Below are 115,343 nucleotides of genomic sequence, written 5' to 3'. Positions count from 1 at the left end.
TGCTGCCCCGATAGTGACGGACCGGGGTCCCCGTGAAACTCTCCGGGTTGCTCCTGCCGACCCGTCGCCGGGAGCGCACCGGCGCCGGGCCCCGCGGCTGCGGGGCCCGGCGCGACCGCTACTTGCCGCAGAACTCGCCCTCGATCACCGCATCGCTGTCCCCGGCCCAGTCCCCGTTGAAGTTGAAGGCGAGGGCGTGGCGCCCTGTCGCCGTCGTCACCGCCTCCGACGAAGACCCGTGGATGCCGCCGCCGTGGCCCCAGACGTGGACGCCGCAGCTCAGCTTGCGGTCGATCAGGCCCAGGCCGTAGCCGGCGTTCGGGAAGCCCTCTGCCCGCACCGTGGTCTTCATGGCCTTCAGTTGCCGGGCGGGGAGCAGGTCGCCTCGGAGCAGGGCCGTGTAGAAGCGGTTCAGGTCGGTCGAGTTGGAGATCATGTCGCCGGAGCCGTAGGCCAGGGAGGGGTTCAGTTCCGTGACGTCGTACGTCGGTCCTGTCGTCGTCTCGGCCAGCTTGCCGTAGGCGCGGCTGCTGGGCTGCGGGAGGGTGGGCCGGGTGCCGGGGACCGAGGTGGCGTTCAGCTTCAGGGGCGCGGTGATGCGGTCGCGGACCTCCGCTCCGTACGGGCGGCCCGTGACCTTCTCGATCACCAGCGCGGCCAGCGCGTAGTTCGTGTTGGAGTAGTTCCAGGACGTGCCCGGCGCGAAGTCGGGCTTGTGGGACATGGCGATCGCGACCAGATCCCGGGGCGTGCGGTGGTCGTAGCGGTGCTTGAAGAAGCCGTCCTTCAGGAAGTACGTCCGTACGAAGGTCTCGTCGTCCGTGTAGTTGAAGATGCCGCTGGTGTGGTTGAGGAGTTGGCGGACGGTGATCCTTCCGCCGTCGTGGCCGTTGCCGTGGACCAGTCCCGGCAGCCACTTGTCCACCTTGTCGTCCAGCGACAGGCGCCCCTGAGCCTCCAGTTGGAGGAGCACCGTGGCGACGAACGTCTTCGTGATGCTGCCGACGCGGTATCGGTCGTACGGCGAACGCGGCTTCTCCGTCCCGAGGTCGCCCACACCCGCGGTCGCCGACCACACGCCCCGGCCGTCCTCGGCCGTTGCCGTCACGCCGGGCACTCCGTCCTTCACCGCGGCCTCGATCGCCTCGCGGGTCGCGTCGTGCCTGCCGCCGCTTGCGGTCGGCGCCGCCGCGATCGCGGGGCCGGCCAGGGCTGCCGTCAGGGCCACGGCCGTCGCCGCCATCAGGGTCGTACGTACGATCATGTCCATCTCCCCGTTGTCGTTCCGCTCGTCGTCCCGTCGTCGAGCGGGGTCGGGGGGACAGACCCGGCGGGTGTCGCCAAGGTTGAGGCGCAGTACGCCAGTTGAGTGGGTTTCGGCCCTTTTCCCTGTGGCCCGGGACAGTCGGTCCGGCAGGTTAACGTCCATGGGTGCGAAGGAAATTGAGGGTGGCGGCCTACGCCATATGCGTCCGCGACGGACAGCTCCTGCTCTCCCGGTCCCCCGCGCCGGACGGCGGCCCGCCGGAGTGGGTACTGCCCGGCGGCGGGATGGAGCACGGCGAGGATCCCCATGACACCGTCGTGCGGGAACTGGCCGAGGAGACCGGTTACCGCGTCGAGGTCACCGCGCTGCTCGGCATGCACTCGTTCCGCCGCGCCTTCCCCCGTCGCTTCGGCCGGACCCTCGACCACCACGGCGTCCGCCTCGTCTACGAGGCCCGGATCACCGGTGGTGACCTCCGCTACGAGATCGGCGGCTCCACGGACATGGCGGCCTGGCACGACCTGGATGCCGTGCCGGACCTGAACCGGGTGAGGATGGTCGACGTCGGGCTGCGGCTGTGGCGGGAACGGCCGCCGTCGGGACGGGTGGAGAACCCGGCCGAAGCCCCGTCGGGAACTGCTCCCCTACCCGGAGAGATGAACACGGAGTAACCGTCTCCGGGCCGGCCGGGGAGCGGTCGCAGACGCGCAGGGTAGTCCAAGATCCACGTACGGTGATCGGCGTTGCGCGTTGCCGCCTCGTTCACGCGCAGGTCATTCCCGGTGCCAACGATCCAGGGAGAGCGGGAAGTTCGCGGCAGCGACTGTCGGCGATCGCCCGCGACCACTGCCGACGCAGTTCGCACTCGGGGAGATCGCGCCATGTCGCGCACACGCTCTGTCGCCAGCTCCGCGCTGGGGATCAACCGCCGTACCGTCCTCGCCGCCACCGCGGCCGTATCCGTCTCCGCGGGCGTCGGTTACGCCCTGCGGCCCACCGACAGCCGGGCCGCCACCTCCGCCACCGACACCGGCGCGGCCGGGGCGCCCGTGGCCCAGTCCCGCAAGGCCCCGGCCGCGCCTCTGGCGCCGTACACCCGCGGCACCACGCTCGCCTCCGTCGCCGCCCCGCGTACGAGCTCCGGCTACCGGCGCCTGGGCGACGGCCCCGGCTGGACGCGGCGGGTGCGGAGCGAGCTCGCCACACCGAAGACCGGCCGGGCCGGGCGCCGGACCACGCTCGCCGCGTTCGTGCAGCTCACCGATCTGCACCTGATCGACGCCCAGCACCCCATGCGCCTCGAGTACTTGCGCTCCACGGACATCCACGCCTGGCGGCCGCACGAGGCGCTCACCGTGCACGGCGCGGTCTCGCTCGTCGAGCGGGTCAACGCGCTGCGGGGCGCCCCCGTCACCGGCGCCCCGCTGCACTTCGCGATGACGACCGGAGACAACACGGACAACAACGCGAGGACCGAGCTCGAGTGGTTCCTGACCGTCATGAGCGGCGGCCGGATCACCCCCGACTCCGGGGACCCGCGCCACTACGAGGGCGTCCAGAACAGCGGCCTCAAGCAGTACTGGCAGCCCGACGCGACCGTGCGCGACGCCGACAAGCAGCTCGGGTTCCCGCACCTGGAGGGCTTCCTGGCCGCCGCCGTACGGGAGTTGAACAGCCCCGGTCTCAACCTGCCCTGGTACTCCACCGTCGGCAACCACGACTCCCTGCCGCTCGGCTGCTACGGCCACGGCGACTCCTGGCTCGCCGAGCACGCCATCGGCGGCAAGAAGCTGATGAGCCTGTCCGCGTCCGAGGCGAAGAAGCTCCAGGACGCCATCAAGAACGGCAAGGACCCCAAGGGGACGGCGTTCCGCGACCTGCTCAAGGCGCACACCCGTGACATGCGCTCGGTCACGCCGGACGAGAAGCGCGCCCCGTACACCGCCGCCGACTACCTCAAGGCCCACCTCGACCCCGCCTACCGCGGTGTGGGCCCGGTCGGCCACGGCTACTCCTCCGCCAACCTCGACGCGGGCACCCAGTACTACAGCTTCCGCATCGCCGACGACGTCATCGGCATCAGCCTCGACACCACCGACCCCGGCGGCCACTACAACGGCTCCATCGGGACGGCCCAGCTGAGGTGGCTGGACAGGACACTGCGCGACAACAAGGACTCGTACGCGGTCGTCTTCAGCCACCACACCAGCGAGTCCATGACCAACACCCGGCCCGACCCGGCCCGACCCGGCGAGCGGCGGCACAACGGGCAGGAGGTCGTCGCCCTCCTCGGCAGCCACGCGAACGTCCTGGCCTGGGTGAACGGCCACATCCACCGCAACGACATCACCCCGCACTCCGCCCCCGACGGCCGCTCCTTCTGGGAGATCTCCACCGCCTCCCACGTCGACTACCCGCAGCTCGCCCGCGTCATCGAGCTGGTGGACAACAAGGACGGCACCATCTCGCTCTTCACCACCTGCATCGAGTCCTCGGCTCCCCACCGCACCGACTTCACCGACCTCTCCCAGACCGGCCTGGCCGCCCTCTACCGCGAGCTGTCCTACAACGCGCCGGGCGCGCGCACGGACCTGGCCGGGGAGTCGAAGGACCGGAACACGGAGCTGGTGCTGAAGAAGGGTTGAACCGGGGGCCCCTGAGGTGTTTGCCCCTTTCGCGGCTCATCTCCCCAAAGGGCACCGGGGGTTTTCCCCATGCGCCCATATCGATTCGGTCAACTCTCCCTAATCATCCTTCCCATGCGTAAAGCTGTGCGATCGTCCGGGATCGCATTCCGGGCCGCTGCGACCAGGACCGATCGGTCCCGGCCGCCACCTGCTCGTTCCTTTACCTACAAGGGATGCCGATGACCCTCACCCCCCAGCGCGAACCGATACCCGGCGCGAGACGCGTGGCCCGGATAGCCGTGGCCGCCGGTCTGGTGGCCGCGCTCTCCGCGGCGGGGCCGATACCCATGGCCCTCGCCGACGCCGAGGCCCCCGTCGCGGCCGACCCGGGTGTGAAGTCCGCCCACGACAAGCTCGGCTCCGACGACGCCGACGTCCTCGCCGAGGCCAAGGCCGACGGCGACAAGACCGTCACGATGATGGTCGCGACCGCGCCCGGGCAGACCGAGAAGGTCGCCGAGCAGCTCGACTCGGTCCAGGGCGGCCTGGTCGGCCGCACCTACGACAAGCTCGGCTACGTCCGCGCGACGGTCCCGACCGGCAAGGCGGACTCGGCCATCGCCGCCGCCGTGAAGCTGTCCTCCGTGCACGGCATCGACCTGCGGCAGGACATCCCGCTGGACGACCCGACGCCGAGCGCGGACACCGCCAAGGGCGCCGCGGGCAAGACCTCGGCCGCCTACGCGGCGCCGAACAAGAACACCCCCGCCGAGAACCCGTACAACCCGTCCTTCGAGACGGGCGCCGTCGACTTCGTGGAGGACCACCCGAAGGCGGACGGCCGCGGCGTCACCATCGGCGTCCTCGACTCGGGCGTGGACCTCTCCCACCCGGCGCTGCAGAAGACCACCACCGGCGAGCGGAAGATCGTCGACTGGGTGACGGCGACCGACCCGGTCGGGGACCAGGACGCCACCTGGCGCGCGATGCTGACCCCGGTGTCCGGGCCCACCTTCACGTACAGCGGCAAGACCTGGACGGCGCCCGCCGGGTCGTACCAGATCAACGTCTTCCGCGAGTCCGCCACCGCGGGCGGCGACGCCGCGGGCGACGCGAACCGCGACGGCGACACCACCGACGTCTGGGGCGTGCTGTACGACGCCGCGGCCGGTACGGTCCGCGTGGACCTGAACAACAACAACGACTTCGGTGACGACACCCCGATGAAGCCGTACAAGGACGGCTTCCAGATCGGCTGGTTCGGCACCGACAACCCGGCAACCGACGTCGCCGAGCGCCAGCCCTTCGTCGTCGAGATCCGCAAGGACGTCGTCTACAACGCGGCCGGCGCGAAGGCCGACTTCGTCAACATCGGTGTCATCGAGTCCGAGCACGGCACGCACGTCGCCGGCATCACCGCCGCCAACGGCCTGTTCGGCGGCAAGATGAACGGTGCCGCACCGGGCGCGAAGATCGTCTCCTCCCGTGCCTGCACCTGGACCGGTGGCTGCACCAACGTCGCCCTCACCGAGGGCATGATCGACCTGGTCGTCAACCGCGGTGTCGACATCGTCAACATGTCGATCGGCGGCCTGCCTGCGCTGAACGACGGCAACAACGCGCGCGCCGAGCTGTACACGCGCCTCATCGACACCTACGGCGTCCAGCTGGTGATCTCGGCCGGCAACTCCGGCCCCGGCGCCAACACGATCGGCGACCCGGGCCTGGCCGACAAGGTCATCTCGGTCGGCGCGTCCATCTCCAAGCAGACCTGGGCCGCCAACTACGGCTCGGTCGTGGAGAAGAAGTACGCGATGATGCCGTTCTCCTCGCGCGGTCCGCGTGAGGACGGTGGCTTCACGCCGACGCTCGTCGCGCCCGGCGCCGCCATCAACACCATCCAGACCTGGCTGCCGGGCGCCCCGGTCGCCGAGGCGGGTTACACCCTGCCCGCCGGCTACGGCATGCTCCAGGGCACCTCGATGGCGTCCCCGCAGGCCGCGGGCGCGTCCGCGCTGCTGCTGAGCGCCGCCAAGGCGAAGAAGATCGACCTCGCCCCGGCCGGCCTGCGCACCGCGCTCACCTCGACCGCCGACCACATCAGCGGTGTGCAGGCGTACGAGGAGGGGGCCGGCCTCATCAACATCGAGGACGCCTGGGACTCGATCCTCGACGGCGCCACCGCGCACGACTACACCGTGAAGGCGCCGGTCGACACCGCGGTCGACCAGTTCCTCAAGACCCCGGGCTTCGGCACGGGTCTGTACGACCGTGAGGGCGGCCTCAAGGCCGGCCAGAAGAAGACGTACGACGTCACCATCACCCGTACGTCCGGCGCCGACAAGGCGATCCGCCACGAGCTGCACTTCGAGAACAACGCGGCGAGCACCTTCCGGATCGTCGGCTCCGACGAGGTGAAGCTGCCGCTGAACCAGCCGGTGACCGTCAAGGTCCAGGCCGCGCCCAAGTCCGCGGGTCTCAAGAGCGCGATCCTCGAGGTCGACGACCCGAAGACCGAGGGCATCGACAAGCAGGTCATGACGACGGTCGTGGTCTCCGCGCCGGTCAAGTACACCTACTCGGCGTCGAACACGGTCCAGCGCAACAGCACCCAGTCGTACTTCGTGACGGTGCCCGAGGGCGCCAAGTCCCTCGAGGTCGCGATCGGAGGGCTGAAGGACAAGAGCCAGACCCGGTTCATCGCCATCCACCCGTACGGCGTCCCGATCGACAACACCGGCACCCCGTACTGCTACAACAACTACCTCGACGGCAACGGCTGCAAGCCCGACGTGCGTTCGTACGCCGACCCGGTGCCGGGCGTCTGGGAGATCGAGGTCGAGTCGCGCCGTACGTCGCCGCTGCTCGACAACCCGTACAAGCTGGACGTCGCCGTCCTCGGCGCGGCCTTCGACCCGGAGACCGTGACCGTGCCCGAGGCCAAGGTCGGCACCCCGGCCACCGCCTCCTGGAAGGTGACGAACAACTTCGCCGCCGTCGACGGCAAGCTGGCCGGCGGTCCGCTCGGCTCGGCCAAGTCGGCCCGTCCGACCATCGCCGAGGGCGAGACGCAGACCACCACGGTCGTGGTGCCCGAGGGCGCCAAGTCCCTGGACGTCGTCATCGGCAACGTCTCCGACGCCGCCGCCGACCTCGACCTCGTCGTGTACGACGCGGCGGGCGAAGAGGCGGGCAGCTCGGCCGACGGTGACTCGGAGGAGTCCGTGTCCGTGGCCGCCCCGGCCGCCGGCACGTACACCATCGAGGTCATCGGTTACGCGATCCCGGCCGGTTCCACCGCGTACGACTACCAGGACGTGTTCTTCTCCGCCGCGCTCGGCACCGTCACCGTCGACGACTCGACGCCGGTGAAGCTGGGCACGGGAGACTCCACGACGGTCTCCGGCAGCGTCACCGCCGCCGCGGCCGCCCCGGAGGGCCGTGAGTTCTTCGGCCAGGTCCAGCTGCTCAACGCGCGCGGCACGGTCGCGGGCATCGGCAGCGTGAAGATCGAGAAGGTCACGCCGTAGTCATCACGGCTGTCAGGGCGGGCGTTCGTCGTGGTACCGACGGGCGCCCGCCCTTCGTCATCAGCAGGTGAGCCCGCGCGACTCGGCCGCCGAGACGGTGAACCGGGCCCTGTCCTGGGCGATCTGCTTCTCGCCGACGAGCCAGGACTGGGGTTGGCGCTCGCCGTTCGGGATGCCGAAGAGCACCTGGTCGCCCTCGCGGAGGCCGGGGACGATGTTCCTGTCGATCAGGTAGGTGAGCTCCTTCTTGTCGTCCGCGCCCGGCTTCTCCGGCTTGTAGTAGCGCGTCACCTGCACGGTGACGCGGACGAACTCGGTGCGGGGGAGCTGTTCCACGGCCGTCGCCCTGCCCTCGGCGACCAGGCGGGAGCAGGCGAAGTAGCGCGGGCTGCCGAAGAGGGTGCCCCCGTCGGAGTCCTCCTTGGAGGCCGCGCTGTCGCTGCTCGCCCCGGCGTCCGTGCCGTCCCCGGCCTGCGCGAACAGCCAGGCCATGCCCGAGAACAGAGCCGCGGCGGCCGCCACCGCGAGGCCGCCGAAGGCGAGGTTGAGCGTACGGCGCCGGATGCGGGACGGTCGCGGGGGAACGGGCTCGGGGGCTCGGGTGGCCCGCGGGGGTTCCGCGAGCGCCTGTCCGATGAGGCCCAGCTGTTCGCGCAGCAGCGCGAGGTCGGCCTGCGCCGACCGGTGTTCGGCCATGAAGGCGGCGTCCGCGCGGGCGGCGTCCGACAGGGGCTCTTCGGTGATCGCGGCCATCAGCGCGTCCATGCCGGTGCGCCCGTCGTGTTCGGCGGTCACGTCACACCACCTCGTCCTCGTGCAGGCGGGCGCGCAGGGCCCGTACCGCCGTGTGCAGCCGGCTCTTCACCGTGCCCTCGGGGATGCCGAGTTCCTCGGCGATCCCGCGCACCGGGAGATCGGCGTAGAAGCGCAGGACGAGGATCTGCCGGTGGGCGTCGGGGAGTTCGTCCAGGCCCCGGGCGACGGCGAGGGAGAGCAGGCTGGTGTCCTCGTCGGAGGGCTGTTCCAACGGGCGCAGGGAGGCCAGGCGTTCGCCGACGCGCTCCTGTCGGCGCTTGGCCCGGTGCCAGTCCATCGCCAGGTTGGAGGCGACGACCGCCGCCCATGCGGACACGTCGCGCGGCGCCTCGTCGCCCCGCGCCGCGCGCTCCAGCAACCGCAGGCGGACCTGCTGCACCCCGTCCGGCAGGTCCGCCTGCGGCACCCCGCCGAGCGCGAGCACCGCACGCACCCGCCGTTCCTGAGCCGGGTCCAGGAGGTCGTCCGTCCCCTGGCCCTGGCGGGTCTTTCTGCGCAGCACAAGCACCCCTCCCCTCGCCGCGTTTGCTCTATGACGCCGGTGGCGGCCGGAACGTTCGGCTCCGTCTCCTAGATCTTTTCTTCACGCTGTCTTCACTGTCACGATGTGCCCCATGACGCACCTCACCAAAGGCGCCAACACGCCTGTTCCCGCAGCTCCGCTGCGGGTCGCGGTCTGCCGGCAGGCGGTCGCCGGGGCCCCGGACGTGGATGCCTCGGCCCTGTTGCTCGACGCCGCGGGCAAGGTGCGCGGCGACGCCGACCTCGTCTTCTACAACCAGCCCGCGCACCCCTCGGGGGCGGTACGGCACACGGGCACGGCCGAGGGCGCCGGGCAGCTCGCCGAGTGGCTGGAGGTGGACCTGGCGCGCGTCGAGCCCACGGTCCAGCGGGTGCTGATAGCCGGATCCTGCGACGGGGGCGTCTTCGGGCAGGTGCCCGGACTGTACGTCCAGGTGCTGACCGCCGAGGGCGCGGTGCAGGTGCACTACGCGGTGACCGACGCGTCGAGCGAGACGGCGTTCGTGCTCGGGGAGTTCTACCGGCGGGGCGGCGAGTGGAAGTTCCGGGCGGTCGGGCAGGGGTACGCCTCGGGGCTGGCGGGACTGGCCACGGACTTCGGGATCGCGGTGGAGACGGAGGAACCGGCTGCCGCGCCGGCGGTGACGACCGCGGAACCGGTGCCCGCGCCGGCGATGACGACCGAGGAACCTGTTCCCTCGCCGGCGATGACGACCGAGGAACCCGTTCCCTCGCCGGCGGTCGCGACGGTCGCGGGTCCGCCGCCGCCTCGCCCCGTCGCCTCCCCCGCTCCCCCGCAGGACGCGGTCCCTCACTCCTTCGGCCCCGACTTCCCCCCGTACACCCAGCAGGGCCACGGCAACGGCGTCGTCTCCGTGACCGTGCCCCTCCCGCCCGGCCCGGTGATCGTCGAGGTCTGGCACGAGGGGGACGGCTACTTCGGCATGCACACCCTGAACCGGCGCAACAAGGACGACGACCTCGTCTACAACACCACCCTGCGCGACTTCCGCGGCCGCGCCCTCGTCCAGCCCCCGCAGGACCGGCCGCTGCGGCTGCGGGTGGAGGCGGACAACGCCTGGACGGTCCACATCCGGCCCCTGTCGGTGCTGCGGCAGCTCGGCACCGCCCCGCTCCGGGGATACGGCCCCGAGGTCGTCGCCTACACGGGGACCGCGGCCGACCTCGACCTGGACTTCGCCGGCGACGAGGACGGCACCGGCTACATGGGCATGTGGAGCCTGGAGGCCTCGAAGCTGCACCGGCTCGACGACCGCGACCTGCTGGTCAACGACAGCGACCGGCTCCGCCAGACCGTCCCCGTCACCGACGGCCCCCTCCTGCTCATCCTGGAGGCCGACGGCGCCTGGGAGCTCACGGCCCGCCCGCTGCCGGTCTTCGACCAGACGAGTGCGCAGGCGTCCGGCGTCTACCAGGGCCGCGGCGAGAAGACGATCACGCTGGTCAACCCCGCGCCCGGACAGCCGGCCCTCCTCGAGTACGCGATCCGGAGCGAGGGCGGCGGCTTCCGCGGCCACGGGATGGTGCGGGTCGACGAGTACGGGGACGAGGGGGAGTTCCTCGATGGCTCCCGCAACGGCGAACGCGGCCGCGACGTGGTGTTCTCCGAGGGGCAGCGGAGCGGCGGTTCCGGGTGACGGACGCGGGCGACTGGAGCCTGCGGGTACTGCCCGTCGAGCAGGCGCCCCTGCTGACCGGCCCGGCCGAGGGCACGGGCAGCGTGGTGTTCCGCTACGACGGGCCGCCCATGCTGCTCACGCTGCGCCGGACGTCGTCCGACGACGGCTCGCTGACGGCGCACGCCCTGAACCACCCGGTCGGCAAGAAGACCCTCATCGCCAACACCGGAGGCCGTCGCCGGCCCGCCACCGGCCCGGTGTGGGTCGCGGAGGACGGCTCCTGCTTCGTCATCGTGTCCGCCACCGACCGCACCTCCTGGCGGATCGAGCCGCAGTCGCTCGACGCCGTGCCCGTGCTCGGCAAGCGGATCAAGGGGCACGGATACGGAGTCGTACGTCACACCGGTCCGGAATCCGAGATGCTGCTCACACACGAGTCGGTGGGCCTGGCCGACATGCTGATCATCTTCGAACTGGACGAACGCCTGTTTCCCCTCCGCAGAGTCAGCACAGCTTCCGGTCTGGAGTGGCTGCCGAGCGGATATCTGCAGATCAGGTCGATCGGCAAGTGGGAGATCGAAAACCGCGGCTGACCACCCATGACTGTCCGTCCCTTGGGCAAAGGATTGGACATGCGGGTCGGGGTGAGACGCATGATGGAAACACCTCGGCCATGCAGCAGGCACAAGCACACCACGTGAAGGAGTCGTCGTGAGGGTCGGAATCGTCGGAGCCACCGGTCAGGTCGGCACGGTCATGCGCAGGATCCTCACGGAGCGGAACTTCCCGGTCACCGAGCTGCGCCTGTTCGCCTCGGCCCGCTCGGCGGGGACGGTCCTGGACGGCGTGACGGTGGAGGACGCCACGACCGCGGACTACACGGGGCTGGACATCGTGCTGTTCTCCGCGGGCGGCTCGACCTCCAAGGCACTGGCCGAAAAGGTCGCCTCGCAGGGCGCGGTAGTGATCGACAACTCGTCGGCGTGGCGCCGCGACCCGGACGTACCGCTCGTGGTCTCCGAGGTGAACCCGCACGCGATCGCCAACCGCCCCAAGGGCATCATCGCCAACCCGAACTGCACGACGATGGCCGCGATGCCGGTCCTGAAGCCGCTGCATGCCGAGGCGGGCCTCGAAGCGCTGGTCGTCGCCACCTACCAGGCGGTCTCCGGTTCCGGCCTGGCCGGCGTGGACGAGCTGTTCGAGCAGGTCAAGAAGGTCGGCGACGACGCGCCGAAGCTGACGCACGACGGCTCGGCGGCGGAGTTCCCCGCGCCGAACAAGTACGTCGCCCCGATCGCCTACAACGTCCTGCCGCTGGCCGGCTCGATCGTCGACGACGGCCTGAACGAGACCGACGAGGAGCAGAAGCTCCGCAACGAGTCCCGCAAGATCCTGGAGATCCCCGGGCTCAAGGTCTCCGGCACCTGTGTCCGCGTCCCCGTCTTCAGCGGCCACTCCCTCCAGGTCAACGCCCGCTTCGCCCGCCCCATCACCGTGGAGCGCGCGAAGGAGCTGCTCGGCGGCGCCCCCGGCGTCGCGGTCACCGAGGTCCCGACGCCCCTCCAGGCCGCCGGCCAGGACCCGTCCTTCGTCGGCCGCATCCGCGCGGACGAGACGGTCGACAACGGCCTCGCGTTCTTCGTCTCCAACGACAACCTCCGCAAGGGCGCCGCGCTGAACGCGGTGCAGATCGCGGAACTGGTGGCGGCGGAGCTGAAGGGCTGACACCCAGGGGCTGATCCTCAGGACTGATCCTCAGGGACTGACGCTCAAGGGCTGATCCTCAGATGCTGACGCCCAGGGGCTGATCCTCAAGGCCTGCGCACCTCATAGAGGAAGCACCCGTACTCGACGGCCCGGACGTGGACCAGTGCCACGGCCGGGTCGTCGAACGTTTCTTCGAAGGCCGCGTCGAACCCATCGGCGTCCTCGACGAGCCGCCCGCCCAGGATGTGTCCCTCGGCCGAGTACCTGCGGACCGTGCGATGCGCGTTCACGAAGGGCAGGCCCTCGCCGTCCGGTCCCGCGCACTCCTCCGCGTGGACGAAGACGGGGCCCTGCTCGTCGTACGCCCCCGGATCGGCCCCCGTCCGAGCCGCCCAGCGGCGCAGCGGGGCGTACGAGACCAGGGCGATCCGCTCCCCCGGCTCGCTGCGGCGCAGACAGCAGCGCAGCGGGGCGCCGCCCTCGTCGTCGATCACGGGAACCATTGCGCGTCCCGAGTCGTCAGCAGAGCGCAACTCCTTCAGGACCGACGGGTGGACGGGTCGTGCGATGTACGTCGTCATGTCCCCAGACTCACGCGCATCCGCCCTGCCCACCGGCGGGAAACGGACATCGCGTTCCGTGCAGGCCCGTGGAAGGATGGCGCAACCCACACATAACGAGGAGATGACCGCGTGCCTGGCACAAACCTGACTCGCGAAGAGGCGCAGCAGCGGGCGAAGCTGCTCACCGTTGACTCGTACGAGATCGATCTCGACCTCTCCGGCGCGCAGGAGGGCGGTACCTACAGGTCCGTGACCACGGTGCGCTTCGATGTTGCCCAGGGCGGCACGGAGTCCTTCATCGACCTGGTCGCCCCGACCGTCCACGAGGTCACCCTCAACGGCGACCAACTCGACGCCGACGCGCTCTTCGAGGACTCCCGGATCGCGCTGCCGGGGCTGCTGGAGGGCCGCAACATCCTCCGGGTCGTCGCCGACTGCGCGTACACCAACACCGGGGAGGGGCTGCACCGGTTCGTCGATCCCGTCGACAACCAGGCCTACCTCTACACCCAGTTCGAGGTGCCGGACGCGCGAAGGGTGTTCGCGAGCTTCGAGCAGCCCGACCTCAAGGCCACCTTCCAGTTCACGGTGAAGGCGCCGGAGGGCTGGACGGTCATCTCCAACTCGCCCACCCCGGAGCCGAAGGACAGCGTCTGGATCTTCGAGCCGACGCCGCGCATCTCGTCGTACATCACCGCGCTGATCGTCGGCCCGTACCACTCGGTGCACAGCGTGTACGAGAAGGACGGCCAGACCGTCCCGCTCGGCATCTACTGCCGTCCCTCGCTCGCCGAGCACCTCGACTCGGACGCCATCTTCGAGGTGACCCGGCAGGGCTTCGACTGGTTCCAGGAGAAGTTCGACTACCAGTACCCCTTCAAGAAGTACGACCAGCTGTTCGTGCCGGAGTTCAACGCGGGCGCGATGGAGAACGCGGGCGCGGTCACCATCCGCGACCAGTACGTCTTCCGGTCGAAGGTGACCGACGCGGCGTACGAGACGCGCGCCGAGACGATCCTGCACGAGCTGGCCCACATGTGGTTCGGCGACCTGGTCACCATGGAGTGGTGGAACGACCTGTGGCTGAACGAGTCGTTCGCCACCTACACGTCCATCGCCTGCCAGGCGCACTCGCCGGAGAGCCGGTGGCCGCACTCCTGGACCACCTTCGCCAACTCCATGAAGACGTGGGCGTACCGCCAGGACCAGCTGCCGTCCACGCACCCGATCATGGCCGAGATCAACGATCTCGACGACGTGCTCGTCAACTTCGACGGCATCACGTACGCCAAGGGCGCCTCCGTACTGAAGCAGCTCGTCGCGTACGTCGGCATGGACGAGTTCTTCGCGGGCGTGCAGGCGTACTTCAAGCGGCACGCGTTCGGCAACACGCGTCTGTCCGACCTGCTGGGCGCGCTGGAGGAGACCTCCGGCCGTGACCTGGGGAACTGGTCGCAGAAGTGGCTCCAGACCGCCGGCATCAACATCCTGCGCCCCGAGATCGAGACGGACGCGAACGGCGTCGTCACGTCCTTCGCGATCCGCCAGGAGGCCCCCGCGCTGCCCGCCGGTGCGAAGGGCGAGCCGACGCTGCGCCCGCACCGCATCGCGGTCGGCCTGTACGACCTCGACGACGACAGCGGCAAGCTGGTGCGCGACGAGCGGATCGAGCTGGACGTGGACGGCGAACTGACCGCCGTGCCGCAGCTGGTGGGCAAGCGCCGCCCGGCGGTGGTGCTGCTGAACGACGACGACCTCTCGTACGCGAAGGTCCGCCTCGACGAGCAGTCCCTCGCCTTCGTCACCGAGCACCTCGGCGACTTCGAGTCGTCCCTCCCCCGCGCGCTGTGCTGGGCGTCGGCGTGGGACATGACCCGGGACGCCGAGCTCCCGACCCGCGACTACCTGTCCCTGGTCCTGTCGGGCATCGGCAAGGAGTCCGACATCGGCGTGGTGCAGTCGCTGCACCGCCAGGTGAAGCTGGCGATCGAGCTGTACGCCGACCCGGCCGCCCGCGAGGCGCTGCTGACCCGTTGGACGGACGCCACGCTGGCGCACCTGCGTGCGGCCGCGCCGGGCAGCGACCACCAGCTGGCGTGGGCGCGCGCGTTCGCCGCCACCGCCCGTACGCCGGAGCAGCTGGACCTCCTCGACGCCCTGCTGGAGGGCACGCAGACGATCGAGGGCCTGGCCGTCGACACGGAACTGCGCTGGGCGCTGGTACAGCGGCTGGCCGCGGTGGGCCGCTTCGACGAGGCGGAGATCGCGGGCGAGTACGAGCGCGACAAGACGGCCGCCGGCGAGCGCCACGCGGCCACCGCCCGGGCCTCCCGTCCGACGCCGGAGGCCAAGGCGGAGGCGTGGGCATCGGTCATCGAGTCCGACAAGCTCCCGAACGCCGTCCAGGAGTCCGTCATCGGCGGCTTCGTCCAGACGGGCCAGCGCGAGCTGCTGGCCCCGTACACGGACAAGTACTTCGAGGTCCTGAAGGACATCTGGGAGTCGCGCTCCCACGAGATGGCCCAGCAGATCGCGGTCGGCCTCTACCCGACGATCCAGGTCTTGGAGGAGACCCTCCGCAAGACGGACGCCTGGCTGGCCTCCGCAGAGCCCAACGCGGCCCTGCGCCGGCTCGTCTCCGAGTCCCGCGCGGGCGTGGAACGCGCGCTGAAGGCCCAGGCGGCGGACGCGGCGGCCGGGTAGCAGCGGTTCGTACGACGACAGGGGCGCCCGGTGCTGAACCGGGCGCCCCCGCTCGTGTGCGGCCACGGCCTGCGGGCAGTCGTGCCACCACGCGGCTCGGTCTACCGTCGCAGCGCCGGACCCGTCAGGTCCGGCGAATCCTTTCGAGCATTCCCGGCAGTGAGGCTGAACGACTGCCCGGGCGCACCGCCCGGGCGCGGCCCGACCTGTCCCGCGACCGTCGCCCCGAACGCCAGCGCCATGCCCGCCAGCTGCACCGGCGTGAGCCCCTGCCCGAGCGCCGCCCAGCCGACCACGGCGGCGGTCAGCGGCGACAGCGGGCCGAGGAACGTGACCTGAGTGGCGGTGAGCCTGCCGATGCCGCGGAACCAGAGCCAGTACGCCACCGCCGTGTTCGCCAGTGCCAGGTAGAGGTAGCCGCCGACCGCCCGGCCGTCCAGCGCGGGCGGCGCTCCCTCGACGAGGAGGGCGAGGGGGGCGATGAGCAGGCCGCCCGCGGTCAGCTGCCAGGCGGTGAGCGCGAGCGGGCCCACGCCGTCCGGGCGGCCCCACCGCTTGGTCAGTACGGTGCCTGCGGACATCGAGGCGGTGGAGGCGAGGGCCGCGAGCACACCCACGGGGTCGAGCGCACCGGCCGCCTCGAGCACGACCAGGCTCACCCCGGACGCGGCGACGAACCCGGTGATCACACTGCGGGCCGTCGGCCGCTGCCCCAGCAGCAGCGCCGACAGGCCCACGACGAACAGCGGTCCGACCGACCCGACGACCGCCGCCATACCGCCCGGCATCCGGTACGCCGACAGGAACAGCAGCGGGAAGAAGGCGCCGATGTTCAGCGCCCCGAGCACCGCCGCCTTCCCCCACCAGGCGCCGCGCGGCAGCACCCGGGCGAGGGCCAGCAGGACCAGGCCGGCGGGCAGGGCGCGCATGAGACCGGTGAACAGGGGGCGGTCGGCCGGCAGGAACTCGGTGGTGACGGCGTAGGTGGTGCCCCAGGAGATCGGGGCGAGGGCGGTGAGCAGGACGGTCGCGGGCCGCTTCACGGTCGGCACCCTTCTGGCAAGGTGGCTTGATGGAAAGTAGCTTAGCGCTAAGCAACTTACAGTCAAGCTACTTTCTTGCGGGCAACCCGAACCGGGCGGATACTCACCGCATGAGTGCACAGCGCAGGGACCCGGTCGACGCGATCATCGGGCAGTGGGCCTCCGTGCGGCCAGACCTCGACACCGCCGCCATGGAGGTCTTCGGCCGGATCTTCCGACTCTCGCGCGCGATGGGCGACCGCATCGACAAGGCGTACGCGACCTTCGGAGTCGCCCGCGGCGAGTTCGACGTCCTGGCGACCCTGCGCCGCTCCGGCGAGCCCTACACCCTCTCCCCCAGGCAGCTCTCCGCCACGCTGATGCTCACCACCGGCGGCATGACCGGCCGCCTCGACAAACTGGAACGAGCCGGCCTGCTGCGCCGCTCCCCCGACCCGCACGACCGCCGGGGCCTGCAAGTGACGCTGACGGAGAAGGGGCTGAAGCTCGTCGACGAGGCGGTGGGCGCCGGCCTCGCCGTCCAGACAGAAGCCCTGAAGGCCGCGCTGAACGACGAACAGGTCGGCCAACTGGCCGACCTGCTGAGGGAGTTGCTCACCGGGACCGAGACCTCATAGAGCGGGTTCAGCGGACCGAGACCTCATAGAGCGGGTTCAGCGGACCCAGACTTGATAGAGCGGGTTCAGCCCACCCGCGCCGCGAGGGCGGACTCGATCGTCACCGGGTCGGCGGAGTCGGCCGCCCAGGCCACGTACCCGTCGGGCCGCACCAGGACGGTCGTACGGCGGTCGCTCGCCCAGCGGGCCACGGCGAGGCGGTCCTTGCGGGCGCCGCTCCCGTCGTACGCGTCGGGCGTGATCAGCACGAACCGTCCGCCGCGCAGGGCCTCGTAGAGGCGGCCGCCGCCGGCGAGGGCGACGTCGGGGACACGGGTGCCGGTGAGGCGGTGGGAGCCTCGGGGCGCCTCGTACTTGTAGCCGATGCCGGTGATCTTGCCGGCCACCTTGCGGCGGGCCGGGGCGACGCCGTTGAGGAAGCTGGTGAGGGCCGCCCGGAACGCCAGTTCCCAGGGGCGCTTGGCCATGGCGAGGCGCACGATGCCGCCGCTGCTGCGGAGCACCGACCTGCCGACCGGGTGGCGTTCGGCCTGGTAGGTGTCGAGGAGTTCCGGGGCCGCGTGGCCGCCGACGACCTGGGCGAGCTTCCAGCTCAGGTTGGCCGCGTCCTGGAGGCCGGTGTTCATGCCCTGCCCGCCGGCCGGGGTGTGGACGTGCGCGGCGTCCCCGGCGAGGAAGACGCGGTCGACGCGGTAGGCGGGCGCCTGGCGTTCGTCGCTGTGGAAGCGGGACATCCAGCGGGCGTCGTACATCCCGAAGTCACGGCCGAGGGCGAGCCGGGTGACCTCCTTGACCTCGTCGAGGTCGAGGGGCTCGCTGTCGGGGACGTTGCGGGCGCGGTTCCAGCCGATCACGCGGTAGTAGCCGTCGCCGAAGGGCGCGAGGAAGGCGAAGGCGTCACCGGCCGCGTTGACGGTGAGCAGGGTGTCGGGCTCCTCGGCCAGCTTCACGTCCGCGAGGACGACGGAACGGATCACGGAGTGGCCGGGGAACGGCAGCCCGATCGCGTTCCGCACGGCGCTGCGCATGCCGTCGGCGCCGACGACGTACGCGGCACGCAGTTCCTCCGTCGCCCCGGCGGTGGTGCGGACCTGGACGGTCACGCCGTCCGCGTCTTGGGCCAGCCCGGTCACCTCGGTCTCGTACCGGAACCCGGCCCCCGCCTCGACGGCCCGCCGCTCCAGGACCTTCTCCACCTCGTACTGCGGGAGGACGAGGAGGTGGTTGAAGCGGGAGGGGAGGGTGTCGAGCTCGACGGTGAGCCGGGCGAAGAGGCGGAGGCGGTCGAGGGGGCGGCCCACGGCCTCGAGTTCGTCGGCGAGGCCGCGGGCGTCGAGCTGCTCGAGGGTGCGGGCATGCAGGACGAAGGCGCGGGAGAGGTTGCCGACCTTGTGCGGGCGCCTCTCGACGAGGGTGACGGGGATGCCGGCGGTGGCGAGGTCACCGGCCAGGAGGAGGCCGGTGGGGCCGGAGCCGACGATGATCACGGAGCTGGTCGTGCTGTTGGTGCCGGTGCCGTTCATGAGGGCCTCCTGATGCCAACGCCTGTCGCTCGACGATTGTTTGCCAACGTCTGTTTGCCAACGCTCGTTGACGAGACTAGCGCCGCCGAATCAAAGGGTCAACACTTGTTGGCCTACATTCGTTGGCCTACGATTGTTGGCATGAGTGAAAGCACCCCCGCCGGCCGGCCGAGGCGTTCCGACACCACCCGCACCGCGATCCTCGCCGCGGCCCGCGAACGGTTCGCGGCCGACGGGTACGAGCGGGCCACCATCCGGGCCATCGCCAAGGACGCGAACATCGATCCGTCGATGGTGATGCGCTACTACGGCAACAAGGAGGGCCTGTTCGCGGCCACGGTCGCCGTCGACCTGAAACTGCCGGACCTGGGCACGCTGACCCGGCAGGACGTCGGCCGGGCCCTCGTCACGCACTTCCTCGACATGTGGGAGGACAACGAGGTGCTCACCGCCCTGCTCCGGGTCGGCGCGACCAATCAGGCAGGGGCCGAGCGCATGCAGGGCATCTTCAGGGACCAAGTGCTGCCGGTCACCCGCCAGGTGTGCCCGGACCCCGAGCAGGTTCCGGCACGGGCGGCGCTCGTGGCGACCCAGTTGCTGGGACTGGCCCTCACCCGGTACGTCCTGCGGCTCCCGCCGGTCGTGGCGCTGCACCCCCAGGAGATCGTGGCGTGGCTGGCGCCCACGGTGCAGCGGTACCTGACGGCGCCCAGCCCGTGAGGCGGGGCGGCCCGGCCGAAGCCGCCGGGGCGGGCGGCCGGAAACGCGCCAAGGGCGCCGGCCCCGCCCGTGTACGGCTGCTGCGCGTACGTACGGCGGAGGCGGCGCCCTGAGGGAGCACGCAGGAAGCCCGGTCCGGGCTCGGGGCGGGGAACGCCCCGGTCAGGCCTTCGAGCCGGCCGTGGCCTTGGTCTTGATGTTGCCGGTCGTCACCCGGTGCGACTCGTGCGACTTGTCCAGGACCATCACCAGGCCGGCGATGACCGCGAACAGGGCGATGGGGGCCACGACGTAGAGCCCCAGCGTCTCGATGACGCTCAGGCCCGTGCCGGGGTCGTCACCGTCGTCGCGGGTCAGCGCGAGCGCGGGGGACGACATGAGCAGCATCATCAGCGTCGTACCGGCAGCCAGGGCGCCGGCGCGCAGGGCGTTCTTCTTCACAGGGCCAAAGTAGCGAACGGTCCGAAGGGACGCGCGTCCGGGGTGCCGTATGAGGTGAGCTGCGCTCACGAGGCGCCGTCCGCGGGCTGGCGGAGGACGTCCACCAGCGCATGCAGCCTCGGTGAGCCCGCCAGTTCCTCCAGCGTCACCGGCCGCCCTTCCGTGTCCGCGATCGGCAACCGCCAGTTCGGGTACTGGTCCCACGTGCCCGGCAGGTTCTGTGGGCGGCGGTCGCCGATGGTGTCCGGGAGCCAGATGCCGACCATGCGGGCGGGGGTGTGGAGGAGGTAGCGGTGGACGGCCTGGATCTCGGCCTCCTCCGAGGACGTGTCGATGCCGCCGCCGGTGCCCTGCAGGAGGCCCAGCCTGGCCAGCAGGGCAAGCCACTCGGCCGCGTCGGCCGACGCCTCCGCCCGTTCCTCGTCCAGGGGGCGGGTCAACAGGCCGAGGCGGTCGCGGAGTTCGACGTGTTCGCCGGTGAGGCGGGCCGCGGTGGGCGGCAGGTCGTGGGTGGTGGCGGTGGCCAGGCAGTCGGCACGCCAGTGGTCGGGGGGCAGGGGGCGGCCGTCGCCGTCCCAGTCGCGTTCGAACCACAGCACCGATGTGCCGAGCACCCCCCGCTCGCGCAGCGTCTCGCGGACACCGGGCTCGACCGTGCCCAGGTCCTCGCCGATCACCACCGCCCCGGCCCGCGAGGCCTCCAGGACCAGGACGGCGAGCATGGCCTCGGCGTCGTAGCGGACGTACGTGCCCTCCGTGGGCGGTTCGCCGAGCGGGACCCACCACAGCCGGAACAGGCCCATGACGTGGTCGATGCGCAGGGCGCCCGCGTAGCGGAACAGCGCCCTCAACAAGGTCCGGAAGGGCGCGTAGCCCGACTCGGCCAGGCGGTCCGGCCTCCAGGGCGGCAGGCCCCAGTCCTGGCCGCGCGCGTTGAAGGCGTCCGGTGGTGCGCCCACCGACATGCCCGCCGCGAAGTACGCCTGCTGCGCCCACGCGTCGGCGCCCGAGGGATGGACCCCGACCGCGAGGTCGTGGACCACCCCCACCGGCATCCCCGCCTCGCGGGCCGCGCGCTGGGCGGCGGTGAGCTGGGTGTCGGTGAGCCAGGCGAGGCGGGTGTGGAAGTCCACGCGGTCCATCAAATCCCCGCGGGCGCGGGCCGTTTCGGCCGAGCGCGGGTCGCGCAGGGGGGCCGGCCACCGGTGCCAGTCGGAGCCGTGCACCTCGGCGAGGGCGCACCAGGTGGCGTGGTCCTCCAGGGCCTCGCCCTGCTCGGCGAGGTAGTCGCAGTAGGCGGCGCGCCGGCCCGGCCCGAGCGGCACGTCCCGTACCAGCTCCAGCGCCTCCCGCTTGAGTTCCCACACCGCGTCCCGGTCGATCAACGCGCCCTTCTCCAGCACCGACGCGCGCAGCCGCTCCGCCCGCTCCAGCAGGCCCCGCACGCGCTCGCGGTCCGCCACGTACGCGTACTCGGGGATGTCCTCGATCCGCAGGTGCACAGGGTCCGGGAAACGGCGTGAGGAGGGCCGGTAGGGGGACGGGTCGGTGGGGGCGCCGGGCACGGCCGCGTGCAGCGGGTTGACCTGGACGAATCCGGCGCCGAGCGCGCGGCCGGCCCAGGCGGTCAGTTCGGCGAGGTCACCGAGGTCGCCCATGCCCCAGGAGTGCCGGGAGAGAAGGGAGTAGAGCTGGACGAGCAGGCCGTACGAGCGTCCGGGCGGCGCGGGCAGTCGCGGCGGGGCCACGATCAAGTGGGCGCGGGCGGTACGGCCGTCGGGGGCGGTGGCGGTCAACCGGTGGAAGCCGGGAGGGAGTTGACCGGCGGAGGCACGGGTCTCGCCCTGTTCGGTCTCGATGCGCAGGCGGGTGCCGGCCGGGAGGGCGTCCAGGGCGGCGGGCGTACCGCCGCTCCAGCACGCCACCGTCGGCGGCAGCAGCCGCTCGCGCAGTTCCCGTTCACGTGCGGCGAGTGCGCCCCGGACGGCCGCGGGGGTGCCCGCGTCGACACCGAGGGCGGCCAGGGCCCGGGTGACGGCGGCGGCCGAGGCCGCGACCGTACGGTCCGGGGAGGGGCTGTAGGAGGTCGCCACGCCGTGCAGCGCGGCGAGCCGGGACAGGTCCTCGGTGGGCGGCTCGACCGACCGGGGTGCTGTCATCTAGTGCTCCGCGTAGGCGTCGGACTCGCTGGTCAACGGGGCGGCGTCGGCGAGCGGCGGCTCGCTGGTGAGGGGCTCGGCGTCCGGCAGGGGCGGCTCGCTGGTGAGGGGCGCCTCGGCGCAGGCTCCCTCCGCGCTGAACACGCAGAAGTGGAACTCGGATGGGGCGGACGGCTCCGCCTCGGGTTTGGAGAGGGGCGGGAGCAGAAGGTGTGCTGCTGCGGCCACGGGGGCCTCCTTGTCGGGTCCGACGATCGGTTACCGCAGCCCTACCCAGTGGTCGCGGCGACAGACGTACGGAATGGAACAACGTGCCTCTACTCACATTCTGTTCCGGCGCGATACCTCCAGATTGGGATAAACCGCCCACGACGTCCACTCTCGCCGGGGGACGGGCGACGACGGGCAACAGGGTGCCGGAGGGCCTCGTGAACCGGGCGCTCCGAGCCGGTCGATAGACAGGTTGTGAGACTGTTCCGCCCCATGGGGGGCCACCGGGAGAAGGACGAGGGAGACTCCGACGCGGCGCTGCTGCGCGCGGTCGCGGCCGGGGACTCGGCGGCGATGGCCGAGCTGTACGACCGGCACGCGGGCTGGCTGCACGCCCGGCTGACCCGGCGCTGCGCCGACGCGGAGGTCGTGCGCGAGGCGCTCCAGGACACGTTCGTCACGGTGTGGCGGTCGGCGGCCGGGCACCGTGGCGAGGAGGCCGGCGGCTGGCTGTGGACCATCGCCGCGCGGCGCCTGGTCGACGCGCGACGGGCGCACGAGCGGGCCGCGCGGCTGGAGACGGCGCCCTTGGACACGCCGGCCGACGAGACACACGTCGGGTACGCGTCCACGCCGTCCGCGGAGGACCGGGTGCTGGCCGCACTGGAGTACGGCGACGTCGGCACCGCCCTCGACCGGATCTCCCCCGAGCTGCGCGAGGTGCTGCGCGCCACGGTCGTCGACGGGCTGACCACCCGCGAGACGGCCCGGCTGCTCGGCATACCCGAGGGCACCGTCAAGTCCCGCGCGATGCGCGCCCGCGCCGAACTCCGGGCGGCCCTCGCCCAGTTGAACCCGTCACCGATGGGAGGCCCGGCATGACCGGCTGGCACGCGTCCGACGACCTCGTCACCCGCTACGGCGACGGCTCCCTCCCGGAACCGGACGCCTGGTCCCTGGAGAAGCACCTGGAGGGCTGCGGCCGGTGCGCGGCGCGGGTGTCGCGGGCGGTGCGGGAGACATCGGCGGGGATGGTGCTGGCGGAGGTGCGGGGCGCCGTGCTGGGGGCGGCGCCGGTATCTCCGAGGCCGGCGGCGGCCGCTCCCCGGGCCCGCATCCGCTCGTCCCGCCGGCTCGCTCCCCCGTCCCTCGGCCTCCGTCCCACCCGCGTCCTCTGGGCCGCCGGCCCCGCCGTGCGCGGTGCCTGGCTGCCGGCCGTGCTGCTGGTGGCGTTCGGGGCCGTCGTCCTCGCGTACGGCGCCGGCTTCACCGGCGCCCGGACCATGCTGCTGGCGATCGCGCCCGTCGTGCCGGTGGCCGGGGTCGCCCTGTCCTACGGGTCGCACGCCGACCCGCTGCACGAGATCGCCGCGTCCACGCCGTCCGCGGGGCTGCGGCTGGTGCTGACGCGGACGATCGCCGTGCTGGCGGTGAGTCTGCCGTTGCTGACGCTGGCCGGGCTGCTGGTGCCGTCGTCGGGTGCTCCGGGCGCGGCCGCCTGGCTGCTGCCGGGGCTCGCGCTGACGCTGGCCTCGCTGGCGCTGGCCGGCTGGGTCGGCTGCCGGGCGGCGACGGCCGTGACCGGCGGCGGCTGGCTGTGCGCCGTACTCGCCCCGGCGCTCGCCGCGCCCGGCGACCGGCTGACGGCCCGCCTGTCCGAGCAGCTCGCGTACTGCCTCGACGGCGCCCCGGCGCAGGGCGGCTGGGCGGCGGCGGCCGTCCTGTGCGCCGTGCTGCTGGCCGCCCGCCGTCCCGCCTACGACCGCTTGGAGAGGCCGTGAGCACGGCCGCGCCCGCCTCCCGTCCCACGTCTGGAGAACCGTTGAGCACGATACGAGTGACCGGCCTGCACGTCCGGCACCGCAGGACCGTCGCCCTCGACGCGATGGACCTCGACTTCGGCCCCGGTGTGCACGGGCTGCTCGGGCCGAACGGCGCGGGCAAGACCTCGCTGATCCGGGTCCTCGCCACGGTCGCCGCACCGACCGGCGGCCGGGTGGAGCTGCTCGGGGACGACGTCCGCGACCACCGGCGGCGTGCTGCGGTGCGACGGCGGCTGGGCTATCTGCCGCAGGAGTTCGGCTACTACCCGGGGTTCACCGTGCGGGAGTTCGTCGCGTACGTGGCCTGGCTGAAGGAGATGCCCGCCGCCGGCACCCCGGCCGCCGTCGAACGGGCCGTCGCCCGCGTCGGTCTCGCCGACCGCATCGACGCGAAGGTCAAGACGCTGTCCGGTGGCATGATCCGCCGCGTCGGCATCGCGCAGGCCGTCGTCAACGACCCCGACGTCCTGCTGCTCGACGAGCCGACCGCCGGCCTCGACCCGGAGCAGCGCGTGGAGTTCCGCGAGCTGCTGCGCGAGCTGGGCGCCTCGTCCACCGTCATCGTCTCCACGCACCTGGTGGAGGACGTTGCGGCGGCCTGCACGGAGGTCACCCTCGTCGAGTCGGGCCGGGTCGCCTACCGCGGCACCCCCGCCTCACTGGCCGCGCTCGGCGAGACGGCGGACGGCATCGGCGACAACCCGATCGAGCGCGGCTACACGGCGGCCCTGCGCACCCACCGCGCGTCCACCGCACCGGCCCACACGCTGGAAGGAACGGCGCGATGACCCTCGTGGCGGAAAGGAAACCGCGGAGTGCGCCGCACCCGCTGCGGACCGAGGCCGTCCGTGGCTTCGCCCCCTGGGCCGGCGCCGCCGTCCTGCTGACGCTCGCGGTCGCCATGGCCACGACGTCGACGCAGTGGCAGGGCGGCTGGGCCGAGACCCGCGAGCGGTTGCACGCGGCGGCCGGGCTGCTGGGTGTCCCGCTGGCGCTGGCGGCGGGCTGCCGGCACGGCGGACGCGAGCGCCGGCGCCGTACCGGGGAGCTGATGGCGACGGCCGCGCGCGGCCCGCTCCCCCGGCTGCTGGCCTCGGCGCTGCCCCTGACGCTGTGGGTGGTCGCCGGATACGCGGCCGCGGTCGTCCTCGCCTGGCTCGCCACCTGGTACTGCGCCACGGGCGACGGCCCGTACCCGGTCGCGGTGCTCACGGACGCGGTCGTCCTGGCGTGCGCCGCCGTGGCGGGCCAGGTCGCGGGCCGGCTGGTGGCCTGGCGGCTCGCGGCACCGCTGCTGGCGGTGGGCGCCTACGCCGTGCTCGGCTTCCTCTCGTACGGCGGTCACGACGGCCTCGCCGCCTTGTCGCCCGTCGTCGACGGCACGACCGTGTCGGTCCCGGTGTGGTGGCAGCCGGTGGCGATGACCGTGTGGGCGGCCGGCCTCTCGGCCGCCGCGGTCCTGGCGTACGCGGCCCGCCGTCGTGCCGTCGCGCTGCTGCCGCTGGCCGCCGCGACCGCCGCGGGCGTGCTGCTGGTGCAGACCGGGCACGACGGCCTGTGGCACACCGGCGCGCTCGCCCGTCGCCAGGTGTGCGACACGTCCACGACCCCGCAGATCTGCGTGAACGCCCGCTACGAGGAGCTTCTCCCGCAGGTCGGGGACGCCCTGTCCGAGCTCACCGGCCGCCTGGAGGGCGTACGGAACCTGCCGGTGCGCTACGAGGACCTGCCGGGGCGGCCGGGCCGGGACGAGGTGGAGCTGCCGATGATCGCGCCGATCGGCTGGACGGTCGTACGCGGTGAGCTCACCGATCCGCGGGAGTACGCCTGGGCGGCCGGGATGACGCTGTACGGCCGGGGTGAGTGCGACGAGGTGGACCCGCGTCTGGACCCGGTCGACGACGCCGTGCAGCACTATCTGGCACCCAGCCCGTTGGAGAAGGATTTCGACGAGCAACTGGCCCACGGGAGCGCGGCCGACCAGGCCAGGCTCAAGGCCCGGCTCGCGGCCCGCGCCCGTCTGGAGGCGATGGGCGCGCAGGAGCGCCGCGCCTGGCTGTCGGAGTACTTCGCGACGACGGACGAGTGCCGGCCGAGCGAGGTGCCGACGCTGTGACGGAGCTCTTCGTGCGCTACGACCGCTCACGCGCCGACGGTCTGCTTCTGTACGCCCGCTCGCGCACCGTCCCGCGCGCCCTCGTCGTGCTCGTCGCAACCGCCGGGCTCGCCGTGTGGGCGGCACACGGTCTGGACGCCTACGTCGATCCGGAGCGAAGGGTTCCGGTCGTGGCGCTGGCCCCGCTGTTCGCCGCCGCGGTCATCGGGTCGAGCCTGCACACCGCGTCCGACGAGCTGGACCGTACGGCCGCACGGCCGTGGTGGCTGCAGCGTCTGGTCCATCTGTCGGCCCTCACCGCGCTCGCCGCGGCCCTCCTGTCGGTGTCGGTGCTCGGGCACGCGTCCGTGTTCGGCCCGCCCGCGATGATCCGCAACATGCTCGGTTCCGCGGGCCTCACCACGGCCGCGGCCGCCCTGCTCGGCGCCCGGCTGAGCTGGCTGCCTGCCTTCGGCTACGTCAGCGCGGTGTATCTGGGGTCGGCCGGTGCGCGGGGGCTCGTCGGCACGGCGGTGTGGGCCTGGCCGGTGCAGCCCGGCGGCGAGAGGGGCGCCTGGGCGGCGGCACTGGCGGCCTTCGCGGTGGGCGGGGCGCTGTATGTCGTACGCGGGGCGCGGGCGGAAGGGGCGCCCGCCTGAAGGAGGCCTCGGAGGGGGCCTGGGTGAGGCTTTGGAGAGGGCGTGCCGAGGGCCCCACGTCCCGGACGTGGGGCCTTCGAATGACCGCGGGTATGCAAAAGCCCGGATCGCGTCAGGCGGAAATGCCCTCGATCCGGGCCAGGGCGTCGTCCGCGCCGTATGGCTGCAAGTACGGCATCCAGCGCGGATCCCTGTGGCCGGTCCCGATGATGCGCCAGGCCAGGCCGGTGGGCGGGGCGGGTTTGTGGCGCAACCGCCAGCCGATCTCGACGAGATGGCGGTCGGCCTTCACGTGGTTGCAGCGGCGGCAGGACGCCACCACGTTGTCCCAGACGTGCTTGCCCCCGCGGCTGCGCGGGATGACGTGGTCGACGCTGGTTGCGACGCCACCGCAGTACATGCACCGGCCCCCGTCACGGGCGAACAGCGCTCGACGGGTCAGAGGAACGGGCCCCCGATAGGGAACCCGGACGAATCGCTTGAGCCGGACCACGCTGGGTGCGGGGACTGTGACGGTTGCGCTGTGCATGAAGGCGCCGGACTCCTCGAGGCACACGGCCTTGTTCTCGAGGACGAGGATGAGCGCGCGGCGGAGCGGTACGACGCCGAGCGGCTCGTACGACGCGTTCAGGACCAGGACATGCGGCACGGATGGCCTCCTTGGACGCCGGCGGCGCGTGGCTCGCGCCGGGACGATTCGTAGTCAGTCTCCCCTCATGCCTGGTGGAAGCGCCACCATGTCCCGGTAACGGGCTGGGAGTGTTTTCGACCACATCCGAAGCATCCCCAGGATCATGAGCTGTTCATCCCACCTGTACATCCCCAGGTGAGAGCGGTCTCTCCCTCGAACATTGCAACGATCCACACACGATGCCCCGATAGTGTGGTGGGCCTGCCCCACCGGTGACCTTTTCGTGACCTTGATCCACGACGGATGACTTTGACCGCTGCCGGAGGGGCGGACCGCTGCACTGGAGGTACCTGCCGTGTCCTTGTCCGCCGTCCTACTGGCCGCCGGTTCGTCGCCGTCGCCGTCTCCCTCCGAGACGCCGACCACTCCGGCGGTGCCGTCGCTCCAGGACGCTCAGGAGAGCGCGACGAACGCCGCCGGCTGGATCGAGCAGAACTGGTCCACCTGGCTGGCGATCGGGCTGAGGGTCCTGCTGATCCTGGTGATAGCGGCGGTGCTGAGAGTCGTGGTGCGGCGGGCCATCACCAAGCTGATAGACCGGATGAACCGCTCGGTGAACTCGGTCGACGGCAGCGCGCTCGGCGGCCTGCTGGTGAACGTGGAGCGGCGCCGCCAGCGCTCCCAGGCGATCGGCTCGGTCCTCCGTTCGGTCGCGAGCTTCCTGATCCTCGGCACCGCGGCCCTGATGATCCTCGGCACCTTCGAGATCAACCTGGCCCCGCTGCTGGCGTCCGCCGGTGTCGCGGGCGTGGCGATCGGTTTCGGCGCGCGGAACCTGGTGACGGACTTCCTCTCCGGCGTCTTCATGATCCTCGAGGACCAGTACGGCGTCGGTGACACCATCGACGCGGGCGTCGCCTCGGGCGAGGTCATCGAGGTGGGCCTGCGGGTCACGAAACTCCGCGGCGACAACGGCGAGATCTGGTACGTCCGCAACGGCGAGGTCAAGCGCATCGGCAACCTCTCCCAGGGCTGGGCCACGGCCGGCGTCGACGTCACCGTCCGCTCGGGCGAGGACCTCGACAAGGTGAGGCGGACCCTGAGCGAGGTCGCCGAGAAGATGAGCAAGGAAGAGCCCTGGAACGAGCTCCTCTGGGGCCCGATCGAGGTCCTCGGCCTGGACAGCGTCCTGCTCGACTCGATGGTCGTCCGTGTCTCGGCGAAGACCATGCCCGGCAAGTCCCTCACCGTCGAACGCGAACTCCGCTGGCGCATCAAGCACGCCTTCGACGCGGCGGACATCCCGATCGTCGGCGGCGCGGCCGTCCTGGTGGCCGAGGACCCGGACGCCGACCCGACGGCGGGGGTGGCGGCCCCGTCGGCGTACTCCAACACGTCGTCCCCGCAGGCGCAGGCGGCCACGCCGCTGACGCCGCCGAGTGTGGCGAAGTAGCCGCCCCACCCCGGCCGGGCCGTCCTCACTCGTCGAGGGCGATCCGGCGGGCCGCGTCCTCCACGACCTCGTTCCAGACGGTCAGCCCCTCGTCCCCGAACCTCCCGACGAGAGCCTGGCGCACCTCTTCCGGCGGACGGCCGGCGTGGGTTCGGCGGACCTCGGTGAACACCCGCAGGTACCGGTCCAGATGCTCCTGGACGTGGGGAATCGCAGCGTCGTAGTCACGTGGATCCGCCATCGGGATTCCCACTCCCTGCCTGGTTTGTCGCGGAGCTTCCCCGGACGTGTCGATACTCCGCACTCCGCAGGACGGCCCCGGAGAGTTCGTCGGCATCTTTTCAGGCTTCTTTTCCACACCGGCTCGGTGGCGGCGCCTGAGGTGACGGCGACCGGCCGGGCGGAGACGGCGTCTCCGTGGCCGTGGTCGCATTCCGGCCATGCCCGGCAGCCGCCTCACTCCTCGGCACCCCGCAGGTAACGACTGTGTTGCCTCGGCGGCGGTCTCTTGACGACTGCTTCACGCCAGTCCTATGGTCCAGACCACCAGACAGGAAACCTTCCTAACAATCATGCCGAGATGGACTTCCCGGCCTGATCACTGGGAACCTGGACAGTCGAAAGGCAGGTGTCGACCCATGGCAGGAACCGCCGGTACGCCGGGCACCCCGAGCGTCCTGCGCGCCATGAACGACCGTGCCGCCCTGGACCTCCTCCTGGAGCACGGGCCGCTGTCCCGCACGCGGATCGGCAAGCTCACCGGCCTCTCGAAGCCGACCGCATCCCAGCTGCTGGCCCGCCTGGAGGCATCGGGGCTGGTCCTCGCGACCGGCACCAGCGAGGGCCGCCCGGGGCCGAACGCCCAGTTGTACGAGGTCAACCCGGCCGCCGCGTACGCCGCCGGGCTCGACGTCACCCCCGAGCGCGTCCGCGCCGCCGTCGCCGACATCACCGGCCGCACGGTGGGGTCGTACGAACTCCCGACCCCGGGAAGACGCCCCGCCCAGCCCGTCGTCCGCCAGGTCACCGACGCCCTGGACGGCGCGGTGAAGGCGGCGGGGCTCGCCCGTGACGACGTCCACCGGCTCGTCATCGGCACCCCCGGCGCCTTCGACCCCAACACCGGCCGACTGCGCTACGCCTCGCACCTCCCCGGCTGGCACTCCCCCACACTCCTCGACGACCTCGCCGCCACCCTGCCGATGCCGGTCGGGTACGAGAACGACGTCAACCTCGTCGCCGTGGCCGAGCAGCGACTCGGCGCGGCCCGCGGGCACGGCGACTTCGTACTGCTGTGGAACGAGGGCGGCCTCGGAGCCGCCCTGGTCCTCGGCGGCCGGCTGCACCGCGGCTGGACCGGCGGTGCCGGCGAGGTCGGCTTCCTGCCGGTGCCGGGCGCCCCTCTGGTCCGACAGGTGAGCAAGGCCGGCAGCGGCGGCTACCAGGAGCTGGCCGGCTCGCAGGCGATCCCCCAGCTGGCCCGCGAACTGGGCGTCGAGGACATCCCGTCGGGCCCGTACGCCGAGGTCGCCGCCGCCCTCGTCGCGCGTGCCGCAAAGGCCGACGACGGCCCCCACCGGCGCCTGCTGGAGGCGTACGCGACACACCTCGCCACCGGTCTCGCCTCCCTCGTCTCCGTCCTCGACCCCGAACTCGTCGTCCTCAGCGGCGCCTCGCTCACCTGCGGCGGGGAACCGCTGCGCGCTCTCGTCCAGGCAGAACTGGAGGAGCTGGCCGCACCCCGGCCCCGGCTCGTCGTCGGCGACGTCCGTGAACACCCCGTGCTGCGCGGCGCGCTGGAGAGCGCGCTCGCGGCCACCCGCGACGAGGTCTTCGACACCTCGCGCTGAGCCCGTCCCTCTCGCACATCCACCGCCCCGCCCTGCCCTAGGGAGACCCTGCCATGCCCGGAATATCCAGGAAAGTCGCGCTCGCTGCCGCCGCCTCGGTAGCCCTTCTCGCCACCGCCTGCACCGGCCAGTCCGGTTCCGACGCGAGCGACGACGCCTCCAAGGACACGACCCTCAACTTCTGGCACGCCTGGAGCGCGCCCGCCGAGGCGAAGGCCGTGAAGTCACTGGTCGCCGGTTTCGAGAAGTCGCACCCCAACATCCACGTGAACGTCGTCGGCAACATGACCGACGACAAGATGAACCAGGCGCTCCGAACGGGCGGCGACAAGGCGCCTGACGTGATCTCGTCGTTCACCACCAACAATGTGGGCAAGTTCTGTTCGTCGGGCGCGCTGGTCGACCTCAACCCCTTCTTCGAGAAGTCGGGCGTCGACCCGGAGAAGACCTTCCCGAAGGCGATGAACGAGTACACCCAGTTCGACGGGAACCGGTGCAGTGTCCCGCTGCTGGGTGACGCCTACGGCCTCTACTACAACAAGACCGCCTTCGAGAAGGCCGGCATCAAGACCCCGCCGAAGACCTGGTCCGAATTCGAGGCCGACGCCAAGAAGTTGACGATCTCCGACGGCGACAGTTACAAGCAGCTCGGCTTCATGCCGAACTACCACGGCTGGGAGACGACGAGCGAGCACTACCTCGGGCAGTTCTCGCCGACGTACTTCGACTCCAGCGGCAAGTCGAACCTCGCCAAGGACCCCGCGTTCCAGGCCGGCTTCACCCTCCAGAAGAAGCTCGTCGGCGAACTCGGCGGCTACCAGCGGCTGGAGAAGTACCGCTCCACACTCGGCGACGAGTGGGGCCCCAAGCACCCCTTCCAGACCGGCCAGGTCGCCATGCAGCTCGACGGCGAGTGGCGCCTGGGCATGGCCCTGGACGCCAAGCCGGACTTCGAGATCGGCGTGGCCCCGCTGCCCGTCCCCGACGACCAGGCCGACCAGTACGGCAAGGGCTACATCACCGGAACCATCGCCGGAATCGCCGCCACCAGCAAGAAGCAGAACGCGGCCTGGGAACTGGTGAAGTACATGACGACCGACACGGCCGCCGTCGTCGCCTTCTCCAACGCCATCCACAACGTGCCGTCCACGCTGGCCGCCCTGAAGTCGCCGGACCTGAAGTACGACCCGCGCTTCAAGACGTTCCTGGACATCGCCGCGAACCCGAATTCCACGACGTCACCGGCCTCCGTCAACGGCGGTGTGTACCTCACGACGATCCAGAACTTCGGGTACGAGTACGAGAGCGGAAAGGTCAAGGACCTCAAGGCGGGCCTTGCGAGCACCGCGAAGCAGATCGACACGGACATCGCACAGGCGAAGTGATGAGCACGATCACTCCGGCGTCGAAGCGCCGTCCGTCCGGGCTCGCGGCGAAGCAGCGCAAACAAGCACTTCGTACGGCCGCCTTCATGTCGCCCTGGCTGATCGGCTTCGTGGTCTTCTTCGCGTACCCGCTGATCTCGACGGTCTATTTCTCGTTCATGCACTACGACGGTTTCAAACCGCCGACGTGGAGCGGAACGAAGAACTGGACATACGTCTTCGAGCATTATCCCCTCTTCTGGCCCGCCCTGCGCAACACCCTGTGGCTGGTCCTCGTCATGGTCACCCTCCGGGTCGCCTTCGGACTCGGCGTCGGTCTGCTCATCACGAAGATCAAGACGGGCACGGGTGTCTTCCGCACCCTGTTCTACCTGCCGTACCTGGCCCCGCCGGTGGCGGCCACCATGGCCTTCGCCTTCCTGCTCAACCCCGGTACGGGCCCGGTCAACTCCATCCTCGAAGGCATCGGCATCCCGGCCCCCGGCTGGTTCAACGACCCCTCCTGGTCCAAGCTGGCCCTCACCCTGCTCGCGCTGTGGGGCATCGGCGACCTGATGGTCATCTTCATGGCCGCGTTGCTGGACGTACCGCAGGAGCAGTACGAGGCAGCCGAGTTGGACGGGGCCTCGCCGTGGCAGCGGTTCCGGTTCGTCACCCTGCCGAACATCTCGCCGATCGTGATGTTCGCCGTGGTCACCGGCGTGATCCAGACGATGCAGTACTACGCGCAGCCGCTGATCGCCGGAAAGGTCGCCTCGGGCGTGATCCAGGGTGCCGGCACCCAGTTCGAGCCCGGCTACCCGGACAAGTCGACCCTCACCCTCCCCCAGCTCGTCTACAACCTCGGCTTCCAGCGCTTCGACTACGGCTCCGCCTGTGTGGTGGCCCTGGTGCTCTTCGCCCTGTCGATGGTGTTCACCGCGTTGCTGATGCGGCGCCGGGGCGGTCTCATCCAGGCAGGTGACTGACCATGACCCAAGTACTGGACAAACCCGTGGAGTTGAAGGCCCCGGCCTCGCCCGCCGAGCGCACGGCCCGCCGCAGGGCCGTCCTCGAATGGGTCGCGGTCCACTCGCTCGGCGTCGCCGCGGCCCTCTTCTTCACCCTCCCCTTCGTGTTCGTCTTCCTGACCTCGCTGATGAGCGACTCCCAGGCCCTCAGCCGCGATCTGATCCCGCACACCTGGGAGTGGGGCAACTACGCCAAGGTCTTCGACACGCCCGGCTTCCTGACCTGGTGGAAGAACACGCTGCTGTACGCCGGCGCGGGCACAATCCTCACCGTCGTCTCGTCGATCCCGGTGGCGTACGCGCTGGCCAAGTTCCGCTTCCGGGGCCGCAATCTGTCCCTGATGCTGGTGATCTCGATGATGATGCTGCCGCCGCAGGTGGTCGTCATCCCGATGTACCTGTTCTGGGCGAAGCAGCTGGACCTGTCGGGCACGCTGTGGCCGCTGATCATCCCGATGGCGTTCGGTGACGCGTTCTCCATCTTCCTGCTGCGGCAGTTCCTGACGACGATCCCGAACGAGTACCTGGACGCGGCGAAGGTGGACGGCTGCGGCGACCTGCGCACGCTGCTGAAGGTCGTCCTGCCGATGGCCAAGCCGGGCATCGCCGCGGTCGCCCTCTTCCAGTTCTTCTACGCGTGGAACGACTACTTCGGCCCCCAGATCTACGCGTCCGAGAACCCCGGCGCCTGGACGCTGAGTTACGGCCTGGAGTCCTTCAAGGGAGCGCACCACACCGACTGGAACCTCACCATGGCCGCGACCGTGCTGGTCATGGCCCCCGTGATCCTCGTGTTCTTCTTCGCCCAGAAGGCGTTCGTCGAAGGCGTCACGCTCACCGGAGTGAAGGGTTGAACCGTTCATGCAGCTTCTCCCCGGGGGACGCAGCCCTCAATTGCCGCTGCGCGGCGGGCCGGACCCCCGGCCGATGATCACCGTCCCCGGCGCCCGGAAGCGAGGCATCCCTCAATGAAACTCACCGTGGTCGGCGGAGGATCGACCTACACACCCGAACTCATCGACGGCTTCGCCCGTCTTCGGGACACCCTGCCCATCGAGGAACTGGTCCTGGTCGACCCGGCGGCGGACCGCCTGGAACTGGTGGGCGGCCTGGCCCGGCGGATCTTCGCCAGGCAGGACCACCCCGGCCGGATCGTCACCACCTCCCTCCTGGAGGAGGGCATCGAGGGCGCCGACGCGGTCCTCCTCCAGCTCCGCGTCGGCGGCCAGGCGGCCCGCGAGCAGGACGAGACCTGGCCCCTGGACTGCGGCTGCGTCGGCCAGGAGACGACCGGCGCGGGCGGCCTCGCCAAGGCGCTGCGTACGGTCCCGGTGGTCCTCGACATCGCGGAACGGGTCCGCCGTACCAACCCCGACGCCTGGATCATCGACTTCACCAACCCGGTCGGGATCGTGACCCGCGCCCTGCTCCAGGCCGGCCACAAGGCGGTCGGCCTGTGCAACGTGGCGATCGGGTTCCAGCGGAAGTTCGCGCGGATGCTCGGCGTCACGCCCGGCGAGGTCCACCTGGACCACGTGGGCCTGAACCACCTCACCTGGGAAACGGGTGTACGCCTGGGCGGCCCGGAGGGCGAGGACGTCCTGCCCGAGCTCCTGTCCCGGTACGGCGACACGATCGCCGCCGACCTGCACCTGCCCCGCCCGCTCCTGGACCGCCTCGGCGTGGTCCCGTCGTACTACCTGCGCTACTACTACGCGCACGACGAGGTCGTACGGGAACTGCGCACCAAGCCGTCCCGGGCGGCCGAAGTGGCAGCGATGGAACGGCGGTTGCTGGAGATGTACGCCGACCCGGCGCTGGACGAGAAGCCGGAGCTCCTCGCCAAGCGGGGCGGCGCCTACTACTCGGAGGCGGCGGTGGATCTCGCGGCCGGGCTGCTCGGCGATACAAGAAGCAGGCCCGAAGGGCCCTCCGTCGAGGGTGGTGGTGGGAGAGGGGCGGCCGGCAGTCCCTACCAGGTGGTGAACACCTACAACCGGGGCACGCTGCCGTTCCTCCCGGACGACGCGGTGATCGAGGTGCAGGCGGCGGTGGGGGCGAAGGGCGCCACGCCGCTGTCCGTGCCGGCCGTGGACCCGCTGTACGCGGGCCTGATGGCACAGGTGACGGCGTACGAGGAGCTGGCCCTGGAGGCCGCGCTGCGCGGTGGCCGCGACCGGGTGTTCCGGGCGCTGCTCGCCCACCCGCTCGTCGGCCAGTACGAGTACGCCGAGACCCTGACCGACCAGCTGATCGCACACAACCGGGAGCATCTCGCGTGGGCCTGACCGCAAGCGTCCTCGCCGTCGACGCGGGCAACAGCAAGACCGACGTCGCGGTCGTGGCGGCCGACGGAACCGTCCTCGCCACGGCCCGCGGCGGCGGGTTCCGGCCGCCCGTGGTGGGCGTGGAGGCGGCGGTGGACAAGGTGGCGGAGGCGGTGGGGCGAGCCTTCGCCGCCTCCGGGGTCGAGTCGGTCGAGCACGTCTTGGCGTGCCTGGCCAACGCCGACTTCCCCGTCGAGGAGGAACAGTTGGCCGCCGCGCTGCACGCGCGCGCGTGGGGGGCGAGTACGGAGGTCCGCAACGACACGTTCGCGGTACTGCGCGCCGGCGCCACCGAGCCGCGCGGGGTCGCGGTCGTCTGCGGCGCCGGCATCAACTGCGTCGGCATGCGCCCCGACGGCCGCACCGCCCGCTTCCCCGCGCTCGGCCGCATCTCCGGCGACTGGGGCGGCGGCTGGGGTCTCGCCGAGGAGGCCCTGTGGCACGCCTCCCGCGCGGAGGACGGCCGCGGGCCCGCCACGGCCCTCGCGCACACCCTCCCGGCCCACTTCGGGCTGCCCTCCATGTACGCCCTCGTCGAAGCCCTGCATCTGGAGCACGTCGGCCCGGCCCGCCGCCACGAGCTGACGCCGGTCCTCTTCGCGACGGCCGTCTCGGGCGACGCGGTGGCCCGCGACCTCGTCGACCGCCTGGCCGACGAGGTGGTGACCATGGCCACGGTGGCGTTGACGCGGCTGGACCTGCTGGAGGAGGAGACGCCGGTGCTGCTGGGCGGCGGGGTCCTGGCCGCGCGTCATCCCCAACTGGACGACGGCGTACGTGAGCTGCTGGCGGCCCGCGCTCCCAAGGCCGTGCCGCAGGTGGTGACGGCGAGTCCGGTGCTGGGGGCTGCGCTGCTGGGGCTGGACCGGGCGGGGGCCTCTGTGGAGGTGCAGGCGCGGGTGCGGGCGCACTTCGAGGGGTGAACGTGCTGGGGGCTCCGCCCCCCAGACCCCCGGGCCTATGCCCACCCTGCCACCCGTCTCGGTCGGTCGAGAGGCGAGCGTCCCCTGGGGCTGCCGCCCCCAGCCCCCCGTTTCGGCCCTGAACGGGCCTCGCCCTCGAACGCCGGACGGGCCGGGGTGGTGGCTGACCATTCATCCGAGCGAGACGGGTGGTGGGTGGGCACAGGCCGGGGGTCCGGGGGCGGAGCCCCCAGCAGGTGCCCGCACCGGCGCACGCCCCGCTGGTCTCCGGGGGAACCGAACCGATTCCGCCGGCGTATTCATGGGCAGGGGGTCGTGCGGGGGCGCGGCTGGACCGCCGGAGCACACACAGTGATACTTGCGGCGACGGATGACCATGGGGGAGGTCAACAGTGACACACCCGCCGAAAAGCAGCGCGGCACCACCACCGGGGTCCGGTGTGCCCACGATGCCGGCAGTTCCGCCGCAGCCGCAGCCGGACGGGCCCGTGCCGTCGACGCAGCACGGCAACCCTGCCCGGAACGGAAGTCCGGGCCGGGCCGTTCCCCCCACCCCGCCCGAACAGCCCCGCCGTACCGCCTTCGCCGAGGGCGCCGACCGGCTGCGTGCCGCCGCCACCACCGAACCGGGCCGGCTGCGCATCATCGGCGCCGTCCTCGCGCTGCTCGTCGTCGCGTTCGGCGCGGTCACCGCCTGGCAGATGGCCGACCGGTCGACCGCCGCCGACGACGTGCTGAACAACAGCCAGCCGCTCAGCTCCGCCGCGGCCGACATCTACCGCTCGCTCGCCGACGCCAACACCGCCGCCTCCAGTGGCTTCCTGGCCGGCGGCCAGGAGACGGCCGCCACCCGCGACCGGTACGAGAAGGACATCGACGCCGCCGCCGAGGGACTGGTCCAGGCCGCGGCCAACTCCGACCCCGACTCGCCGTCCGCGGCGACCGTGGCCAGGCTGAACAAGCTGCTGCCCGAGTACAAGGGCCTGGTCGAGCGGGCCCGGACGTACAACCGGCAGGGCTTCCCGGTCGGCGGCGCCTATCTGCGGTACGCCAACGAGAAGATGCAGGAGCAGATGCTCCCGGCGGCCGAGGACCTCTACAAGAAGGAGAACCAGCGCCTGCGCGCCGACTACGCCGACGCCACGCCCTACCCGTGGGCGGCGATCGGCCTCGGTGTCCTCGCGCTGGCCGCGCTCGCCTGGGCCCAGCACCGCAACTACCGGCGCACGAACCGGGTTCTGAACCACGGCCTGGTCGCGGCCACCGCGACCGCCACCGTGGTCCTGCTCTGGCTGGTGGTCGGCCACAGCGTCGCGCGCGCGGCCCTCGACGACTCCTACGACCACGGGGTCCGCTCGCTGAACGTCCTGCACGACGCCCGCATCGCCTCCCTGAAGGCGCGGGGCAACGAGAACCTGACGCTGGTGGCCCGCGGCGCCGAGACCGTCGAGGTGGGCGACAAGACGTACGACGCCTACGACTACGACTTCGGCGAGGAGATGGACACCCTCGGCAAGGGCCTGGCCATGGCCGAGAAGCTCGCCGACGACAAGACGGGCGAGCAGCCGGTCACCGCGGCCGTCGGCAACATGACCGAGTGGAAGAAGCGCCACACGGCGGCCCGCACCGAGGACGAGAACGGCAACTACCAGGCCGCGCTGGACAGGGTGATCGGTGCCAAGGGCGCGACCGGCGAGTGCTTCGACAGTGTCGACAAGAATCTCGCCATAGCGCTCGACCACGAGAACGCCGAGTTCGAACAGGCGGCCGGTGACGGCCTGGACGCGATGACCGGGCTGACGGTGGGCGCGGCCGTCCTCGCGGTCCTGGGCGCGGCCGGCGCCGTACTGGGAATCGGCCGCAGGCTGTCGGAGTACCGGTGAGAGGGGGCCTGACGATGCGGCGGTGGATGCGAGGGCGACGTCTGCGGACCGGCCTGAAGGGCTGGGGCGGTGTGGGTGCGATGGCGGTCGTCTGCGCCCTGGCGTTGACGTTCGCGCTGCTGCTGCCGCTGACCCAGTCGGGGGCCGACGGCAGCACGGGCACGAGCGGCGCCGGCCTCGCGTACGGCAGCCAGGTCCGCGCCGAAGGGGGCTGCACCACGGCCGAGATGGAGAAGGCCCCGGAGAAGCAGACCCTGTCCCCGTCGAGCGCGGACGGCACGACCATCGCAAAGATCAAGAGCCGTGAGGGCGAGAAGCGCAAGCTGATCGTCGGTGTCGACCAGAACAGCTACCGCTGGGGCTACCGCGACCCCAACAGCGGCGAGGACGCGGCGCTCGAGGGCTTCGACATCGACCTGGTCCACCGCATCGCCCAGGACATACTCGGCGACCCGAACGCGGTCCAGTTCAAGGCGATCCCCACCGACCAGCGCATCCCGGCGATCCAGGACGGCCGGGTCGACATGGTCGTCCGTACGATGACGATCAACTGCAAGCGCCTGGCCGATGTCGCCTTCTCCGCGCCGTACTTCAAGACCGGCCAGCAGGTGCTGGCGCCCAAGTCCTCGACGATCACGGGGTACGACGGCTCGCTCGCCAAGCAGCGGATCTGCACGGCGAAGGGCTCCACCGCCAACACCAAGCTGGTCAACGACAAGACGGCGGGCGACCTCGTCTCCTCCGCCGACCTGAAGACCACCGTCCCCAACCAGCTCGACTGCCTGGTGCGGCTCCAACTCGGCGAGGTGGACGCCGTGGTGACCGACGGCGCGCTCGCCGCGAGCCAGGCCGCGCAGGACCCGACGGTCGAGCTGAAGGGCGACCCCTTCACCGCCGAGTACTACGGCGTGGCGATGAAGAAGGACGCCGACGATCTGGTACGCCGGGTCAACCAGGTTCTCGTGGACTACCGCGAGGACACCGCGAACGGCTGGCAGGCGTCGTACGACAGGTGGCTTTCGGCGACACTGGGCAAGGATGCGAAGACGTCGGAGCCGCCGACGCCGGCGGAGTACCTGCGCAAGAGCTGACGGATCAACAACGACCGGCTGCCACGGACCATTGAGACGACCGACTGACGGCACACAACGCAGCGAGAGGTGATCGATGGGCGTCACGGACCCCGCCGGGCCGGTGATGGACCGGGACGAGGTGGACCGTGCGCTGGCGCGGCTCGGCGCGGAGCACGAGGCCATCGAGACCTCGCTCCTCGCCCTGCAGGACCACGCGGGCCGCAGACTCCTCGAAGGCGCCCAGCTCACCGGCGTCACCAAGGAGCGCTGGCAGGCGGCGGAGGCGTCGATCACCCTGCTGTGGGCGTACTTCGACGCCTACACCGACGCGTTGCGCTCCGCCCGGGACATCCGCGCCCGCCGCCGCTGGTCCAGCCGCGAGGACCTGGTGGAGCTGACCGAGCTGCTGCGCGGCGACTCCGTCACGGTCGCGGGGTCCGCCACTGCGACGGCCAACGCACCGACCCTGCACGGCGGTTCGAGCAAGCTCAGCGAGCGGTTCTCGTTGGTCACGCTCGTGGACCGGATGAACGAGCTGTACGCGACCTCCCTGGACATGGTCGTCGCCGCCGACGCCGTGTGGTCGGCGCTGCCCGCCCGGATCGATCTACTGGCCGCGGAGCTCCAGCGCACCCGCCGGCTCGCCCACTCCGTCGGCGTACGCCCCGGAGAGCACCCGGCGGGCGACGACCTCGAGCGCATCACGCGCACCCTGACGAACCTGCGCGAGCAGGTGGTGTCCGACCCCCTGGCGTTCTGGGTTCCGACGCCGGGGAGTTCGGCACCCGGCGGCGGCAGGCCCGACACCACGGTGTACGACCGTGAGGCGCGCGCCCTGGAGGACGTGCGCCGGGAGATCGACGCGGTGCTGACGGTCCGGCAGGACGCGGAGACCCGGCTCGTCAGACTGCGGGACGTACTGTCCCGCGCGGACCGCACGCTCGCCGAGGCTCGCATCGCGCGCGGCGAGGTCCTCGCGAAGATCGCCGCCACGGAGGTGCCGGTGGTCAGCGGCCCGCCGACCGTGCTGCAGGAGCAGCTGGCGACGGCCGCCGATTACCGCAGACACGCCCAGTGGCACCGCCTCTCCCCGCTCCTGGAGTCCCTGGAGCAGAAGGCGGAGGACGAACTGCTGCGCGCCCGCGAGTCGTTGACCGCGGTCACCGCGCCCCTGGCGGTCCGCGCGGAGCTGCGCGGCCGCCTCGACGCGTACAAGGCGAAGGTCGCCCGGCACGGCCTCGCGGAGGACTCGTTCCTGGTGGAGCGGTACGACGCGGCGCGCCGCATGCTGTGGAGCGCGCCCTGCGACCTGCGCGTCGCCGAACAGGCCGTGCTGCGCTACCAGCACGCGGCCGCCGAACTGCTCGCCGCCCCGCGGGTGCCGGAGCAGAACGGGCCAGAGGACCGTAGGGGGCCCGGAGCGTGAGCGACAAAAGGGGGACAGCGTCGTGAGTCAGGCACAACAGCCCTGCCAGCGGCCCGACTGCGAGGGCATGTACGAGGACGTGGGCGGCGGCGAGCTGTACTGCGACACCTGCGGTCTCGCCCCGGTCGTCTCCACGACCGGCATGGTCGGCTCGCCGCCCACCGGGATCACGGCCGGCGGCAGAGGCTCCAGGGGGTCTTCCGGCAGCGGCAGTTCCCGCTCCGGCAGCCGCGCCAGTTCGCGTACGTCCTCGCAGTCGTCGAAGTCGCGGCGCTCGGTGTCGGGACGGCTGTCGCGCTCGGTGTCGGGACGGTCCACGGGCCGCTCGGTGTCGGTGCGCAGCTCCGGTTCCAGCGCCGGGTCCTCCTCCCGGGGCCGGCTGGGCGCGGGCCTGGTCGAGGTGCCGGGCGTGCCGCGGCCCGACCCGCGTGCGATGGTCCTGGACAACCCCGAGGTGCCGGAGCGCAAGCGGTTCTGCTCGCGCTCCGACTGCGGGGCGCCGGTGGGGCGCTCGCGCGGCGACCGGCCGGGGCGCACGGAGGGGTTCTGCACGAAGTGCGGCCACCCGTACTCCTTCGTCCCGAAGCTGAAGGCCGGTGACGTCGTGCACGGCCAGTACGAGGTCGCGGGCTGTCTGGCGCACGGCGGCCTCGGCTGGGTCTACCTCGCCGTGGACCGGGCCGTGTCCGACCGCTGGGTGGTGCTGAAGGGCCTGCTGGACACGGGCGACCAGGACGCGATGGCGGCGGCGATCTCCGAGCGGCGCTTCCTCGCGGAGATCGAGCACTCCAACATCGTGCGGATCTACAACTTCGTGGAGCACCTCGACCAGCGCACCGGCTCACTCGACGGCTACATCGTCATGGAGTACGTCGGCGGAAAGTCCCTCAAGGAGATCGCCAACGACCGCCGGACGCCCACGGGCAAGCGGGACCCGCTGCCGGTGGAGCAGGCGTGCGCGTACGGCATCGAGGCGCTCGACGCCCTCGGGCATCTGCACAGCCGCAACCTGCTGTACTGCGACTTCAAGGTCGACAACGCGATCCAGACCGAGGACCAGCTCAAGCTGATCGACATGGGCGCGGTGCGCAGGATGGACGACGACGAGTCGGCCATCTACGGCACGGTGGGCTACCAGGCGCCGGAGGTCGCGGAGGTCGGCCCGTCCGTGGCGTCCGACCTCTACACGGTCGCCCGCACCCTCGCCGTCCTCACCTTCGACTTCCAGGGCTACACGAACGTCTTCGTGGACTCCCTGCCCGACCCCGACCACATCGAGGTCTTCCGCCAGTACGAGTCCTTCTACCGGCTCTTGGTCCGTGCCACCGACCCGGACCCGGCCCGCCGCTTCGCCTCCGCGCAGGAGATGGCGGAACAGCTGACGGGCGTGCTCCGGGAGGTCGTCTCGCTTCAGTCGGGGCGGGCCCGCCCCGCGCTGTCCACGCTGTTCGGGCCCGAAGTGCGGGTCACCGACCCGGAGTTGTTCCCGAAGCTGGACGGGGAGGTGTCCCGGCTGGGGGCGCGGGCGGTGACCACCCGGCGGCGTTCCTCCGCCGGTTCCCTCCTCCCCGCCGCCGCCCCTCCCCTTTCCGCCGGGACCGGAGCCGCTGTCGCTCCCGGTCTGGTCAAGCCGGCCAACGCCCCCGCCGGCGCGCTCGCCCTGCCCGTGCCGCACGTGGATCCGTCCGATCCGAACGCCGGGTTCCTCGCCGGTCTGATGGCCACCGCCGCCGCCGAGCTGCTGGGAGCGATCGCCGCCGCTCCGGCCCGGTCGACCGAGACCCGGCTGCGGCAGATCCGGGCCTGGCTGGAGAACGGCGACGCGCACACCGCGCACCAGGCGCTGCTGGATCTGGAGGAGGAGCGGCCCGACGACTGGCGGGTGGTCTGGTACCGGGGTGTCGCCGCGCTCGTCACCGGCGACCACGAGGCCGCAGCCCTCGGCTTCGACGCGATCTACGACGCCTTCCCCGGCGAGATCGCCCCCAAGCTGGCTCTCGGCCTGTGCGCGGAGGTGCTCGGGCAGCTCGACAACGCCGCCGAGTACTACCGTCTCGTGTGGTCGACCGACCCCAGCTATGTGAGCGCCGCCTTCGGCCTGGCCCGCGTCCAGCTCGCCTCCGGCGACCGCCAGGGTGCCGTACGGACGCTGGAGTCGGTTCCGGAGTCGTCCATCCACTACACGGCCGCGCGCGTGGCGGCCGTCCGGGCGCGACTGCGGCAACGCGTCGCGGTCGCTTCCGACGTACCCTTCCTGGACGATCTGACGGCGGCCGCCGGGCAGGTCGAGGCCCTGGAGGCGTACGGTCTGGACCCGGCGCGGCGCGAGCAGTTGTCCGCGGAAGTACTCGGCTGCGCGCTGGACTGGATACTCTCCGGTAGCCAGGGTTCCGCGCCTCCGTCGGCCGCCGGGGGACGGGTGCTGCTCGGCAGCGGCCTGGACGAACGAGGCCTGCGCTTCGGCCTGGAGCGTTCGTACCGCACGCTGGCCCGGCTGGCGTCGGGCGGCGAGGAGAGGATCGACCTGGTGGAACGTGCCAACCGTTACCGCCCCCGGACTTGGGTGTAGTTGATGTCGCAGATGCCCCAGCAGACCGCCCTGACGAGGTGTCCGAGCTGCGAGGAGCCCCTCGAGTCGGGTGACCGTTTCTGCGGTGCGTGCGGATACGACCTGTCCGCCGTACCGGCACGGCCGGGCGACCACCCGACCATCGCCATGAACGGCGGCGCGCCGCCGCCGCGGGACGGCGCGCCCGGCGTGCCGCCGCAGCCCCCGCTCGCGGGCTCCCCGGTGTCCCCCGCCTCGGGCGTCCGGTTCGACCGCCCGCCGGAGCCCGACGAGTACCCCCTCCAGGCCCCTGACCCGCGCGTGGCCCCCGACGTCCCGACCCCGCCCGACGGCGTCAAGGTGTGCGTGGCATGCCGGGCCGGCCGGGTGGACAGCGACGGCTACTGCGAGAACTGCGGGCACGCCCAGCCTCGGGAGCGCGACCACATGGAGCAGGACCTCGGCCCGGTGGCCGCCGTCAGTGACCGCGGTCTGCGTCACCACCGCAACGAGGACGCGTTCGGCCTCGGCTGCGCGGCACTGCCCGACGGCTCTGCCGCGGTGGTGGCGATCGTGTGCGACGGCGTGTCCTCGGCCACCCGTCCCGACGACGCCTCGCTCGCCGCCGCACGCGCGGCGAGCGGGGCGCTGCTCGCCGCCCTGCCGCACGGCACGCACCCGCAGCAGGCCATGCACGAGGCGATCGTCGCCGCCTCGCGCGCGGTCAACGCGCTGGCCGAGGAGCCCGCCACGGCCCGCGAGCACGCCCCGCACCAGAACGCCCCCGCCTGCACCCTCGTCGGCGCGGTGGTGACGTCCGGGCTGCTGGTCGTCGGCTGGGTCGGCGACAGTCGCGCCTACTGGGTCCCGGTGGACCGCAGCGCTCCCCCGGCGCGGCTCACCGAGGACGACTCCTGGGCGGCGCAGATGGTCGCCGCGGGCCTGATGAACGAGGCGGAGGCGTACGCCGACGAGCGTGCCCACGCGATCACCGGCTGGCTCGGCGCGGACGCCTACGAACTGGAGCCGCACACCGCTTCCTTCAAGCCGGACCGGCCTGGTGTGGTGGTGGTGTGCACCGACGGCCTGTGGAACTACGCGGAGGCGGCCGAGGACATGGCCGAGGTCGTCCCGCTCGATGCCGCCGTGCGCCCCCTGCACAGCGCCCGCGTCCTGGTCGGTCACGCCCTGGACGGCGGGGGCCACGACAACGTAACAGTGGCCGTCGTGCCGTTCCCGGCACCTCCGCAGGGGGCAGGATCGGCCTGAGGGCCGCACACGGGGAAGTTTCGACGGACCGGAGGGGACCGGTCCGTCCACAGTCATCGCCCCGCCTCGGCGGGGGCACGAGGGGGATTTGAGTAAGTATGGCCAATTTCTCGAAGTCGAACGTGCCGCAGTTCTCGGTCGACGTCTACCAGAACGAGTACCTGCCGGAGGACGGCCGCGAGGTCAACGCGATCGTCACGGTGACAGCGACCGGCGGCGGCACGATCGGCAGTTCCGTCGCGTCGCCCCACCTCTACTCGCCCGGCGAGGGCCCGTCCGCGGCCGTGGTGATCATGGTCGACTGTTCGGGCTCGATGGACTACCCGCCGACCAAGATGCGCAACGCGCGGGACGCCACGGCCGCCGCCATCGACACCCTGCGCGACGGCGTGCACTTCGCGGTGGTCGGCGGCACCCACGTGGCCAAGGAGGTCTACCCGGGGAACGGGCGGCTCGCGGTCGCCGACGCCACCACCCGCGACCAGGCCAAACAGGCCCTGCGCAGGCTCAGCGCCGGCGGCGGCACGGCCATCGGCACCTGGCTGCGGCTGGCCGACCGGCTGCTGTCCTCCACGGAGGTCGGCATCCGCCACGGCATCCTGCTCACCGACGGCCGCAACGAACACGAGTCGTCCGAGGACCTGAAGGCCTCCCTGGACGCCTGCGCCGGCCGTTTCACCTGTGACGCGCGCGGAGTGGGCACCGACTGGGAAGTGAAAGAAGTCACAGGAGTCGCCTCCGCGCTGCTCGGCACCGCCGACATCGTCGCCGACCCGGCGGGCCTGGCCGCCGACTTCACACAGATGATGGAGACGGCGATGGGCAAGGAGGTCGCGGACGTCTCCCTGCGGCTGTGGACGCCGGTCGGCACCGCCGTGAAGTTCGTCAAACAGGTCGCGCCCACCGTCGAGCAACTGACCGACCGCCGCACCGAGTCCGGCCCGCGCGCCGGGGACTACCCCACCGGCTCCTGGGGGGACGAGTCCCGTGACTACCACGTGTGCGTCGAGGTCCCGGCCGCGAACATCGGCCAGGAGATGCTGGCCGCCCGCATCTCCCTGGTCGTCCCGCAGCCCGACGGCAGCACCCAGGCGCTGGCGGGCGCACAGGGTCTCGTACGGGCCGTGTGGACCGACGACATGGTCGCGTCCACGTCGATCAACCCTCAGGTCGCCCACTACACCGGCCAGGCCGAACTGGCACAAGCCATCCAACAAGGTCTGGATCTTCGCAAATCGGGAGACTTCGACGGAGCAACGGCCAAACTGGGCAGGGCCGTTCAGCTCGCGAGTGCCTCCGGGAACGCGGATACTGCGAAACTCCTTGCGAAGGTGGTGGACGTCGTCGATGCCGCGACAGGTACTGTGCGACTGAAGGCGAAGGTCGCGGAGGCCGACGAGATGACTCTCGAAACCCGGTCGACAAAGACTGTTCGTGTAAAGAAGTGACCTAGTAGGACACTGGTAGGACACAGAAGGAGAGGGGGACGCGCCGACATGCCGACCTGCCCGAACGGACACCAGTCGGGTTCCGACGACTGGTGCGAGGTCTGCGGTCACCGCATGGCGGGTGCCGTGCCTCCGCCCCCTCCACCGCCCCCCGGCGGTGGCTACGGCTTCCCGCCACCGCAGGGTCCGGGCACGCAGCCGGGCCCGCCCGGCGGCCGTGCGCACGAGCCGGAGCTGTGCCCGCAGTGCCGTACGCCCCGTGAGGGCGGTGCGCCGTTCTGCGAGGAGTGCCGGTGGAACTTCCTGACGAACACGGCGACTTCGTACACGCCGGCCGCCCCGCCCACCCAGGCGCCCGGCGGCCCCAACCCGGCCGCGCGTTTCCAGCAGCCTCCGGGTCCGCCGTCGTACGGCGGCGGTGACGGGTACGACTACCAGAGCTCGCGCCCCTCGCAGATGAACCGGCCGGCCGAGCCGCTCCCGCCGGGCCCGCCGTTCGGCAACCCGCCTTCGGGTCCGGACGGCCCCGGCGGCCCCGGTGGACCGGGCGGTCCTGGTCCCGGTCCCGGTCAGGGACCCGGCGGTGGCTACGGCTTCCCGCAGCCCGGCGGTCCCGGTGGACCCAACGGTCCCGGTGGTCCCGGCGGCCCCGGTCAAGGCCCCGGTCAAGGCCCCGGCGGTGGCTACGGCTATCCGCAGCCCGGCGGTCCCGGTGGACCCAATGGTCCCGGTGGTCCGGGCGGACAAGGCAACCCCGGCGGTCCGGGAGCTCCCGGCGGCTTCGGTGGTCCGGGCGGTCCCGGCGGACCCAACGGTCCTGGTGGCCCCGGTGGTCCCGGACCTTTCGGTGCCGACCCGTCGCGGCCGGTTCCGCCGCCGCCCGGCCCGACCCCGCACGGCGGTCCCGGCGGTCCCGGCCCCGGTCAGGGCCCCGGCGCCCCTCAGGCGTTCCAGCAGCCCGGTCCCGGCGGCCCCTCCGCCCCGCCCGGGTACCCGCAGGACCCGAACCTGCAGCAGCCGGGCGGTCCGTCCTTCGGCGGCGGTGGCGGTGGCGGTGGCGACTGGGAACTCCCCCCTCCGTCGTCCACGGCACCCGGCGGCCCCGGTCAGGGCCCGGGCGGTGGCTACGGCTATCCGCAGCCCGGCGCGACCCAGGCCCCGCCCGCCCCTCCCGGCGCCGGCTACCCGCAGCAGCCGTCGGCCTGGACGGCGACCATCGGCCCGGACCGCGACTACTTCATGGCGATGATGCAGCGCTCGGGGCCCGAGGCCGCGGGCCTCAACCTGCCCGCGTACTCGCCCGAGCAGCAGCGCGCCCTCACCGGCAACCAGCTCACCATCGGCCGCCGCCGGCACTCCACCGGCGACACCCCCGACATCGACCTGGCGGTGCCGCCGGAGGACCCGGGCGTCTCGCACCAGCACGCGGTGCTGGTCCAGCAGCCGGACGGCTCCTGGGCGGTCGTCGACCAGAACTCGACGAACGGCACGACGGTCAACGGCTCTGAGGAACCGATCCAGCCCTTCGTGCCGGTGCCGCTGCAGGACGGGGACCGGGTGCACGTCGGGGCGTGGACGACGATCACGATCCGGCGCGGATAGGTTCCGTCCCGGATTCCTTCAGGGCCAGGTTCGTTCAGGCCTGGAGGGGCCATGCGTACGGCCCCTCCGGGTCGTCCAGCCACGCCCACTCGTGTTCGCCGCTGACCGTGATGCCGTAGCGCTCGCGCTGCGGCTGCCCCTCGCGCTCCCACAGTGCGTACGCCTCCTGCGGGTCGAGGCTGCCGCGGGTCAGGGCGATCAGGAACCGGAACAGTTCGTGGTCCCTGGCCACGCGCGGCACCCCGCCCAGCGGGGCCGGCTCCGGCCCGGGCCCGCCGCCGCGCAGCGGCACGAAGTAGGCGGGGGTGTGCAGGAAACGCCCTTCGGCCTGCCCGGTGTCCCCCACCGTCAGCGCGACCAGGCCGGTGGCGAACGGGGTCAGGATGCGGGCGCCGGGGCGGCACTGGGGGAGCCAGGCGGGCGGGATCGACGACAGGGTGCAGGTCGCGATGATCCGATCGAAGGGGGCGCGTTCGGGTACCCCGCGCGCGCCGTCGCCGGTGACGACGAGGGGGTGGTAGCCGGCGGCGGCCAGATGCTGCCGGGCCGCCTCGGTGATCTCCGGTTCCAGGTCGACGGTGGTGACGAGGTCGTCGTCCCCGAGGCGGTGGGCGAGCAGCGCCGCGTTGTACCCCGTACCCGCACCGATCTCCAGGACCCGGTCGCCGTCCCGCACGCGCAGGTCGGCCAGCATCATCGCCATCAGCGAGGGCTGACTGCTGGAGGAGACCAGCTCGCCGTCGCGCAGCCTGGTCGCCAGCGGGGCGTCGGCGTAGGCGCCGCGCAGCCAGCGTTCGCGGGTGCGCGGGTCGGGGCTCTCGCCCCAGCGCCGCTCGTAGCCGCCCTCCCCCGCTCTCGAATTCGCTTGAGCCGGGGAACCCCAACCGCCGACGTAGTAGTACGGCACGAACAGATGCCGGGGCACGGCCTGGAACGCCTCCCGCCACACCGGGTCGGCGGCCCACGCCCCGCTCGCGTCGATCTCGCGCACCAGCGCGGCCCGCGCGGAGGCGGCGAGATCATCCAGGTCCTTGTCCAGAGCGTGCGCTCCCATACGTCCACTGTGCACCCTCGGCAGGGGTGGACCTAAGTCTTGAGTCCTGGTTCCACCCGTCTGAGACCATGGACGACGTGAAAGAGATTCGGCGCGGCACGCTTCAGGAGCAGACCTTCTACGAGCAGGTCGGCGGGGAGGAGACCTTCCGCCGCCTCGTCCACCGTTTCTACGAGGGAGTCGCCGAGGACCCGATCCTGCGGCCCATGTACCCCGAGGAGGACCTGGGCCCGGCCGAGGAGCGCCTCGTGCTGTTCCTGATCCAGTACTGGGGCGGCCCGACGACGTACAGCGACAACCGCGGCCACCCGCGGCTGCGGATGCGCCATGCCCCCTTCACCGTCGACCGGGCGGCGCACGACGCCTGGCTGAAGCACATGCGGGACGCCGTCGACGAGCTCGGCCTGTCCGAGGAGCACGAGCACACGCTGTGGAACTACCTGACGTACGCGGCGGCCTCGATGGTGAACACCCCCGACTGATCAGGGTGGTTGAGGCTCGGATTCCGGTCGTACGACCCCGGATTCCGATCACAATCCGGTCAAGCCCGGTCCACAAGCGCTTACCCCCGGCCCGTCCCCTCTGACAACATCGCCCGGAGGTCTGGACAACGGGGACGACGGATCACGGCGGGGGGCCGGGTGACGGGGTGGGGCGGGGCCGCGAGATACGTTCTGCTGCGTGCCCGGGCGCACCGTCTGCTGCTCGCCGCCGCGCTGCTCACCGTCCTGCTGACCACGGCCGTCCTGGCGACCCTCGCCGCCTACTCGGGCGCGATCGGCGACGCGGCCCTGCGGCATTCCTTACGGGACCCCCGCAACGCCGTCGACACGGCGCTGATCGTCAAGGCCGATGTGCCGGCCGAGCAGCGCACGGCCGCCGACACCGCCGTACGAGAGGCGGCCCGCAGGACCTTCGACGGGCTGCCGGTGACCGTGCGGACCCTGCTGCGGTCGGGCCCGTACGCCCTGCCCCGCTCGCTGCAGCCACCCGCCGAGCGGTCCGGGGACCCGGATCTGACCTTGTTCGCGGCCCTGGACCGGACGCAGGTGCGGCTCGTCGCCGGACGACTGCCCGCCCTGAGTGACGACGGCGTCGAGGTGGCCCTCCCGCAGACCGCCGCCCACCGGCTCGGCCTCGAACCCGGGGCCCGCCTCACCGTCACCGACCGGCTCGGCGGCCCGAAGGTACGTGTCATGGTCACCGGCCTCTACCGGCCGACCCGGGCGGACGCGCCGTACTGGAAGCTGGACGACCTGGGCGGCCGCGGCGTCAAGCAGGTCGACTTCACGACGTACGGTCCACTGCTCGCCGATCCCGGTGTGCTGACCGGCGGGACGGTGAGCGCCGGGCCGTCGGCGTGGCTGGCGTCGGCCGACTTCTCGACGTTGACGACCGGGCGGATCGACGCCCTGCGCGAGGCGGCCCGCGCCGAGAGCGCGGCGATGCGCAAGCAGCCGGTGCTCAGCGGCAGTACCGCCGCGTCCACCGACCTGCCCGACGTCCTCGACCGTGTCGACCGCTCGCTGCTCGTCTCCCGCTCCACGCTCCTGATCGTGGCCCTCCAGCTGGTGCTGCTCGCGGCCTGCGCCCTGCTGCTGGTGGCCCGGCTGCTGAGCACCGAACGCACCGGCGAGACCCGGCTGTTGCTGGCCCGTGGCGCCTCCCGCCGCCGGATCGCGGGCCTCACCGCCCTGGAGGCGCTGCTGCTGGCCGTCCCCTCGGTGGTCTGCGCGCCGCTGCTCGCGGGACCGCTGACCCGGCTGCTGGCCGGACAGGGGCCGCTGGCCCGGATCGGGCTGCGCCTGGACGTGCCGGCCGGTGGGCGCGCGGGGGTGTGGCTGGTGGCGGCGGGCGTGGCGCTGGGCTGCGCGCTCGCGGTGACGCTGCCCGCGCTGACCTCGTCCTTCGCCTCCGGACGGGCGCGTGCGCTGCCGTCCGTGATCCGCGCGGGCGCGGACCTCGGGCTGCTGGCGGTGGCCGGAGTCGCGTACTGGCAGCTCAGCCGCCAGACCTCCGGCGCCGTGACCGGAGACGGCACGGGCACCCTCGGCGTCGACCCGCTGCTGGTGGCGGCGCCCGCACTCGCACTGCTGGCCGGGACGGTCGTGACGCTGCGGCTGCTGCCCCCGGTGGCGCGGCTCGCCGAACGCCGGGCGGCCGGCGGGCGCGGACTGACCGCGGCGCTGGCGGGCTGGCAGATCGCCCGCCGCCCGATGCGCGGGGCGGGCCCGGTGCTGCTGCTGGTCCTCGCCGTCGCGCTGGGCATGCTCGCGATCGGGCAGGGCGCCTCCTGGGACCGCTCGCAGAACGACCAGGCGGACTTCCGGGCCGGGGTGGCGGTGCGGGTCCTCGCCGCCGGAGAGGGCGGTCTCGGCCGCACCGACGAGTACGCGGCCGTACCCCACGTACGACAGGCCGCTCCCGCCGTCCGCACGGAGCTGCCGCTGTCCGGCAACCGGACCGCGACCGTGCTGGCCCTGGACACCGCGCACACGGCGAACGCCCTGCTGATGCGCCCCGACCTGGCGTCCGAGCCGGTCCGGCCACTGCTGGCCGGGCTGGGCCCGAAGGGGGCGTCGGCGGGTGCGAAGGTGCCCGCCGGCACCGACCGGCTGCGGCTGACGGCGACCCTGCGCAGCTCCGCGGGCCCGGGCACTACTGCGGACGTCACCGTCACCCTCCAGGACCGCTACGGCACCCCGTACCAGGTCCCGGCGGGCGAGCTTGCCGTCGACGGCCGCCGCCACACCCTGGGCCTGGACGTCCCGTCGGGTCCGCTCACGTTCACCGGCATGGAACTGGTCATGCCCCAGCCGATCGGCCGCGCCGGGCAACACCGATTCGTGCTGGACGAGTTGACCGCCGTGGACACCGAGGGGACGGTACGGCGGCTGTCGCTGCCCACCGACTGGAAGGCCGGGTCGGCGAGCGAGGCGGAGGCGTCGGGGCCGGACGAGCGGACGAAGCCGACCGAGCCGCGTCTGAGCACTCCGTCGGGGCGGCCGACGGTCGACTACGGCACGGGGTACGTCCCCGCCGAATACACCTGGCTCCTCTCGTCGTTGACACTGCGGCTCCAGGTCGCGCAGCCCCTGCCGCCCGCCGTCACGGCCGTCGCGACGGACCGCTTCCTCGCCTCCGCGGGCGCCCGCACCGGGCAGCGCATGGACGTGGCGTTCGGCGGCCACACCGTACCGGTGCGGATCGTGCGCGCCGTGCGGGCGCTGCCGACCAGCGAGGAGTCGACCGGCGGGGCACTGCTGGTCGATCTCCGCTCGGTGAACCGGGTGTTGGCGGCGCGGTACGCGGACAGCGTCACGCCCACCGAGTGGTGGCTGCAGACCGGGCCCGGCGAGGCGGCCGACGTCGCCTCGGCGCTGCGGGCGCGGCCCGAGATGGATCCGGCGCAGGTGGTCGTGCGGGACGAGATCGCCGAGCAGTTGCGCGACGACCCGTTCGGCGCGGGCCCCGAGGCCGCGTTCGCCGCGGCGGCCGGGGTCGCGGCGGCACTGGCAGCGGTCGGGTTCGCGGTGAGCGCGACGGGTTCCCTGCGGGAGCGGGGCGCCGAGTTCGCCGTACTGCGCGCGCTGGGCGCCCCACGCCGACGACTGGCCCGCACGATCGCCGTCGAGCAGGGGGTACTGGTGGCGCTGGCGATGCTGGTGGGCGCCGCCCTGGGCACGATCCTGACCCGGGCCGTGGTCCCGCTGATCGTCCTGACCTCCGAGGCCACCCGGCCGGTGCCCGAGGTGCTCGTCGAACTGCCGGTCGCCGGGGTCGCCGTACTGCTGGCGGCGATGGCGCTGCCTCCGGTCCTGGTCACGGCGGCGCTGGCGGTGCGGCGGGCGGATCCGGTCACTTCGTTGCGGGAACAGGGGGGTGAGTGAGGTGAGTTCGGTCACGGCGCCATGGGTTCGCACCAGGCTGCGGACCGCCCCCGGTACCGCCTGTGCCCTCGCGCTGCTGGTGGCGCTGACCGCGTGCCTGGCCGCCGCGTTCCCCCGCGCCGTCGACCGGTACGGGGACGCCGGTCTGCACCACGCCGTCGAGCGGGCCCGGCCCGAGCAGAGCGGCGTGCAGGTCGCCGCCCCGGTGCCGAGCCCGCTGCTGCCGCAGACGCAGCGGGAGGACGCCCTGCGCCCCGACACCCTTTCCCGGCAGTACGGCGAGGTCCGCGCCCTCGTCCCCGGACCGCTCACCGTCGACCGCGGCCAGTCGACGTACGGCGTGCGCACCACCACCGACCTGGTGGCGCAGGACCCCTGGCTGCCGAGGCCGACCGGTCTGCCCGCGCAGGTGTCCCTCGTCGCCCAGGAGGGCGTCGCCGACCACGCGGACCTGCGTGCCGGACGCCTTCCGCGGGCGGCCGGCCAGGTGACCGCCGCGACGGCCGAGGTGGAGGCCGCGGTCACCGTCGAGACCGCCGAGAGCCTGCGCATCAAGGCCGGTTCGGTGATCCACGTACCCGGCGTGGACCGCGCCCCCCTCGCCGTCCGCGTCACCGCGATCGTCGCCCCGCGCGACCCGGCCGGCGCCTACTGGTCGGTCCGGCCCCTGCTGCGCACCCCCACCCTCGTCCGCCTGCCCGGCCCGTCCTCGGACGCGGACCGGTACTGGCTCGGCGCCCTCCTCCTCACCCCCGAAGCGGCCCCGGCGACCCTGGGCACGGCCGGAAACCCCGAGCGGTACTGGCAGTTGACCCCGGCCACCGACGCCCTCCACGCCCACGACACCGACCGGCTGCGCTCCGCGATCGCCTCCCTGGAGTCCGGCCCCGCACTGCAGAAGGTGCGCACGGCGATCGGTGACCTCGCGGACGAGTACACCTCCGGCGTCACCGAGGTGAGCACCGACCTCGACGACGTGCTCGCCTCCTACGCCCGGCTGCGCGAGGGCGTCGACCCGCTCGTCGCCGTCGCCGCGTTCGGCACCGGCACGGTCGCCGCCGTCGTCCTGCTGATGGCGGGCGGCCTCGCCGCCGACCGCCGCCGCACCGAACTCGCCCTCCTGCGCGCCCGCGGCGCCTCCCTGCGGGGCGTGACGGGCCGGCTGCTCGCCGAGACCACCGTGATCGCCCTCCCCGCCGGCGCCCTCGGCCTCACTGCCGCGCTGCTCGCCCTCCCCGCACCCCGCACCCTGCCCGCCGTCCTGGCGGCCGCGGCGGTCACGGCCGTCGCCTGCGCCGCCCTGCCCCTGCGCGCCGCCGCCGCACACCGGACGGTACGCGTCCACGGCGGCCGTGAGGACGTGACATCCATACGTCCGTCCCGACGCCGTACGGTCGCGGAGCTGACGCTGGTGGTCCTCGCGGCCGGCGCGGTCGAGAGCCTGCGCCGACGCGGCACGTCGGGTTCCGCCGGGGACCAACTGGTGTCGCTGGCCCCGGTGTTGATCGGCGTGATCGCGGCGCTGGTACTGGTCCGGCTGTACCCGCTCCCGTTGCGGGCGCTGGCCCGCCCGGCCGGCCGGCTGCGGGGCGCCGTGGGCCACCTCTCGCTGGCCCGCGCGGGCCGCACGTCCGTCTCCGCGGCGCTGCCTCTCCTCGCCCTGCTGACCGCCCTCACCACCGCGGCCTTCGGCGGGTCGGTCCTCGCCGGGGTGCGCGAGGCCCGCGACCACGCGGCCCTGCTCACCGTCGGCGCCGACGCCCGCATCGAGACGACCGGGCCCCTGCCGGCCGCCCTGACCGACCGGATCCGCAGTGTGCCGGGCGTGGACGGGGTGGCGGAGGCGAGCATCGCGTACCAGGCGAAGCCGGACGAGGGCCGGGAGACGGTACCGCTGGTGGGGGTGGATCCCGGGGAGTACGCGGCGTTGACGGGGCGGGTGGGGACCGGGGCTTTCGGGGAAGGGGAGTTGACCTCCGGGGCGGCTTCCGGGTCGGCTTCCGGTTCGGTCTCCGGGGCGGCCTCCGGGCCGGCTTCCCAGTCGGCTTCCGCGCCGGCCTCCGGGCCCGCCTCCGGGTCGGCTTCCGGGCCCGCCTCCGGGCCCGCCTCCGGGTCGGCTTCCGGGCCGGCCTCCGGGCCCGCCTCCGGGTCGGCTTCCGGGCCGGCCTCCAGTCCCGCCTCCGGGTCGGCCTCCGGGTCGGCCTCCGGCGCGGGGGAGTCGGGTTCCGGTACCGCCGGTACTGGCGGTACCGCTGCGCCCCTGCCCGCGCTGGCCTCCCCGGCCACCGCCGCGACGTACGGCACCCGCCCCTTCCCGGTCGGTCTGGAGGACGGCAACACCGTCACCGTCCGGATCACCGTCGTCCGGGACCGCACCCCCGCGATCTCCGGCGCCCACTTCCTGGTCGTGGACCGCGCCGGGCTGGGCGGCACCGCAGCCCGCCCGACGGCACTGCTGCTGACCGGCGATCACCTGGACGCAAGGGCGCTGCGCCGGGCGGCGGGCGACGCCGCGACCGTCCAGCTGCGGGCCGAGGAACGCGCACGGTACGTCGACTCCCCCCTCCAGTCCGGCGCCGAACGCGTCTACACCACCGCGGTGGCAGCCGGCGTCGGCTACGCCGTTCTGGCCCTCCTCCTCGCCCTCCTGCGCGCCGCCCCCGAACGCACCGCCCTGCTGGCCCGCCTCCGCACCCTGGGCCTCACCCGCGCCCAGGGCCGCCGCCTCCTCGTCCTGGAGTCCCTCCCCCAGGCCGTACTCGCGGCTCTCGGCGGCACCCTGACAGGCTGGGCCGCCATCCGCCTCCTCTCCCCCGGCATCGACCTGACCACCATCGCCCTCGCCTCGAAGACCGCCCCGGGCAAGGCCGAACTCCACGCGGACGCCCTGTCATTGACGGTGCCGGCGGTGTCGGTGCTGCTGCTGGCGGTGGGGGTGGCGGTGGGGCAGGCGTGGTGGTCGGGGCGGCGGGGATCGGTGCGGGAGTTGCGGGCGGGGGATGCGCGATGAACCGCGCCCGCAGGCGCGATGCCGCTCCGGCCGGCGCAGCGGGCGTGGCCGGCTCAGCTCCGGCCGCCGGCGCAGCCGCAATCGCTGCCGCGGCACCCGCAACCGCCGTAGCTGCGGGCAATCGTGGAAACCCAGACCCTCGCAACTGCGGGCAATCGCGCCGCTTGGGCGGCTCCCGACCCACAGAGAGCGGCACCCCGCAAGCGCGGGCGAGCGAAACCCACCCCTCAGCAACCACGCCGGGCGCCCGCTCAGGAGACCCCAGATGACAACGAACCCCACCCTCGCCGACCTGACACAGCGCGCCGCGGCACACCGCAACCGCCCCACCTACGGCCACGACGCCCTCATCACCTGCGACCGCCTCGTCCGCATCTTCACCACGGACGGCATAGAAGTCCAAGCCCTCCAGGGCCTCGACCTCCTGGTCCGCGAAGGCGAACTCATGGCCCTGGTAGGTGCATCCGGCAGCGGCAAGTCCACCCTCATGAACATCCTCGCCGGCCTGGACACCCCCACCGCCGGCGCCGCCCGCGTAGCCGACCGCGACCTCCTCACGATGACCGCGAAGGACCGCCTCGCCTACCGCAGAGAAGTCGTCGGCTTCGTCTGGCAGCAGACCTCCCGCAACCTCCTGCCCTACCTGACCGCCGCCCAGAACGCCGCGCTGCCCATGCAACTGGCCGGACGCACCCGCACCCCCAAGTCCCGCCGCGCCCACACCGAACGCGCCCTGGAACTCCTGGACCTGCTGGACATCGCGGACTGCCGCGACCGCCGCCCGCACCAGATGTCCGGCGGCCAGCAACAACGCGCCGCCATCGCCGTGGCCCTCGCCAACAACCCCGCGGTCCTGCTCGCCGACGAACCCACCGGCGAACTCGACTCCCATACCGCCGAACAGGTCTTCGCCGCCTTCCGCACCGCGAACGAACAGCTCGGCACCACCATCGTGATCGTCACCCACGACCAGGCGGTGGCCGACGAGGTCCGCCGCACGGTCGCCATCCGGGACGGCCGTACCTCCACGGAGGTCCTGCGCCGCAGCGAAGTGGACGCGACGACGGGCCACGAGACGGTGGTGGCCCGGGAGTACGCGATGCTCGACCGCGCCGGCCGCCTCCAGCTCCCCGCCGACTACACCCGGGCCCTGAACATGCGCGACCGCGTGGCTCTGGAGCTGGAACAGGACCACATCGGCATATGGCCGGACGACAGCGACCACAACTGACCCTGCTAGCGACGACCACAACCGACCCCCGCTACCGGCGGCCGAAGCGGAACCTCAACGCACGCTGACGCCCAACGCCCCAAGTCCCCCTCGCCGTACGGCGATCGACCCGTACGGCGTCCGCAGCCTGAGCCACGCCCCCGAGGAGACGAGCCCCAACTCCCCCATGCCCTCGGCCCGCAGGAACCCCAGCGACTGGGCCGCGTGCACGGCCCGCACCGGCAATCCGGTGTCACCGACCGTCCGGGACCAGATCTCCCGCCCGATCCGGTCGAGTTCGGCCCGCGTACGCGCCTCGGGCTCCAACTCCTGTGTACGGGACCGGAATTCGGCGATCACCGCGGCGACCATCGCCCGCAACTCGTCCGGCGCCGGCAGCCCCGGCTCCACCCGCCACCCACCACGCGGCGGCAGCACACCGGCCCACGGCGGCCCCGTCACCGCCTCCGGAACGCCCACGGTGCCCGCGGTCTCGTCGACGGACTCCAGGAGCTCACCCACGGACACGGTCACGTCCAGCGTGACGTCGAGCCCGTCCTCGTACGGCTTGGCGAGACGCACCGCGCGGATGGCGAGCACCTCGAAGGACGGCGGCCGTCCGAAGACGGCGAGTGCGGTGCCCGCGCCCTGGAGGCGCACCGCGGCTCCACGGTCGTAGTGGAGCAGCCTGGAGAGGAAGGCCGCGAGATCCGCCGCCTCCCCCTCGTCGGCGAGGTGGAGCACCGTCATGCGGCGACGGCCTCCTCCTCGTCGTCATCCCGGTATCCCTCGAGGAACTCCCGCTCCTCCGAGGTGATCCGGCGTGGCCGCTGGGCCTCGAAGTCGAACGGCACTATCACCGTCGAAGCCCGCACGTAGACCTGGTCGCCGTCCTTCACCTCGTACGCGATGGTGAAGGACGCCGCCCGTATCTGCGTGACCCACAGCTCGACGTCCACCGGCGTGTGCCGGTGGACCAGCTGCCGCTTGTAGTCGATCTCATGGCGTGCCACCACGGACCCCTGCTTGAAGTCCTTCTCCGGGCGGAACAGGAAGTCGATACGGGCTTCCTCCAGGTAGCGGAGGAAGACCACGTTGTTGACGTGGCCGTACGCGTCCATGTCCGCCCAGCGCAGCGGGCAGTGGTAGATGTGCCGCAAGAGATCAGCCCCGGGTCAGCTTCTTGTAGGTGGCGCGGTGCGGACGAGCCGCATCCGGCCCGAGCCGCTCGATCTTGTTCTTCTCGTACGACTCGAAGTTGCCCTCGAACCAGAACCACTTGGAGTCACCCTCGTAGGCGAGGATGTGCGTGGCGACCCGGTCCAGGAACCACCGGTCGTGGGAGACGACCACGGCCGCGCCCGGGAACTCGAGCAGCGCGTTCTCGAGGGAGGACAGGGTCTCCACATCGAGGTCGTTGGTCGGCTCGTCGAGGAGCAGCAGGTTGCCGCCCTGCTTGAGGGTGAGCGCGAGGTTGAGGCGGTTGCGCTCACCGCCGGAGAGGACCCCGGCCGGCTTCTGCTGGTCCGGGCCCTTGAAGCCGAAGGCGGAGACGTAGGCCCGCGACGGCATCTCGACCTGGCCGACATTGATGTAGTCGAGCTCGTCCGAGACCACGGCCCACAGCGACTTCTTCGGGTCGATGTTCTCGCGGCTCTGGTCGACGTACGAGATCTTGACTGTGTCGCCGACCTTGATCGAGCCGGAGTCCGGCGTCTCCAGACCCTGGATCATCTTGAAGAGGGTGGTCTTGCCGGCGCCGTTCGGCCCGATGACCCCGACGATCCCGTTGCGCGGCAGCGTAAAGCTGAGGTCGTCGATGAGGACCTTCTCGCCGAAGGCCTTGCTGAGGTTGTCGACCTCGACGACCACGCTGCCCAGACGCGGACCCGGCGGGATCTGGATCTCCTCGAAGTCCAGCTTCCGCATCTTGTCCGCCTCGGCGGCCATCTCCTCGTAGCGGGACAGACGCGCCTTGGACTTGGCCTGACGCCCCTTGGCGTTGGACCGCACCCACTCGAGTTCTTCCTTGAGCCGCTTCGCCCGCTTGGCGTCCTTCTGACCCTCGACCTTGAGGCGGGAGGCCTTCTTGTCGAGGTACGTGGAGTAGTTGCCCTCGTACGGGTGGGCGCGGCCGCGGTCCAGCTCGAGGATCCACTCGGCGACGTTGTCGAGGAAGTACCTGTCGTGGGTCACGGCGACGACGGTGCCCGCGTACTTCGCGAGGTGCTGCTCCAGCCACTGCACGGACTCGGCGTCCAGGTGGTTGGTGGGCTCGTCGAGCAGCAGCAGGTCGGGCGCCTCGATCAGCAGCTTGCACAGCGCGACGCGGCGCTTCTCACCACCGGAGAGGTTGGTGACCGACCAGTCGCCGGGCGGGCAGCCCAGGGCGTCCATGGCCTGCTCCAGCTGGGCGTCCAGGTCCCACGCGTTGGCGTGGTCCAGGTCGTCCTGGAGCTTGCCCATCTCCTCCATGAGCGCGTCCGAGTAGTCCGTCGCCATGAGCTCGGCGACCTCGTTGAAGCGCTTGAGCTTGCCCATGATCTCGGCGGCGCCGTCCTGCACGTTCTCCAGGACCGTCTTGGACTCGTCGAGCGGCGGCTCCTGGAGCAGCATGCCGACGGAGTAGCCGGGCGACAGGAAGGCGTCACCGTTGGACGGCTGCTCGAGCCCGGCCATGATCTTGAGAACGGTGGACTTACCGGCACCGTTAGGACCGACCACACCGATCTTCGCGCCGGGCAGGAAGCTCAGCGTCACGTCGTCAAGGATCACCTTGTCGCCGTGCGCCTTGCGCGTCTTGCGCATGGTGTAGATGTACTCAGCCAAGAGAAACCGTCCGGCAGATTGAATTCTGGCAGTGGGCAGATACACCCCATCTTGCCTGACGTCCACCCTCGGGTGGTAACCCGTTTGGTCGGGAGGCTGTGACCTGGGGCTTCGCTGCCGGCGGTGGTAGCTCGACAGTCACTGTCGGTCGCCGTTGGCCGGCCTCGGGGGACCTCGGACGGCCCGCAGACGGCCCAGCCCGAGGGAGCCGCTCCCCCACCGCGCCGGGCTATCGTGCCGCCGTGACAAGCGCAGCGGAGCGCCCCCTCCTCTTCCTCGACGTCGACGGTCCACTCATCCCCTTCGGGTCGTCGTCCGCTTACCCTCCAGCCGCTACGGCCGACGCCTCGACGCCTGTCGATCAGGGCAACCCACTGCTGAGGCGGCTTGACCCTGGGATCGGGGCACGTCTCATGGCTCTGGGCTGCCACCTCATATGGGCCTCGACCTGGATGGAGGAGGCGAACGAGACCGTCGCCCCACGCATCGGACTGCCGAAGCTGCCCGTGATGGAGTGGCCGGACATCTGTGCCGAGGAAGGCCCGCGCGGCCTGCACTGGAAGACCCGTCCCCTTGTGGAGCGGGCCAACGGCCGGCCGTTCATCTGGGTCGACGACGAGATCAGCGCCATGGATCGTCAGTGGGTCGCCGCCGGCCACCCCGGGCCGTCGCTGCTTCATCACGTCGACCCGGCCAAAGGCCTCGAAGACGCCGACTTCTCCACGCTCGCCGGTTGGCTTCGTGACCTCGCGCCGAGATGAGCACCGCTTTAGGGAGAGTTCGATCCGAGCTTGCTCCGGCTGCTGCCATCGACCGGTACGACAGCCGAACAGAGGCGCTGGTGCACGGCCCCGTCCGGCGGGGTTGATGTCAGCCGCGGATGCCAGAAGCCGGCGGTTGTGTGGCGTCGCTACGGCGAGGGGGTCGGCTTCCGGCGCCCGGCGAGGCGGCGCCAGGCCACCCAGAGATTGATCACAAGCAGGACCGCTCCCGCGATGGGCCAGCCCATGGATCCACCGTTGCGGTAGGTCTCGATGCCTACCGTCAGCAGCATGAGGCCGATCACTGGGCCCATCAGGTCCATGAAGGCGTCCAGGCGACTTGCGATCTTCGAAAGGTTGGCCACGGCTTGATCGTGGCAGTCAACGCGGTGCCTGCAAAGGAGCAACATCAGGACCGCACGGAGCCGCCGCTGTCCGACTGCGTCGAGGCCGACCCCGGTTCACCGCCATCAGCTTGGGAACCCTGGGGTTTTTTGCGGCCGTTACTGCACTGACCGGCGGCGGAGTGGCGCCGGCTCTGGTCGGCTCCGTGGCCGGTCTCCGCTGTGCCCCGTGGCGCCCCGCACGATCTGCAGCGACCGCTTCATGGCCAGGGAAGCGAGCGCTACGGAAACCGAGACGGCCCGGCACGAGACCGGACCGTCTCCACCTGGTGCGACCTTCTGATCCGTAGCTCTAGCCGAGTCGGGCGTCTGCGGACATACAGGCCATCCTCAAGCTGGTAGCAGGCGATACCGGCCGTGGTCGTTCGCGGTGGTTGCTGTACTTCGTTGCGGTACCGCAGAGCTTGACTAATTGACGGGCTCGCCGGGCGGCGGAGAGCGCCAGGACCGTACGGCCCAAGAAGCAGCCCAAGACCATCGCCACGTCGACCGCGCATCGGATCCTGGCCCGTCATCACCTCTTTCCGCGTGCGGAAGCGACGGCGGAGGAGATCGCAGCGGACAGGTGGCGATGGCGCATAAGTACAGGGAGTACGTACTCCTACCGACGTGCCCCGGACACCTGTGCCGTTTCCTTGCGCTCATGACGACACCGAGCGTGAAAGCGCAGATGCCGAAGAATGTCAGGCTGGCGGTGGTGGGGGTATGGGTCCAGGCCGTGCTGAACCTGGCGGCGGGCGGCCTGTTGTTGGCCGTGGTGAACGACGCGGCTGACCACGGTCGGGACGAAGGGGCCGGGCTGCTCCGGTTCGTGGCAGTGCTGTCGCTGCTGATCGCCGGGGCGCTTCTGCTGTGTGGCGTTTTCGCGGGCAGGCGGTCGAAGGGCATACGTGTCACGGTCATCGTCATCGAGGCGCTGAGCCTGCTGAGCGGTGTGCTGGGCCTGCTCCAGGGGGGTGGCGTCTCGGTTCTCCCGGGCATTGCCTTCGCCCTGGCCATGCTGCGGGGCTTCAGCTCCGTGGAAGCCAGGAACTGGTTCGACCGGTGAGGTACCCACGGAGGCGCGTACCCGGGCCGAAAGACTCCGTCGTGCCGGTCGTCGCGGCCCTCGCCGTGGCCGTCCTGCTCACCGGGGGTTGTTCGAGCACCCGGGGCACCTCCCTTTCCGGGGATCCGTCCGAGAGCGCGACAGGGGTGTCCGAGTCGCCGAGCCCTTCGCCGACCCCCTCTCTCACTCCGCCGTATCCGACCGGGGCGTCCGGCTGCCACGACAACAAGGGGTGGACGGCCGAGGAATCCAAGGACTGGGTCCGGCTCGTCGTCGACACGCCCAAGGAGAACTACGAGGACGACGAGGTGAAGGTTGTCAGCCTGCCGGGGTACAGCGGCCCGCTCTGCCGGAAGATCACCGTGCAGGTCGAGTTCTGGAAACTGGTGTACGGAGTCGCGAATGGCGCCGACGGCGATCGGCTCTCGGACGGGACCCGACCCGACTACTACTTCGACATCCGCCGGGTGAAGCGCGTCGAACTCCATACGGACGCGAGCGTCGAGCAGAAGATCGCTCTGCCCGCGTCCCTCTACGCGACGGACCGCAGCCCCTGCGAGGGCGCCCTCCTCTCGATCACCGTGGGCAAGCCGCTGACGAGCAAGGAACTGCCCAAGGAGGTCGAGATCGGCGGCGGCGTGGACCCCTGGGGTCGCGCCACGGTGGACTTCCGGTCGAAGCGGGTCGCCGACCACGAACTGTCCGAGCCCACGGCACCGCAGGTGTGCAGCCCGGACGGCAAACCCACCGCCGACCCGGCCGATGTACCCACACCGGGCTCCCAGCCGACGGACCTCTACCCGACGGACCTCTACCCGACGCCCGACTACAGCTTCGACATCGACGACGTGCTCCGCTCTCCCACGCCCTGAGCCCCCTCTGCGGGTCCGCGCGGGGCACCGACCGACCTCTTCACCACATCAACAGGCCCTGCCACGAGAACAGTTCGGCAGGGCCGCCCGACCTCTTCCTGGGAAAATCACATGCGTATACACACCGCGACCACTGTCGTTTCCGGGGCCGTCGTCCTCTCGGCGCTCGTTCTTCCGGGTGCCGCCCAGGCAGCGGAGCACCCTGGGGCGGCGACGGATCTCAGAGCCTTCGCCTCGCAGAGTGTCCAGCCGAAGGACGCGCTGGGCGGCACCACGTTCAAGGACGGAGTCGTCAACAACGGCAAAGACATCGTTCTCGGCGTCACGGGCAAGAAGGCCGTTCCCGTCACGTTCACCGCCTTCGACGAGGAGGGCGTAGCCATCACCCAGGCCTTCCTGTGGCAGGGCACCGACAGTTCGAGCACGGACACCATCACCGGCGGCCTGGAGTCGGACGACTACCCCACCTGCACGGAGACGCCGGTCCAGAACGGCTACAGCTACAGCTGCAGGACGGTCTTCACCATCGACCCCGCGGTCGCCTTCAAGGACGGCAACGGCACCGCGGGGACCTGGAAACTCTTCCTGGGCGCCTACGACCTCTACGCGAACGCCAGTTACGACGACGACGTCGCCAGGACCAAGATCAAGCGTGCCGCCAAGCTGACCGCCAACGCCTCCCCCGAGCCGGTGAAGAAGGGCAGGACCATCACGGTCACCGGCAAGCTGAGCCGCGCCAACTGGACCACGGGCAAGTACGCGGGATACGCGAGCCAGCCGGTGCGGTTGCAGTTCCGCAAGAAGAACAGCAACACCTACACCACCCTCAAGACGGTCAAGACCAGCAGCACCGGCGCCCTGAGCACCACCACCCAGGCCGGCTCCGACGGCTACTACCGCTTCGTCTTCGCCGGCACCACCACGACCGGCACCGCGACGGCGCCCGGCGACTTCGTCGACGTCAGGTAGGCGGCTTCCCGGCAGCCACTGACAGAGGTCGGCGTAGCGGCCTCGGGGGATTGATTGCGACCCGTACGCTTCCGGCGCGTGGGCCTGCTCCCTTCACCCATCACTCACCCCGGCTCCCACGTGGAGCGGGCGTGGTTCATGGCGTCCAGGTGGAGCGCGCCACTGTACGAACGACCTGGACGCCATGGGCCGCGTCTGCTCGGCTCTGCCTGGGTCGATGGCGGACGGGATGGGAGCCCCCAACGCACACCACTACGGGCCCGCAGTCGGGAACGGCGCCCCCTCGGGCTCGGCGCGCCAAGCTCCGGGTCATCCCGCTCCGGAATACCCGGCACACATGCAGCTCGCTCCTGGTCGCACTCAAAGTGCACCCGAAGGTGGCTCAGCGCATCCTCCGGCACTCGCAGATCGCCATGACGATGGAGGTCTACGCCGAAGCGAGCGAGGAGGAGGTACGCGCCGCGATCGGCCGGCTGTCCGACGCCATGGGCGGTACCGGTTGACGCGGTTGCTGTACTTCGCTGCTGTACCGCCACCTCAGGGCCTCATCCTTGCCAGGTCGATCACGGGGAGACCGACGGTGACCAACCGGCCGAAGTCCTCGGCTGATCCTTCGCCGGAGTTCAGCGTCGGCCGCCGGTGTCCGCCTCTGTTGGTGTCAGCCGTTGATGTCAGCCACGGCAGAGGCCTTGACGAACTCCGCCAAGGCCGCGCCGCAGAGACGGCGCGCGCCCGCGCCATGCGCGGGCCTTGATCAACCCTGAGCAGTCGGCGGCACTCCTCGACTGGATTCGTCGTCGTCCGCGCGGAGGCAAGCGACTCCACGCCTTCTTCGCCACGCTGTACTACTGCGGGCTCCGCCCTGAGGAAGCCATAGCCATGCGCGTAAAGGACGTGCTGCTGCCCGGGCCCTCACTCGCAAGCTCCGGCAGCACGTCGAGGATGAGGGGCTCAAGCCAGGTGGCCTTCTGTTTCAAGGTGGAACGGGCGGCATCCTCGCAGGATCGGTCATCCGTCGTGGGCACCGGTCGGCACGCAAGTGGTCCTGCCTCTGCACGAGTTCGACTCACCGCTTGGCAGGCGCGTCTACGACTGGCGGAGTACACGTCTGACCAAGTGGCTCAACGACGGGATCCCGCCTGCCCAAGTGGCAGAGTGGGCGGGCAGCAGCGTCCCCGTGTCGTTGGCTACGTACGCTCGCTGTGCCGAAGGGCAACTTCCCGATCTGAAGAGGCGCCTCGAAGCCGCCGGAGAGCTCCCCGAGCCGTCCGACGCTGGTTGAACTTCCGGCCAAAATCTTCGACACGCATTCGACACGGCCACCCGCGAAAACCCGCAGCCGGCAGGACAGCCCCGGGGCCCTCCCTTGATCATCAGGGGAGGGCCCCGGGGCTTCGTCGTGTCGGACGGTACCCGCCCTGAGCAGCAAAAACGCCCTCCCGAAGGAGGGCGGAGACTGTGCGCCCCCGGCAGGACTCGAACCTGCGGCCAAGCGCTTAGAAGGCGCCTGCTCTATCCACTGAGCTACGGGGGCCGGGTGTGGTGGCCTCTGTCGTGGGTGTGCCCGGGTGTGGGCCGTTCCGTGACGTTGCCGGGGACAAGGATAGGGCTCCCGCGTCCTTGTCCCTGTTGCTTCGCCTCCGTGGCTCGATGTGGAGGTTCAGTGAAGCGGTCCTGATAATCGCAGGCAGGTGCGAATCGTGCATCGCTTTTGGCTACTTGCGCATCGGGTGTTGTGTACTCGTTATGCCTGGGCTGTGCCCGTGTCCCAGTCGTCCCTTCCGTCCCTTGTGTCCTATCGGCGCGCAGACATGCTCATATGCTTCAGAATTCCCCTGAAATTGGGCATTCTTCGCATGTGGTGACCTTGGACGTACGGCCTCAGCTGCTCGACGCACTCTCCGCCCTGCGCGACCGTGTCGCCGCCGCACGCTTCCCGCTACCCCTTGCGGGGGCTCCACGCGCGCGTGCCAACCGCGACGAACTGCTCGCCCAGCTCGACGACTATCTGGTGCCCCGGTTGAGAGACCCCGAAGCGCCGCTGCTCGCCGTCATCGGGGGATCCACCGGCGCCGGCAAGTCGACGCTCCTCAACTCGCTCGTCGGGCGACGGGTCAGCGAGGCGGGCGTGTTGCGGCCGACCACCCGGACCCCCGTGCTGGTCTGCCATCCGGAGGATCATCACTGGTTCAGCGGGATGCGCGTACTGCCCGATCTCACGCGCGTGTGGGTGCCCCACCAGGAACCGGCGGACGAACTCCTGCTGCCCGGCGAGGACCCCGCGCGCGTGCTGCGCATCGAGACCGTCGACACCCTCCCGCCCGGCCTCGCCCTCCTCGACGCGCCCGACGTCGACTCCCTCGTCGCCGACAACCGCGTCCTCGCCGCCGAACTGATCTGCGCGGCCGACATCTGGGTCATGGTCACCACGGCGGCCCGGTACGCCGACGCCGTGCCCTGGCATCTGCTGCGCACCGCCAAGGAGTACGACGTCACGCTGGTCACCGTGCTCGACCGGGTGCCCCACCAGGTCGTCTCCGAGGTCTCGCGGCAGTACGGCGCGCTGCTCACCAAGGCCGGACTCGGCGCCCTGCCCCGCTTCACCGTGCCCGAGTTGCCGGAGTCGGCGTGGGGCGGCGGGCTCCTGCCGAGCACCGCGGTGGCGCCACTGCGGACCTGGCTCCTGCATCAGGCGCAGGACCCGGCGGCCCGGCAGCACACGCTGGCACGTACCGCGTACGGCGTCCTCGACTCGCTCAAGGCCCGGCTGCCCGAGCTGGCGAGCGCCGCCGCCGCGCAGCACGCGGCCGCGCTGCGGCTCACAGCCGCCGTCGACGGGGCGTACGACAGCGAGTACTCGCGTGTACGGGGCCGTCTGCAGGCGGGTGCCGTGCTCGCCGGCGACGCCCTGAAGCGCTGGCGGGCCTTCCCGCTCGACTGCACTGCCGAGGAGCTCCTCGACGCCCTCGTGGAGAGCCTCGGCGCCCTCCTGCTGTGCGCCGTCACCGCCGCCGACGAGCGCGTCGACGAGGCCTGGCGGCGTGAACCGGCCGCCGGCGCCCCGGAGCTGACCGACCGTGGCCCGTCCACGGAGAGCGCCGAGCACCGCATCGGACTCGCCGTACGGCGATGGCGGCGGGAGCTCCACGAGTACGCCGAGGAGGAGGTGGGCCATCTCGACCGGAGCGTCGCGCCCGACCCCGAGGTGGTCGCCGCCCTCGTCGCCGCCACGCTGCTGGGTGGCCGCCGGGCACGGTCGGCCGGCGAGGGGCTCGCCGAGCGGATCGGCGCGCACGGCGCACTGCGGCTGCGCGACCGCGGCGGACGGCTGCTCACCGACCACCTCAACCGCATCATGCACAGCGAACGCGAGCGCCGCCTCGCCCCGCTCGACGCCCTCGACGTCCACCCCGAACCGCAGGCCGAACTCATCGCCGCGCTGTCCGTACTGCAGAAGGAGAGGTGACCGGTGACCGCCGTCACAGACCAGGACCACACGGACCACACGGAGCACGCGGGCCACACTGAGCACGCGGGTCACACAGAGGATGCGGACCACACAGAGCGCACATTCCACACGGACAACACGGAAACCACGGAAAACACGGAGCACGCCGACGACGGGGATGAAGCGGGTTCTCAGGACGAGCGTCCTGAGAACACCGTCTCCGAAGGGGGCACGCCCGAGAACGACCAACCTGTAGAAGCCGATTCGGACGGCGGCGCCACAGAGGACGAGCTCGCCGGCGACGCAGCCCCCGAGGAATCCGATCAGCCCGGTGAGCCCGGCGAGCCCGAGGTGCCGACGGCGTCCGATGTGCCCTCCAGCGACCGGCACGCGCGCGTGAAGGACGGCGAGTCCTCAAGTCGTACGGGCGCGTCTGGTCGTACGGACTCCGACGGGGCCTGGGACGACGGGCTCATCGCGCGAAGGGTCAGCGAGGAGACCAGCGCGCAGCATGTCTCCGTCGTGGAGACCAGGCCGTCGCATCCGCAGGCCGTGCCCCAGCTGGCGTACGACGGACCCCTGCGGTCGCGGCTCGACGCACTGCGCGAACTGGTGGGGCTGTCCCGTACGCGGCTCGACAGCAGGACCCTTGCAGAGGCCGGCCGGGTTCTCGACGAGGCGGCCGCGCGGCGGCGGCTGTCGGGGGAGCACACCGTCGTCGCCATCGCGGGCGCGACCGGCAGCGGCAAGTCGCAGCTGTTCAACACGCTCGCCGGGGTGAACATCTCGGAGACGGGCGTACGGCGGCCCACCACCGCCGCGCCCATCGCGTGCAGTTGGAGCGACGGCGCGGCCACCCTCATCGACCGGCTCGGCATCCCGGGACGGCTGCGGCGGCGCCCGGTGCAGAGCGTCGAGGCGGAGGCGCAGCTGCGCGGGCTCGTCCTGGTGGACCTGCCCGACCACGACTCGGCCGCCGTGCAGCACCGCGAGCAGGTGGACCGGGTGCTGGCGCTCGTCGACGCGGTGATCTGGGTCGTCGATCCGGAGAAGTACGCCGACGCCGTCCTCCACGAACGCTATCTGCGGCCCATGGCGGGGCACGCGGAGGTCATGTTCGTCGTCCTCAACCAGATCGACCGGCTGCCCGGGGAGGCCACCGAGCAGGTCCTCGACGACCTGCGGCGGCTGCTCGACGAGGACGGGATCGCGCTCGGCGAGCACGGCGAACCGGGCGCCACCGTGCTCGCGCTGTCCGCGCTCACCGGGGACGGCATCGGTGAACTTCGGGAGGCGCTCGGCCAGTTCGTGACGGAGCGCGGGGCCGCGGCCCGGCGTATCGCGGCCGATGTGGACGCCGCCGGCTGGCGGCTGCGGCCCGTCTACGCGACCGGCCGGCGGACCGGCCTCAGCGAGGAGGCGCGGGATGAGTTCGCCGACCGGATCGCGGAGGCGGTGGGCGCCACCGCGGCGGGCGAGGCGGCCGAGCGTGCGTGGCTGCGCAACGCCAACCGCGCGTGCGGGACGCCCTGGCTGCGGCTTTGGCGGTGGTACCAGGACCGGTTCGAACCTCCCACCGGACGGCTGCCGCTGCGCGCCCAGGCCGACGAGGAGGCCACGGCCCGCCAGCGGGTCGAGCAGGCCGTACGGACGCTGGCCGACCGGGCGTCGGCCGGGCTGCCCGCGCCCTGGGCACAGGCGGTGCGCGAGGCCGCCGTACGCGGTGCGCAGGGGCTCCCCGAGGCGCTGGACGAGCTGGCGGCGCGGGCGGGACTGCCGCCGGGCCGCCCGCCGCGGCCGGGCTGGTGGCCGACGGCGGTGCTCGCCCAGGCGTCCATGACGATCCTTCAGGTCATCGGCGGACTCTGGCTGTTGGGGCAGATCATCGGGTTCATGTCGCCGAACCTGGGCGTGCCGGTGCTCCTGATGGTGGCCGGAATCATCGGTGGCCCGCTGGTCGAGTGGAGCTCTCGGATGGCGGCGCGGGGGCCCGCGCGGCGGTACGGCCTGGAGGCGGAGCGGCGGCTCAGAGAGGCGTCCGCCGGGTGCGGGCGGGCGTGGGTGCTGGATCCGGTGGCGGCGGAGCTGCTGCGGTACCGGGAGGTGCGGGAGCAGTACGGACGGGTCATGGGGGTGGCCGCCGCCGCACGGTGATCCCGGCTCGGAGCCTGATGCCGGGGGTGGCTCGGGATGGTTCGGGGCGGTTCAGGGTGCCTTGGGGTGCCTCGGGGCGGGGCCTCGGGGCGGGGTCCCTCGTTCGGGTGGCGGAGTTTTCCACAGCCGGGCTGTGGTCCACAGCGCTCAGCGGGCTCGGCCCGACGGAGGCAGTCTGGCTCCGCGGCGATCGCGACGGACGCGGTCGGCACGGATCCGCCCGGCGTGAGTGGCCGGGTGAGGGAGGGGTTCGAGATGAACGAGACGGTCATCTGCGCGGTGGGCAACGTGGCGACGCGGCCGGTGTTCCGGGAGCTGGCGTCGGGTGCGTCGGCGCGCTTCCGGCTGGCGGTGACCTCGCGGTACTGGGATCGCGAGAAGAGCATGTGGACCGACGGCCACACCAACTTCTTCACGGTGTGGGCCAACCGGCAGCTCGCCACCAACGTGACGGCGTCGCTCGACGTGGGCGACCCCGTCGTCGTGCAGGGCAGGCTGAAGGTGCGCTCGGACGTACGCGAGGGGCAGAGCTGGACGTCGGCCGACATCGACGCGCTGGCGATCGGCCACGATCTCGCGCGCGGCACCTCGGCCTTCCGGCGTACGCCCAGGCCGGAGGCGGGGGCCGCCGGCGCCCCGGCGCAGCCCGAACCCAACTGGGAGACACCACCTGTGGAGCCGGATCCTCAACGGCAGCCGGAGCCAGCCACGGTGACGTGACGTCAGTCACCGACTGGCACTGACCGAACTGCGGCTTATCGGCGAATGCATGCCGAACGGCCCCAGTGGATTTGTCGATAAGCCCTGTTCGGGTGCGGTCCTGGCGATAACGATTCCGAGTCGGATCGGTTGACCGACAGCATCCCCGGGAAGCGCGGTGCGCCAGGTACCTAGGATGCCGAGCGTAGCTCTCGGGGTTTCTGTTTCTGCTGGTGGGACCGCGCCCCCACGTCAACGGGTCCTGCTCGAAGGGGAATTCTGTGTTTTCTTCGTTCTCTGCGCTGTCGGTGCGCAGGCGAGGCGTGGCCCGCCTTGCCGCCGCCACGCTGATGTCCGGGCTCCTCGCCGCCGGTGTGCTCGCCGGTGCGGGCACGGCATCCGCCGACGAGACGGCGCAGAACCAGGGCGGGGCGACGGCGACCATAGGTGGCCTGAAGACGTACGGCGATGCCGTCATCCACGACGAGGCCGGGGACCTGACGGTGTCGGCGGGCCTGTTCGAGATGTCCGTCGAGGGCGGCGGCACCCTGCAGACCTACTGCATCGACCTGCACAACCCGACGCAGCGGGACGCCAAGTACCACGAGACCCCGTGGAGTGGCACCTCGCTCGGCGCCAACAAGGCCGCAGGCAAGATCCGTTGGATCCTGCAGAACTCCTACCCGCAGGTCAACGATCTCGCGGCGCTCGCGGCAGCGGCCGGGGTGCACGGCGGCCTCACCGAGGAGGACGCGGCGGCCGGCACCCAGGTGGCCATCTGGCGCTACTCGGACGGCGCGAACGTCGACGCAGTCGACCCGCAGGCCGAGAAGCTCGCGGACCATCTCGAAAAGAGCGCCCGGAACGTGGCGGAGCCCGAGGCGTCCCTGACGCTCGACCCGCCCGCCGTCTCCGGTCGCCCCGGTGAGCTGCTCGGCCCGGTCACGGTGCACACCAACGCGGCCGGCGTGACGGTGACGCCGCCGGCGGACGCCGCCACCAGCGGGGTACGGATCGTGGGCAAGGACGGCAAGGCCATCACCTCCGCGGCGGACGGCAGCCAGCTGTTCATCGACGTGCCCGAGGACGCGGCGGCCGGCTCGGCCGAGCTGACCGTGCAGGCATCCACCACCGTGCCGGTCGGCCGCGCCTTCACCTCCGAGAGCCGCAGCCAGACGCAGATCCTGGCCGGCTCCAGCGAGTCGACGGTCTCCGCGACGGCAAGCGCGACCTGGGCGAAGCAGGGCGCGATACCCGCCCTGTCCGCGGCGAAGAACTGCGCCGAGGGCGGCCTGGACATCACCGCGGCCAACGTGGGTGACGAGGCCTTCGCCTTCGAGCTCATGGGGATCGAGCACAGCATCCCGGCGGGCGAGTCCCGGACGGTGACGATCCCGCTCCAGGAGGACCAGGCCTACGACTTCACGATCACGGGCCCGGGCGGTCTCGCGCAGCGCTTCACCGGCGTCCTCGACTGCCGGACGCAGAGCAGCGCGACCGGCGACACCACCCAGACCCTCAGCGAGCCCAGCCCCGCCACGGAGGGCGTCACCACAGCCGACGTCAACCTCGCCGAAACCGGCAGCTCCAACGCGACCCCGATGATCGCCGGCACGGCCATCGCCCTCGTGGTGATCGGTGGCGCGGCACTGCTGCTGGTGGGCAGGAAGAAGACGCCGACGCAGGACTAGGGGCGCCGACGATCACTGAGCCGCGCCGGCGAGCAGCCAGCGCCGTACGGCAACCTCGACGAGAACACGGTCTCCGCCCGGCCTGTGCGGGGCGGAGACATCCCATCCGTCGTACTTCGCGGCGAAGGCGTCCGTGATCTCCTGCGGGTACGGCCCGCGACGCAGCACCGCGTCTCCCTCGGCCACGACGGGAAGCCGCCCGTCCTCCAGGGCCAGGGAGACCCGCGAGTACCTCTCGAGATTGCGGACCTTGACCGACCCGCCGTCCGCACCGAACCACCAGCTGCCCTGACGGAAGACGAACCAGACCGGAGCCACATGGGGAGACCCGTCCGGGCGGACGGTGCACAGCCACACGTTCCTCTCCCCGGCCAGACGGTCGAGGACGGCGGCCTGGAGCGGAGGCATGGGATCACTCCTGCCGTCAGGCTTCCGGAAGATCAAACGTCTCCGCCGCGGAGCGGAAGCCGTCCTGTTCCGGCAAGGCTCGGTTGATGAGGGCGACGAAGTCGGAGAGAGCAGTCCCGGACGGGGTGCCATCCTCGTTGACGCTGCCCAGTTCATGTTCCCACGCAATCAAACGTGGTCGTGGCTGTTACGCGTACCGGTAGATGGAGCTGTGGTCCTCCAGTTCGTCCGGAGTCACGTCCCACGGCGGCATCTTCTCGTGCCGCGCGACGATCCGGCCGCGCTGGGCGTTCCCCGGGCCCGGCGGCTTCGCGGGGAGATAGCGGGCGTTTCGATGCCGCCGCTGCCAGCGCGACCACACGAGGTCGACGAAGGCATGGTGAATCCAGAAGACGGGGTCGTTGACGGAGGCGCCGGTCGCCATGTGGCCACCGACCCATCGGTGGACCCGGTTGTGGTTGAGCCACGACGCGGGGCCGTCCCCCTTCCCCCACCCCTCCAGCTTGTTGCGGAACCCTTTGGTGGACGTCGAGTTCCAGGGGGCCGTGTCGTAGACCGGATCCGCCAGGGCCTTCTCCAGATCCCTGGCTCTGGGCAGGGCGATGGGTTTCCGTGAGCGGCCCAGGTCGCGCATGAGGTACTCAGCGTCGGTGAACCCCTCTTTGATGGTCCACTTGCCGTGGCGGTAGGCGAAGGGGCCGGTCATGACCTGCCGGTCGGAACGCCGCCCGGTGCCACCGAGCAGGTCCTCGGTCCACGGTACGGCCGTCGAGGTGCGGTTGCGCGTCCAGTCCCAGTACGGCACGGTCACCGACTCGTCCACGCGGCGCAGCGCCCGCTCCATGTCCAGCAGCAACCTGCGGTGCCACGGCAGGAAGGAGGGCGTCATGTGGGACGCGCGCAGGCCGCCCTCGCCGTCGGGAACGAAGTACTGGATGTGCATGCGCACGAACTCGTCGTACTCACCGCGGCGTTTGACCTCGATGAGCGCGGCGACGAACCGGCGCCGCTCGGAGGGGGTCAGCGTGCTGACGTCCTTACGCGTGTACACCATGGCGATGATCCCCCTGTGTCACCTGACCACCGCTGGGCGTACCGCTGTCGCCCATGCGGTTGCCGCTTCCGTCCCACAGGCCCAGCCGTGTGGTGGAGCCGAGTTCGTCCACAGCGGCGCGCGCCGCGGCGAGCGGTGTCGGATACGACTGGTAGTGGTCGATCATGGTCATCCAACTGCCGTCCACGCGACGCATCAGGTGCAGTGGCCGCCCGTCCACGGTGACGTGCCACGCGCCGGAGGCGTCGTCTCCCTGCCGCCCTGCGTCGTCTCTGACGCCGAGGATGCGCAGTCCGCGATACGTCTCGCCGAACCGCGTCTCCTCCGGCGAGCCCAACGCGGCCAGGGCCGGCGCGAGCGCCACCCCGGCCGCCGATCCGAACAGTCCCCGCAGCACCAGCCTCCGCCTGGTGGACCGTTTGTGTTTGACGACGGGCGACGGGCATGGGGCTGCGGCCGACGACAAGGCGTCGACCGCTTGCGCCGGAGAGCCGACGGCGGCCCTCGCGGAGTGGGCCGCGGAACTCGCCGAGTCAGCAGCGCTGTTCACCGATTCGGTCACGGCTTCCCCCGGACCGGCCCTCGACGACTGCGCACCGGCCATGGCGCGCAGGGTGGTTGCGAGCGGTCGACGAAGGCATCGCCGACCGACGGGACGCTGTCGCTCAACGGCATCTCGCCGGCGCTCGACGTGGGCTTCGAGTCTTCGCAGCCGTCCTTGGGAGAGGGGGCGAGGAGGTAGGCCATGTCACCGTCGAGAGCTTCGCCGCTCGATGCCGGGACGACGGGCGTGCCCGGGTCGTCGGCTCGCAAAGGGCGCGTTTCGCTGGTGGTTGAGGTCACCGCGGCACCCTACAGACATACCGGAACAGACTCGGACGTTCTCTCACCCGAACGGACCACCCGCGTCGACAAGACCACACGAACGAGCGGTTCACAGCTCGGCGGGTGGTGCGCCTGGACGACGGGATGGGCAACGGTGGTGGGACAACCGAAGCCGTGATCGCCTCGGCTCCCAGCGTCGGTTGGGACCGGTGCGGGCGAGCACGGGCATCCGGGCAGGGCATTTCTCACCACCTCCCACGAGCCCCCGGGCGCCCCGGAAATCCCCTCGCGTCGGGGATTCCGGGGCCGCATGGAATCTCACGCTTGCCACACGCCGCCGCCAGCAGCGGGCCCCACTGTTGCCGCCGACGCGCGATACGCCCGAGCGCCGCAGGGGTACGCCGCAGGGGTACGAGGATCGACGGAGAGCTCCGGCCGCGCAGAGGGCCGACTCCGCACGGCGCGGAATCGGCCCTCTTCGAAGTACCACCAGGGATTGCCGGCAGCTGGATCAGGAAGCGGCGGCCATCTCGTCCGGGGTAGTCGTCAGCCCTGCAGCGGCAGGCCGCCCACCAGCGGGGTGCCCTTGTTCAGGGCGGTGGCCGAGCGATTCACTGCCTTCAGCAGCGACTCCTTCTTCTTCTTGACGTCGAGCGCATCCGACGACTGGAGCGGCTCGACGTGGACGGGCCCGTTGTCGAGGACGGTCACTGCGTCCTTGAGGCTCTCTTGCGCCACGCCGGTAGCACTGAGGGCGAACGCTGGCGCGGCGGCACCGGCGATGACCAGGGACCCGGTAAGGACAGCGGCAGCCTTCAGAGACTTCATCGTGTTCCTTTCTTCGGCAACGTGAGTAGCCGGAGAGAATTTCTGACGCCGTGCACAACGAGCGCCGACCGGTCCGGAAACCCTGCATACGGCAGATGGCCGAGTCCTCATATGAGATCTCTGAAAGATATGACTCTCGACGTCGGGGACGCGGGACGAGAAAGGACGGAAAGGGAACAGCTCTCGCGCCGGCACCGCACTCGACCTGCCTTGCCCAGGGCAGCCGGCACGGTCCCCCCTGGTGGCGGGTGGGCATGAGTCCGGCGGCGGGACACGCAGCGTCGCGTCAACACGCGGCAGCTTTCCCGCGATCTACGCCGATAAGACGATTTCAAATAAGTCCGACTTACCCGGTCCAACATACTTGCCAGGTTTAACGTGATTAGGGCTTATAGCGGCTAGAGTGGCGCGCACCTCAACGCGCCCCTTCCGCGCGCACCTCGCCTTTGTGCTGCCCCTCTGACACCTCATTCTTTCCCGAAAGGGCAACTCCGGTCATGCGCAATTCCCTAGCCCCATTGGTGCGCCGCGCGACGGTGGGCGTCCTTGCCCTAGCCGGTATCTGGGCTCCCGCCGGTGCCCTGGCGGTCGCGCCTGCCGCGCCGCCCTCGCCGGAGGCGGCCCGTCTCGCATTCGCCCAGCGGTACCACGCGCTCCAGCACGGCGGCATCGTCCGCGCGGCCAACGTCTCCATCAACTGCCGTATGCCAAAGGCGGTCCGCGGGTCTCGGCTGTCGACGGCGCGTTCCTGCCCGCCCGCGCGCGCGGGCGCGACCGGAGTGAACGGCGACTTCGACATGAGCTACGTCGATGTCGACAAGGACCCGAACACCTACAACTCCTCCCGCGCGGAGGTCCGTCTGCCCAAGGGCTCGCGGGTCAGCTACGCCCGGCTGTACTGGGGCGGCAACCTGCGCGTCGGCGAGCAGAAGCCGCCCAAGGACAACGGGCGGGTGCTGGTCGCCGAACCAGGCGGGAAGTACCGGCAGGTCCTCGCGGACACGGTCGTCGGCCACCGCGTGGCTCATGGTGCGGACGCCTTCCAGGCCTCGGCGGACGTCACGAGGCTGGTTCGGCAGAGCGGGCGGGGTCTGTACACCGTGGCGCAGGTCAACGTGGCGAAGGGCAGGTCGGCGGCCGGCGCGTGGGGTGGCTGGACGCTGGTGGTGGCGTACGAGAACGCGGCGAAGCCGCTGCGGCACCTCGCGGTCTGGGACGGCTTCGACGCACTGAAGTCCGGGGCGGGGCAAGAGATCCTGTTGCGCGGGCTGCGTTTCCCGGCGGGCGCGGGCGGCCGTGCGGGCCTGGTGACGTACGACGGCGACCGCGGCGCAACCGGTGACACCCTCACCCTCACGACCACCCGCACCCACTCCGCCCTTCCGGCCCGCCGCACCACGGTCACCTCCCTCACCAACTCTGCCAACCCCCGCGACGACATCCTGAACTCCACGATCAGCGACCCCGGGACGGCCCGGCCGCAGCGCGTCCCGGCGTACGCCCGGACCCTCGGCTACGACTCCGATGTGTTCAGCCTCGGAACAGGCTTGCGGTACGGCGGCGACCAGCTGGCCTTCCGGTTCGTTTCGCGGCGGGACGTGGCTTGGGCCGGCGTGCTTTTCGTCGCCGTCGACGCCCGGCAGTGAGGCGTGTTCCTCCCCGTTCCGAGTGCCGGCGTGAGTTGAGGACATCGCACATGCATGCGTCACCGTCCGACCCTCGGCCGCGCGTCCTGCACCTCACCCAGCCGGTGAACGGGGGGGTCGCCCGGGTCGTGACGGACCTGGTACGGGCACAACTCGCGGCCGGTCTGGCCGTCACGGTGGTCTGCCCCGACGGCGCGCTCACCACCGAACTCCGGCCGCTGGGCGCGGACGTACGGCACTGGCACGCGACACGGTCACCGGGTCCGTCGCTCGTGCGGGAGGTACGACACCTCGTCCGTGTGATCGACGAGGTGCGCCCCCATCTGGTGCACGCGCACAGCGCGAAGGCCGGGCTCGCCGGGCGGCTCGCCGTGCGGGGGCGCATCCCCACCGTGTTCCAGCCTCACGCCTGGTCGTTCGAGGCCGTCGGCGGGGCCACCTCGGCGCTCGCGCTGGCGTGGGAGCGGTGGGGTGCGCGTTGGGCCTCCCTCCTGGTGTGCGTGAGCGAGGCGGAGCACACGACCGGCGTGCGCGCCGGGATCAGTGGGCGGTGGAGTGTCATCCCCAACGGCATCGACCCGCAGCGCTTCCATCCCGCCCCCGCCGGCACCGTACGGGCCGGACTGGGCCCGTTGCGCGAGGTCGATCCCGACGCGCCGCTCGTCGTCTGCGTAGGGCGGCTGTGCCGGCAGAAGGGGCAGGACGTCCTGCTGACGGCGTGGAGGTCCGTCGCCCGCTGGGTGCCCGGCGCGCGTCTCGTCCTGGTCGGCGACGGTCCGGACCGCGACCGGCTGCGGGCGCGGGCGCCGAGGTCCGTGCTGTTCGCGGGAGCCGTCGCCGACGCGGCCCCCTGGTACCAGGCCGCCGATCTCGTCGTTCTGCCGTCCCGTTGGGAAGGCATGGCACTGGCCCCGCTGGAAGCGATGGCCTGCGGGCAGCCCGTGGTGGTCACCGACGTCGACGGTGCCCGCGAGAGCCTGCCTCCCACGCTCGCCGCCCGCTGCCTGGTCCCGCCCGAGAACCCGGCGGTGCTGGCCGGGGCCGTCACCGAACTGCTGCTCGACCCGCTGCTGCGCGCGTCGCTCGGCCACCAGGGGCGCCGGTACGTCCTGTCCTCGCACGACGTGAGGCACACCGCCGAGGCGGTCGTGGACGTCTATCGCGACCTGATCAGCCTGCGGCCCGCACCACGCGTCGCGCCCCCAGAGCATAGGGAGTCCATCCACTCGTGACCGCGGAAAGCACCCTCTCCTCCCCCGGCACACAGGCCCGGGACCACGGATTCTCGCCCGTCTCGGTCATGCCGCCGCGCGGCGCCGTCCCGGTACGGTTCACCGCGCCCAGGCCGCCCGCGCGGCCGGCCTCGCCGATGCCCCTGCTCGTCGCGGACGCATCGGCCGCCCTGCTGGGCGCCCTGACTCTGACCGGGACTCAGTTCCGTCCGCTCGCGCCGGCCCTGCTGGTGGCCGTGTCGCTGCTGCTGCGTCCGCACCGCGCACGACCGCCGGTGCCGGGGATCCTGGACGAACTGCCCGCCGTATGTGGCCGGACCGCGGTGGCCTGGCTGACGCTCGCGGCGCTGGTGGCGGCGTACCGGCCGGACCACGCGCTGTCCGTCCGCGCCCTGCTGGTGGGCTTCGCCGTGCAGGCGGCGGCGAGTTGCGCGCTGCGCGGCACCGTGCACGCGAGGTGGCGCGCGGCGCTGCTGCGCCACCCGCACACCGCGCTCGTCATCGGCCCGGCGGCGACCGCGCAGCGCGTGGCCGCCGCCGTGCTGCGGCATCCGCAGTGCGGGGTGCGGCCAGTGGGGATCGTGGCCGAACGGCAGGACGGCGCCGAGGGCCTGCCGGTGCTGACGACCGGTGAGGAGGTCGAGCGGGCGGTGGTACAGAACGGCGTGCGCGCGGTACTGACCGTCCACCCCTCGGTGCGGGCCCAGCAGGGTCCGTTGCTGCGCGCGCTGGCCGAGGGGGGCTGCGTGGTGTGGGAGCTCGACGAGTCTCCGTCGTATGCGGCGCAGGAGCGGCTGGCCGGGTTCTCCTGCCGGCGCCTGGAACTGTCCGCGACGCGCCGTGGCAGCGCGGCCAAGCGGACGCTCGACATCCTTGTGTCGGGGACGCTGCTGCTGCTGGTCAGTCCTCTGTTGCTGGTCTGCGCGGTGGCGCTGCGGATCAGCGAGGGGCCGGGCGTGGTGTTCCGGCAGGAGCGCATCGGCAAGGGCGGAAAACCCTTCACCCTGCTGAAGTTCCGCACGCACCGCCCGGTCGACGAGCACGAGGCGGCGACCCGGTGGAGCGTGGCGAACGAACACGAGATGCGCGGGTTCTGCCGCATGCTGCGGCGCACCTCGCTCGACGAGCTGCTCCAGCTGTGGAACGTGCTCCGGGGTGACATGAGCCTGGTCGGGCCGCGGCCCGAACGCGCCTACTTCGTCGCGCAGTTCAGCCGTACCCACCCCGGCTACGCGGCTCGTCACCGCTTGCGGACCGGCATCACCGGCCTCTCCCAGATCCATGGGCTGCGCGGCGACACGTCCATCGAGGACCGCTGCCGCTTCGACAACGTCTACATCGACGACTGGTCACTGTGGCAGGACGTGTGCATCCTGTTGCGCACGGCGGCCACGCTCGTGCGTCCGACGGGGAGCTGAGAGCCGTGAGCCTGGCACTGACGCCGCTCGCGCGCCGGGGCACCCTCCTGACGCCGGTCCTGCCCGTGGTGGCCGTGCTCGCCCTGCTGGCGCTGCCGCTGCCCACGAGCGGCGACGGCGGCCCGGGTCCCGCCGATGCGGTGTCCGGGCTCGTGGTGCTGTACTGCGCGATCCGCCTCGTACGGGACCGGCGGCGCACCTTGTCGCGTACGGCCGCCGTGGTGCTGGGCCTGCCGGTCGTCGGGCTGGCCGTCGCCGCCACGGGGGCGTACTCGCCCGGGGCCGGGATCGCCGGAATGGGCCGGTATCTGCAGATCTTCGTGCTGGTCCCGGCGGCGGTCCTGCTGCTGATCCGCGACCGGGGTGACTTCCGGCTGCTGACCTGGTCGTTAGTGGGGCTCGCGCTCGTGCAGGGTGCCCTCGGAGTGCACCAGTACGTCAGCCGTACCGGCGCGTCCTATCAGGGCGAGCCGATCCGGGCGGTCGGAACGTTCGGGCCGCAGGACGTGATGGGCATGGCAACGGTGGTCTCCGTCGGCCTGGTGTGCGCGCTGGGCCTCGCGCTCGGGCGGACGTCCGTACGGCAGCGGGGAGTCGCCGTCCTGTGCGCGCCGGCGCTGCTGCTGCCGCTCGCGCTGTCCTTCAGCCGGGGCGCGTGGATCGCGACGGCCGTCACCTGCGCGGTGCAACTGGTGCTGGCCGGGCTGCGCCGCGCGCTCAAGGTGGCTGCGGCCGTGGTCGCCGCGGGCGTGGTCCTGGTGGGCGGTTTCGGTGTCGGCACGGCGGTGCTGCAGGAGCGGATCAACAGCATCGGGCAGGTCACCGACGCCCCCGACCAGTCCGTCGTCGACCGGTACACGATGTGGGCGGCCGCGACCGACATGTGGCGCGAACACCCGCTGACCGGCGTCGGGTTGAAGGGCTTTCCCGAATACCGCGACGGGTACGCCTCGCCGGCCCTGTCGTCGAGCAGCGACACGGAGGGCGCGGGGTCCGCGTACCGAAGGCAGCCGCTGCTGTCGCCGCACAGCATGTATCTGCTGGTGCTGAGCGAACAGGGCCTGATCGGGCTGCTGGCACTCGCGGGGGGCTGGCTGGCGCTGCTGGTGTGCGGGCTGCGGGCGGTGGTGCGGGCACGCGGGCCGGGGGCGCACGGCCTCGACTGCGCGCTCGTCGCCTGTGGGGTGCTGGTCTGGCAGCTCACCGACTTCGTGTACGCCGACATCGGCGGCCCCTCCACCGTGCTGACCGCCGTGTGCTTCGGGCTGGTGGCGTGGTGGGCGCTGGCCGGGAGCGGCGAGGCGGAGGCCGTGACGCCGGTTCCGGTCGGCGGAGGCACCGGGAGCACGGAGAAGGCCGTGGCACGATGACCGTGACGCCGCCGCGGACTCCGCAGGCTCCCGGTCGCGGGACCGACTGGGCGGCCGTACCCGCGGCACGGGCCGCCGCAAAGGCCCTGGACGGCACCGACCTCGCCGCGGTCACCCGGAAATTCCTCGCCAAGGCCACCCTGATCACTGCGTCGCTGTCGGTCGCGGGGGCGCTGCTCGGCCTGGTGCGGGACCAGACGCTGGCCCAGTTCTTCGGGGCCGGCAGCGAGACGGACGCCTTTCTGGTGGCGTGGACCGTACCGGAGTTCGCCGCCACGCTGCTCATCGAGGACGGGCTGGCCTTCGCTCTGATCCCGGCGTTCAGCTTCGCCCTGGTCCGGCGCGCTCAAGGTGCCTCCGGCGACCCGGTCCGCTCCCTGGTCGCCAGCACCCTGCCCCGCCTGTCCCTCTGCTTCGTCGCCGTGTCCGCGCTCATCATCGGCGTGGCCCCCTACCTGGTCGAGGCCCTGGCACCCGGCCTGCCCGATCCCCGCCTGGCCGCCGACTGCACCCGGTTGACGGCGACCTGTGTACTGAGTTTCGGTCTCGCCGGGTACTGCAGCGCGGCCCTGCGGGCGCATCGCCGCTTCCTGCCGCCCGCCACGATCTACGTGGCCTACAACGTCGGCATCATCGCCACGATGTTCCTGCTCGGCGGGCGTTGGGGCGTGCGATCGGCGGCGGCCGGAGTGGCGGTGGGCGGCTGCCTGATGGTGGCGGCTCAACTGCCGCCCCTGTGGCGGCAGCTGAGGAGTCACCCGGCCGCCTCCAGCGGTGTCCGGGTCGAGGCACCCCCGAAGAACCTCGCCCTGATCAGTGCCGTTCTCGTCTTCGCCATGTGCCGCCAGTCCCAGGTCCTGATCGAACGCTTCCTCGCTTCCGCCCTTCCCGCCGGGACCATCTCGCACCTCAATTACGCGCAGAAGGTGGCCCAGATCCCGATGACGCTCTCGCTGATGCTGTGCACGGTCACCTTCCCGGTGGTGGCGCAGGCACTGGCCGACGGCGACACCGAACGGGCCCGCGCCCGCGTCGAGCGGGACTTGGCGCTGGCTTCCTGCATGGTGCTCGTCGGCGCGGCCACGGTGATCGCCTGCGCCCCACAGATCATCGCGATCCTCTTCCAACGGGGCGCGTTCACCGCACAGGACACGGTGGTGACGGCGGGCGTCATGCGGGTGTACGCCCTCGGGCTGCTCGGCCAGACCCTGGTCGGGGTCCTGATCCGCTCGTACTTCTCGGCGGGGCGGCCCACCTGGTATCCGACCGGCGCGATGGCCGCGGGCGTCGCGGCGACCTTCTGGATCGGGCAGGCGACGGTGAACTCCTGGGGCGTGTCGGGGATCGCCGCCGCGAACGCCGTCGGCATCACCGTCACGGCCGCCCTGCTGCTCCTCGGCTCCTGGGGCGTGTCGGGGGTCGCCGCCGCGAACGCCGTCGGTATCACCGTCACGACCGCCCTGCTGCTCGTCGGCCCTCCGGACAAGACGAAGGGGCAGGACGGCGCCAGGACCGTCGGGGGAACGCTCGGGCCCCGAGCGCCGAGCACGGTCGCCGCCCCGACACAGCCCGTGGCATCGCGTGGGCCCGCCGCGCGGTACGGCAGCTCGCGGGTCCCGATCCGTTCCCGGCAGGTGCTGTCCGAACTGAGCAGGCCGGTACTGGCGGCGGGGGTCGCGACGGCGGCGGGGGCGTTCGCCGCGAGCGGGCCGGAATCCCAGGTGATGGGCCTCGCGGTCGGCTGCGTGACCGTTGGCACCGTCTTTCTCGTGCTCGGACGGGCCCTTGGCGCCCAGGGCTGCACGTCCGCGCTTCATTCCGTACGTACCGTCACACGAAGGCTGAGGCATGGCCGCTCCAGTTGAATCCACCGGTACCGGCAGACTCCCCACGGCGCGGCCCGGGCCGGTCCCGTGGGTGGCGATGTACCACTCCGTGGGCGACTGCTCCGACGACCCGTACCGCATCACCGTCGCACCCGAGCGGCTGGAGTCGCAGCTGGCCTGGCTGCGCCGGCGCGGGCTGCGCGGCGTCTGCCTGCGCGAGCTGTTCGCCGCCCGTGCCCGGGGCGAGGGGCGGCGCCTGGTCGGTCTCACCTTCGACGACGGATACGCCGACTTCCTCGAGCACGCGCTCCCGGCGCTGCACCGCTGGAACTTCGGTGCCACCCTCTTCGTCCTGCCCGGACGGCTCGGCGGCGTCAACTCCTGGGACGCGCTCGGTCCGCGCAAGCCGCTGCTGACCGCGGACGGCATCCGGCGCGCGGCCTTCGAGGGCGTGGAGATCGGCTCGCACGGGCTGACGCACGTCGATCTCACCCGGGCCGACGACGTCACCCTGAAGGCCGAGGTCGCCGACAGCAGGTCCCGTCTGGCGGAGTTGACCGGTGCGCCGGTCGACGGCTTCTGCTACCCGTACGGCACGGTCGACGAGCGCGCCGTCGCCGCCGTACGCGCAGCCGGGTACGCCTACGCCTGCGCCATCGACCCCGGCCCTCTGACCGGCCCGCACGCACTCCCCCGGCTGCACATCGGCCAGAACGACACAGCCTGGCGGCTGCACCTCAAGCACAAGCTGCACCGGCTGCGCCGGCGCCCCGTGGAGGGCGTGTGACCATGAAGGCTTTGCACATCATCACCGGTCTCGGTGCCGGCGGCGCCGAACAGCAGCTCCGTCTGCTGCTGCGGCACCTCACCGTCGACTGCGAGGTGGTGGCCCTGACCAACCCGGGCACGGTCGCCGACGGGCTGATCGCCGACGGTGTCCGCGTCCACCACCTCGGCATGGACGGCAACCGCGACCTGTCCGCGCTGCCCCGCCTGGTCCGCCTGATCCGCGCGGGCGGCTACGACCTGGTGCACACCCACCTCTATCGCGCCTGCGTCTACGGCCGGCTCGCCGCCCGCCTGGCAGGCGTCCGCGCCGTGATCGCCACCGAGCACTCCCTCGGCGACACCCAGATGGAAGGCCGGAAGCTGACAGCGGGCGTCCGCGCGCTCTACCTGGCCAGCGAGCGCCTCGGCTCCGCCACGGTCGCCGTCTCCCCCGCGGTCGCCGACCGCCTCAGACGCTGGGGCGTGCCCTCCCCACGCATCGAGGTCGTCCCCAACGGCATCGACGTGACCCGTTTCCGCTTCGACCCGTCCCGGCGTCACCACACGCGCCGACGCCTCGGCCTGCCGGAGGACGCCTATGTCATCGGCGGGATCGGTCGGCTCTGCGCGGGCAAGCGCTTCGACGTCCTCATCCAGGCGATGACCCGCCTGCCGGACGACCACTGGCTGCTGCTGGTCGGTGGCGGCCCGGAGGAGAGCGTCCTGCGCCGCACGGCTCAGGCGGCCGGCGTGGCCGACCGCGTCCTGTTCACCGGCGAACGCCCCTACGTCCCCGACGGCTCCCCCGGCCCCGACCTGCCCGCCCTCACCTTCGCCATGGACCTGCTCGCCTCCCCGTGCCCGGAGGAGTCCTTCGGGCTGGCGGTCGTGGAGGCCCTGGCGTCCGGGCTGCCCGTGCTCTACGCCTCCTGCCCGGCGATCGATGACCTGTCCCCGCAGGCCACCTCCGGTGCCCGGCGGGTTCGGGGCGGTCCGGAGGCGTACGCCCGTGCCGTGGCCGGGGTGCGCGCGGCCGGCCCGCGGCCGCGTACGGCCCCGGACGCCGCCCACCGCTACCACATCACCCGCAGCGCCGCCCGGCTCATGGACGTGTACGCGACGGTGCTGTCCAGCTCATTGCCCCCCTCACCCCAGGGAGCCAGTTCGTCATGACCGACAACCACGCCCGCCACCACCGGCAGCCCGGCCGCCTGGCCCGCGTCGGCGGCCTGCGGCCCTGGTCGCTGCTCGCGGCCGGCGCACTCGCCGGCGGCCTGCTCGGCGGCGCCTACGGGACGCTCAGGGCCCCGATCTACACGGCGACCAGTTATGTCGTCGCCGTACCGACCGAGAAGTCCGACCCGGCCTCCGCACTCGGCTTCGCACAGGCGTACGGCCGTGCCGCCACGCAGCTCGCGGTGCTCGGGGAGGCGCAGGTGTGGGCGGGAGTGCCGGTCCCGACGCTGCGGCGGAGCGTGCGGACGGCAACCTCGCCGGACGCGCCGATGGTCGCCGTCTCGGCCACCTCCCCGCGCCCCCACCTCGCCGCCGACATGGCCAACGCGGTCACCCGCGCGCTGACCCGGCACGCGAACGCGACCAAGGCCAGCACCCACGTCGAACTCCTGCAGTTCTCACGGGCGGTGGTGCCGACCGACCCGACGTCCGCGTCACCGGCGGTGACCGGTCTGGTCGGCTTGAGCGCGGGCGGCCTGCTCGGCGGTCTGGCGCTGCTCGTACGGCCGAGGCGGACCGGAGACGACCACCCCGCCCGCCCCGCCTCGGTGCCCGGCCCGACCCCCGCCGCCGACGTGCACGGCCAGCTGTGACGGTGAGGTACACGACGGAACTCGTCACCGACGCACGCGCCTTCGCCGAGGTGGCCCCGGACTGGGGGCGGCTGTACGAGCGGTGCGCCACGGCGACCCCGTTCCAGAACCACGCCTGGCTGCACTCGTGGTGGCTGTCGTACGGCAGGCCCGGCCGGCTGCGGCTGGTGCTGGTGCGCGAGGGCGCCGAACTCGTGGCCGCCGCGCCCCTGATGCTCCGGCGCGCCCCGGTGCCCACACTCGTACCGCTCGGCGGGCCCATCTCCGACTACGGGGACGTCCTCATCGACGGCGAGCGGGCGGACCGGGCGGCCACCGCGCTCGCCGAGGCGCTGTCGGCCGCCGCCCGCACCGCGCTGATCGACTTCCGCGAGGTGCGGCCGGGCGGTGCTGCCGAGCACGTCTACGACCGCTGGAGCGGGCCGCGCCGCCGGATGCGGGACTCGCTGTGCCTGGAGCTGCCCGCCGTGCCCATGGACGAGCTGTTGTCCCGGCTGCCGTCCGGCAAGGCCCAGCGGACCCGCGCCAAGCTGCGCAAGCTGAGGTCGCTCGGCGTGGAGCGGCACGTGGTGGCGCCGGACCAGGTCGGCGCGGCACTTTCGCGGCTGCTCGAACTGCACCGGCTGCAGTGGCAGGGCCGGAGGATGACGTCGGAGCACCTGCAGACACGCTTCTGCGAGCATCTGGTGCGCTCCGTGGGACCGATGGTGCGCTCCGGCGACGCGGTGGTCACCGAGTTCCGGCTCGACGACGACGTGGTGGCCGTGGACCTCACCCTGCTGTCGCGCGGGCTCGCGGGCGGCTACCTGTACGGCGCCCATCCGCGCCTGCGGGAACGCAAGGCGGATGTGGCGGTGATGCTCCTCGACGCGTGCGCCCAGCACACAGGCATCGGCGGGCTGGGCACTTTGAGCCTGCTGCGCGGCAACGAGTCCTACAAGCACCACTGGCGCCCCGAACCCGTCTCCAACCAGCGGCTGTTGCTGGCCCGGCGACGCACGGCTCCGCTGATGTCGGCGGTGGTCGGTGACGTGGCCGCGCGCCGGCGGGGCAAGGAGTTGCTGCGTCGCTTCCGGGAGCGGATCGGTGACGGCGGGCCCGTCTCGGGACCCACCGTCACCGGCGACCGTTATCCGGTCCGCGACCACCTGTCGAGACGCAAGCACACCTTCCGGCCGAGCCAGGACTCGAACCAGTCGCTGAAGCGCACCGGCGAGCAGGTGGTCGGGCGCAACGGTGCGGGAGGTGCGGTGGGCACGGGCAGCGGCGCCGGTTCGCCGGTGCCACCGGAGAGGGCGGACCGGTAGACCCGGGACGACTCGGGGTTCGTCGGGCACTGCCAGACACCGTGCGGACAGTAGTCGGTCAGCGTGTTGTACAGCGGCTTGTGCTCATCGATCCAGGCGAGCATCCGCCGCATGTATTCGGCGTTGTCACCATTGCGGAAGAGCCCCCATTCCGGAAAGGAAATAGGCTTGTTGTGGGATCCAGCGAAGTCCACGTGTGCTTGAAGTCCGTAGGGCTCCCGCACCTGTTCGTCGAACGGCATTCCTCGCGGCTGGTCGTACGCGTCCATGCCGATGATGTCGACGGTGTCGTCCCCCGGATAACACTCCGTCCAGGGAACGGCGTCCCGGCCGCGGCTCGGCGTGAAGTCGAACCGGAATTCCTGGCCCGGCACCGAACGCATGGCGGCGACGATGTTGTTCCAGTACTTCTTCCAGGCCTCCGGGTCGGGCCCGCAGCGGTGGGTGTACGTCGTGCCGTTCATCTCCCAGCCGGGCACCAGGATCGTGTCCGGCACCTTCAACGCCACCAGCCGTTCGGCGAGGGCGCGGAAGTGCTGATCGAAGTGTCCGGCAGCGCCCTGCCGCAGCAGCCAACGGACCTCGTCATCGGAGACCCCCTCCTCGTTGCGCTCCAGCATGGGCACGTTGAGGACGAACATCCGGTCGTCCTTCGCCCTGCGCCAGCGCGCCCACCCGTCGAGGAAGCCGGGAGCGCCCTCGATGTTGCTCCAGCGGTCGCCGGGCAGGTAGGTGTGGCCGACGCGCAGGTCGGCGCCACCCAGCCAGCGGCTGAATCTCGTCATACCCAACACGCCCGGGATTCCGGAGTCGATGAAGACACCGAAGGCAGGGCTCTCCTTGCCGGGCGCCGGCGCCGAGGTGGTCGGCCCGGTGACGGAAGAGGTCGACGGGGCCGGCTGCGGCTGCGTGAGGAGGGGCGGGGTCGTGGGGATCGTGGGGGCCTGGGTGATCGCGGGCACCTGCGGTGGCAGCGGCGTGGCCGATGCGGTCAGCGCGGGCGCTGTCGGCGCCGGGGAGACCGGAGCTGGAGCGGGAGGATCGGCGAAGGGCGGCGTCCCCGCCGCGGAGCCGGCGCCGGACGCCAGCACGGCCGAGAGGGCGACTGCCGCGGCGACGACCGTCAGCCCCCTGGTCCGGGCCCGGCGATGCTTTGGAACCATGCCTGCTCCTCTCCCTGCTCTCTTGCTGTCTTTTGTCGTTGTTCTTCTTATGCCGTTGTTCTTCTTATGCCGCTGATTTCCTTCTGCCTTGCCCTTCGCGCTCCTGACACCCAGTCACAGGACGTTAGTCACATGAAATGGAATGGCGCCACCGCCCTTACGGCTTTCGAGTACCTAGCTCCCCTGTACGGGTGAGCCGATCCGAAGGAATGAAGTCCGTGCCGCTCCTCGACACCCGCGTCCCAGCCGTTCTGCTGCGGATCGACCGGAATCCCTTTCACCACGGAACGCTGGGGGCCGTACGCTCGCTCGGCGGAGCGGGAGTGGAGGTGCATGTTGCCGCCGATTGCGCGGGAAGCCCCGTAGCCAGATCGCGCTTCGTACGCGAAATGCATCCTCCGCCGCCACCCGGGGCATCCCCCGGCGAGATCGCCGTCGTGTTGCGGCGGGTGGCCACCCGGGTCGCACGTCCCGCCGTCCTGGTCCCGATGGACGACGCGAGCGCGATCGCCGTGGGCCGCATGCGCGAGGAACTCGCCTCCTCCTATCTGTTGCCCGCCACGCCCGGCGCACTGCCCGAGCGCGTCGCCGACAAGGCCGAACTGGCCCTCGTATGCGCGTCCGCGGGCATCCCGCACCCGGTGACACTGGCCCCGGACAGCCCGGCGCAGGCCGCCGACGCCGCCCGGCGGCTGGGTCTGCCGATGGTGGCGAAGTGGAGCCGTCCCTGGCAGGTGCCCGCGGGCAGCGGACTGCACAGCACGGTGCTGGTGAAGTCCGCGCGGCAGGCGCGGGAGCTGTATCTGCGCACCGAGGAGGCCGGCAGCCCGCTGCTGCTGCAGGTGTATCTGCCGCCGGGCCCGGCCCGCGACTGGTTCTTCCACGGATACGCCGACCGCTCCTGCGCTGTGCGGGCGGGCGGGTCGGGCCGCAAGCAGCGGGCGTGGCCGCGCGGGGCGGGCCTGACCGTGGTCGGCCGCTGGACGGACAACCCACAGGTGCAGGCCCTCGCCGAGCGGCTCACCGACGAGCTGGGCTACCGCGGAATCTTCGACCTCGACTTCCGCCGCTGTGGCACGACGGGCCGCTATCACCTGCTCGACTTCAACCCGCGCCCCGGCGCCCAGTTCCGGCTCTTCTCCGACGCCGCCGGACTGGACGTCGTACGCGCCCTGCACCTCGACCTGACACACCGGCAACTCCCAGAGCAGGCACCGCTGGTGGGGCGGTCGTACGTGGTGGAGAACTACGCACCGCTCGCCGCGCTTCTGCCGGCGCCCCACGGACGCGAACTGGCCTGGCACGCCCCGGACGACCCGGCTCCCGGCCGGGCGATGTGGGCCCTGTGGTGCCGTCATGTGGCCCGTCGACTGCGAGAGCGGCTGCGCGCGGTCCCGGCGGCCCCTGTGCCGGCCCGCGTGGACCACCAGGCGGCTCGCACGGTCCCGGCGGCGCCTGTGCCGGCCCGCGTGGGCCGGCAGGCAACCGCACCGTCCCTGACCGACGACGAGAAGGCGAGAACTCACTGATGTACGACCTGCTGGTGGTGGGCGCCGGCCCGTACGGCCTGTCCATCGCGTCACACGCCGCGGCCGCCGGGCTGAACCTGCGCGTCCTCGGGCGGCCCATGGCGTCCTGGCGGGCCCACATGCCCCGCGGCATGTTCCTGAAGTCGGAGCCGTGGGCCTCCAACCTCGCCGACCCGCAAGGTCGTTGGCGCCTGGACGCGTACTGCGCCACCCGGGGGCTCACGGCGCGTCACGCGGAGCCGATCCCAGTGGAGACGTTCGCGGCGTACGGCCTGTGGTTCGCGCGCAACGCCGTGCCGGAGGTGGACGAGCGCATGGTGAGCCGGGTGGCGGCCCGCCCGGTCGGCTTCGAGGCGGTCACCGAGGACGGAGAGGTGCTGCGTGCACGGACGGTGGCGCTGGCGGTCGGCGTCATGCCCTTCGCCGAGGTGCCTTGGCCCCTGCGCGGCCTGCCCCCCGCACTCGTCACGCACAGCAGTTGCCACAGTGACCTCGGCCGCTTCCGCGGCAGGGACGTCACGGTGATCGGCGGCGGCCAGGCGGCCCTGGAGACGGCGGCGCTCCTCGCCGAACAAGGCACACGTGTACGGGTGCTGGCGCGGGCGGACCGGCTGCGCTGGAACGACGTGCCGCCGCCCGGACAGCGTCCCTGGTGGCAGTCGGCCCGTGCCCCGCACACCGGCCTCGGATGCGGCTGGCGCAACTGGTTCTACGCGGAGCGTCCGGACCTCTTCCGTCGCCTCCCCGAGTCGACCCGAGCCCGCATCGCGGCCACCGCGCTCGGACCGGCGGGCGCCTGGTGGGTACGGGACCGGGTCGAACCGGTGGTGGAGATGCTCTTCGGCCGTGAGGTGGCCGCGGCCCGTCCGGTGCCGGGCGGAGTACGGCTGGAGACGGTGAGCCTGACTGGGGAACTGCACTCCCTGGAGACCGAACACGTGGTCGCGGCCACGGGGTTCCAGGCGACCCTGGGCCGGCTCGGCCTGCTCTCCCCCGAGCTGCGTGGGAACCTGGCGACGACCGCCGACGGCTCCCCTGCGGTGGGGCGGGACTTCGAGTCCTCGCACCCCGGCCTGTTCCTGGCAGGTCTGCTGACCGCCTCCGCCTTCGGCCCGGCCATGCGCTTCGTCCACGGCGCGACCTTCACGGCGACGACGCTCGTACGAGGGGTACGCCACCGACTACGCACCGCCCCGCCCGCCGGGAAGATCCCCGTACCGGTGGGCCGGGGAGGCACAGAAGCGGCGTGGAGAACGCGCCTCTGACCAAGGGGTGGTGCGGGGTACCGGACTCGCTTCGTCCGGCACCCCGCACAGAGCACTATCGAGAGGAGCCGGTTCGGCGGCCTCGTCGATACAGGATGGTGCCGCTGGTCAGCAACAGCGCTGCAAGACCCGAAAGCAACACCGCCTGCTCCTCGGCGCCGGTCTCGGCGAGGGTGGGCGGCTGCGGCGAGGGTGAGGCAGGCGGCGTCGTCACCGGGACGGGGGGCGTGGTGTCCGGTGGCGGCGGCGTCCAGGGGGGCCTGGTGGCAGGCGGTGACGCCGGCGGCGTGCTGGGGGGTTGTGCGGGCGGTGTGTCGCCGTAGCCTCCCGGCTCGTCCGAGTCATCACCGTAGTCGCCGTCATCGCTCTGGCCGCCGTCATCGCCGTAGCCGCCGTCAGCGCTCTGGTCGCCGTCATCGCCGTAACCGTCCTCAGCGCTCTGGCGGCCGTCATCGCCGTAACCGCCGTCATCGCTCTGGCCGCTGTCAGCGCTCTGGCCGCCGTCATCGCCGTAACCGTCCTCAGCGCTCTGGCCGCTGTCAGCGCTCTGGCCGCTGTCAGCGCTCTGGCCGCCGTCATCGCCGTAGCCGTCCTCAGCGCCGTAACCACTGTCGCCGTGGAGGGGCGCAAAGGTGCCCGACAGGGCGCCGAGTGACCTCCCCGGGGCCCCCTCGGAGGGCGAGTCCGCGAACGCCGGGGTGACGTACAGGGACAGGATGCTCGTCGCGGCGGCGGTCACGATCATTCCCTTACTCAGGTTCTGTCGCAATCTCGTCGTCTTTCTCATCAGAGAAGTGGGAAAAGCCTGTCCGGAAACCTTGAGGAACAGGCCGTTGCACACCGTGGCCAGGCAGCACGTGCCGACGCGCCAGTCACCTCTTCCTGTTCCTCCTGCCGTTGCGCCGGGAGGTGGCTTCACGCCTGCCATGGTTTCGTTGCAATCTAATTTTCCGACTGGTCAGGTGATGGGATCCGGTGAAGTGCCAGTACCGACAATCCGAGCATCGGTAGATGCGGTCCGGGATCCTGTCCAGCAGTGGCTGCTTGATCAGCCAGGTCCTCGCCTCGGATTCAGTACGGAATGATGCTTTCCCCGTCTCCGGACAGCGCGGAAAAATGATCACACTACTCACATTACCTCCGAGGCGCGATGTCGACTCACATTTCTCTTCACCAGATGGGGTGGAGTCGATGGTCCATCAGCAGTAACCCGCCCAACAGAGTGAATGACACCCTTACGAACGAGTAGCCATGGAAATTCATCCGAATGACCCCGCATAGCGACTGATACGAATGGAGTTGATCGGATAATCTCGGAGCGGATGGTGAGCGCCATAAATCATGCGCCCCCACCTGGCACACCGGGACCTCGAATCCTTCAGAAAAAGAAGCAGCGGCCACCCGAAGGATGACCGCTGCCCAGTGACCGTCGACAATCAGAGGTCCACGCCCGCTTCACAGCGCAGGATTCGCCCCTTGACCAGCCGTCGGACAATCAACCGATCACTCGCCTGGACCGACCTGCGTGCAGAAATTGCCGATGTTCGTAACACTTTCACCCAAGACGGTGACCGGCGCATTGACCGTGACCAGGGAGGCAGTGAATTCCTGTTCACACTTCAGCAACTGCGCGTTTTCGATGGTGGCATCGGGCGAGTCACCGTCAGCGCCGTGAGCCTGGGCGGCACCGGCACCCGTCAGACCGAGGCTACCGATGGCGGCGGTCACGAGCATGACCTTATTGAACCTGCGCACGCGTATCTCCATAGATTGACTCGCGGCCACCACAAAACGTCGTGGCCTCGATCAGCACAGCAAAGGGGACGTCGAGATCCTGTTCCTCGGCATCCCCTGCTCCGCTTATTGTTGGCCCTCTCTCCTGCGGCCCCGAGCCGACAGATGAGCAGGGCGTCAGACGCGGCAAGGACTAAGGAGCAGGTCTCACACTGGAGGTGCGAGACCCAACTGCCTTTGGTGTCCCTGAATCAGCCGACCGACCCGATCACCGTGCAGAAGTTGCCGATGTTCTGGTCCGTGTCACCGAGGGCCGAACCGACGGGGGCGAAAGCATCGCCGGCCTCGAAGCTCTGCTCACAGTCCACGACCTGCAGGTTGTTGACGGCGGCGTCGAACGGGTCGTCGTAGTCGTGGCCACCGTTGGCGCTGGCAACCCCGCCGCCGACAAGGCCGAGGCCGCCGACCATCGCCGCTACGGCCGCAGCCTTCTTGAACTTGTGCATCACGTCTCCGATTTCCTCCACGCACACGACCCTCCTTACGGACCGTGTCCGACTCGTCACAGAGACTAACATGCGCCTCTCTTAATGCACCATTCCCGACACGCCCGTTTGAGTATTACTAGTTAATTTATGTACCTTTTCGGGAAAGCTTCAAAGTTCGGCTGAGCCTCGTTTGGAAATTCATGCCGGGGCCTTATCGCCCAAGAGATCGAGGTGCAGCGAAGACCGGCGCAGGACCTCCGCACCAGGGACGCCGTCGACCTGCGGACGCGTCAACCTGCCTCTTGTGGCGGGCAGCCACCCGCCATGCCCGGCCGCTCTCCAGGGTGCGACGAAGGAGTGCTGCCGGGCAGGAACGACCCGGCGTCAATCCGGCCTGCTAGCACTGGACATGACAGATGAGAAGGTCTGTGCTGCCGGTGAGCCGGAGGCTTGACCTGCGGTCATTCAGGCAAGGCTCGTCACGACCCGAAGCCCCCAAAGCGCGTCCGACAGGACACAGTCACCCTCAGGCCGCAATACCGCCCACGGGCCTGCCGGATCCCCGTGACGGGACCTCCGGCACCGCAAGCACTGAAGGCCAGGACTCGCACTCGAAGTGCGAGGCCTGGCCTTCACGGTGTCCTGCAATCAGCCGATCGACCCGACCACCGTGCAGAAGTTGCCGAAGGTCTGGTTCGTGTCACCGGTGACCGTAGGAACCTCGACGGGGGCGAGGCCGGCGTCGAACTCCTGGTCGCAGTCCACGGCCTGCACGTTGCCCCCGACGTCGGACAGGTCGTCGTAGTCGTGACCGCCGTTGGCGCTGGCAACCCCGCCGCCGACGAGACCGAGGCCGCCGACCATCGCCGCTACAGCCGCAGCCTTCTTGAACTTGTGCATCACGTCTCCGATTTCCTCACAAACACGACCCTCCTCGCGGACCGTGTTCAACTCGCCACAGACGCTAACACATACCTCTCTTAGCCTGCTATTTCCGACACGACCGATTGGGTGTAACTCATTGAGCTATGTACCTTTTACGACAACCGGAGAGGTCGACCGCGCCGCGGCAGCCGGCGACCATTCCGGAAGCACCCACGGGCGTCACGCGGACGGAAAGCTCCGGCAGGTAGATGCGATTGAGCCTTGACCGGAAGCCCGTGTGGGGCGGTGGAAAGAGTCAGCAGTGGGTCTGCGGGCCGCACCACCAAGTACGCGTCGGTACGGCCCGATGGGCGGCTGCGATCGTCACCAGTTCCAGGCGGCCATTCCCAGGCGGGCAAGTGGCCCAAAACCAAAGCGCCTCCGACCGGTACGGGAACGAGGATCTCAGATGTCCTCGTCCGCGTTGATCGGAGGCACTTCCTGTTCGCACCCTGGACACCCAACTCTCCCAGGACACAGTCACCCTCAGGCTGCAATACCGCCCACGGGCCTGCCGGATCCCCGTGACGGGGCGTCCGGCACCGCAAGGACTGAAGACCAGGTCTCGCACGGAATGTGCGAGACCCCGCTCTTCACGGCGTCCTGCAATTAGTCGATCGACCCGACCACCGTGCAGAAGTTGCCGATGTTCTGCTCCGTGTCACCGGTGGTCGAACCGACGGGGGCGAAGGCGAGGCCGCCGTCGAAGTCCTGGTCGCAGTCCACGACCTGCAGGTTGTTGACGGCGATGTCGAACGGGTCGTCGTAGTCGTGGCCGCCGTTGGCGCTGGCAACCCCGCTGCCGACAAGGCCGAGGCCGCCGACCATCGCCGCTACGGCCGCAGCCTTCTTGAACTTGTGCATCACGTCTCCGATTCCTTCACAGACACGGCCCTCCTTACGGACCGTGTCCGACTCGTCACAGACGCTAACACAGGCCTCTCTTAACCCGCTATTTCCGACACACCCGATAGAGTGCTGCTCATTGAGTTATGCACCTTTTACGACAACCGGAGTAGTAGACCGCCCTCCAGCAGCCAGCAGCCAGCGGCCACTTGGGGCGGACGGACGCCCGTCTCCGTGACCAGGCCGGCGCGGCTCGTGCTCCTCGGTCCACCGTCCATGGCCTGCGCGAGGAGCGGCTCTGCGCTGCTCGTTGGCTGCGGCGTTCGTGGTGCCCGGCCCGGCTGCCTTGGCGACAGGAACGGTTACCGGACAAGCTGGTTCAGGGCATGGCAGGCACGCTCGACCCCGTCCTCAGACGTCAGCGCACGGCCCAGCCGACGGGCCGCCTCGGCATGACCGCTGCCCCCGGTGACAACTCGCAGGCGGCCGGTGAGAGCAGAGACGGTGAGCTGCCGGGACGGCAGGGGCTTCGGCCCCACTCCGAGGCTGTGGACCCGGTCGGCCCAGTAGGGCTGGTCGCCGAAGAAAGGGCAGACCAGGGACGGCACTCCAGAACGCAGGGCGGAGGCGGTGGTGCCCGCACCGCCGTGGTGGACCACCGCAGCCATGCGGGGGAACAGCCAGCTGTGGGGGGTGTCCCCGACCACGAGCATGTCGTCGTCACTCGTGGAAGGGTCTCCGGCCAGGACTCCCCGCAGTCCCGCGCGCCGCAGTGCGGCGCGTACGACGCGGTCGGTGGCTTCGGGGTCGCTGGTTCTCATGCTGCCGAAGCCCACGTACACGGGCGGCGGTCCGTCGTCCAGAAAGCCGAGCAGGCGACGTGGCGGTTTCCACAGTGGTTGTTCGTGGTGCCAGAAGCCGGTCATGTGGACGTTGGGTCCCCAGTCGGGTGGCGGGGGTACGACGGTGGGGCTGAACGCACACAGCACAAAGGCCTGGCGAACTCGGCGGCGAGGCCCGAGAGGGGAGAGGGCGGGAAGGCCGAGTTCCTCCCTGCGCCACGCGTTGATGAACTGGCGGCTCGTCAGCCACGCTCCCAGGTCGACCGCCTCGAAGCTGAGGCGGTTTCCGAAAGGTCCGAGGAACCGTGCAGCCGGAGCGAACGGGTGGGGGAACACTCCCGTGGGCTGGCTGGGCTGGAAGTGGATGATCGCGTGCGGGATGCGCAGGTACTGGCTCAGATGGACGCCGAGGAAACCGAGCGTGGGCGCCAGGACGAGATCGGCTCCCTCGGCACCCGCCTGGGCCTCTGCGAGCAGGCGGGAGAACAGTGGCCGCATGATCCGGTTGATGCCGCGGACGAAGGCCACCGGATTGCGTCGGCCGGCCAGCAGTTCCTGTCCCTCGGGCGATTCGATGATCTCGCTGGGGTCCGCCGCGAGAGAGTGGAACTGCAGTCCCGCCGCGGTGATCAGTTGCCGGTAGCGGGTACTGGCAAGCAGGCGGACGCGGTCGCCCTGGCGGGTCAGTGCCCTGCCCAGCGCCAGGCACGGCTGGACGTCCCCGCGTGACCCCGCGGCGAAGATCACTACTGTTCGGCCCATGCCTCCCTCGATCCTGGTCGTACGCGTCGTTGCCGACGGGATGACCGTGACGCAGACAGCGCGACCCGCTCTCGGATGAAGGCCGGGTCCGCTACGAGAGTTCCTCCGTCACCGTGGGCCAGATGCGGTGCAACTCACGCTGCCAGTAGGGCCAGGAATGGGTCCCGGGTTCGTAGAGGTTCGTCGAGACGTCGACGCCCACCGAGTGGAGCGAATCAGCGAATTTCCGCAGCGATGCCGGAAGTGCTGCTTCGGCCGCCGAACCCACAAGGATCACGGGGAGCGGATGGCCCTCGTCCAGTGGTCCTGGCGTTCCGTTTCCCGCGGACAGATGGACCGTTGTTCCGCGGAAGGCGCGTGGCCTGGCGGCCGGGTTGTGAGCCTGCCAGATGTCGTCGTGTTCTTTCGGGTCGCCCCAGACGCGATTGATGTCGATGCCGTCCTTGGCGGCGCCGAGACCGAGGAGGAAACGCACCGAGGGTTCGTCGAGGTCGACGTACGAGCTCATGGAGGCCGCGTACCGGTACATCCCCCGGTGCCGCGCCGCGTAGTTGAGCGCTCCGAAGCCCCCCATGGACAGACCGATGACGGCCCGCGAGGAGTTCGCGCGGAAATTCCTTTCCATGAGCCGGACCAGTTCCATGGTGTGGAACGTCTCCCAGCGGGGCGTGCCGACGTACCAGTCGGAGTAGTAGCCGTACTTCCCGCCGTCGGGCATGACGACAAGTACGTCCGAGTTCTCCGCCAGTGCCTCGACGTCCGTCTCACGCGTCCAGGAGGTGTAGTCATCCGCCCCGCCGTGCAGCATGTAGAGCACGGGGAACGTGCGGCTCGGCTCGCTCATCCAGCTTTTGGGGAGGATGACGCGAACCGGTACTGAGCTTGCCATGGCCCGTGACTGGACGGTCAGGTCCAGTGTGCGGGCGTCGAGTTCGCTGACGGCCGTGATCCGGGCGCCGGTGTCGGCCGACCGGGACGCTTGCTCCGCGCCGTTGCCGGCCGCGGCTGCCGCGGTGCCGTACATCGGTGCGAGGAGCACGAGGCAGGCCAGGAGTGAGCGGCCGGTGAGGCGCGCCCGGCCGGTGAACATGGTGCGGGCAGTTGGCATGGGCTGAGGGACTCCTTGGGGCGGGCAGAGCCCGGGACGACGCGACACACAGAGGAAGGACCGACGCGGCGACGCCTTCTGAAGGTCTCGACAGCCCTGTCCTGCCGCCGACAGCGGTAACCGGCCTTCAGCGCCGGCTCGTCACGCCGGCCGTACGAGGCGGCGGTGAAGCTCTCTCCTCCAGCGGAGATTCGGGACAATATCGGCATGCACGTGCAGACCATCCCGACATCGGCTGTCGAATACCAGCCAACACGCCGATTTTGTGTAGATATGATCAACTGATCTCGCTTGGCACGGTTCGCGGGAGGGCCCAGGAAGACCGCTCCTGGCCGCGCGGCGTGTCGTGTGCGACGGGGCGGCAACCGCCATTCCGGCCTTCCCGTCATGCCGTTACGCCCTTTGCGCAACGGCACGCATGCTGCTCCGGGCAACTGACCTGCGTCTTCGTCGCAGGCGTGAGCCAGACGGAGGACTGTGCGGTTGCGACGCGACGAGGCAGGCAGCTTGCTTTGTACAGGTGGCCGGGAAGACCAGCCGGTGAACTGAAGGGCAGCCGCACGCGGCCCGGGAATCTTGGGGAGACTCGATGAGCACGACCATGTCCGAAGCCGTCATCGCGGGTGCCGACCGGGCCACGCTTGAGAAGCTGCCTCTGCCCGAAGAGTTCGCCGCGGCGACGGTGCGTCTGGCTGACGCCAAGATGTTCCAGGACGCCGACGACAAGGACGTGCAGAAGTCCCTCTCCGTGGACCAGGTCCCGATGCCCGAACTGGCTCCGGATGAAGCACTGATCGCCGTGATGGCGAGCTCCATCAACTACAACACGGTCTGGACCGCGATGTTCGAGCCGCTGCCGACGTTTCAGTTCCTGAAACAGATGGGAAAGGCCGGCGGTTGGGAGCGGCGCCACGACCTCCCCTACCACGTGGTGGGGTCGGACGCCTCAGGCGTCATCGTGCGAACGGGGTCGTCCGTGCGCAAGTGGAAGGTCGGAGACCACGTGGCCGTGGCGACGGCGTACGTCGACGACCAGGACCACGAGACACACCGGGACGGCATGCTCGGCCACGGCCAGAAGGCGTGGGGCTTCGAAACGAACTTCGGCGGACTGGCGCACTACACGATCGTGCGGGCCAGCCAGCTGATGCCCAAGCCGGCCCTGCTCACCTGGGAAGAGGCAGCCGTCAATCCCCTGTGTGCCGGCACGGCGTATCGCATGCTGGTCAGCGATCGCGGAGCGCAGATGAAGCAGGGCGATGTGGTGCTGATCTGGGGTGCGACCGGCGGGCTCGGGTCCTACGCCGTTCAGCTCGTCCGTAACGGCGGCGGTATTCCGGTCGGCGTGGTGAACTCCCGCCGGAAGGCCGACCTGTTGCGGTCCCTCGGATGCGAGGCCGTCATCAACCGCTCTGAGATCGACGAGGGTGACACCACCCTGCTGCAGCGGCCGGAGGGTTGGAAGAAGCTCGGCGCCGCTGTGCGTGACGCGGTGGGTGAGGACCCGCACATTGTCTTCGAGCACGTCGGCGCGAAGACATTCGGAGCCTCGGTCTTTCTCGCCAGACGCGGGGGGACAGTGGTCACATGCGGTTCCAGTACCGGGTACCAGCACACCTACGACAACCGCTACTTGTGGATGCGCCTCAAGAGGATCATCGGAAGTCACGGGGCCAACCTGCACGAGCAGTGGGAAGTCAACCGGCTGTTCAGCATGGGCCGTCTGCTGCCGGCCCTGTCGACCACGTACACCCTGGACGAGGTGGCTATGGCTGCCAGGAGTGTTCAGACCAACCAGCACATCGGCAAGGTGGGTGTTCTGTGTCTCGCCCCGCGCCCGGGGCTGGGGGTGACGGACCCGCAGGCCAGGGCGCGAGTGGGCGAGGACCGTCTGCACGCCTTCCGGAGTGAGCTGCCCCGGCTTTCGTAGCGGCCGGTCTGTGTGTTCTCAGGCGGCGGCCGGGCGGCCGCCGCCTGATGGCCGCCCTTGCCGTCCGGCCTGCTCCCTACGGAGGCGGACGACGTCAGTCGCCGTGCCCTTCAAGGGCTTTTGTGAGGTGCCGAGCAATGACCTCGACATGAGGCGGGTCGATGAGCGACAAGTGGTCGCCGGGGACCGGTACGACCTCTAGCGACGGACACAACGGCGCCCATCCGAGGTCTGCCTCGCTGCGCACGTAGCGGGGGTCGAGGGCCGTGGTCAGCGGCTGGGTCTCCTGGGCGCGGTAGAGCACGATGTGGCCCGGATACGGCTGAGGCTCGTACCGCTCCCCCACGCGCGCGTCGACGTAGGACGTTCGCTGGTGCTCCATGATTCCGGGGCTCATGTCGAGGCCGGCTTCGGCAACGAGCCGCATGACCACGTCGATCTGCTGTTCGTCAGGCGTGGCAGCCAGTTCCTCGTAGGGCAGGTCAAGTCGGCGTCCGTACGTCTTCTCGACGTATTCGGCGAAGCGGCCGAACCGTTCGATGAGCATCTCCTTGGATTCCAGCCCCGGGAGAGCTGCCGGCAGGATGGTGTCGACGAGTCCGAGGAAGCCCACGGCCCTGTCCGTCTCGCGGAGCCGGCGGGCGACCTCGTAGGCGAGACAGCCGCCGAAGGACCAGCCCAGCAGGTGATACGGCCCCTGTGGCTGGAGCTCCCGGATCAGACCGATGTAGTGGGCGGCCTTCTCCTCCATCGTCCGGAGGGAGTCCACGCGGTCGAACCCGTACACGGGCTGTGTGGGAGGAAGCAGCTGGACGAGTGGTCGGTAGACCGACGTCGGCCCGCCGGCGGGGTGAAACGTGAACAGGGCGGGGCGTTGCGCGCCGGGTTGGACGTCGCGCAGGACACGAAGGACGGACTCGCCTGTTCCGTTCACCACGGGCCGGATCAGCTCCGCGAGGGTGGCGACGGTGGAGTGGGCGAGGACTTGCTCCGCGGTAAGGCCCGGGGCGGTGGCATCCAGGCGTCGGCGGATGCCCTCCACCAGGTCATGAGCGGTGCGCTGGTCACCACCCGCGGCGATGAAGTCCTGGTTGACGTCTTCCGGCCGCCGTCCCAGGATCTCGTTCCACACGCCGGCCACCATGCGTTCGGCGGCATCACGAGGGCCCACCGTGGTCGGCAGCGTCGGGGCCGCCCCGGCGCCGACGCGCTCCTGCTCGGTGTCCTTCGGTTTCGCGTCTGCCGTCGCGTCACTCGGATCAGCCCGCACCAGACCCAGTTCCTGCAGTACCGCGTCACCGAGCGCCCGAAGACTGGCACCCCGCAGAAGGAACGGAGCGGGCAACGCCACGGCGAAGTCCTGCTTGGCGGCGTTCTGGATCCGCACGGTCATGAGGGAGTCGAGGCCGAGGTCGGTCAGAGGCGTGTTCTCGTCCAGGTCCTGGACAGCGCGTCCCATGACTGCGGCCGTCCGCCTGGCGAGACGTTCGCAGACCTTGGCGGGGGCTGCTTCGCCGAGCGACTCGATGCCCCCCGGGCCGTCCCAGCCGTCATCGGGGAGCCGACTGCCGCGCAGAACCCCTGCGAAGAACGGGACCGCGTCCAGTCCGGGGAAGGCTTCCAGTACCCGACGGGCGTCCAGATGCACCACGCCGGTGTGCACGCTGCCCCGGGTGACGAGCGCCTGGAGGGCGTCCAGTCCTTCGGCCAAGGTGATCGGTTCAAGAGCCAGCGCGGAGTTCACGGCGGGGTCCTGGGGTGCCGCACCCACCTCGGCCCAGGGGCCCCACGCGATGGCGGTTGCCGGCAGGCCGACGGCCCGGCGGCGGTGGGCGTGCGCATCCAGCCAGGCGTTGGCGGCGGCGTAGGCCGTCTGCCCGGGGGAGCCGAAGAGCGCGGCGGCGGAGCTGTACGCCAGCCACCAGTCGAGATCGTGCCCCGCCGTGGCCGCCTCCAACTGGAGGGCTCCGGTGACCTTCGGTCGGAAGACGGTGTGGATGTCGGACGACGACAGGTCGGTGATGATGCGGTCGTGGAGCACGGCCGCGGCGTGCGCGACCCCGCACAGGGAGTGTCCTTCGGACAGGGCCGCCTCGACCAGACGCGCAGCCACACCGGGCTGAGCGACGTCTCCCCGCACCACGACGAGGGAGGTGCCGAGTTCGCCGAGTTCGGTGAGGACGGCCTGTGTCGCGGGGCCCGGGGCACGGCGGCCGTTCAGGACGATGCGGCCCGCGCCCTGCTCGGCCAGCCGTCGCGCCGTCGCCAGGCCGAGGCCGGTCAGTCCGCCCGTCACGATGTAGGCACCTTCGGGACGCGCGAAAGGCACTCTGACGGCCGCGTCGTCCGAGTCAGTGGCAGCCAGTCGGGCAACGAAGCGGGTACCTCCGCGCCAGGCGACCTCGTCGGCCTCGCCGTCGCAGAGCAGTTCCTGCGCCAGGTCGTCGACGAGACCGGGTTGCAGGTCGATGTCCACCAGAGTGGTACGCAGAGCGGGATGCTCCAGGGCCAGTGCGCGCACGAGACCGCGAAGGGAGGCCAGGTCGGGGTTTCCCGTCTCCCCAGGTACCACCGACTGGGCCCGCTCGGTGACGAGCCACAGCCGGGGAACCGACAGTTGCCGTGGGTCCGCGGCCAGACGGCGGGCGACGTCCGCGGCGGCGTGCAGTCCTCGACACGTTCCGGGCGGTTCGGGGCCGTCCGTCAGAAGCATGACCAGGGCAGCCCGCCCGTCGTGTGTCTCTTCGCGCCAGGTGTCCAGCAGGCTGTCGAAGGAATCATCCCGGCGGTCCGCGACCGCCACCTCAACGCCTCGTTCCTGGAGTGCCGACTCGAGGAGATCGGCGCAGGGGTTCCTGCTGCCGTCGCCTTGGTCCGTCAGCATCAGGACGTGGGTCGGGGGGGAGGGGACGGAGACAGGCGCTTTCTCCCACTCGATCTCATAGGTGGTTTCACCGAGCGGCTGCGGGACCTCCCCCGGTTCGACGGCCCGGAGCTGCAGCTCGTGAGCCACGATCAGCTCTCGTCCCCCCGCGTCCTCCGCATGGATGTCCCACGTGCCGCGGTGAGGTGATCGGCCAGGGGCGTCGCCGGTGGCCGATTCGCCGGTACGGGGCAGGCACTGGACCCGGCATTCGGCATCGGCCGGAACCTGCAGCCGTACCTGCAGAGACCGTACGGTGACCGGGACGTCTTCCGTTGCGGACGGTGCGGGGTCCGCCCCGGGTGCCTCGCCGTCCGTACCGTCCGTACCGTCCCGGCGGGCCGGTGCGTGCAGAACGGCGTGGAGGAGCTTTCCGTTTGGCCGGTCCGGTGCGTGTTCCTCGGCGGCGGGTACGGGGAAGCCGATCTCGCAGGGAGTGGCCCCTCCCGGTTCACGGCGCGTCAGCGCTTCGGGTTTGGTGAGAACGCGGGCCGAGGCATGGCACAGCCAGGCACCGGAGGCGGATCGTGAGTGGATGCCGACGGTGGCCCGATCGCGTCCCTCCGGCTCCCAGACGGTCGTGACAGGCGTCCTGGCCGAGATCGGCAGCCAATGATGAACCGCCAGGTTCTCGATGCGCACTGCCTCGACGGCCGTAGCGCTCGTGGCGGTTGCCGCGGCGATCACGAGTTCCGCGCAGGCGGGCAGTGACAGAACGGGTCTGCCGTGCAGCATGGCCGGCTGCTGGTTCCAGCCGTCGGTGCCGATGTCCCCGTGCCACAGGACACGGTCCGTGCCGGGATCCTCCACCCGTGCTCCCAGCAGGGAGTGGCCGCTTGCGCGGGACGGCCGCCTCGTCAGGCTGCCGCGGCGGACCCAGTGAGGGACATGACGCCAGGGAGGGCTCGGTACGGTCACCCGCTCGCCGTCCGGCCACAGTTGTCGGGCCAGGCCTTCCACTCCCGCCAGGTGGAGCTCCGCGAGCGCGGTGCGCAGGTGCACGCTGTCATCACCGTCGCGATGAACCGTCGGCAGCACGCGGCAGCGCCCCGGGGCCACCGCGTCAAGCGTCTCGGTGATCGGGACGACGGCAATGGGGTGCGGTGAGATCTCCAGGAAGAGATCGTGGCCGTCGGCCGCCGCGGCGGCCACCGCCTGCTGGAAGCGAACGGGACGGCGGACGTTGGCGGACCAGTAGTCCGCGTCCGCATGGACATCGGCGCGCGGGTCGTCGAGGACCGTCCCGTACCAGGGGATGGTCGCGACGCGTGGGCTGATGCCGTCGAGGGCGTCGCGCAGCGCCGGAAGGACGGGATCGACTGCCGGTGAATGTCCGGCGGCGCCGACATGGAGGAGGCGGGCGAGTCGCCCCTGCGCCTCGACTTCCTCGACGATACGGGCGATCGGTTCGCCGGGACCCGTGACGGTGCACCGCTGCGGCGAGGCGTACACCGCGACGCTGACATCCGGATGGCGGCCGAGGACGTCGGCGCGGGCTTCCTCCGGCAGCTCCACGGCAGCCATGGCGCCGGCCTGCTCCTGGTCGATGACCGCGAGCCGGGTGGAACGGGCGAGGATCACTCGTAGGCCGTCTCGGGCGTCGAGAGCGCCGGCGACGACGGCCGCGGTCACTTCCCCCATCGAGTGTCCGATGACAGCGGCGGGTTCGACTCCGTAGGCGCGCAACGTGTTGGCCAGGGCGAGTTGCAGGCCGAAGAGGAGCGGCTGAGTGCAGTCGACGCTCGTCCCCCGGTCCGTGCGGGAGACCAGGTCCGTCAGGGAAGTGCCCGTTTCCGTCTCGAAGACCGGGTCCAGTTCTCCTACGGAAGCGGCGAAGGCGGGATCGTCGCGCAGCAGCCGTTGGCCCATCCCGGTCCACTGGGAGCCGTAACCGGAGAAGACCAGAACCGGTCGGCGTGAAGTCTTCCGGTCCGCCTCGGAAGCCTGTGCCGTCCGTGGGGGCACGACGCCCGCCGGGGTTTCGCCCCTGGCGAGCGCTACGAGTGCCGCCGTGAGGTCGGACAGCCCTCGGCCGACGACGGCGGCGCTTGCCGGACCCCGGCGTTGGTGTGCCAGCGTGTGGCAGACGTCGGCGGGCGACAGAGCACCGCCCTGCGCGTGCAGCCAATGGGCGAGACCGGTGGCGACGTCGCCGAGCCGGTCCTCGGAACGTGCGGTGACCACCAGGATCTGCGGGACACCCTCGGCGCTTTGCTCCCGCGTGTCCATGGTGTCCCGGTGGCCGTGCCGGGGTGCCTCGGCGGGCGACGGAGCCGGCCGGGGCGCCTGCTCGAGGATGGCATGAGCGTTGGTGCCTCCGAAACCGAAGGCCGATACACCCGCCAGAGCGGGGCGTCCGTGCTCGGTCGGCCAGGCAGTCGGCTCGGCGACGACGCGCAGTCCCAGCTCTGTGAAGTCGATGTGCGGGTTGGGGCTGTGGAAGTGGAGGCTGGCAGGCAGCTTCGCGTGCTGGAGCGAGAGCACCGTCTTGATCAGGCCGACGATCCCCGCCGCGCCTTCCAGGTGCCCCAGATTGCTCTTGACCGAGCCGATCAGCAGCGGTCGGTCGGCCGGGCGGCCACGGCCCAGGACGGCGCCCAGGGCGCCCGCCTCGATGGGGTCGCCCAGCAGCGTTCCGGTGCCGTGGGCCTCGACATGGCCGATGTCGGCCGCGTCCGCGCCGGCGTCGCGCAGGGCGCTGCGCAGCAGTGCCTCCTGGGCGATCGGGTTGGGTGCCATGAGCCCGGCCGAGCGGCCGTCCGAGTTGACTGCGGTGCCGCGGATGACGGCCAGAATCCTGTCGCCGTCGCGCTGGGCGTCGGTGAGCCGTTTGAGGACGACGACGCCGCACCCCTCCCCGCGCACGATGCCGTCGGCCCTCGCGTCGAACGGCTTGCATCTGCCGTCCGGTGCCAACGCGCCGACCTGCTCGAAGTTGGCGGTGATGGCCGGCGAGAGCAGCACGTTGACGCCGGCGGCCAGAGCGGTGTCGCATTCACCGTCGCGGAGACTGCGGCATGCCTGGTGCACGGCGACCAGGGACGAGGAACAGGCGGTGTCGATCGTCATGCTCGGGCCGCGGAGGTCGAGCAGGTAGGACATGCGGTTCGCGGCGATGCTGCCTGCCGCCCCGCTGCTCGTCCACGCCGTGACCCCTGACAGGTCCGCGGTGGTCAGATGTCCGTACTCGAGCGCGCTGAGACCGACAAACACGCCGGTTGCGCTGCCTTGGAGGGCGGGGAGCGGAATTCCCGCGTGATCGAGGGCCTCGCATCCCACTTCGAGGAGGAGTCTTTGCTGAGGGTCCATGGCTTCGGCTTCGCCGGGCGTGATCCCGAAGAAGTCCGCGTCGAAGCCCTCGATGTCGTCCAGGAAAGCGCCCCGGCGAGTGGTACGTGCCAGAACGGCCGCGGTCTCCGGCGCCCCGTCGTCGAAGAGCTGCCAGCGTTCGTCCGGGACCTGACCCACCGCGTCCTTGCCTGCGAGCAGTGCCTCCCAGAAGGCGTCAGGTCCGTTGATGCCGCCGGGGAGACGGCATCCGACGCCGAGCACCGCGACCGCGTCGGTGCGGTCGGTGCTCTCGGCCGCGGTCGGGGTGCGGGTGCTCTGTTCGCGCGGGCTTCCTGACGCCAGGCTGCGGACCAGTTGCTCGATGCTCGGGTTCTCCCACACCAAGGTGGCGGGGAGTGTCCGGTCGAGCAGCTGTTCCAGTCGGCCGCTGAGACCGACCGCGTCACGCGAGGTCAGTCCGTACTCGGTCAGGGGACGCTCGCCGTCGAGCTGGTCGCCGGGTACGCCGCACAGGTCCGCGACCAGATGACGCAGCATGGAGCGAATCTCGTCGGCCGTCGGCGCCTCGGTGCCCTGGGCCCCTGGCGGAGGTGCCTGCTCAGTGCTCGTCGGTCGGGATTCCGCCTCACCGCCCTGTGCGCCGGTCATGCCGTACCAGATCCCTTCAGTGCCGCGTGCTTCGTAGCCGTCAGATGGCCGGCGAGGTACTGCGCACGGCAGGCGCTGCGGGCCACTTTGCCGCTGGTCGTGCGGGGCACGGTGCCGGGTGGGGCGTAGACGAAGTCGTGAACGGCGATGGCGTGGGTGACCGCGACAGCCCCGCGTACAGCCCGGGTCACCTCGTCGAGACTCGTCTGCGGGTCGGTGACGGCAGGGGTGTGCTCGGCGACGACGACAAGCCTTTCGCCCTCGTCGGTGGGCACCGCGAACGCGGCCGTGTGGTGGCGTCGGACGCCGGGATGTGCGTTTTCCACGGTGAGTTCGATGTCGTGCGGATAGTGGTTGGCGCCGTCCACGATCACCAGGTCCTTGATTCGGCCGGTGACATAGAGCTGCTTGTCGTGCCAGATTCCCAGGTCGCCCGTGCGCAGCCAGCGCTGTGCCGGATCGGCCGGGTATCCGCCCGTCATGACGGCGCCGAAGGACTCCCCGTCCGGCGGGCGGCCCCAGTAACCGCGTCCGATGTTCGGACCCCTCAGCCAGATCTCCCCGACCGTCCCGTCCTCCTGCCTGCAGCCGGTGGCCGGATCGACGATGGCCACCTCCTGATCGGTCGGTCGGCCGCAGGCGACCAGTTCGGTGATGGATCCGCCTTCGGCCGGTTCAGCGACCCGCGCGGTCCCCTGCGCCAACAGGTCTCGGTCGAAGGGGGTGACGGTCGGTTCCTCCCCGGCAGGCGATGCCGCGACGAACACGGTGGCTTCCGCGAGGCCGTAGGAGGGGCGCATGGTTGTCCTGCGGATGCCGGACGGCGCGAAGGCTTCGTGGAAACGCTCGAGTGTCCGCGGGCTGACGGGCTCGCTGCCGTTGATCATGACGGCGACCGATCCGAGGGACAGGCCGGTCCGTTCCTCGGGTGGCACTCGCTGAACGCAGTAGTCGTAGGCGAAGTTCGGTGCGCCGGTGAGGGCCCCGTCGTACTGCGTGAGCAGGCGGAGCCATCGGACCGGTTGCTGGACGAAGTCCAATGGAGCCATGGTGACGGACCGCATGCGGCCCGCGACCGGCATGACGATCCCCAGCATCAGACCCATGTCGTGATACAGCGGAAGCCAGCTCACGACGCAGTTGCGCCGTCCGCCTACGTCATACGCTTCCAGCGCCTGCCGCGCGTTGACGCAGACGTTGGCATGGGTGATCTCCACGCCGGACGGCGTCCTCGTCGATCCGGACGTGTACTGCAGGTAGGCGCAGTCCTCGGGCTGCGGCTCCCGGGCTGTCCGAGCCTCGGTCCCCGCCGTTCCGGCACTCTGCATCAGGATCTCGACGCTCACGACGCGCGAAACGGAGGCAATCCCGTGGCCGGTGCAGAAATCGGCCACCGCTTCCCGTTGTTCATGGGCGGAGATGGCAAGGGCGGGTGCCGCATCGGCCAGTACAGCCGCCAGTTTCTCGCCGTGGCCGGGCAGGTCGGGTGGGAAAAGCGGCACGGCAATCGCGCCCGCGCACAGGGAACCCAGGAATCCGACCACGTAGTCGAGGCCCTGCGGTGCGACGATGGCTACTCGCTCGCCCACCGCGCCCGACCGGCGCAGCCCTGCCGCCACCGTCCGTACCTGTGTGTCCAGCTCACTCCACGTCAGCTCGACGGAATTCCCGTCCCTGCCGGCGCCGAAGTCCACGAAGGTGAATGCCGCTTCGTCGGGCGCTTGCCGGGCGGAGAGGGCCAAATGGCGGCTGAGCGTATCGCCCATGGCTGACGACATCTGATCACCATGCCTTCATTGAGGTCGGACAGCATGACAGGGCTTTCCGCGGTTCGGCCGATTCACCATCCGAGGCGCGCTCCGTGCACCACTGGAAAGCATGGTGTGGGCGTGCTTCCGTTCGTTCCGGAAATGCCTGAGAGGCCAGGATTCGGAGTCAGCAAAACATGAACACATGATATTGATAAGTCGACACGCCGGGCCGTCGAACGGATGCCGTCATTCGCGTCCGTGCCGTGCGCGCAGGCGGATCGGATGCGCACGGATTTCGATGCATGGTTGATGAGCCGAATGTGCGGACTCACCATTCTGGCGGAATTCATCCCGCTGCCCTTGAATGACCGCTCTCGACAACACCATTCAGCCGGAGACAGGTGTCAAGGTCGGGTTGCCCCGGGCCGATGAATGGATCATGACGTCGACGCACTCGCCAGCGCCTCCGAAGACCTCCCCCTCCCGGCCTTCGCTCCCGGTGGTTGTGCCGAAGGCCGCCCCCGCGGCGGCCCGGGTGCTGCGGGCGGCGGTGTGGCTGCTGCCCGCGGTCCTGGTGGCGGCGGCCGGGTTCCGGCGGCGGTGGATGTCCGACGACGCCTTCATCTACGTACGGACCGTGCGGCAGGTACTGGCGGGCAACGGGCCCGTGTTCAACCCGGGTGAGCGGGTGGAGTCGTCCACGGGGACGCTGTGGCAGTGGCTCCTGGTGGCGGCCGGGGCGGTGGGGGCCGATCCGGCGTCGGCGGCGGTGTACGGCGGGCTGGCGCTGACCGGCGTCGGGTTCGCGCTCGCGGGGCTCGGGGCGCTGCGGGTGTACGGCGGGCGGGCGGCCGTGCCTGTGGGCTCGCTCCTGCTGTTGGGGCTGCCGCCCGTGTGGGACTTCGCCACCTCCGGGCTGGAGACGGGACTGCTCACGTGCTGGATCGCGGGGGCGTGGCTGGCGCTGGTCGCCCGGCCCGGGGCTCTCGCGACCTCGGTGCTCTGCGGGCTCGGTCCGCTGGTGCGGCCCGACCTGGGGCTGGTCTCGGTCGTCTTCCTGGGTGCGCAGTGGCTGCTCGTGCGGCCCTCGTGGCGAGGCGTGCTGGCGGGTGCGGGGGCGGCGGGGGCGCTGCCGGGCGCGTACGAGGTGTTCCGAGCGGGCTACTACGGGCATCTGGTGCCGCTGCCCGCCGTGACCAAGGAGGCCTCGCGGAGCCTGTGGGGGCGGGGCTTCGGCTATGTCGTGGATCTGGCGCTTCCCTATCTGCTGTGGGTGCCCGCGCTGTTCGTGGTCGCCGCGGTGCTTTTCGGGCGCGGTGGGCGCCCACCGGAGAGGGGCGGGCCGCTCGTGCCCGTGTTCGCGCCCGTCGTCGCCGGGCTGCTGTGCTGGTTGTACGTCGTGAAGGTCGGCGGCGACTTCATGCACGGGCGGATGCTGCTGCCGGGGTTGCTGCTGCTGTTGCTGCCGGTGTTCGTGGTGCCGGTGTCGCGGGTGGGCGTGTGCGCGGCCGTCGGCGTGGGGGCCTGGGCGGTGGTGTGCGCGGGGTGGCTGCGGGTGCCGTACGAGGGGCACATCGGTCCGGCCGGGATCGCCGACGAACGCGGCGTGTACGTGCGGCACAACGCGGACCCGCACCCGGTGCACCACGACTTCGCCGGCGCGCCTTACCACCGGGGGTACCTGCAGGACGTACGGGCGGCCGCGCGGTCGGGGGCGCCTACGCTGCTGTTCGGCGGCGGCGGCCCCCGTACGGCCGCCAACTCACCGTCCGTCACCTCGAGTTATGTGGTGCTCGGGCTCAACGGGTCCGTCGTGCCGCTGGCGGGGGCCGCGCTCGACCCGATCGGGCTCGCCTATCCGCTGGCCGCGCACTCGGAGCGGATCGAGGGCGGGCGGGTGGCGCACGACAAGTGGCTGCCGAATGCCTGGCTGGCCGCGGACCGCGGGCTTCCCTCCGATCCGCCGCCCGGCGTGGACCCGGCGCAGATCGACGCGGCCCGGCGCGCCCTGCGCTGCGGGGCGCTCGCCGAACTGCGCGCCGCGACGCGGGATCCGCTCACGCCGGGGCGCTTCCTGCGGAACGTGACCGGCGCCTGGGAGCGCACGTCGTTCCGCTTCCCGAACGATCCGGTGGTGGCCGAACGGGAGTTGTGCGGCAGGTGAGTTCACGCAGACGGGGCCCGGAGTCGGCAGCCGGGAGCAGCGTCGGTACGTTGCTTTCCGACCGACCCCCCACGGAAGGAAAGCCCGTGCACCCCCCACGCCTTCGCTCCCTCCTCGTCGCCGTGTGCGCCACGGCGGCCGTCACCCTCGCCGGCGCCGCCCCGGCGGTCGCCACCACGCCCGTCCGGGTGGCGGCCGTCGCCCCTGGGCTCGCGCCCCTCACCGACCTGTTCGCCGAGCGGCTGCTGCTCGCCGACAAGGTGGCCGCCGCCAAGTACGGCACCGACAAGCCGATCGACGATCCCGTGCGCGAGCAGCAGATCCTGGACGATGTGGCCGCGCGGGCGGTCGGGCTCGGGCTGGACCCGGATGCGGTGACGGCCGTCTTCCGGGACCAGATCGAGGCGAACAAGCTGGTGCAGCGCGGGCTGTACGCGCGTTGGGACGCGCATCCCGAGCTGCGGCCCACCGAGCGGCCGGACCTGGTGAAGGAGGTCCGGCCGGCGCTGGACCGCATCACCACGCAGGTGCTGGCCGCCCTGCGGGAGACGGAGGGGCTGCGGGCCTCGGCGTCGTGCGGGCCCAGGTTGTCGCTCGCCGCCGCGCGGGCCGCGTACGGCCATGAGCTGGACCTGCTGCATCTGGCGGGGCTGGGGCGGGCGGTGCCGTCGGTGTGCGGTCAGTCCTGAGGTTCGAGGTGCAGGGCCTGGCGGATGGTCCCGGCGAGTTCGCGTACCGCCTTGTCCTCGGTGGTGTCCGCCAGCTTGTCGGCGCGCACGGCCAGCTTGTTGAAGGTGAGCGCGCCGGGCAGTGAGGTCCAGCGGTCGTCGCCCCGGCGGAGGGCATCGGCGAAGTAGGCGGCGACCGCCGTGACCTGGAGGCGTGGGTTCGCACTCCAGAGGTCGTCGTCGAGGGCGTCGGACTCCAGTTGGCCGGACTCCTCGTGCGGGGTGCGGTTCTTCGGGTCCTGCCAGCGGACGGTCGCGGTGGCGAGGTGGCCGTCGGCGCCGGGCTTGGTGCGGACGGCGTAGAGGGCGGTCACGGTGTGGCCGGGGCCGACCTCGCCGCCGTCGACGCGGTCGTCGCGGAAGTCGTCGTCGGCGACGCGTCGGTTGTCGTAGCCGACCAGGCGGAACTCGTCGACCGTCTCCGGGTCGAAGGCGACCTGCGCCTTGGCGTCGCGGGCCGTGAGGTCGATGTTCTTCGGGAGCTGCTCGCAGAAGACCGTGCGGGCCTCGTCGGCGTCGGAGACGTAGGTCGTGTTGCCGTCGCCCTTGTCGGCGAGGCGTTCCATCAGCGCGTCGCCGTAGTCGCTGCCGACACCGACGCCGAAGAGGGTGATGCCGTGCTCGCGGCGGGCGCCGTCGATGCGGTCGAGGATGGAGTCGGGGTCGGTGTCGCCGTCGTTGGCGAGCGCGTCGGAGACCAGGACGACCCGGTTGGTGGCGCCCTTGCGCAGGCCCTCGACGGCCGTGGCGTAGCCGGTCTCGACACCGGCGCCGAGGTTGGTCGAGAAGGTGGGTTCCAGGTTGTCGATCGCCTCGTGGATCTCGTCGCGGTGGCCGTCGAGGCGGGTCATCGGCAGGACGGTCTCGGCCTGGTCGCTGAAGGTGACGATCGCGACCGAGTCGTCGTCGCGCAGCCGGTCCGTCATCACGCCGAGGGACTCCTGGGCGAGGTCGAGGCGGCCAGGTTCGGACATGGAGCCGGAGATGTCGATGACGAAGGTGAGGGCGGCGGGCGGGCGTTCGCCGGTCTGCTCCTGCGTGCCGCGGGTGGCCAGGCCCACCCGGACCAGGGACCAGTCCTCGTCGTCGGTGCGGGCGCCGTCGACGGTCACCGTGAAGCCGTTGCCGTCGGGGCGCTCGTAGTCCTGACGGAAGCTGTTGACGAACTCCTCGGGGCGGATCGTCGACGGGTCCGGCCGCTGCCCGTCGGCGAGGGTGCGGCGGGCGTAGCCGTAGGAGGCGGTGTCCACGTCGAGGGCGAAGGTGGAGAGGTAGTCGGGCGAGGGGGCGACCTCGCGGGACTCGTCGTCGGTGCTGTCGCTGTCCTGTTCGCCGGTGCCCCGGCTGTAGTCGGGGGCCGGGAAGCCGGTCGATCCGTCCGCCCGGTCCGAACTGCTGCTGCCGTCGCCGCTGTCGCTCGCGCTGCACCCGGTGAGCAGCAGGCCGCCCGCCGCGGTGAACGCGAGCAGGGCGGCGCGCAGCCGCCGTATTCGGTATCGCTCCATCTTCCGTGCCCCCTTGGTCTGTTGATGCCGATGTCTGTGACTGTGACGGCGCGGGGGGACAGAACGTGCGTTACGGAGCGTTGCGGATGGATCTCGAAGAGGGCACGGAAGACGGCCGTCGAGACCGGTAGGTGATCCTCCGGTGACCTAGGACACCACGTCCTTGCGGGCGAAACCCCGGAAGGCCAGCGCGAACAGCACCACGGCGTACGTTATGGAAACGGCCGTGCCCTGGATCATGCCGGACCACTCGGCATTCGGCTGAATGGCGTCCGCCCAGGCGAACTGCCAGTGCGCGGGCAGGAAGTCGCGCCAGTCGCCGAGGGCCGTCACGGCGTCGAGGACGTTGCCGACGATGGTCAGGCCGACCGCGCCGCCGACGGCGCCGAGCGGCGCGTCCGTCTTGGTCGACAGCCAGAACGCGAGTCCCGCGGTGACCAGTTGGGACACGAAGATGAACGCCACGACCACCACCAGCCGCTGGGCGGCCGTGCCAGGCGCGAGCGAGCCGCCGGTGGGGATCTCCAGGGAGCCCCAGCCGTAGGCGGCCGTGCCGACGGCCAGTGCCGTCACCGGCAGCAGGATCATCGCGGCCAGGCTGAGGCCGAGCCCGACGACGAGCTTCGACCACAGCAGCCGGGCGCGCGGCACCGGAGCGGCGAGGAGATAGCGCAGGGAGGACCAGCTGGCCTCGGAGGCGACCGTGTCCCCGCAGAACAGGGCGACGGGGATGACCAGGAGGAACCCCGCGGACACGAACAGGTTCACGGCGGCGAAATTGGCGCCGGACGCCGTCGCCGTGTCCATCAGCGTGATCCGGTTGCCGCCCCCGTCCGGCTCGCCGCCGATGGCGAAGGCGATGAGCAGGACGAACGGCAGGGCGGCGAGGATCCCGCCCATGACCAGCGTGCGCCGCCGCTTCAGCTGGCGGACCAGCTCCACCCGCAGGGGCAGCGTGCGGCCCGCGCGGTAGCCGGAGGCGACCTCGGGTGTGCGCTCGACGAGCGTGCTCATGCGGAGCCTCCGATCAGGGTGAGGAAGGCGTCTTCCAGTCGGCGGTGCGGGCCCACCGACCGGACGGGCACCTCCAGCCGGACGAGCTCGACGACCAGGCGCTGCGCGCTGCCCTCGGCATCGAGGCGGACCAGGAGTCCGTCGTCGGTGCGCACGGCCGAGACCACGCCCGCCAGCGCGGCGATCTTCTCGACGACCGGCTCCTCCACGGGCTTTCCGGTGCCGACGAGCAGGGTGTCGCCGGAGCCGATGATCTCCTGGACCGGACCGGCCTGCACGAGCCTGCCCCGGTCCATCACCACGAGGTGCGTGCAGGACTGCTCCACCTCCGCCAGCAGGTGGCTGGAGACGATCACCGTGCGTCCGGCGGCCGCGTACCGGATCATCACCTCGCGCATCTCGCGGATCTGCGGCGGGTCGAGGCCGTTCGTCGGCTCGTCCAGTATCAGCAGGTCGGGCATGCCGAGCATGGCCTGGGCGATGGCGAGGCGCTGGCGCATGCCCTGTGAGTACGTGCGCACCGCGCGGGCGAGTGCGTCGCCGAGGCCCGCGATCTCCAGGGCCTCGTCCAGGTGGGCGTCCTCGGCCGGGCGGCCGGTCGCCGCCCAGTACAGCTCCAGGTTCTCGCGGCCGGACAGGTGCGGCAGGAAGCCCGCGCCCTCGACGAAGGCGCCGACCCGGGACAGCACCGGGGCGCCCGGACCGATCGCACGGCCGAAGACGCGGATCTCCCCGTCGTCCGGCTTGATCAGGCCCATCAGCATGCGCAGGGTGGTCGTCTTGCCCGCGCCGTTGGGGCCAAGGAGGCCGAGGACCTGGCCCTTCTCCACGCGGAAGGACAGCTCCTTGACCGCGTACCGGTCCGCCGACTTGGCGTATCGCTTGCTCAAGTCCCTTATCTGCAGAGGGACTTCGGCGAGCTCCGGGTCGGGGGGCGATACCGAGGTACGGCGGCGGCCGGTCAGCAGCAGGGCCAGGGCGACCACCGCGCCCGCGAGCGGCAGCCACCACACCCACGCGGGCAGCGGGGCGGCCGCGGTCGTCACGCCCGGCGCCGTCGGCACCGACAGGTCGCTCTTCAGGGAGACGGTGTACGTGGCCGGGGCGGCCGGGGAGGCGTACCCGAGGTCGGTGGAGGCGAGGACCAGGCGCAGCCGGTGGCCCTTCTCCACGTCGTGGTCGACGGCGGGCAGCGTGATCTTCACATCCTTGCCGGCCTTGGCACCCTCGACCCTGAGGGGCGTGACCAGCTGGGAGGGCAGCACCTGCCCAGTGCCACCCGGGCCGACGTCGTACACCTTCGCGAAGAGGACGGCGTCGTCGCCGGTCGACTCGACGTGGACGGTGACCGTCGGCGATCCGGTGATCCGGAGGTCGTCGGCGACCGGCGCCGACTCGAAGCGGGCGAACTGGCCGGGGAAGTCCAGCGAGACCCCGACGCCCAGTGAGGAGAGCTGGGCGAGGCCGCCACCGCCGAGGCCGGGAAGGGCCGAGACCGCGGGCGGGTTGGAGCCCGCCGGGTTGGCGAAGCTCTGCTGCTCGCGGCCGGTCAGTGCGAAGGACTTCCGACCGCTCTCCAGACCGGGGTACGTGTCGTCGCTCGCGCCCCGCTGCAACGCCTGGCCGTCGGTGGAGTCGACGCCTCCGGTGCGGGTGATACGGAAGGCGGGGCCGGTGTCCGTGCCCTTGTCGTCCTTCAGGTACCGGTCGAACCAGGACTGCACGCGTGCCTGGACGCGGCTCGTCTCCATGTCGCCGCCGTCGTGGCCGCCCGCGATCCAGTCGACGTCGACCGGGGCGCCGCCCGCCCGGATGGCCTTCGCCGCCGCGTCGGCCTGGCCGAGCGGGAAGAGGGAGTCGGTCTGGCCCTGCATGAGGAGCGTGGGCACCTTGATGCGGTCGCCGACGGCCGACGGAGAGCGCTCTTCCAGCAGCTTCTCGGCCTGCGCGTCCGGGGTTCCGGATTCGGCGACCCGCTCGTACATCTGGCAGAGCTGCGTCTCGAACCTCTCGCAGCCGCCGCCGGAGTTGACGAAGATGCCCGCCCAGAGCTTCTTGAACACGCCGTTCGGGAAGAGGGCGTCGGCGAGGTTCCAGTAGGTGATCGCCGGGGCGATGGCGTCCACCCGGTCGTCGTATCCGGCGGTCTCCAGCGCGATCGCGCCGCCGTACGACGCGCCCGCCATGCCGACGCGCGGATCGCCGGTCTTGTCGAGCCGGACCTGCGGCTGCTTCGCCAGCCAGTCGATGAGCTTGCGGACGTCGGCGACCTCGCCCTTCGGGTCGTTGAGCCCGATCTTGCCGGTGGACCTGCCGAAGCTGCGCGCCGACCAGGTCAGGACCGCGTACCCGTCCCGGGCCAGGTCCTGAGCCTGCTGCCGTACGTCGTCCTTGCTGCCGCCGAAGCCGTGGGCGAGGAGGACGGCGGGGCGGCGTCCTTCGTCGGGAGACGTGAAGTACGAGGTGTCGATGCGCACCCCGTCCCCCATGTCCATGACCCGGTCGGTGCGGCGTACCGTCGGCACGTCGTCGTCGGCGGTGGCCGTCCATGTCCCGGCGCCCGCGAGCACGACCACGGCGGCCGCGGCGGCGCCGAGCCGTCGCGGCCGCCGGAGCAGGTCTCGCAGCCGGGGCAGTCGAAGATCCATGCGTCAACGGTACGGGGTGAAACTGTCGGGGAGT

The 115,343-nt window shown here is 71.3% G+C and carries 88 protein-coding genes, 1 tRNA gene and 2 pseudogenes (1 of these 91 running past the window's edge); 56 read left to right on the top strand and 35 right to left on the bottom strand.

Annotated elements, in window-relative coordinates:
* On the top strand, positions 1-14 hold the end of the coding sequence (locus ADK57_RS17295) for a hypothetical protein (RefSeq protein ID WP_053750361.1). It extends 1,054 nt beyond the left edge of the window; 14 of the gene's 1,068 nt are visible here — the last part of the coding sequence; its start codon lies beyond the left edge, outside the window; it ends in the stop codon at positions 12-14.
* A 104-nt stretch (positions 15-118) separates the two neighbouring features.
* Here the strand turns inward: ADK57_RS17295 and ADK57_RS17290 are convergent, their stop codons facing one another.
* Positions 119-1,264, bottom strand: coding sequence for a serine hydrolase domain-containing protein (locus tag ADK57_RS17290; RefSeq protein WP_234390237.1), 1,146 nt, complete (start codon positions 1,262-1,264; stop codon positions 119-121).
* Between the two features lie 185 nt (positions 1,265-1,449).
* On the opposite strand from ADK57_RS17290, the gene ADK57_RS17285 reads away from it, so the two are divergent.
* The 3 genes from ADK57_RS17285 to ADK57_RS17275 all read left to right on the top strand — a co-directional run bounded on the left by ADK57_RS17285 (position 1,450) and on the right by ADK57_RS17275 (position 7,424).
* Complete coding sequence (locus ADK57_RS17285) at positions 1,450-1,938, top strand: NUDIX hydrolase (protein WP_053750360.1); 489 nt, start codon at positions 1,450-1,452, stop codon at positions 1,936-1,938.
* 210 nt (positions 1,939-2,148) lie between these two features.
* The gene (locus ADK57_RS17280; RefSeq protein WP_053750359.1) at positions 2,149-3,912 is read left to right on the top strand and encodes a TIGR03767 family metallophosphoesterase; all 1,764 of its coding nucleotides are present in this window, start codon (positions 2,149-2,151) and stop codon (positions 3,910-3,912) included.
* Positions 3,913-4,133: 221 nt separating this feature from the next.
* Positions 4,134-7,424, top strand: a complete 3,291-nt coding sequence (locus ADK57_RS17275; protein ID WP_053750358.1) for a S8 family serine peptidase — start codon at positions 4,134-4,136, stop codon at positions 7,422-7,424.
* 60 nt (positions 7,425-7,484) lie between these two features.
* On the opposite strand, the gene ADK57_RS17270 is transcribed toward ADK57_RS17275, so the two are convergent.
* Complete coding sequence (locus tag ADK57_RS17270; protein WP_053750357.1) at positions 7,485-8,219, bottom strand: hypothetical protein; 735 nt, start codon at positions 8,217-8,219, stop codon at positions 7,485-7,487.
* Between the two features lies 1 nt (position 8,220).
* On the bottom strand, positions 8,221-8,742 hold the full coding sequence (locus ADK57_RS17265) for an RNA polymerase sigma factor (RefSeq protein WP_053750356.1): 522 nt from the start codon (positions 8,740-8,742) through the stop codon (positions 8,221-8,223).
* A gap of 112 nt (positions 8,743-8,854) precedes the next feature.
* Between ADK57_RS17265 and ADK57_RS49950 the strand changes: the two genes are divergently transcribed.
* From ADK57_RS49950 to ADK57_RS17250, 3 genes are all read left to right on the top strand, one after another.
* Positions 8,855-10,420: a TerD family protein gene (locus ADK57_RS49950; RefSeq protein WP_053750355.1), complete on the top strand. Its 1,566-nt coding sequence runs from the start codon at positions 8,855-8,857 to the stop codon at positions 10,418-10,420.
* Positions 10,417-10,995, top strand: coding sequence for a hypothetical protein (locus ADK57_RS17255; protein WP_053750354.1), 579 nt, complete (start codon positions 10,417-10,419; stop codon positions 10,993-10,995). The genes ADK57_RS49950 and ADK57_RS17255 overlap by 4 nt, the downstream gene beginning before the upstream one ends.
* A gap of 118 nt (positions 10,996-11,113) precedes the next feature.
* A complete protein-coding gene (locus ADK57_RS17250; RefSeq protein ID WP_053750353.1) occupies positions 11,114-12,130 on the top strand; it encodes an aspartate-semialdehyde dehydrogenase in 1,017 nt (338 codons plus the stop codon).
* A gap of 86 nt (positions 12,131-12,216) precedes the next feature.
* On the opposite strand, the gene ADK57_RS17245 is transcribed toward ADK57_RS17250, so the two are convergent.
* On the bottom strand, positions 12,217-12,693 hold the full coding sequence (locus ADK57_RS17245; RefSeq protein ID WP_053750352.1) for a DUF1203 domain-containing protein: 477 nt from the start codon (positions 12,691-12,693) through the stop codon (positions 12,217-12,219).
* A 111-nt stretch (positions 12,694-12,804) separates the two neighbouring features.
* Between ADK57_RS17245 and pepN the strand changes: the two genes are divergently transcribed.
* On the top strand, positions 12,805-15,378 hold the full coding sequence (pepN, locus tag ADK57_RS17240; protein ID WP_053750351.1) for an aminopeptidase N: 2,574 nt from the start codon (positions 12,805-12,807) through the stop codon (positions 15,376-15,378).
* 101 nt (positions 15,379-15,479) lie between these two features.
* Here pepN and ADK57_RS17235 read toward each other — a convergent pair whose 3' ends face one another.
* The gene (locus tag ADK57_RS17235; RefSeq protein ID WP_053750350.1) at positions 15,480-16,421 is read right to left on the bottom strand and encodes an EamA family transporter; all 942 of its coding nucleotides are present in this window, start codon (positions 16,419-16,421) and stop codon (positions 15,480-15,482) included.
* Positions 16,422-16,531: 110 nt separating this feature from the next.
* Between ADK57_RS17235 and ADK57_RS17230 the strand changes: the two genes are divergently transcribed.
* On the top strand, positions 16,532-17,038 hold the full coding sequence (locus ADK57_RS17230) for a MarR family winged helix-turn-helix transcriptional regulator (protein WP_053750349.1): 507 nt from the start codon (positions 16,532-16,534) through the stop codon (positions 17,036-17,038).
* A 65-nt stretch (positions 17,039-17,103) separates the two neighbouring features.
* On the opposite strand, the gene ADK57_RS17225 is transcribed toward ADK57_RS17230, so the two are convergent.
* The gene (locus ADK57_RS17225; protein WP_053750348.1) at positions 17,104-18,561 is read right to left on the bottom strand and encodes an FAD-dependent monooxygenase; all 1,458 of its coding nucleotides are present in this window, start codon (positions 18,559-18,561) and stop codon (positions 17,104-17,106) included.
* Between the two features lie 141 nt (positions 18,562-18,702).
* On the opposite strand from ADK57_RS17225, the gene ADK57_RS17220 reads away from it, so the two are divergent.
* Positions 18,703-19,281 (top strand): TetR family transcriptional regulator, encoded by a 579-nt coding sequence (locus ADK57_RS17220; protein WP_053750347.1) that lies wholly within the window; start codon positions 18,703-18,705, stop codon positions 19,279-19,281.
* 162 nt (positions 19,282-19,443) lie between these two features.
* Here the strand turns inward: ADK57_RS17220 and ADK57_RS17215 are convergent, their stop codons facing one another.
* The 3 genes from ADK57_RS17215 to ADK57_RS17205 all read right to left on the bottom strand — a co-directional run bounded on the left by ADK57_RS17215 (position 19,444) and on the right by ADK57_RS17205 (position 22,109).
* A complete protein-coding gene (locus ADK57_RS17215) occupies positions 19,444-19,671 on the bottom strand; it encodes a hypothetical protein (RefSeq protein ID WP_053750392.1) in 228 nt (75 codons plus the stop codon).
* A gap of 116 nt (positions 19,672-19,787) precedes the next feature.
* On the bottom strand, positions 19,788-21,881 hold the full coding sequence (malQ, locus tag ADK57_RS17210; RefSeq protein WP_053750346.1) for a 4-alpha-glucanotransferase: 2,094 nt from the start codon (positions 21,879-21,881) through the stop codon (positions 19,788-19,790).
* Complete coding sequence (locus tag ADK57_RS17205; protein ID WP_053750345.1) at positions 21,882-22,109, bottom strand: hypothetical protein; 228 nt, start codon at positions 22,107-22,109, stop codon at positions 21,882-21,884. It abuts the gene before it with no gap.
* A gap of 255 nt (positions 22,110-22,364) precedes the next feature.
* Between ADK57_RS17205 and ADK57_RS17200 the strand changes: the two genes are divergently transcribed.
* From ADK57_RS17200 to ADK57_RS17180, 5 genes are all read left to right on the top strand, one after another.
* A complete protein-coding gene (locus tag ADK57_RS17200; RefSeq protein WP_053750344.1) occupies positions 22,365-22,973 on the top strand; it encodes an RNA polymerase sigma factor in 609 nt (202 codons plus the stop codon).
* The gene (locus tag ADK57_RS17195; RefSeq protein WP_053750343.1) at positions 22,970-23,872 is read left to right on the top strand and encodes a zf-HC2 domain-containing protein; all 903 of its coding nucleotides are present in this window, start codon (positions 22,970-22,972) and stop codon (positions 23,870-23,872) included. Before ADK57_RS17200 ends, ADK57_RS17195 begins: the two co-directional genes overlap by 4 nt.
* Before the next feature lie 104 nt (positions 23,873-23,976).
* Positions 23,977-24,702 (top strand): ATP-binding cassette domain-containing protein, encoded by a 726-nt coding sequence (locus ADK57_RS17190; RefSeq protein WP_234390244.1) that lies wholly within the window; start codon positions 23,977-23,979, stop codon positions 24,700-24,702.
* Positions 24,699-26,030 carry a hypothetical protein gene (locus ADK57_RS17185; RefSeq protein WP_053750341.1) on the top strand — a complete coding sequence of 444 codons (1,332 nt, stop codon included), beginning with the start codon at positions 24,699-24,701 and terminating at the stop codon, positions 26,028-26,030. The genes ADK57_RS17190 and ADK57_RS17185 overlap by 4 nt, the downstream gene beginning before the upstream one ends.
* On the top strand, positions 26,027-26,668 hold the full coding sequence (locus tag ADK57_RS17180) for a hypothetical protein (RefSeq protein WP_234390233.1): 642 nt from the start codon (positions 26,027-26,029) through the stop codon (positions 26,666-26,668). The genes ADK57_RS17185 and ADK57_RS17180 overlap by 4 nt, the downstream gene beginning before the upstream one ends.
* A 112-nt stretch (positions 26,669-26,780) precedes the next feature.
* Here ADK57_RS17180 and ADK57_RS17175 read toward each other — a convergent pair whose 3' ends face one another.
* Positions 26,781-27,317: an HNH endonuclease gene (locus tag ADK57_RS17175; protein ID WP_053750340.1), complete on the bottom strand. Its 537-nt coding sequence runs from the start codon at positions 27,315-27,317 to the stop codon at positions 26,781-26,783.
* A 337-nt stretch (positions 27,318-27,654) separates the two neighbouring features.
* Here ADK57_RS17175 and ADK57_RS17170 point away from each other — a divergent pair, with 337 nt between their 5' ends.
* Positions 27,655-28,752 (top strand): mechanosensitive ion channel family protein, encoded by a 1,098-nt coding sequence (locus ADK57_RS17170; protein ID WP_053750339.1) that lies wholly within the window; start codon positions 27,655-27,657, stop codon positions 28,750-28,752.
* 25 nt (positions 28,753-28,777) lie between these two features.
* Here the strand turns inward: ADK57_RS17170 and ADK57_RS17165 are convergent, their stop codons facing one another.
* A complete protein-coding gene (locus tag ADK57_RS17165) occupies positions 28,778-28,993 on the bottom strand; it encodes a hypothetical protein (protein WP_053750338.1) in 216 nt (71 codons plus the stop codon).
* Positions 28,994-29,390: 397 nt separating this feature from the next.
* Here ADK57_RS17165 and ADK57_RS17160 point away from each other — a divergent pair, with 397 nt between their 5' ends.
* The 13 genes from ADK57_RS17160 to ADK57_RS46540 all read left to right on the top strand — a co-directional run bounded on the left by ADK57_RS17160 (position 29,391) and on the right by ADK57_RS46540 (position 47,496).
* The gene (locus tag ADK57_RS17160; protein ID WP_053750337.1) at positions 29,391-30,602 is read left to right on the top strand and encodes an ROK family transcriptional regulator; all 1,212 of its coding nucleotides are present in this window, start codon (positions 29,391-29,393) and stop codon (positions 30,600-30,602) included.
* Positions 30,603-30,655: 53 nt separating this feature from the next.
* Positions 30,656-31,987, top strand: coding sequence for an ABC transporter substrate-binding protein (locus tag ADK57_RS17155; protein WP_053750336.1), 1,332 nt, complete (start codon positions 30,656-30,658; stop codon positions 31,985-31,987).
* Positions 31,987-32,955 (top strand): carbohydrate ABC transporter permease, encoded by a 969-nt coding sequence (locus tag ADK57_RS17150; RefSeq protein WP_053750335.1) that lies wholly within the window; start codon positions 31,987-31,989, stop codon positions 32,953-32,955. The genes ADK57_RS17155 and ADK57_RS17150 overlap by 1 nt, the downstream gene beginning before the upstream one ends.
* Positions 32,956-32,957: 2 nt before the next feature.
* Entirely contained in the window at positions 32,958-33,851 is an 894-nt protein-coding gene (locus ADK57_RS17145) for a carbohydrate ABC transporter permease (RefSeq protein ID WP_053750334.1), read from the top strand.
* A 114-nt stretch (positions 33,852-33,965) separates the two neighbouring features.
* Positions 33,966-35,285: a 6-phospho-beta-glucosidase gene (locus tag ADK57_RS17140; protein ID WP_053750333.1), complete on the top strand. Its 1,320-nt coding sequence runs from the start codon at positions 33,966-33,968 to the stop codon at positions 35,283-35,285.
* Positions 35,276-36,247: an N-acetylglucosamine kinase gene (locus tag ADK57_RS17135; RefSeq protein WP_053750332.1), complete on the top strand. Its 972-nt coding sequence runs from the start codon at positions 35,276-35,278 to the stop codon at positions 36,245-36,247. Before ADK57_RS17140 ends, ADK57_RS17135 begins: the two co-directional genes overlap by 10 nt.
* Before the next feature lie 449 nt (positions 36,248-36,696).
* Positions 36,697-38,130: a hypothetical protein gene (locus ADK57_RS17130; protein ID WP_078973176.1), complete on the top strand. Its 1,434-nt coding sequence runs from the start codon at positions 36,697-36,699 to the stop codon at positions 38,128-38,130.
* 26 nt (positions 38,131-38,156) lie between these two features.
* The gene (locus tag ADK57_RS17125; protein WP_078973175.1) at positions 38,157-39,221 is read left to right on the top strand and encodes a glutamate ABC transporter substrate-binding protein; all 1,065 of its coding nucleotides are present in this window, start codon (positions 38,157-38,159) and stop codon (positions 39,219-39,221) included.
* Positions 39,222-39,297: 76 nt separating this feature from the next.
* Positions 39,298-40,629 carry a hypothetical protein gene (locus ADK57_RS17120; protein WP_053750330.1) on the top strand — a complete coding sequence of 444 codons (1,332 nt, stop codon included), beginning with the start codon at positions 39,298-39,300 and terminating at the stop codon, positions 40,627-40,629.
* Positions 40,630-40,651: 22 nt separating this feature from the next.
* The gene (locus tag ADK57_RS17115) at positions 40,652-43,198 is read left to right on the top strand and encodes a serine/threonine-protein kinase (RefSeq protein ID WP_053750329.1); all 2,547 of its coding nucleotides are present in this window, start codon (positions 40,652-40,654) and stop codon (positions 43,196-43,198) included.
* Positions 43,199-44,446 carry a PP2C family serine/threonine-protein phosphatase gene (locus tag ADK57_RS17110; RefSeq protein WP_053750328.1) on the top strand — a complete coding sequence of 416 codons (1,248 nt, stop codon included), beginning with the start codon at positions 43,199-43,201 and terminating at the stop codon, positions 44,444-44,446.
* Between the two features lie 98 nt (positions 44,447-44,544).
* Positions 44,545-45,894: a vWA domain-containing protein gene (locus tag ADK57_RS17105; RefSeq protein WP_053750327.1), complete on the top strand. Its 1,350-nt coding sequence runs from the start codon at positions 44,545-44,547 to the stop codon at positions 45,892-45,894.
* Between the two features lie 48 nt (positions 45,895-45,942).
* On the top strand, positions 45,943-47,496 hold the full coding sequence (locus ADK57_RS46540) for an FHA domain-containing protein (RefSeq protein WP_063785964.1): 1,554 nt from the start codon (positions 45,943-45,945) through the stop codon (positions 47,494-47,496).
* A 34-nt stretch (positions 47,497-47,530) separates the two neighbouring features.
* Here the strand turns inward: ADK57_RS46540 and ADK57_RS17095 are convergent, their stop codons facing one another.
* Positions 47,531-48,550, bottom strand: a complete 1,020-nt coding sequence (locus ADK57_RS17095) for a methyltransferase domain-containing protein (RefSeq protein ID WP_053750325.1) — start codon at positions 48,548-48,550, stop codon at positions 47,531-47,533.
* A gap of 68 nt (positions 48,551-48,618) precedes the next feature.
* Here ADK57_RS17095 and ADK57_RS17090 point away from each other — a divergent pair, with 68 nt between their 5' ends.
* The 4 genes from ADK57_RS17090 to ADK57_RS17075 all read left to right on the top strand — a co-directional run bounded on the left by ADK57_RS17090 (position 48,619) and on the right by ADK57_RS17075 (position 56,681).
* Positions 48,619-49,032 (top strand): globin, encoded by a 414-nt coding sequence (locus ADK57_RS17090; protein WP_053750324.1) that lies wholly within the window; start codon positions 48,619-48,621, stop codon positions 49,030-49,032.
* A 159-nt stretch (positions 49,033-49,191) separates the two neighbouring features.
* Positions 49,192-52,440 carry an ABC transporter permease gene (locus ADK57_RS17085; protein WP_053750323.1) on the top strand — a complete coding sequence of 1,083 codons (3,249 nt, stop codon included), beginning with the start codon at positions 49,192-49,194 and terminating at the stop codon, positions 52,438-52,440.
* 1 nt (position 52,441) lies between these two features.
* On the top strand, positions 52,442-55,450 hold the full coding sequence (locus ADK57_RS17080) for an ABC transporter permease (protein WP_199830604.1): 3,009 nt from the start codon (positions 52,442-52,444) through the stop codon (positions 55,448-55,450).
* A gap of 265 nt (positions 55,451-55,715) precedes the next feature.
* Positions 55,716-56,681 carry an ABC transporter ATP-binding protein gene (locus tag ADK57_RS17075; RefSeq protein WP_053750321.1) on the top strand — a complete coding sequence of 322 codons (966 nt, stop codon included), beginning with the start codon at positions 55,716-55,718 and terminating at the stop codon, positions 56,679-56,681.
* Positions 56,682-56,735: 54 nt separating this feature from the next.
* On the opposite strand, the gene ADK57_RS17070 is transcribed toward ADK57_RS17075, so the two are convergent.
* Genes ADK57_RS17070 through ettA form a run of 3 tightly spaced genes read right to left on the bottom strand, consistent with a single transcriptional unit; the run spans position 56,736 to position 59,489 of the window.
* The gene (locus ADK57_RS17070; RefSeq protein WP_053750320.1) at positions 56,736-57,410 is read right to left on the bottom strand and encodes a hypothetical protein; all 675 of its coding nucleotides are present in this window, start codon (positions 57,408-57,410) and stop codon (positions 56,736-56,738) included.
* Positions 57,407-57,820 (bottom strand): acyl-CoA thioesterase, encoded by a 414-nt coding sequence (locus ADK57_RS17065; RefSeq protein WP_053750319.1) that lies wholly within the window; start codon positions 57,818-57,820, stop codon positions 57,407-57,409. Before ADK57_RS17065 ends, ADK57_RS17070 begins: the two co-directional genes overlap by 4 nt.
* Before the next feature lie 4 nt (positions 57,821-57,824).
* The gene (gene ettA / locus ADK57_RS17060; RefSeq protein WP_078973174.1) at positions 57,825-59,489 is read right to left on the bottom strand and encodes an energy-dependent translational throttle protein EttA; all 1,665 of its coding nucleotides are present in this window, start codon (positions 59,487-59,489) and stop codon (positions 57,825-57,827) included.
* Positions 59,490-59,731: 242 nt separating this feature from the next.
* Here ettA and ADK57_RS17055 point away from each other — a divergent pair, with 242 nt between their 5' ends.
* Positions 59,732-60,250, top strand: a complete 519-nt coding sequence (locus tag ADK57_RS17055) for an HAD domain-containing protein (RefSeq protein WP_053750318.1) — start codon at positions 59,732-59,734, stop codon at positions 60,248-60,250.
* Between the two features lie 149 nt (positions 60,251-60,399).
* On the opposite strand, the gene ADK57_RS17050 is transcribed toward ADK57_RS17055, so the two are convergent.
* Entirely contained in the window at positions 60,400-60,615 is a 216-nt protein-coding gene (locus ADK57_RS17050; protein ID WP_053750317.1) for a hypothetical protein, read from the bottom strand.
* 682 nt (positions 60,616-61,297) lie between these two features.
* On the opposite strand from ADK57_RS17050, the gene ADK57_RS17045 reads away from it, so the two are divergent.
* The 4 genes and pseudogenes from ADK57_RS17045 to ADK57_RS47440 form a co-directional block, all read left to right on the top strand.
* The gene (locus ADK57_RS17045; protein WP_234390231.1) at positions 61,298-61,702 is read left to right on the top strand and encodes a hypothetical protein; all 405 of its coding nucleotides are present in this window, start codon (positions 61,298-61,300) and stop codon (positions 61,700-61,702) included.
* A gap of 41 nt (positions 61,703-61,743) precedes the next feature.
* On the top strand, positions 61,744-62,574 hold the full coding sequence (locus ADK57_RS17040; RefSeq protein WP_234390229.1) for a hypothetical protein: 831 nt from the start codon (positions 61,744-61,746) through the stop codon (positions 62,572-62,574).
* A gap of 111 nt (positions 62,575-62,685) precedes the next feature.
* Positions 62,686-63,543, top strand: a complete 858-nt coding sequence (locus ADK57_RS17035) for a hypothetical protein (protein WP_053750315.1) — start codon at positions 62,686-62,688, stop codon at positions 63,541-63,543.
* A gap of 284 nt (positions 63,544-63,827) precedes the next feature.
* A pseudogene (locus tag ADK57_RS47440) lies at positions 63,828-64,046 on the top strand (site-specific integrase); the annotation flags it as partial.
* Positions 64,047-65,004: 958 nt separating this feature from the next.
* Here ADK57_RS47440 and ADK57_RS17025 read toward each other — a convergent pair.
* Positions 65,005-65,077, bottom strand: a tRNA-Arg gene (locus ADK57_RS17025).
* A gap of 324 nt (positions 65,078-65,401) precedes the next feature.
* Here ADK57_RS17025 and ADK57_RS17020 point away from each other — a divergent pair.
* From ADK57_RS17020 to ADK57_RS17005, 4 genes are all read left to right on the top strand, one after another.
* Complete coding sequence (locus tag ADK57_RS17020) at positions 65,402-67,009, top strand: dynamin family protein (RefSeq protein ID WP_053750313.1); 1,608 nt, start codon at positions 65,402-65,404, stop codon at positions 67,007-67,009.
* A gap of 3 nt (positions 67,010-67,012) precedes the next feature.
* The gene (locus ADK57_RS17015; RefSeq protein ID WP_053750312.1) at positions 67,013-69,145 is read left to right on the top strand and encodes a GTPase; all 2,133 of its coding nucleotides are present in this window, start codon (positions 67,013-67,015) and stop codon (positions 69,143-69,145) included.
* 255 nt (positions 69,146-69,400) lie between these two features.
* Positions 69,401-69,865, top strand: a complete 465-nt coding sequence (locus tag ADK57_RS17010) for a single-stranded DNA-binding protein (protein WP_053750311.1) — start codon at positions 69,401-69,403, stop codon at positions 69,863-69,865.
* A 260-nt stretch (positions 69,866-70,125) separates the two neighbouring features.
* Entirely contained in the window at positions 70,126-71,535 is a 1,410-nt protein-coding gene (locus ADK57_RS17005; RefSeq protein WP_078973173.1) for a Cys-Gln thioester bond-forming surface protein, read from the top strand.
* A gap of 12 nt (positions 71,536-71,547) precedes the next feature.
* Here the strand turns inward: ADK57_RS17005 and ADK57_RS17000 are convergent, their stop codons facing one another.
* The 5 genes from ADK57_RS17000 to ADK57_RS16985 form a co-directional block, all read right to left on the bottom strand.
* The gene (locus ADK57_RS17000) at positions 71,548-71,943 is read right to left on the bottom strand and encodes a pyridoxamine 5'-phosphate oxidase family protein (RefSeq protein ID WP_053750309.1); all 396 of its coding nucleotides are present in this window, start codon (positions 71,941-71,943) and stop codon (positions 71,548-71,550) included.
* A gap of 187 nt (positions 71,944-72,130) precedes the next feature.
* Positions 72,131-72,997, bottom strand: a complete 867-nt coding sequence (locus tag ADK57_RS16995) for a tyrosinase family protein (protein ID WP_053750308.1) — start codon at positions 72,995-72,997, stop codon at positions 72,131-72,133.
* On the bottom strand, positions 72,981-73,394 hold the full coding sequence (locus tag ADK57_RS47430) for a tyrosinase family oxidase copper chaperone (protein WP_053750307.1): 414 nt from the start codon (positions 73,392-73,394) through the stop codon (positions 72,981-72,983). The genes ADK57_RS16995 and ADK57_RS47430 overlap by 17 nt, the downstream gene beginning before the upstream one ends.
* 161 nt (positions 73,395-73,555) lie before the next feature.
* Positions 73,556-73,840 carry a DUF5949 family protein gene (locus ADK57_RS50460; protein WP_199830606.1) on the bottom strand — a complete coding sequence of 95 codons (285 nt, stop codon included), beginning with the start codon at positions 73,838-73,840 and terminating at the stop codon, positions 73,556-73,558.
* 528 nt (positions 73,841-74,368) lie between these two features.
* Positions 74,369-74,650: a hypothetical protein gene (locus ADK57_RS16985; RefSeq protein WP_053750306.1), complete on the bottom strand. Its 282-nt coding sequence runs from the start codon at positions 74,648-74,650 to the stop codon at positions 74,369-74,371.
* A gap of 497 nt (positions 74,651-75,147) precedes the next feature.
* Here ADK57_RS16985 and ADK57_RS16980 point away from each other — a divergent pair, with 497 nt between their 5' ends.
* From ADK57_RS16980 to ADK57_RS16940, 9 genes and pseudogenes are all read left to right on the top strand, one after another.
* Positions 75,148-76,296: a DUF3344 domain-containing protein gene (locus tag ADK57_RS16980; RefSeq protein ID WP_053750305.1), complete on the top strand. Its 1,149-nt coding sequence runs from the start codon at positions 75,148-75,150 to the stop codon at positions 76,294-76,296.
* A 50-nt stretch (positions 76,297-76,346) separates the two neighbouring features.
* On the top strand, positions 76,347-77,528 hold the full coding sequence (locus ADK57_RS16975) for a glycosyltransferase (protein ID WP_053750304.1): 1,182 nt from the start codon (positions 76,347-76,349) through the stop codon (positions 77,526-77,528).
* Entirely contained in the window at positions 77,525-78,946 is a 1,422-nt protein-coding gene (locus tag ADK57_RS16970) for an exopolysaccharide biosynthesis polyprenyl glycosylphosphotransferase (RefSeq protein ID WP_053750303.1), read from the top strand. The genes ADK57_RS16975 and ADK57_RS16970 overlap by 4 nt, the downstream gene beginning before the upstream one ends.
* A 5-nt stretch (positions 78,947-78,951) precedes the next feature.
* Positions 78,952-80,316 carry an O-antigen ligase family protein gene (locus ADK57_RS16965; protein WP_107091567.1) on the top strand — a complete coding sequence of 455 codons (1,365 nt, stop codon included), beginning with the start codon at positions 78,952-78,954 and terminating at the stop codon, positions 80,314-80,316.
* Complete coding sequence (locus tag ADK57_RS16960) at positions 80,313-82,181, top strand: lipid II flippase MurJ (protein WP_053750302.1); 1,869 nt, start codon at positions 80,313-80,315, stop codon at positions 82,179-82,181. Before ADK57_RS16965 ends, ADK57_RS16960 begins: the two co-directional genes overlap by 4 nt.
* A complete protein-coding gene (locus ADK57_RS16955; RefSeq protein WP_053750301.1) occupies positions 82,165-82,929 on the top strand; it encodes a polysaccharide deacetylase family protein in 765 nt (254 codons plus the stop codon). Before ADK57_RS16960 ends, ADK57_RS16955 begins: the two co-directional genes overlap by 17 nt.
* Positions 82,930-82,931: 2 nt before the next feature.
* Positions 82,932-84,083, top strand: coding sequence for a glycosyltransferase (locus ADK57_RS16950; RefSeq protein ID WP_053750300.1), 1,152 nt, complete (start codon positions 82,932-82,934; stop codon positions 84,081-84,083).
* Entirely contained in the window at positions 84,080-84,739 is a 660-nt protein-coding gene (locus ADK57_RS16945) for a hypothetical protein (RefSeq protein WP_053750299.1), read from the top strand. The genes ADK57_RS16950 and ADK57_RS16945 overlap by 4 nt, the downstream gene beginning before the upstream one ends.
* A gap of 2 nt (positions 84,740-84,741) precedes the next feature.
* Positions 84,742-85,833, top strand: a pseudogene (locus tag ADK57_RS16940) (GNAT family N-acetyltransferase); the annotation flags it as partial.
* Between the two features lie 35 nt (positions 85,834-85,868).
* Here ADK57_RS16940 and ADK57_RS16935 read toward each other — a convergent pair.
* Positions 85,869-87,209 (bottom strand): glycoside hydrolase family 26 protein, encoded by a 1,341-nt coding sequence (locus ADK57_RS16935; RefSeq protein ID WP_053750298.1) that lies wholly within the window; start codon positions 87,207-87,209, stop codon positions 85,869-85,871.
* A 218-nt stretch (positions 87,210-87,427) separates the two neighbouring features.
* Between ADK57_RS16935 and ADK57_RS16930 the strand changes: the two genes are divergently transcribed.
* Together ADK57_RS16930 and ADK57_RS16925 are read left to right on the top strand one after the other, a co-directional pair.
* Entirely contained in the window at positions 87,428-88,738 is a 1,311-nt protein-coding gene (locus tag ADK57_RS16930) for a hypothetical protein (protein ID WP_053750297.1), read from the top strand.
* The gene (locus tag ADK57_RS16925; protein ID WP_053750296.1) at positions 88,738-90,003 is read left to right on the top strand and encodes an NAD(P)-binding domain-containing protein; all 1,266 of its coding nucleotides are present in this window, start codon (positions 88,738-88,740) and stop codon (positions 90,001-90,003) included. Before ADK57_RS16930 ends, ADK57_RS16925 begins: the two co-directional genes overlap by 1 nt.
* A gap of 55 nt (positions 90,004-90,058) precedes the next feature.
* Here the strand turns inward: ADK57_RS16925 and ADK57_RS16920 are convergent, their stop codons facing one another.
* The 7 genes from ADK57_RS16920 to ADK57_RS16890 form a co-directional block, all read right to left on the bottom strand.
* Positions 90,059-90,748, bottom strand: a complete 690-nt coding sequence (locus ADK57_RS16920; RefSeq protein WP_053750295.1) for an LPXTG cell wall anchor domain-containing protein — start codon at positions 90,746-90,748, stop codon at positions 90,059-90,061.
* Positions 90,749-91,506: 758 nt separating this feature from the next.
* Positions 91,507-91,731 carry a hypothetical protein gene (locus tag ADK57_RS16915; protein ID WP_159050083.1) on the bottom strand — a complete coding sequence of 75 codons (225 nt, stop codon included), beginning with the start codon at positions 91,729-91,731 and terminating at the stop codon, positions 91,507-91,509.
* A 257-nt stretch (positions 91,732-91,988) separates the two neighbouring features.
* The gene (locus ADK57_RS16910) at positions 91,989-92,264 is read right to left on the bottom strand and encodes a hypothetical protein (RefSeq protein ID WP_053750293.1); all 276 of its coding nucleotides are present in this window, start codon (positions 92,262-92,264) and stop codon (positions 91,989-91,991) included.
* A gap of 609 nt (positions 92,265-92,873) precedes the next feature.
* Positions 92,874-93,125, bottom strand: coding sequence for a hypothetical protein (locus ADK57_RS16905; protein WP_053750292.1), 252 nt, complete (start codon positions 93,123-93,125; stop codon positions 92,874-92,876).
* Between the two features lie 633 nt (positions 93,126-93,758).
* A complete protein-coding gene (locus ADK57_RS16900) occupies positions 93,759-94,013 on the bottom strand; it encodes a hypothetical protein (RefSeq protein ID WP_053750291.1) in 255 nt (84 codons plus the stop codon).
* 344 nt (positions 94,014-94,357) lie between these two features.
* A complete protein-coding gene (locus ADK57_RS16895; protein ID WP_053750290.1) occupies positions 94,358-95,599 on the bottom strand; it encodes a glycosyltransferase in 1,242 nt (413 codons plus the stop codon).
* A 91-nt stretch (positions 95,600-95,690) separates the two neighbouring features.
* Entirely contained in the window at positions 95,691-96,707 is a 1,017-nt protein-coding gene (locus tag ADK57_RS16890; RefSeq protein ID WP_078973171.1) for an alpha/beta hydrolase, read from the bottom strand.
* Between the two features lie 589 nt (positions 96,708-97,296).
* On the opposite strand from ADK57_RS16890, the gene ccrA reads away from it, so the two are divergent.
* Positions 97,297-98,637 (top strand): crotonyl-CoA carboxylase/reductase, encoded by a 1,341-nt coding sequence (gene ccrA, locus ADK57_RS16885; protein WP_053750288.1) that lies wholly within the window; start codon positions 97,297-97,299, stop codon positions 98,635-98,637.
* A gap of 94 nt (positions 98,638-98,731) precedes the next feature.
* Here ccrA and ADK57_RS16880 read toward each other — a convergent pair whose 3' ends face one another.
* On the bottom strand, positions 98,732-105,499 hold the full coding sequence (locus ADK57_RS16880) for a type I polyketide synthase (RefSeq protein ID WP_199830603.1): 6,768 nt from the start codon (positions 105,497-105,499) through the stop codon (positions 98,732-98,734).
* On the bottom strand, positions 105,496-107,277 hold the full coding sequence (locus tag ADK57_RS16875; RefSeq protein ID WP_053750286.1) for a fatty acyl-AMP ligase: 1,782 nt from the start codon (positions 107,275-107,277) through the stop codon (positions 105,496-105,498). Before ADK57_RS16875 ends, ADK57_RS16880 begins: the two co-directional genes overlap by 4 nt.
* Before the next feature lie 472 nt (positions 107,278-107,749).
* Between ADK57_RS16875 and ADK57_RS16870 the strand changes: the two genes are divergently transcribed.
* Together ADK57_RS16870 and ADK57_RS16865 are read left to right on the top strand one after the other, a co-directional pair.
* Positions 107,750-109,414, top strand: coding sequence for a hypothetical protein (locus ADK57_RS16870; protein WP_159050082.1), 1,665 nt, complete (start codon positions 107,750-107,752; stop codon positions 109,412-109,414).
* A gap of 86 nt (positions 109,415-109,500) precedes the next feature.
* Complete coding sequence (locus tag ADK57_RS16865; RefSeq protein ID WP_053750284.1) at positions 109,501-110,103, top strand: chorismate mutase; 603 nt, start codon at positions 109,501-109,503, stop codon at positions 110,101-110,103.
* Here ADK57_RS16865 and ADK57_RS16860 read toward each other — a convergent pair.
* From ADK57_RS16860 to ADK57_RS16850, 3 genes are all read right to left on the bottom strand, one after another.
* Complete coding sequence (locus tag ADK57_RS16860) at positions 110,094-111,647, bottom strand: vWA domain-containing protein (protein WP_053750283.1); 1,554 nt, start codon at positions 111,645-111,647, stop codon at positions 110,094-110,096. The genes ADK57_RS16865 and ADK57_RS16860 overlap by 10 nt on opposite strands.
* Before the next feature lie 147 nt (positions 111,648-111,794).
* Positions 111,795-112,661 (bottom strand): ABC transporter permease, encoded by an 867-nt coding sequence (locus ADK57_RS16855; RefSeq protein WP_053750282.1) that lies wholly within the window; start codon positions 112,659-112,661, stop codon positions 111,795-111,797.
* On the bottom strand, positions 112,658-115,309 hold the full coding sequence (locus tag ADK57_RS16850) for an alpha/beta fold hydrolase (protein WP_053750281.1): 2,652 nt from the start codon (positions 115,307-115,309) through the stop codon (positions 112,658-112,660). Before ADK57_RS16850 ends, ADK57_RS16855 begins: the two co-directional genes overlap by 4 nt.
* Positions 115,310-115,343: the final 34 nt, after the last annotated feature.

Origin of the sequence: Streptomyces sp. MMG1533 (assembly GCF_001279775.1) — a bacterium.
In the GTDB taxonomy this organism is placed as follows: domain Bacteria; phylum Actinomycetota; class Actinomycetes; order Streptomycetales; family Streptomycetaceae; genus Streptomyces.
The sequence above is the reverse complement of the archived record's forward strand: the minus strand, read 5'-3'. Positions and strand labels throughout refer to the sequence as shown.

Coding starts and splice junctions, on each gene's coding strand:
- ADK57_RS17290 (WP_234390237.1), bottom strand. CDS start 1,264: ATGATCGTACGTACGACCCTGATGGCGGCGACGGCCGTGGCCCTGACG.
- ADK57_RS17280 (WP_053750359.1), top strand. CDS start 2,149: ATGTCGCGCACACGCTCTGTCGCCAGCTCCGCGCTGGGGATCAACCGC.
- ADK57_RS17275 (WP_053750358.1), top strand. CDS start 4,134: ATGACCCTCACCCCCCAGCGCGAACCGATACCCGGCGCGAGACGCGTG.
- ADK57_RS49950 (WP_053750355.1), top strand. CDS start 8,855: ATGACGCACCTCACCAAAGGCGCCAACACGCCTGTTCCCGCAGCTCCG.
- ADK57_RS17245 (WP_053750352.1), bottom strand. CDS start 12,693: ATGACGACGTACATCGCACGACCCGTCCACCCGTCGGTCCTGAAGGAG.
- ADK57_RS17230 (WP_053750349.1), top strand. CDS start 16,532: ATGAGTGCACAGCGCAGGGACCCGGTCGACGCGATCATCGGGCAGTGG.
- ADK57_RS17225 (WP_053750348.1), bottom strand. CDS start 18,561: ATGAACGGCACCGGCACCAACAGCACGACCAGCTCCGTGATCATCGTC.
- ADK57_RS17220 (WP_053750347.1), top strand. CDS start 18,703: ATGAGTGAAAGCACCCCCGCCGGCCGGCCGAGGCGTTCCGACACCACC.
- ADK57_RS17215 (WP_053750392.1), bottom strand. CDS start 19,671: ATGATGCTGCTCATGTCGTCCCCCGCGCTCGCGCTGACCCGCGACGAC.
- malQ (WP_053750346.1), bottom strand. CDS start 21,881: ATGACAGCACCCCGGTCGGTCGAGCCGCCCACCGAGGACCTGTCCCGG.
- ADK57_RS17200 (WP_053750344.1), top strand. CDS start 22,365: ATGGGGGGCCACCGGGAGAAGGACGAGGGAGACTCCGACGCGGCGCTG.
- ADK57_RS17195 (WP_053750343.1), top strand. CDS start 22,970: ATGACCGGCTGGCACGCGTCCGACGACCTCGTCACCCGCTACGGCGAC.
- ADK57_RS17190 (WP_234390244.1), top strand. CDS start 23,977: ATGGACCTCGACTTCGGCCCCGGTGTGCACGGGCTGCTCGGGCCGAAC.
- ADK57_RS17185 (WP_053750341.1), top strand. CDS start 24,699: ATGACCCTCGTGGCGGAAAGGAAACCGCGGAGTGCGCCGCACCCGCTG.
- ADK57_RS17165 (WP_053750338.1), bottom strand. CDS start 28,993: ATGGCGGATCCACGTGACTACGACGCTGCGATTCCCCACGTCCAGGAG.
- ADK57_RS17160 (WP_053750337.1), top strand. CDS start 29,391: ATGGCAGGAACCGCCGGTACGCCGGGCACCCCGAGCGTCCTGCGCGCC.
- ADK57_RS17155 (WP_053750336.1), top strand. CDS start 30,656: ATGCCCGGAATATCCAGGAAAGTCGCGCTCGCTGCCGCCGCCTCGGTA.
- ADK57_RS17150 (WP_053750335.1), top strand. CDS start 31,987: ATGAGCACGATCACTCCGGCGTCGAAGCGCCGTCCGTCCGGGCTCGCG.
- ADK57_RS17145 (WP_053750334.1), top strand. CDS start 32,958: ATGACCCAAGTACTGGACAAACCCGTGGAGTTGAAGGCCCCGGCCTCG.
- ADK57_RS17140 (WP_053750333.1), top strand. CDS start 33,966: ATGAAACTCACCGTGGTCGGCGGAGGATCGACCTACACACCCGAACTC.
- ADK57_RS17130 (WP_078973176.1), top strand. CDS start 36,697: ATGCCGGCAGTTCCGCCGCAGCCGCAGCCGGACGGGCCCGTGCCGTCG.
- ADK57_RS17125 (WP_078973175.1), top strand. CDS start 38,157: ATGCGAGGGCGACGTCTGCGGACCGGCCTGAAGGGCTGGGGCGGTGTG.
- ADK57_RS17120 (WP_053750330.1), top strand. CDS start 39,298: ATGGGCGTCACGGACCCCGCCGGGCCGGTGATGGACCGGGACGAGGTG.
- ADK57_RS17105 (WP_053750327.1), top strand. CDS start 44,545: ATGGCCAATTTCTCGAAGTCGAACGTGCCGCAGTTCTCGGTCGACGTC.
- ADK57_RS46540 (WP_063785964.1), top strand. CDS start 45,943: ATGCCGACCTGCCCGAACGGACACCAGTCGGGTTCCGACGACTGGTGC.
- ADK57_RS17095 (WP_053750325.1), bottom strand. CDS start 48,550: ATGGGAGCGCACGCTCTGGACAAGGACCTGGATGATCTCGCCGCCTCC.
- ADK57_RS17090 (WP_053750324.1), top strand. CDS start 48,619: ATGGACGACGTGAAAGAGATTCGGCGCGGCACGCTTCAGGAGCAGACC.
- ADK57_RS17075 (WP_053750321.1), top strand. CDS start 55,716: ATGACAACGAACCCCACCCTCGCCGACCTGACACAGCGCGCCGCGGCA.
- ADK57_RS17070 (WP_053750320.1), bottom strand. CDS start 57,410: ATGACGGTGCTCCACCTCGCCGACGAGGGGGAGGCGGCGGATCTCGCG.
- ADK57_RS17045 (WP_234390231.1), top strand. CDS start 61,298: ATGACGACACCGAGCGTGAAAGCGCAGATGCCGAAGAATGTCAGGCTG.
- ADK57_RS17035 (WP_053750315.1), top strand. CDS start 62,686: ATGCGTATACACACCGCGACCACTGTCGTTTCCGGGGCCGTCGTCCTC.
- ADK57_RS17010 (WP_053750311.1), top strand. CDS start 69,401: ATGAACGAGACGGTCATCTGCGCGGTGGGCAACGTGGCGACGCGGCCG.
- ADK57_RS17000 (WP_053750309.1), bottom strand. CDS start 71,943: ATGCCTCCGCTCCAGGCCGCCGTCCTCGACCGTCTGGCCGGGGAGAGG.
- ADK57_RS16995 (WP_053750308.1), bottom strand. CDS start 72,997: ATGGTGTACACGCGTAAGGACGTCAGCACGCTGACCCCCTCCGAGCGG.
- ADK57_RS16985 (WP_053750306.1), bottom strand. CDS start 74,650: ATGAAGTCTCTGAAGGCTGCCGCTGTCCTTACCGGGTCCCTGGTCATC.
- ADK57_RS16980 (WP_053750305.1), top strand. CDS start 75,148: ATGCGCAATTCCCTAGCCCCATTGGTGCGCCGCGCGACGGTGGGCGTC.
- ADK57_RS16975 (WP_053750304.1), top strand. CDS start 76,347: ATGCATGCGTCACCGTCCGACCCTCGGCCGCGCGTCCTGCACCTCACC.
- ADK57_RS16960 (WP_053750302.1), top strand. CDS start 80,313: ATGACCGTGACGCCGCCGCGGACTCCGCAGGCTCCCGGTCGCGGGACC.
- ADK57_RS16955 (WP_053750301.1), top strand. CDS start 82,165: ATGGCCGCTCCAGTTGAATCCACCGGTACCGGCAGACTCCCCACGGCG.
- ADK57_RS16950 (WP_053750300.1), top strand. CDS start 82,932: ATGAAGGCTTTGCACATCATCACCGGTCTCGGTGCCGGCGGCGCCGAA.
- ADK57_RS16945 (WP_053750299.1), top strand. CDS start 84,080: ATGACCGACAACCACGCCCGCCACCACCGGCAGCCCGGCCGCCTGGCC.
- ADK57_RS16935 (WP_053750298.1), bottom strand. CDS start 87,209: ATGGTTCCAAAGCATCGCCGGGCCCGGACCAGGGGGCTGACGGTCGTC.
- ADK57_RS16925 (WP_053750296.1), top strand. CDS start 88,738: ATGTACGACCTGCTGGTGGTGGGCGCCGGCCCGTACGGCCTGTCCATC.
- ADK57_RS16920 (WP_053750295.1), bottom strand. CDS start 90,748: ATGATCGTGACCGCCGCCGCGACGAGCATCCTGTCCCTGTACGTCACC.
- ADK57_RS16905 (WP_053750292.1), bottom strand. CDS start 93,125: ATGCACAAGTTCAAGAAGGCTGCGGCTGTAGCGGCGATGGTCGGCGGC.
- ADK57_RS16900 (WP_053750291.1), bottom strand. CDS start 94,013: ATGCACAAGTTCAAGAAGGCTGCGGCCGTAGCGGCGATGGTCGGCGGC.
- ADK57_RS16895 (WP_053750290.1), bottom strand. CDS start 95,599: ATGGGCCGAACAGTAGTGATCTTCGCCGCGGGGTCACGCGGGGACGTC.
- ADK57_RS16890 (WP_078973171.1), bottom strand. CDS start 96,707: ATGCCAACTGCCCGCACCATGTTCACCGGCCGGGCGCGCCTCACCGGC.
- ccrA (WP_053750288.1), top strand. CDS start 97,297: ATGAGCACGACCATGTCCGAAGCCGTCATCGCGGGTGCCGACCGGGCC.
- ADK57_RS16880 (WP_199830603.1), bottom strand. CDS start 105,499: ATGACCGGCGCACAGGGCGGTGAGGCGGAATCCCGACCGACGAGCACT.
- ADK57_RS16875 (WP_053750286.1), bottom strand. CDS start 107,277: ATGTCGTCAGCCATGGGCGATACGCTCAGCCGCCATTTGGCCCTCTCC.
- ADK57_RS16860 (WP_053750283.1), bottom strand. CDS start 111,647: ATGGAGCGATACCGAATACGGCGGCTGCGCGCCGCCCTGCTCGCGTTC.
- ADK57_RS16855 (WP_053750282.1), bottom strand. CDS start 112,661: ATGAGCACGCTCGTCGAGCGCACACCCGAGGTCGCCTCCGGCTACCGC.
- ADK57_RS16850 (WP_053750281.1), bottom strand. CDS start 115,309: ATGGATCTTCGACTGCCCCGGCTGCGAGACCTGCTCCGGCGGCCGCGA.